Source organism: Sulfitobacter sp. AS92 (genome assembly GCF_038900015.1).
Taxonomy (GTDB): Bacteria; Pseudomonadota; Alphaproteobacteria; order Rhodobacterales; family Rhodobacteraceae; genus Sulfitobacter.
In genome coordinates this window covers 1-112,417 of sequence record NZ_JBBMQL010000009.1, presented here as the reverse complement: position 1 = coordinate 112,417, position 112,417 = coordinate 1, and the positions used below count along the sequence as shown (strand labels likewise).

General features: G+C 59.8%; 107 protein-coding genes and 1 tRNA gene (1 of these 108 cut by a window edge). 59 read left to right on the top strand and 49 right to left on the bottom strand.

Annotated features, from left to right (window positions below; translation table 11 throughout):
• The 9 genes from WNY61_RS15350 to WNY61_RS15310 form a co-directional block, all read left to right on the top strand.
• Positions 1-202, top strand: partial view of a replication-associated recombination protein A gene (locus WNY61_RS15350; RefSeq protein WP_342852337.1) — the end only. 1,106 nt of this gene lie to the left of the window's left edge; 202 of the gene's 1,308 nt are visible here — the last part of the coding sequence; the start codon falls outside the window, past its left edge; its stop codon occupies positions 200-202.
• Between the two features lie 31 nt (positions 203-233).
• Complete coding sequence (locus tag WNY61_RS15345) at positions 234-590, top strand: CrcB family protein (RefSeq protein WP_342852335.1); 357 nt, start codon at positions 234-236, stop codon at positions 588-590.
• Positions 587-1,633 (top strand): RluA family pseudouridine synthase, encoded by a 1,047-nt coding sequence (locus tag WNY61_RS15340; protein ID WP_342852333.1) that lies wholly within the window; start codon positions 587-589, stop codon positions 1,631-1,633. The genes WNY61_RS15345 and WNY61_RS15340 overlap by 4 nt, the downstream gene beginning before the upstream one ends.
• Complete coding sequence (locus tag WNY61_RS15335; RefSeq protein ID WP_342852331.1) at positions 1,630-2,313, top strand: HAD-IA family hydrolase; 684 nt, start codon at positions 1,630-1,632, stop codon at positions 2,311-2,313. Before WNY61_RS15340 ends, WNY61_RS15335 begins: the two co-directional genes overlap by 4 nt.
• The gene (locus tag WNY61_RS15330) at positions 2,310-3,023 is read left to right on the top strand and encodes an ATP12 family protein (RefSeq protein WP_342852329.1); all 714 of its coding nucleotides are present in this window, start codon (positions 2,310-2,312) and stop codon (positions 3,021-3,023) included. The genes WNY61_RS15335 and WNY61_RS15330 overlap by 4 nt, the downstream gene beginning before the upstream one ends.
• A 193-nt stretch (positions 3,024-3,216) precedes the next feature.
• Positions 3,217-4,233 (top strand): amino acid ABC transporter substrate-binding protein, encoded by a 1,017-nt coding sequence (locus WNY61_RS15325; RefSeq protein WP_342852327.1) that lies wholly within the window; start codon positions 3,217-3,219, stop codon positions 4,231-4,233.
• A gap of 217 nt (positions 4,234-4,450) precedes the next feature.
• Positions 4,451-5,665, top strand: a complete 1,215-nt coding sequence (locus tag WNY61_RS15320; protein ID WP_040700486.1) for an ABC transporter permease subunit — start codon at positions 4,451-4,453, stop codon at positions 5,663-5,665.
• A 3-nt stretch (positions 5,666-5,668) separates the two neighbouring features.
• Positions 5,669-6,967, top strand: coding sequence for an amino acid ABC transporter permease (locus WNY61_RS15315; RefSeq protein ID WP_342852322.1), 1,299 nt, complete (start codon positions 5,669-5,671; stop codon positions 6,965-6,967).
• Positions 6,968-6,981: 14 nt separating this feature from the next.
• Positions 6,982-7,749: an amino acid ABC transporter ATP-binding protein gene (locus WNY61_RS15310; protein ID WP_342852320.1), complete on the top strand. Its 768-nt coding sequence runs from the start codon at positions 6,982-6,984 to the stop codon at positions 7,747-7,749.
• A 61-nt stretch (positions 7,750-7,810) separates the two neighbouring features.
• Here WNY61_RS15310 and WNY61_RS15305 read toward each other — a convergent pair whose 3' ends face one another.
• From WNY61_RS15305 to rpmH, 10 genes are all read right to left on the bottom strand, one after another.
• A complete protein-coding gene (locus tag WNY61_RS15305) occupies positions 7,811-8,305 on the bottom strand; it encodes a histidine phosphatase family protein (protein ID WP_342852318.1) in 495 nt (164 codons plus the stop codon).
• Positions 8,306-8,370: 65 nt separating this feature from the next.
• On the bottom strand, positions 8,371-9,234 hold the full coding sequence (argB, locus tag WNY61_RS15300; protein ID WP_342852316.1) for an acetylglutamate kinase: 864 nt from the start codon (positions 9,232-9,234) through the stop codon (positions 8,371-8,373).
• Between the two features lie 36 nt (positions 9,235-9,270).
• Complete coding sequence (yihA, locus tag WNY61_RS15295; RefSeq protein ID WP_342852314.1) at positions 9,271-9,921, bottom strand: ribosome biogenesis GTP-binding protein YihA/YsxC; 651 nt, start codon at positions 9,919-9,921, stop codon at positions 9,271-9,273.
• Positions 9,921-10,658 carry an MOSC domain-containing protein gene (locus WNY61_RS15290; protein ID WP_342852364.1) on the bottom strand — a complete coding sequence of 246 codons (738 nt, stop codon included), beginning with the start codon at positions 10,656-10,658 and terminating at the stop codon, positions 9,921-9,923. Before WNY61_RS15290 ends, yihA begins: the two co-directional genes overlap by 1 nt.
• Positions 10,658-12,529, bottom strand: coding sequence for a membrane protein insertase YidC (gene yidC / locus WNY61_RS15285; protein ID WP_342852312.1), 1,872 nt, complete (start codon positions 12,527-12,529; stop codon positions 10,658-10,660). Before yidC ends, WNY61_RS15290 begins: the two co-directional genes overlap by 1 nt.
• A gap of 312 nt (positions 12,530-12,841) precedes the next feature.
• Positions 12,842-14,383 (bottom strand): bifunctional diguanylate cyclase/phosphodiesterase, encoded by a 1,542-nt coding sequence (locus tag WNY61_RS15280; protein ID WP_342852310.1) that lies wholly within the window; start codon positions 14,381-14,383, stop codon positions 12,842-12,844.
• Positions 14,384-14,506: 123 nt separating this feature from the next.
• Positions 14,507-15,361 (bottom strand): tRNA 2-thiocytidine(32) synthetase TtcA, encoded by an 855-nt coding sequence (gene ttcA / locus WNY61_RS15275; protein WP_342852308.1) that lies wholly within the window; start codon positions 15,359-15,361, stop codon positions 14,507-14,509.
• Between the two features lie 67 nt (positions 15,362-15,428).
• A complete protein-coding gene (gene yidD / locus WNY61_RS15270) occupies positions 15,429-15,650 on the bottom strand; it encodes a membrane protein insertion efficiency factor YidD (RefSeq protein ID WP_007118880.1) in 222 nt (73 codons plus the stop codon).
• A complete protein-coding gene (gene rnpA, locus WNY61_RS15265) occupies positions 15,647-16,069 on the bottom strand; it encodes a ribonuclease P protein component (protein WP_342852306.1) in 423 nt (140 codons plus the stop codon). Before rnpA ends, yidD begins: the two co-directional genes overlap by 4 nt.
• Positions 16,070-16,095: 26 nt before the next feature.
• Positions 16,096-16,230, bottom strand: a complete 135-nt coding sequence (gene rpmH / locus WNY61_RS15260) for a 50S ribosomal protein L34 (protein WP_007118882.1) — start codon at positions 16,228-16,230, stop codon at positions 16,096-16,098.
• A 316-nt stretch (positions 16,231-16,546) separates the two neighbouring features.
• Between rpmH and WNY61_RS15255 the strand changes: the two genes are divergently transcribed.
• The 4 genes from WNY61_RS15255 (at position 16,547) to WNY61_RS15240 (ending at position 20,246) form a co-directional block, all read left to right on the top strand.
• On the top strand, positions 16,547-17,281 hold the full coding sequence (locus tag WNY61_RS15255; protein WP_342852304.1) for a TVP38/TMEM64 family protein: 735 nt from the start codon (positions 16,547-16,549) through the stop codon (positions 17,279-17,281).
• Positions 17,278-18,699 (top strand): FAD-dependent oxidoreductase, encoded by a 1,422-nt coding sequence (locus WNY61_RS15250; protein ID WP_342852302.1) that lies wholly within the window; start codon positions 17,278-17,280, stop codon positions 18,697-18,699. The genes WNY61_RS15255 and WNY61_RS15250 overlap by 4 nt, the downstream gene beginning before the upstream one ends.
• Before the next feature lie 8 nt (positions 18,700-18,707).
• Positions 18,708-20,093, top strand: coding sequence for a HAMP domain-containing sensor histidine kinase (locus tag WNY61_RS15245; protein WP_342852300.1), 1,386 nt, complete (start codon positions 18,708-18,710; stop codon positions 20,091-20,093).
• A gap of 76 nt (positions 20,094-20,169) precedes the next feature.
• A tRNA-Arg gene (locus tag WNY61_RS15240) sits at positions 20,170-20,246 on the top strand.
• An 829-nt stretch (positions 20,247-21,075) separates the two neighbouring features.
• Here WNY61_RS15240 and WNY61_RS15235 read toward each other — a convergent pair.
• The 5 genes from WNY61_RS15235 to WNY61_RS15215 all read right to left on the bottom strand — a co-directional run bounded on the left by WNY61_RS15235 (position 21,076) and on the right by WNY61_RS15215 (position 32,087).
• Positions 21,076-21,792, bottom strand: coding sequence for a hypothetical protein (locus tag WNY61_RS15235; protein WP_342852363.1), 717 nt, complete (start codon positions 21,790-21,792; stop codon positions 21,076-21,078).
• 220 nt (positions 21,793-22,012) lie between these two features.
• Positions 22,013-27,754 (bottom strand): carboxypeptidase-like regulatory domain-containing protein, encoded by a 5,742-nt coding sequence (locus WNY61_RS15230; RefSeq protein ID WP_342852298.1) that lies wholly within the window; start codon positions 27,752-27,754, stop codon positions 22,013-22,015.
• 119 nt (positions 27,755-27,873) lie between these two features.
• Positions 27,874-30,489: a hypothetical protein gene (locus tag WNY61_RS15225; RefSeq protein WP_342852296.1), complete on the bottom strand. Its 2,616-nt coding sequence runs from the start codon at positions 30,487-30,489 to the stop codon at positions 27,874-27,876.
• Positions 30,490-30,536: 47 nt separating this feature from the next.
• The gene (locus tag WNY61_RS15220) at positions 30,537-31,049 is read right to left on the bottom strand and encodes a hypothetical protein (RefSeq protein ID WP_342852294.1); all 513 of its coding nucleotides are present in this window, start codon (positions 31,047-31,049) and stop codon (positions 30,537-30,539) included.
• Positions 31,050-31,466: 417 nt separating this feature from the next.
• Entirely contained in the window at positions 31,467-32,087 is a 621-nt protein-coding gene (locus tag WNY61_RS15215) for a response regulator transcription factor (RefSeq protein WP_342852292.1), read from the bottom strand.
• A 251-nt stretch (positions 32,088-32,338) separates the two neighbouring features.
• On the opposite strand from WNY61_RS15215, the gene WNY61_RS15210 reads away from it, so the two are divergent.
• Together WNY61_RS15210 and WNY61_RS15205 are read left to right on the top strand one after the other, a co-directional pair.
• Complete coding sequence (locus WNY61_RS15210; protein ID WP_342852290.1) at positions 32,339-32,821, top strand: molybdopterin-dependent oxidoreductase; 483 nt, start codon at positions 32,339-32,341, stop codon at positions 32,819-32,821.
• Positions 32,822-32,845: 24 nt separating this feature from the next.
• Entirely contained in the window at positions 32,846-35,443 is a 2,598-nt protein-coding gene (locus WNY61_RS15205; RefSeq protein WP_342852288.1) for an ATP-binding protein, read from the top strand.
• Positions 35,444-35,696: 253 nt separating this feature from the next.
• Here the strand turns inward: WNY61_RS15205 and htpX are convergent, their stop codons facing one another.
• The 3 genes from htpX to WNY61_RS15190 form a co-directional block, all read right to left on the bottom strand.
• Positions 35,697-36,620, bottom strand: a complete 924-nt coding sequence (gene htpX, locus WNY61_RS15200) for a zinc metalloprotease HtpX (RefSeq protein ID WP_342852286.1) — start codon at positions 36,618-36,620, stop codon at positions 35,697-35,699.
• Between the two features lie 81 nt (positions 36,621-36,701).
• Positions 36,702-36,941, bottom strand: a complete 240-nt coding sequence (locus WNY61_RS15195) for a hypothetical protein (RefSeq protein WP_342852284.1) — start codon at positions 36,939-36,941, stop codon at positions 36,702-36,704.
• 218 nt (positions 36,942-37,159) lie between these two features.
• Entirely contained in the window at positions 37,160-37,816 is a 657-nt protein-coding gene (locus WNY61_RS15190) for a GntR family transcriptional regulator (RefSeq protein WP_342852282.1), read from the bottom strand.
• 172 nt (positions 37,817-37,988) lie between these two features.
• On the opposite strand from WNY61_RS15190, the gene WNY61_RS15185 reads away from it, so the two are divergent.
• From WNY61_RS15185 to WNY61_RS15175, 3 genes are all read left to right on the top strand, one after another.
• Positions 37,989-38,798 (top strand): ABC transporter substrate-binding protein, encoded by an 810-nt coding sequence (locus WNY61_RS15185; protein WP_342852280.1) that lies wholly within the window; start codon positions 37,989-37,991, stop codon positions 38,796-38,798.
• Positions 38,799-38,879: 81 nt separating this feature from the next.
• The gene (locus WNY61_RS15180; protein ID WP_007118898.1) at positions 38,880-39,551 is read left to right on the top strand and encodes an amino acid ABC transporter permease; all 672 of its coding nucleotides are present in this window, start codon (positions 38,880-38,882) and stop codon (positions 39,549-39,551) included.
• A 72-nt stretch (positions 39,552-39,623) separates the two neighbouring features.
• Entirely contained in the window at positions 39,624-40,763 is a 1,140-nt protein-coding gene (locus WNY61_RS15175) for an aminotransferase class V-fold PLP-dependent enzyme (protein ID WP_342852277.1), read from the top strand.
• A 25-nt stretch (positions 40,764-40,788) separates the two neighbouring features.
• On the opposite strand, the gene WNY61_RS15170 is transcribed toward WNY61_RS15175, so the two are convergent.
• From WNY61_RS15170 to WNY61_RS15150, 5 genes are all read right to left on the bottom strand, one after another.
• Positions 40,789-42,378 (bottom strand): ATP-binding protein, encoded by a 1,590-nt coding sequence (locus tag WNY61_RS15170; RefSeq protein ID WP_342852275.1) that lies wholly within the window; start codon positions 42,376-42,378, stop codon positions 40,789-40,791.
• A 164-nt stretch (positions 42,379-42,542) separates the two neighbouring features.
• Positions 42,543-43,607 carry a dipeptidase gene (locus WNY61_RS15165; RefSeq protein WP_342852273.1) on the bottom strand — a complete coding sequence of 355 codons (1,065 nt, stop codon included), beginning with the start codon at positions 43,605-43,607 and terminating at the stop codon, positions 42,543-42,545.
• An 88-nt stretch (positions 43,608-43,695) separates the two neighbouring features.
• Positions 43,696-45,768, bottom strand: coding sequence for a 3-hydroxyacyl-CoA dehydrogenase NAD-binding domain-containing protein (locus tag WNY61_RS15160; RefSeq protein WP_342852271.1), 2,073 nt, complete (start codon positions 45,766-45,768; stop codon positions 43,696-43,698).
• A complete protein-coding gene (locus tag WNY61_RS15155) occupies positions 45,765-47,063 on the bottom strand; it encodes an acetyl-CoA C-acetyltransferase (RefSeq protein ID WP_342852269.1) in 1,299 nt (432 codons plus the stop codon). Before WNY61_RS15155 ends, WNY61_RS15160 begins: the two co-directional genes overlap by 4 nt.
• Positions 47,060-49,327, bottom strand: a complete 2,268-nt coding sequence (locus WNY61_RS15150) for an acyl-CoA dehydrogenase (RefSeq protein ID WP_342852267.1) — start codon at positions 49,325-49,327, stop codon at positions 47,060-47,062. Before WNY61_RS15150 ends, WNY61_RS15155 begins: the two co-directional genes overlap by 4 nt.
• Positions 49,328-49,486: 159 nt before the next feature.
• Between WNY61_RS15150 and WNY61_RS15145 the strand changes: the two genes are divergently transcribed.
• Positions 49,487-50,341 carry a fumarylacetoacetate hydrolase family protein gene (locus WNY61_RS15145; protein WP_342852265.1) on the top strand — a complete coding sequence of 285 codons (855 nt, stop codon included), beginning with the start codon at positions 49,487-49,489 and terminating at the stop codon, positions 50,339-50,341.
• A 5-nt stretch (positions 50,342-50,346) separates the two neighbouring features.
• Here the strand turns inward: WNY61_RS15145 and WNY61_RS15140 are convergent, their stop codons facing one another.
• The 7 genes from WNY61_RS15140 to WNY61_RS15110 all read right to left on the bottom strand — a co-directional run bounded on the left by WNY61_RS15140 (position 50,347) and on the right by WNY61_RS15110 (position 58,280).
• On the bottom strand, positions 50,347-52,422 hold the full coding sequence (locus WNY61_RS15140; protein WP_342852263.1) for an ATP-binding protein: 2,076 nt from the start codon (positions 52,420-52,422) through the stop codon (positions 50,347-50,349).
• 166 nt (positions 52,423-52,588) lie between these two features.
• Positions 52,589-53,449 (bottom strand): alpha/beta hydrolase, encoded by an 861-nt coding sequence (locus WNY61_RS15135; protein ID WP_342852262.1) that lies wholly within the window; start codon positions 53,447-53,449, stop codon positions 52,589-52,591.
• Positions 53,449-54,519: a branched-chain amino acid ABC transporter permease gene (locus tag WNY61_RS15130; RefSeq protein WP_342852261.1), complete on the bottom strand. Its 1,071-nt coding sequence runs from the start codon at positions 54,517-54,519 to the stop codon at positions 53,449-53,451. The genes WNY61_RS15135 and WNY61_RS15130 overlap by 1 nt, the downstream gene beginning before the upstream one ends.
• A 7-nt stretch (positions 54,520-54,526) precedes the next feature.
• Complete coding sequence (locus WNY61_RS15125; protein ID WP_342852260.1) at positions 54,527-55,519, bottom strand: branched-chain amino acid ABC transporter permease; 993 nt, start codon at positions 55,517-55,519, stop codon at positions 54,527-54,529.
• Between the two features lie 11 nt (positions 55,520-55,530).
• Positions 55,531-56,232: an ABC transporter ATP-binding protein gene (locus tag WNY61_RS15120; RefSeq protein ID WP_342852259.1), complete on the bottom strand. Its 702-nt coding sequence runs from the start codon at positions 56,230-56,232 to the stop codon at positions 55,531-55,533.
• Positions 56,229-56,996, bottom strand: coding sequence for an ABC transporter ATP-binding protein (locus tag WNY61_RS15115; RefSeq protein WP_342852257.1), 768 nt, complete (start codon positions 56,994-56,996; stop codon positions 56,229-56,231). The genes WNY61_RS15120 and WNY61_RS15115 overlap by 4 nt, the downstream gene beginning before the upstream one ends.
• 84 nt (positions 56,997-57,080) lie before the next feature.
• Positions 57,081-58,280, bottom strand: a complete 1,200-nt coding sequence (locus tag WNY61_RS15110; RefSeq protein ID WP_342852256.1) for a substrate-binding domain-containing protein — start codon at positions 58,278-58,280, stop codon at positions 57,081-57,083.
• Positions 58,281-58,377: 97 nt separating this feature from the next.
• Here WNY61_RS15110 and WNY61_RS15105 point away from each other — a divergent pair, with 97 nt between their 5' ends.
• Positions 58,378-58,983 (top strand): LuxR C-terminal-related transcriptional regulator, encoded by a 606-nt coding sequence (locus WNY61_RS15105; protein ID WP_342852254.1) that lies wholly within the window; start codon positions 58,378-58,380, stop codon positions 58,981-58,983.
• A gap of 13 nt (positions 58,984-58,996) precedes the next feature.
• Here WNY61_RS15105 and WNY61_RS15100 read toward each other — a convergent pair whose 3' ends face one another.
• Positions 58,997-59,149, bottom strand: coding sequence for a hypothetical protein (locus tag WNY61_RS15100; RefSeq protein ID WP_342852253.1), 153 nt, complete (start codon positions 59,147-59,149; stop codon positions 58,997-58,999).
• Between the two features lie 310 nt (positions 59,150-59,459).
• Here WNY61_RS15100 and WNY61_RS15095 point away from each other — a divergent pair, with 310 nt between their 5' ends.
• Both WNY61_RS15095 and WNY61_RS15090 read left to right on the top strand, forming a co-directional pair.
• Positions 59,460-61,982, top strand: a complete 2,523-nt coding sequence (locus WNY61_RS15095) for a PAS domain S-box protein (RefSeq protein ID WP_342852251.1) — start codon at positions 59,460-59,462, stop codon at positions 61,980-61,982.
• Position 61,983: 1 nt separating this feature from the next.
• Positions 61,984-62,613, top strand: a complete 630-nt coding sequence (locus tag WNY61_RS15090) for a response regulator (RefSeq protein ID WP_342852250.1) — start codon at positions 61,984-61,986, stop codon at positions 62,611-62,613.
• 113 nt (positions 62,614-62,726) lie between these two features.
• On the opposite strand, the gene WNY61_RS15085 is transcribed toward WNY61_RS15090, so the two are convergent.
• A complete protein-coding gene (locus WNY61_RS15085; protein ID WP_342852249.1) occupies positions 62,727-63,848 on the bottom strand; it encodes a Do family serine endopeptidase in 1,122 nt (373 codons plus the stop codon).
• Positions 63,849-64,011: 163 nt separating this feature from the next.
• Between WNY61_RS15085 and WNY61_RS15080 the strand changes: the two genes are divergently transcribed.
• The 6 genes from WNY61_RS15080 to WNY61_RS15055 all read left to right on the top strand — a co-directional run bounded on the left by WNY61_RS15080 (position 64,012) and on the right by WNY61_RS15055 (position 69,706).
• Positions 64,012-64,683, top strand: coding sequence for a response regulator transcription factor (locus WNY61_RS15080; RefSeq protein ID WP_342852248.1), 672 nt, complete (start codon positions 64,012-64,014; stop codon positions 64,681-64,683).
• Positions 64,680-66,029: a HAMP domain-containing sensor histidine kinase gene (locus WNY61_RS15075; RefSeq protein ID WP_342852247.1), complete on the top strand. Its 1,350-nt coding sequence runs from the start codon at positions 64,680-64,682 to the stop codon at positions 66,027-66,029. The genes WNY61_RS15080 and WNY61_RS15075 overlap by 4 nt, the downstream gene beginning before the upstream one ends.
• Positions 66,030-66,119: 90 nt before the next feature.
• Positions 66,120-67,538, top strand: a complete 1,419-nt coding sequence (locus WNY61_RS15070; protein WP_342852246.1) for a cytochrome ubiquinol oxidase subunit I — start codon at positions 66,120-66,122, stop codon at positions 67,536-67,538.
• Position 67,539: 1 nt separating this feature from the next.
• The gene (gene cydB / locus WNY61_RS15065) at positions 67,540-68,547 is read left to right on the top strand and encodes a cytochrome d ubiquinol oxidase subunit II (protein WP_342852245.1); all 1,008 of its coding nucleotides are present in this window, start codon (positions 67,540-67,542) and stop codon (positions 68,545-68,547) included.
• Positions 68,547-68,657: a DUF2474 family protein gene (locus WNY61_RS15060; RefSeq protein ID WP_174859726.1), complete on the top strand. Its 111-nt coding sequence runs from the start codon at positions 68,547-68,549 to the stop codon at positions 68,655-68,657. Before cydB ends, WNY61_RS15060 begins: the two co-directional genes overlap by 1 nt.
• An 83-nt stretch (positions 68,658-68,740) precedes the next feature.
• Complete coding sequence (locus tag WNY61_RS15055) at positions 68,741-69,706, top strand: NADPH:quinone oxidoreductase family protein (RefSeq protein ID WP_342852241.1); 966 nt, start codon at positions 68,741-68,743, stop codon at positions 69,704-69,706.
• On the opposite strand, the gene WNY61_RS15050 is transcribed toward WNY61_RS15055, so the two are convergent.
• Positions 69,707-70,687 (bottom strand): DMT family transporter, encoded by a 981-nt coding sequence (locus tag WNY61_RS15050; RefSeq protein WP_342852240.1) that lies wholly within the window; start codon positions 70,685-70,687, stop codon positions 69,707-69,709. It lies immediately after the preceding gene.
• Between the two features lie 103 nt (positions 70,688-70,790).
• On the opposite strand from WNY61_RS15050, the gene WNY61_RS15045 reads away from it, so the two are divergent.
• The 10 genes from WNY61_RS15045 to WNY61_RS15000 all read left to right on the top strand — a co-directional run bounded on the left by WNY61_RS15045 (position 70,791) and on the right by WNY61_RS15000 (position 79,430).
• Complete coding sequence (locus WNY61_RS15045; RefSeq protein ID WP_342852239.1) at positions 70,791-71,312, top strand: carbon monoxide dehydrogenase subunit G; 522 nt, start codon at positions 70,791-70,793, stop codon at positions 71,310-71,312.
• 63 nt (positions 71,313-71,375) lie between these two features.
• Positions 71,376-72,305: an ABC transporter ATP-binding protein gene (locus tag WNY61_RS15040; RefSeq protein ID WP_342852237.1), complete on the top strand. Its 930-nt coding sequence runs from the start codon at positions 71,376-71,378 to the stop codon at positions 72,303-72,305.
• The gene (locus tag WNY61_RS15035) at positions 72,302-73,063 is read left to right on the top strand and encodes an ABC transporter permease (protein WP_342852236.1); all 762 of its coding nucleotides are present in this window, start codon (positions 72,302-72,304) and stop codon (positions 73,061-73,063) included. The genes WNY61_RS15040 and WNY61_RS15035 overlap by 4 nt, the downstream gene beginning before the upstream one ends.
• 60 nt (positions 73,064-73,123) lie before the next feature.
• Positions 73,124-73,921, top strand: coding sequence for a S49 family peptidase (locus WNY61_RS15030; RefSeq protein WP_342852234.1), 798 nt, complete (start codon positions 73,124-73,126; stop codon positions 73,919-73,921).
• Positions 73,922-74,088: 167 nt separating this feature from the next.
• Entirely contained in the window at positions 74,089-75,048 is a 960-nt protein-coding gene (locus tag WNY61_RS15025; RefSeq protein ID WP_342852233.1) for a calcium/sodium antiporter, read from the top strand.
• 12 nt (positions 75,049-75,060) lie between these two features.
• Positions 75,061-75,840, top strand: a complete 780-nt coding sequence (locus WNY61_RS15020) for an SDR family oxidoreductase (RefSeq protein ID WP_342852232.1) — start codon at positions 75,061-75,063, stop codon at positions 75,838-75,840.
• Between the two features lie 285 nt (positions 75,841-76,125).
• Complete coding sequence (gene uvrC, locus WNY61_RS15015) at positions 76,126-77,994, top strand: excinuclease ABC subunit UvrC (RefSeq protein ID WP_342852231.1); 1,869 nt, start codon at positions 76,126-76,128, stop codon at positions 77,992-77,994.
• Positions 77,995-78,072: 78 nt separating this feature from the next.
• A complete protein-coding gene (gene pgsA, locus WNY61_RS15010) occupies positions 78,073-78,738 on the top strand; it encodes a CDP-diacylglycerol--glycerol-3-phosphate 3-phosphatidyltransferase (protein ID WP_342852230.1) in 666 nt (221 codons plus the stop codon).
• Positions 78,738-78,983, top strand: a complete 246-nt coding sequence (gene moaD / locus WNY61_RS15005; protein WP_342852229.1) for a molybdopterin converting factor subunit 1 — start codon at positions 78,738-78,740, stop codon at positions 78,981-78,983. Before pgsA ends, moaD begins: the two co-directional genes overlap by 1 nt.
• Before the next feature lie 3 nt (positions 78,984-78,986).
• Positions 78,987-79,430: a molybdenum cofactor biosynthesis protein MoaE gene (locus tag WNY61_RS15000; RefSeq protein WP_342852227.1), complete on the top strand. Its 444-nt coding sequence runs from the start codon at positions 78,987-78,989 to the stop codon at positions 79,428-79,430.
• A 9-nt stretch (positions 79,431-79,439) separates the two neighbouring features.
• On the opposite strand, the gene WNY61_RS14995 is transcribed toward WNY61_RS15000, so the two are convergent.
• From WNY61_RS14995 to ubiA, 4 genes are read right to left on the bottom strand one after another with little or no spacing between them, the layout of a single operon-like run.
• Entirely contained in the window at positions 79,440-79,835 is a 396-nt protein-coding gene (locus WNY61_RS14995; protein ID WP_342852226.1) for a VOC family protein, read from the bottom strand.
• Between the two features lie 25 nt (positions 79,836-79,860).
• Positions 79,861-80,184: a hypothetical protein gene (locus WNY61_RS14990; RefSeq protein ID WP_007118939.1), complete on the bottom strand. Its 324-nt coding sequence runs from the start codon at positions 80,182-80,184 to the stop codon at positions 79,861-79,863.
• Entirely contained in the window at positions 80,171-82,096 is a 1,926-nt protein-coding gene (locus WNY61_RS14985) for an OmpA family protein (RefSeq protein ID WP_342852224.1), read from the bottom strand. Before WNY61_RS14985 ends, WNY61_RS14990 begins: the two co-directional genes overlap by 14 nt.
• A 59-nt stretch (positions 82,097-82,155) precedes the next feature.
• On the bottom strand, positions 82,156-83,130 hold the full coding sequence (gene ubiA / locus WNY61_RS14980; protein WP_342852223.1) for a 4-hydroxybenzoate octaprenyltransferase: 975 nt from the start codon (positions 83,128-83,130) through the stop codon (positions 82,156-82,158).
• Positions 83,131-83,142: 12 nt separating this feature from the next.
• Here ubiA and WNY61_RS14975 point away from each other — a divergent pair, with 12 nt between their 5' ends.
• From WNY61_RS14975 to WNY61_RS14965, 3 genes are all read left to right on the top strand, one after another.
• Positions 83,143-83,862 carry a 16S rRNA (uracil(1498)-N(3))-methyltransferase gene (locus WNY61_RS14975; RefSeq protein WP_342852222.1) on the top strand — a complete coding sequence of 240 codons (720 nt, stop codon included), beginning with the start codon at positions 83,143-83,145 and terminating at the stop codon, positions 83,860-83,862.
• Positions 83,863-83,878: 16 nt separating this feature from the next.
• Positions 83,879-84,409, top strand: coding sequence for a hypothetical protein (locus tag WNY61_RS14970; protein WP_259984285.1), 531 nt, complete (start codon positions 83,879-83,881; stop codon positions 84,407-84,409).
• Between the two features lie 96 nt (positions 84,410-84,505).
• The gene (locus tag WNY61_RS14965; protein WP_342852221.1) at positions 84,506-85,876 is read left to right on the top strand and encodes a glutamate--cysteine ligase; all 1,371 of its coding nucleotides are present in this window, start codon (positions 84,506-84,508) and stop codon (positions 85,874-85,876) included.
• Positions 85,877-85,911: 35 nt separating this feature from the next.
• On the opposite strand, the gene plsY is transcribed toward WNY61_RS14965, so the two are convergent.
• From plsY to WNY61_RS14945, 4 genes are all read right to left on the bottom strand, one after another.
• Positions 85,912-86,520: a glycerol-3-phosphate 1-O-acyltransferase PlsY gene (gene plsY / locus WNY61_RS14960; RefSeq protein WP_342852220.1), complete on the bottom strand. Its 609-nt coding sequence runs from the start codon at positions 86,518-86,520 to the stop codon at positions 85,912-85,914.
• On the bottom strand, positions 86,520-87,800 hold the full coding sequence (pyrC, locus tag WNY61_RS14955) for a dihydroorotase (protein WP_342852219.1): 1,281 nt from the start codon (positions 87,798-87,800) through the stop codon (positions 86,520-86,522). Before pyrC ends, plsY begins: the two co-directional genes overlap by 1 nt.
• A 264-nt stretch (positions 87,801-88,064) precedes the next feature.
• Positions 88,065-88,598, bottom strand: a complete 534-nt coding sequence (locus WNY61_RS14950; RefSeq protein WP_342852218.1) for a hypothetical protein — start codon at positions 88,596-88,598, stop codon at positions 88,065-88,067.
• Between the two features lie 56 nt (positions 88,599-88,654).
• Complete coding sequence (locus tag WNY61_RS14945) at positions 88,655-89,602, bottom strand: aspartate carbamoyltransferase catalytic subunit (RefSeq protein WP_342852217.1); 948 nt, start codon at positions 89,600-89,602, stop codon at positions 88,655-88,657.
• Between the two features lie 108 nt (positions 89,603-89,710).
• Between WNY61_RS14945 and WNY61_RS14940 the strand changes: the two genes are divergently transcribed.
• Genes WNY61_RS14940 through moaB form a run of 3 tightly spaced genes read left to right on the top strand, consistent with a single transcriptional unit; the run spans position 89,711 to position 91,621 of the window.
• The gene (locus WNY61_RS14940; RefSeq protein WP_342852216.1) at positions 89,711-90,475 is read left to right on the top strand and encodes a uracil-DNA glycosylase; all 765 of its coding nucleotides are present in this window, start codon (positions 89,711-89,713) and stop codon (positions 90,473-90,475) included.
• Complete coding sequence (locus tag WNY61_RS14935) at positions 90,468-91,082, top strand: LysE family translocator (protein ID WP_259984291.1); 615 nt, start codon at positions 90,468-90,470, stop codon at positions 91,080-91,082. Before WNY61_RS14940 ends, WNY61_RS14935 begins: the two co-directional genes overlap by 8 nt.
• Complete coding sequence (gene moaB / locus WNY61_RS14930; RefSeq protein ID WP_342852214.1) at positions 91,079-91,621, top strand: molybdenum cofactor biosynthesis protein B; 543 nt, start codon at positions 91,079-91,081, stop codon at positions 91,619-91,621. The genes WNY61_RS14935 and moaB overlap by 4 nt, the downstream gene beginning before the upstream one ends.
• A 7-nt stretch (positions 91,622-91,628) precedes the next feature.
• Here moaB and WNY61_RS14925 read toward each other — a convergent pair whose 3' ends face one another.
• Positions 91,629-92,441 (bottom strand): protein-disulfide reductase DsbD domain-containing protein, encoded by an 813-nt coding sequence (locus tag WNY61_RS14925; RefSeq protein WP_342852212.1) that lies wholly within the window; start codon positions 92,439-92,441, stop codon positions 91,629-91,631.
• A 164-nt stretch (positions 92,442-92,605) separates the two neighbouring features.
• Between WNY61_RS14925 and WNY61_RS14920 the strand changes: the two genes are divergently transcribed.
• Positions 92,606-93,160, top strand: a complete 555-nt coding sequence (locus tag WNY61_RS14920) for a YqgE/AlgH family protein (protein ID WP_342852362.1) — start codon at positions 92,606-92,608, stop codon at positions 93,158-93,160.
• Here the strand turns inward: WNY61_RS14920 and WNY61_RS14915 are convergent.
• Complete coding sequence (locus WNY61_RS14915; RefSeq protein WP_342852211.1) at positions 93,157-94,089, bottom strand: L-threonylcarbamoyladenylate synthase; 933 nt, start codon at positions 94,087-94,089, stop codon at positions 93,157-93,159. The two genes, WNY61_RS14920 and WNY61_RS14915, sit on opposite strands and share 4 nt — an antisense overlap.
• A gap of 158 nt (positions 94,090-94,247) precedes the next feature.
• Here WNY61_RS14915 and WNY61_RS14910 point away from each other — a divergent pair, with 158 nt between their 5' ends.
• The 5 genes from WNY61_RS14910 to WNY61_RS14890 all read left to right on the top strand — a co-directional run bounded on the left by WNY61_RS14910 (position 94,248) and on the right by WNY61_RS14890 (position 98,446).
• Positions 94,248-95,975, top strand: coding sequence for an acyl-CoA dehydrogenase (locus WNY61_RS14910; protein WP_342852209.1), 1,728 nt, complete (start codon positions 94,248-94,250; stop codon positions 95,973-95,975).
• A complete protein-coding gene (locus WNY61_RS14905; RefSeq protein ID WP_342852208.1) occupies positions 95,975-97,051 on the top strand; it encodes an MBL fold metallo-hydrolase in 1,077 nt (358 codons plus the stop codon). Before WNY61_RS14910 ends, WNY61_RS14905 begins: the two co-directional genes overlap by 1 nt.
• A gap of 3 nt (positions 97,052-97,054) precedes the next feature.
• Entirely contained in the window at positions 97,055-97,513 is a 459-nt protein-coding gene (locus WNY61_RS14900) for a DUF6173 family protein (protein ID WP_342852207.1), read from the top strand.
• Positions 97,514-97,669: 156 nt separating this feature from the next.
• Complete coding sequence (locus WNY61_RS14895; protein WP_007118959.1) at positions 97,670-97,804, top strand: aa3-type cytochrome c oxidase subunit IV; 135 nt, start codon at positions 97,670-97,672, stop codon at positions 97,802-97,804.
• A gap of 33 nt (positions 97,805-97,837) precedes the next feature.
• A complete protein-coding gene (locus WNY61_RS14890; protein ID WP_342852205.1) occupies positions 97,838-98,446 on the top strand; it encodes a hypothetical protein in 609 nt (202 codons plus the stop codon).
• 9 nt (positions 98,447-98,455) lie between these two features.
• Here WNY61_RS14890 and WNY61_RS14885 read toward each other — a convergent pair whose 3' ends face one another.
• Positions 98,456-98,782 carry an AzlD domain-containing protein gene (locus WNY61_RS14885; RefSeq protein ID WP_342852203.1) on the bottom strand — a complete coding sequence of 109 codons (327 nt, stop codon included), beginning with the start codon at positions 98,780-98,782 and terminating at the stop codon, positions 98,456-98,458.
• On the bottom strand, positions 98,779-99,504 hold the full coding sequence (locus WNY61_RS14880) for an AzlC family ABC transporter permease (RefSeq protein ID WP_342852202.1): 726 nt from the start codon (positions 99,502-99,504) through the stop codon (positions 98,779-98,781). The genes WNY61_RS14885 and WNY61_RS14880 overlap by 4 nt, the downstream gene beginning before the upstream one ends.
• A 49-nt stretch (positions 99,505-99,553) precedes the next feature.
• Between WNY61_RS14880 and WNY61_RS14875 the strand changes: the two genes are divergently transcribed.
• Genes WNY61_RS14875 through WNY61_RS14865 form a run of 3 tightly spaced genes read left to right on the top strand, consistent with a single transcriptional unit; the run spans position 99,554 to position 102,811 of the window.
• Entirely contained in the window at positions 99,554-100,444 is an 891-nt protein-coding gene (locus tag WNY61_RS14875) for a formate dehydrogenase accessory sulfurtransferase FdhD (RefSeq protein WP_342852361.1), read from the top strand.
• 4 nt (positions 100,445-100,448) lie between these two features.
• On the top strand, positions 100,449-101,051 hold the full coding sequence (mobA, locus tag WNY61_RS14870; RefSeq protein WP_342852200.1) for a molybdenum cofactor guanylyltransferase MobA: 603 nt from the start codon (positions 100,449-100,451) through the stop codon (positions 101,049-101,051).
• Positions 101,048-102,811, top strand: a complete 1,764-nt coding sequence (locus WNY61_RS14865; protein WP_342852199.1) for a bifunctional molybdopterin-guanine dinucleotide biosynthesis adaptor protein MobB/molybdopterin molybdotransferase MoeA — start codon at positions 101,048-101,050, stop codon at positions 102,809-102,811. Before mobA ends, WNY61_RS14865 begins: the two co-directional genes overlap by 4 nt.
• 9 nt (positions 102,812-102,820) lie before the next feature.
• On the opposite strand, the gene WNY61_RS14860 is transcribed toward WNY61_RS14865, so the two are convergent.
• Both WNY61_RS14860 and greA read right to left on the bottom strand, forming a co-directional pair.
• The gene (locus WNY61_RS14860; protein ID WP_342852198.1) at positions 102,821-103,888 is read right to left on the bottom strand and encodes a hypothetical protein; all 1,068 of its coding nucleotides are present in this window, start codon (positions 103,886-103,888) and stop codon (positions 102,821-102,823) included.
• Between the two features lie 14 nt (positions 103,889-103,902).
• A complete protein-coding gene (gene greA, locus WNY61_RS14855; protein WP_342852196.1) occupies positions 103,903-104,373 on the bottom strand; it encodes a transcription elongation factor GreA in 471 nt (156 codons plus the stop codon).
• 366 nt (positions 104,374-104,739) lie between these two features.
• Between greA and WNY61_RS14850 the strand changes: the two genes are divergently transcribed.
• From WNY61_RS14850 to WNY61_RS14840, 3 genes are all read left to right on the top strand, one after another.
• Positions 104,740-106,392 carry an electron transfer flavoprotein-ubiquinone oxidoreductase gene (locus WNY61_RS14850; RefSeq protein WP_342852195.1) on the top strand — a complete coding sequence of 551 codons (1,653 nt, stop codon included), beginning with the start codon at positions 104,740-104,742 and terminating at the stop codon, positions 106,390-106,392.
• Positions 106,393-106,560: 168 nt separating this feature from the next.
• Positions 106,561-108,270 (top strand): tetratricopeptide repeat protein, encoded by a 1,710-nt coding sequence (locus WNY61_RS14845; RefSeq protein ID WP_342852194.1) that lies wholly within the window; start codon positions 106,561-106,563, stop codon positions 108,268-108,270.
• The gene (locus tag WNY61_RS14840) at positions 108,267-109,142 is read left to right on the top strand and encodes a 4-(cytidine 5'-diphospho)-2-C-methyl-D-erythritol kinase (protein ID WP_342852193.1); all 876 of its coding nucleotides are present in this window, start codon (positions 108,267-108,269) and stop codon (positions 109,140-109,142) included. The genes WNY61_RS14845 and WNY61_RS14840 overlap by 4 nt, the downstream gene beginning before the upstream one ends.
• On the opposite strand, the gene WNY61_RS14835 is transcribed toward WNY61_RS14840, so the two are convergent.
• A complete protein-coding gene (locus WNY61_RS14835) occupies positions 109,139-110,137 on the bottom strand; it encodes a polyprenyl synthetase family protein (protein ID WP_342852360.1) in 999 nt (332 codons plus the stop codon). The genes WNY61_RS14840 and WNY61_RS14835 overlap by 4 nt on opposite strands.
• A gap of 55 nt (positions 110,138-110,192) precedes the next feature.
• On the opposite strand from WNY61_RS14835, the gene WNY61_RS14830 reads away from it, so the two are divergent.
• The 3 genes from WNY61_RS14830 to WNY61_RS14820 all read left to right on the top strand — a co-directional run bounded on the left by WNY61_RS14830 (position 110,193) and on the right by WNY61_RS14820 (position 111,437).
• Positions 110,193-110,408, top strand: coding sequence for a DUF2007 domain-containing protein (locus WNY61_RS14830; protein ID WP_040700850.1), 216 nt, complete (start codon positions 110,193-110,195; stop codon positions 110,406-110,408).
• Entirely contained in the window at positions 110,405-111,172 is a 768-nt protein-coding gene (locus WNY61_RS14825) for a methyltransferase domain-containing protein (RefSeq protein WP_342852191.1), read from the top strand. The genes WNY61_RS14830 and WNY61_RS14825 overlap by 4 nt, the downstream gene beginning before the upstream one ends.
• Before the next feature lie 100 nt (positions 111,173-111,272).
• Complete coding sequence (locus WNY61_RS14820) at positions 111,273-111,437, top strand: DUF465 domain-containing protein (protein ID WP_083804549.1); 165 nt, start codon at positions 111,273-111,275, stop codon at positions 111,435-111,437.
• A gap of 192 nt (positions 111,438-111,629) precedes the next feature.
• On the opposite strand, the gene phbB is transcribed toward WNY61_RS14820, so the two are convergent.
• Entirely contained in the window at positions 111,630-112,352 is a 723-nt protein-coding gene (gene phbB / locus WNY61_RS14815; protein WP_342852189.1) for an acetoacetyl-CoA reductase, read from the bottom strand.
• Positions 112,353-112,417: the final 65 nt, after the last annotated feature.

The following is a 112,417-nucleotide window of genomic DNA, read 5'->3' as shown; positions in this document are numbered from 1 at the left end:
GACCAAGCTGATGAAAGAGCAGGGCTACGGCAGCGGCTACGCCTATGACCATGACGCCGAGGACGGGTTCTCTGGCCAGAACTACTTTCCCGATACGATGGAGCGGCCTAGCCTCTACGAGCCGGTCGAACGGGGCTTTGAGCGCGAGTTGAAAAAGCGACAGGATTACTTCGCAGGGCTGCGCGCCAAGCGGAAAACTTGACTCCGGCGCGCGTGCGCGCGATGGGGTGTCGATGATGAAAACACTGATCATGGTGGCCCTCGGCGGCGCTCTGGGCGCGAGCCTGCGGTTCCTCGTCGGTCTCGCGGTTGGCTTTCCTTTGGGCACTTTGGCGGTCAATGTGACCGGCTCTTTGGCCATCGGGTTGGTCTGGGTGCTGCTGGCGGAGAAATCGCCGCTGTTGCTGCCCTTTTTAATGACCGGGCTGCTGGGCGGTTTCACGACCTTCTCGGCGTTTTCACTCGATACCCTGCGGCTGCTTGAAGCGGGCCGGGCAGGGGTCGCATTTTCATATGTGGGGGCCTCGGTGATCTTGTCGCTGGCCGCCTGTTTGCTGGGCCTCTGGGTGGCCCGAGAGGTGTTGGCATGAGCCGCGTACAAACAATTACCGTCGCAGTAGGCGATGGCGACCAACGGCTCGACCGTTGGTTCAAGCGGATGTTTCCGCAGATCAATCAAGGGCTCATCGAGAAGATGTGCCGCAAAGGCGAAATCCGCGTCGATGGGGGCCGGGTTAAGGCCAACACACGGCTGGAGGCGGGCCAAGAGGTGCGCGTGCCACCGCTGCCTGACAGTGCGCCACCACCGCCACCTAAACGCACCCGCATCACCGATGCTGATGCCAAGATGATCCGCAACTGCGTGATCTACCGCGACGAGCATGTGATTGCGCTGAACAAGCCGCCGGGCTTGGCGGTGCAGGGCGGCTCGGGCCAAGCGGATCGCCATGTTGACGCGCTCTCGGAAGCGCTGATCTTTGACGCCGAGGAAAAGCCGCGTCTGGTGCACCGGTTGGACCGCAATACTTCTGGTGTGCTGCTGCTGGCGCGGACTCGTTTGGCAGCCAAGGCGCTTACGGCCGCAATGCGCCACCGTGAAACGCGCAAGATTTACTGGGCCATCGTCGCCGGTGTGCCGACGCCCTATCTGGGCGAGGTCAAATATGGTCTGGTTAAAGCTAGTGGTCATGGCCGCAGTGGTGAGGGCGAGAAGATGATCGCCGTGCATCCACGCGACATGGACGCGACGCCGGGCGCGAAACGGGCGCATACGCTCTATGCCACGCTGTTCCGTGTCGGTTCGCGCGCCTCTTGGGTGGCGATGGAGCCGGTCACAGGTCGCACGCACCAGCTGCGCGCGCATATGGCCGAGATCGGGCATCCGATTGTCGGTGATGGCAAATACGGCGGCTCGGGGCAAGAGAACCTCGGCGATGGCTGGGGCGCGCAATTGGGCGGGATCATCTCGAAAAAGCTGCATTTGCACGCGCGGATGATGCGGTTTGAGCATCCTCATACCCGCAAATCAGTCACCATTACCGCTGAACTGCCCGAGCATATGGCGCATAGCTGGGACACCTTCGGTTGGACCGAGGATCTGGCCGAAGAAGACCCCTTTGAGGCGCTGCAATGACCAAGCCACTGCGTTTGGTGATCTTTGATGTCGATGGCACATTGGTCGACAGTCAGGGTGACATCGTCGCGGCGATGACGGCAGCCTTTGCGGCTGTCGAAGCGCCTGCGCCGACACGGGCCGAAGTGCTGTCGATCGTCGGCCTGTCGCTTGATGTGGCGATGACGGTATTGGCGCCCACGCGGTCTGCCGGAGATCACCTCGCTATGGTAGAGGCTTATAAGGCCGCCTATATGTCGCTAAGGGCCGAGGCAGGCGTGGCGCAATCTTCGCCGCTCTATCCCGGTGCGCTAGAGACATTGCGCCGCTTGCATGCCGAGCCGGAAGTGCTGTTGGGTGTGGCCACGGGGAAGTCGAAGCGCGGGCTGGATAAGCTGATCGCCGGGCATGGGTTGGAAGGGCTGTTCGTGACCCAGCAGGTCGCTGATTTTCACCCGTCCAAGCCGCATCCTTCGATGATCCATCAAGCAATGACCGATGCCGGGGTGGGGCCAGAGACGACCGTGATGATCGGTGACACTTCTTTCGACATGGACATGGCCGCCGCAGCTGGGGTGACCGGGATCGGCGTCAAATGGGGCTATCATAGCCCGGATAAATTGGCCGCTGCCGCGCATCTCGTTGAGGATTTCTCGGCGCTGCCTGCCCTACTGGAACAGATCTGGAGCATTCCCGCATGAGTGACTGGAAAGCGAAGCGCTTTTGGAAAGATGCTGCTGTGGTCGAGGTTGATGGCGGTTTTACCGTCGAGCTGGATGGCCGACGTGTGAAAACGCCGGCCAAACGCCCGTTGACCCTGCCGACCCGCGCCATGGCAGAGGCTGTGGCCGCTGAATGGCAAGCCCAAGAAAAGCAGATCGACCCGCGGACCATGCCGGTGACAAAAACTGCCAATGCGGCGATTGATAAGGTCGCGGTGCAAAAGGACGAAGTCGTCGACATGCTGGCCGCTTACGGCGATAGTGATCTGCTGTGCTACCGCGCCGACAACCCCGAGGAATTGATGGCACGGCAGGCGGCGCAGTGGGATCCGATGCTAAACTGGGCAGCTGCGTTCCTTGGCGTCAAGTTGGAGACGCGGCAGGGCATAATGCATCAGCCACAATCGCCTGAAGCTTTAGCTGAGATGCACCGTCGGACGGCAGAGCTGGATGCGTTTGAATTGGCGGCTTTCCATGATCTCGTCAGTCTGACTGGGTCACTGGTGTTGGGGCTTGCTGCCGCTGAACAGGCGTTTAACCCTCAAGAGATATGGGATCTTTCGCGACTTGATGAGAACTGGCAAGCCGAGCAGTGGGGCCGCGATGACGTGGCCGAGGCGGAAGCCGAAATCAAGCGCCAAGCGTTTTTACATGCATATGCAATGATCGTGCTTTCCAAGGCTGCTTAACTTGCTAAAAGCTTTCCGCGATTATGGAAATTCGCGATTTAAATTTGCCCAACGCGCCCTTGACCTTCAAACCTGAATCCGCCCACACTGCTTTCCATTGAGCAGGGGAGACCCTGCACATGATCGCTTTCGGCGTCACCTGACGTCGGAATAACCGCCAGTGAACGTGGCGGACTATCAGGAAGAGGTAAAAATGAAAAAAACCGTAATTTTTGGCGCGCTGACCGTTGCTGGCCTTGCGGCTGGTGCTGCTGGCGCCGCCACGCTTGACGACGTTAAAGCCCGTGGCAAGCTGAACTGTGGCGTGACCACAGGCCTTGCTGGCTTTGCCGCGCCGAACGCCAATGGCGAATGGGAAGGTTTCGACGTGGCCGTGTGCCGTGCCGTTGCCGCAGCCGTTCTGGGCGACAAAAACGCCGTGGAATTCGTGCCAACAACCGGCAAGACCCGCTTCACCGCGCTGGCCTCGGGCGAGATCGACTTCCTCGCACGGAACACCACATGGACCTTCAGCCGTGACACCGACCTGAAATTCGATTTCATCGGCGTGAACTATTACGATGGTCAGGGCTTCATGGTCCCCAAAGCGCTTGGCGTTTCTTCGGCCAAAGATCTGGACGGCGCGACCGTCTGCATCCAAACCGGTACAACAACCGAGCTGAACCTCGCGGACTTCTTCCGCAAGAACAACATCAGCTATGAGCCCGTTCCGGTTGAAACTAACGCCGAAGGCCAGCAGCAGTACCTTGCCGGTGCTTGCGATACCTACACCACGGACGCCTCCGGTCTGGCTGCGACACGCGCGACCTTTGAAACCCCTGGCGACCACATCCTGCTGCCCGAGATCATCTCGAAAGAGCCGCTCGGCCCGCTGGTCCGTCACGGCGACAACGACTGGGGCGACATTACCCGCTGGGTGCTGAACGCGCTGATCGCAGCCGAAGAGCTGGGCATCACCTCTGCCAACATCGAAGAGATGACCGGCAACACCAACAATCCCGAGATTGCCCGCCTTTTGGGCACCGAGGGCACGTTGGGTGAGATGATTGGTCTCGACAATGAGTGGGCCAAGCGCGCCATCATGGCCGAAGGCAACTACGGTGAAATCTTTGCCAAGAACATCGGCGAAGAGACACCCATCGGTCTGGCACGCGGGCTGAACGCTCAGTGGACAGACGGTGGCCTGCTTTACGCACCGCCAGTACGCTAACTAAGATGTCAGGGGGCGCAGGAATTCCTGCGCCCCTTGCGCCTCCGAGCCGGGTAACCTGACATTAGTTGATGCAAGTTACCCCAAGACGAATAACAACGCGCTAAGAAGACAATAAAAACCCACGATCGACCAAACGATCAACGACCAAAAACGATTCGGCCAAGGTGCGCTAAATGCACCAATAAAAAACAAGCCGGAACACAGGGATACATACATGACGACATTCTCCGACCCTCCCAAGGCGTCGTTCCGGCCATCTATGCTGTTGAGCGACACCCGCTATCGGTCGATTACCTTTCAGGTTATCGCACTTGTGCTGCTGGTCACGGCGATCTGGTATCTGGGCTCTAACCTTGCCGCGAACCTGCGTGCTGCGGGGTTAAACATCTCATTCCAGTTCCTCGGCAACCCTGCAGGCTATGACATTAACCAAACGTTGATCCCCTACACCAGCCAGTCGTCGAACCTTCAGGCGGCTTGGGTCGGTATCATCAACACGCTGCTGGTGTCGTTTCTCGCCTGTCTGACTGCTACGCTCTTTGGCGTGGTCGCCGGGGTGCTTCGCCTCTCGAACAACTGGCTCGTTCGCAAGTTGATGGCGGGTTACGTTGAGATTTTTCGCAACATCCCGGTGCTGATCTGGATTCTGATCATCTATACGATCATGACTGCCGCGATGCCTGCGCCTTCGGCTTTCCGGGGCGACGATCCCGCGTCGAGCATGATGCTAGGTTCTTTCGCCTTTACCAACCGCGGGGTTTATATCCCCGGGCCGGTTTGGGGGGCGGGATCAATGTTTGTGGTCGCGACGTTCATCGCCTCGATCATCGGCGTTTTTGCCTATCGCCGCTATGCGACCAAGCTGCTCTATGACACCGGGCGTTTGCTGCCGATGCTTTGGCCGTCGGTTGCGATCCTGTTGCTGCCGACGATTGTCGTGTTTTTTATCATGGGCATGCCCATTGGTTTGGACTACCCGGCGCTGAAAGGGTTCAACTTCCAAGGTGGTATCCAGATCGGTGCGCCGCTGATCGCACTGTGGTTCGCCCTGTCGATCTACACCGGTGCCTTTATCGCCGAGAACGTCCGCGCGGGCATTCAGGCGGTCAGCCGTGGCCAATCGGAAGCCGCCGCGGCCCTTGGTCTGCGTCCGGGCCGCGTTATGAACCTTGTGGTGTTGCCGCAGGCACTGCGCGTGATCATTCCGCCGCTGATCTCCAACTATCTTAACATCACCAAGAACTCGTCGCTGGCGATCCTCGTGGGCTATGCTGACATTACCGCAACGCTGGGCGGGATCACCCTGAACCAGACCGGGCGGGCGATCGAATGTGTCGTGCTTTTGATGCTGTTCTATCTCGTAATTTCGCTGGGCATCTCCATGGTGATGAACGTCTACAACAACGCAACGAAGCTGAAGGAGCGTTAAGCCATGTCAGATACACATGCTGAATCCATCGCCTTCGTGCGCGAATCCTCGCTGCCGCAATCGGCCCCGCCGGACAAGGTTGGCGGCCCGCTGAAATGGGTCAAAGACAACCTCTTCCCCACATGGGCAAACGCCCTGCTGACGGTGGTGGCGCTTTATTTCCTGTATCTGCTGCTGTCGGGCTCTTTGCCATGGCTGCTCAACGGGGTTTGGTCAGCCAGCAGCCTTTCGGAATGTCGTGAGATACTCGACGGCGCATCGGGGGCTTGTTTCTCGGTCATCAGTGAACGCTGGCACCAGCTGCTTTTCGGCTTCAAATACCCAAGCGATCAATACTGGCGCCCGACCCTCGCGCTGGTGCTGCTGTTCATCGCCATTGCGCCCGTGCTCTTTATCGATCTGCCGCGCAAGATGCTTCTGTTTACAGGCCTCTACCCGTTCCTTGCCTTTTGGCTGATCTGGGGCGGCCCGATCTGGGGGCCGATCTTTGCTCTGTTGGGCGTGATTGCGGGCTATGTTGCCTACAGCCGTTTGGTGCACAAAAGCTTTGCCATGGCCTTGGCCGGTGGTATCGTGACTGCGGTGATCGTCTGGTATATCGGTGGCTTTATAGGGGAGGCGCTGCGCCCCGCGTCGCCGCTGCTTGAAGCGATCCCAAGCCGTGACCTTGGCGGCTTCATGCTCAACATGATGCTGGGCATCACCTGTGTGTCGCTCTCGCTGCCCATCGGCGTTGCACTGGCGCTCGGGCGTCAGTCGCATCTGCCGATCGTTAAAGGTATCTGCGTGGTCTTTATCGAATTCGTACGGGGTGTGCCGCTGATCACTCTGCTTTTCGTAGCGAACGTGATGCTGGCCTATTTCTTCCCACCGGGTTCGGGAGTCGATCTCTTCATCCGCGTGGTCATCATGATCACCATGTTCTCTTCAGCCTATATCGCCGAAGTGATCCGGGGTGGCCTCGCCGCACTGCCGAAGGGCCAGTATGAAGCCGCTGACAGCCTCGGGCTCGACTATGCGCAGGCGATGCGGTTGATCATCCTGCCGCAGGCGATGAAGATCTCTATCCCGGGCATCGTCAACATTGCCGTGGGTCTGTTCAAGGACACCACGCTGGTCTCGGTTATCTCGCTGTTTGATATCATCGGCATGATCCGCGGCCCGATCCTCGCTTCGACTGATTGGAACGGCGTTTACTGGGAACTCTTCATGTTCGCCTCGTTGCTGTTCTTCATCGTTTGCTACGGCATTTCACAATATTCGCAGTGGCTGGAACGCCGTCTTGCGACTGACCATCGTTAAGGGAGGGTTCTCGCATGGCTGAGACCGCACAAATGAAAGTATCCGACGAAGTCGCGATCCGTATCAACAATATGAACAAGTGGTACGGCGCGTTCCACGTGCTGCGCGACATCGACCTGACCGTGCACCGCGGCGAGCGTATCGTGATTTGCGGGCCTTCGGGCTCGGGTAAATCGACGCTGATCCGCTGTATCAACGCGTTGGAAGAGCACCAGAAGGGAAGCATTGAAGTTGACGGCACGCTGCTCAGCTCGGACCTCAAGAATATCGACAAGATCCGCTCAGAGGTCGGCATGTGCTTCCAGCACTTCAACCTTTTCCCGCATCTAACGATCCTTGAGAACTGCACGCTGGCACCGATCTGGGTTCGTAAAACGCCTAAGAAGGAAGCCGAAGAAGTCGCGATGCACTTCCTTGAGAAGGTGAAGATCCCTGATCAGGCCAACAAGTACCCCGGCCAGCTTTCGGGCGGTCAGCAGCAGCGTGTGGCGATTGCCCGTTCGCTCTGCATGCGCCCGCGCATCATGCTGTTTGATGAGCCGACATCGGCGCTCGACCCTGAGATGATCAAGGAAGTGCTCGACACGATGATCGAGCTTGCCGAAGAGGGCATGACCATGCTCTGCGTGACCCATGAGATGGGCTTTGCCCGTCAGGTGGCGAACCGGGTGATCTTTATGGACGAGGGCCAAATCGTTGAACAGAACGAGCCGGAAGCCTTCTTCAACAACCCGCAAAGCCCGCGCACACAGCTGTTCCTGAGCCAGATTCTGGGTCACTGAAGCGGGCTACGGCCATATTGCGAACAAAGCGCCCCGGCCAATTGGTCGGGGCGTTTGCGTTTCAAACCAGTTGTTTTGGGACAGTGAAGGCGCGCAGCGCACCGGTGCCGGGGGCGAGGTCAGCCCAATTGTCGATATCGAAATCCATCACCGTGGTCGCCCCCGATGGATAGCGATCAAACGCATCTTGATCGGGCGTCTGCCGCAACAGCACCGCTGCGGCTGCGGCGATGCCGGGGTTATGCGCCACGAGAAGTACAGTATCGCCCCTCGCTCGCAGCCGAAGGGTTGAGATGATCTTCTCTGGCTCGGCAAGGTAAAGCTGTTGGAGATGATCGACCGCGTTGCTTTCAGGCAGGTCCAGAAGTGCGCAGGTTTCGCGGGTCCGGGCAGCTGTCGAGCAAAGCACCAAGTCAGGCACCAACCCTTCGGACCGAAGCCAGTTGCCCAGTGCTTCGGCAGCCCCACGCCCCCGTCTGTTCAGCGGACGATCGTGATCGCTGGTGCCGTGGGACCAGTCCGATTTCGCATGTCGCATTAGGATCAGGCGGCGCATGTCATTCCTTTCACTGCTCGGCCCATCATAGGCGCGAAGCAGGGGCAGGGGGCAAGGGCTATGCCTCAGCCTTTGCGAATGATGCTGCCCGCGCCGTGTTCGGTGAACAGTTCCAGCAGGCAAGCATTGGGGGCGCGTCCATCAAGAATTACCGCAGCACGCACGCCCCCTTCGAGGGCATCCAGCGCCGTCTGAACTTTGGGGATCATCCCGCCTGCGATGGTGCCGTCGGCGATCATCTCGTTGATCTGGCTCGCCGTAAGGTCGGTCACCACCTCGCCCGCGCCATCCTTGACGCCGGCCACGTCCGTCAGCAGCAGCAGACGGTCGGCCTTCAGCGCGCCCGCAATGGCCCCAGCGGCTGTGTCGCCGTTGATGTTGTAGGTCTCGCCCCACCGGCCCATACCAAGCGGCGCGATGACAGGGATGATGCCCTTGTCCGCAAAGTCGCGTAGGATGCGTGGGTTCACTTGGGTCGGGTTGCCCACAAGGCCAAGGGCAGGATCTTCCGGTTCGCAAACGATTAGCCCGCTGTCCTTGCCGGAGACACCCACGGCGCGGCCGCCCTGTTCGGAAATGGCCTGCACGATCCGGGCGTTGACGAGGCCCGAGAGCACCATTTCGACCACTTCCATGGTCGCGGCATCCGTGACGCGTTTGCCGTTTATAAATTCGGATTTGATGTTCAGCCGGGCCAGCATGTCGTTGATCATCGGCCCGCCCCCATGGACGATCACCGGGTTCACACCGACCTGCCGCATTAACGCGACATCGCGGGCGAATTCATCCATCGCTTCATCGCTGCCCATCGCATGACCGCCCAGCTTGATGACCACGGTGGCATCGGCATAGCGTTGCAAAAAGGGCAGGGCTTGGCTGAGGGTACGGGCGGTGGCGATCCAGTCGCGGTTCATGTCTTGCGTTCTCATCTGTTGACCCATGGGAAGCCGATAGCGGCGGAGGTGTTATACCAGTGTGGCGATGATGGCACGCAAGGTCGGGATGCCCCAGCCCTTTTCCGAAGACGTGACCACAATCTCAGGATAGGCGGCGGGATGTTTGCTCAACGCTTCTTTGACCTGTTCAAGGATCTTGGCCCGTTCAGCTTCTTTGACCTTGTCGCCCTTGGTCAAGACCACCTGAAAAGTCACAGCAGAACTGTCGAGCAGCGACATGATTTCGTTGTCGACCTTTTTGACCCCATGGCGCGCGTCGATCAGTACGAAGGCGCGACGCAGGGTCTGACGGCCCGACAGGTACTGTTTTAGCAAGCGCTGCCATTTTTCGACCACGGGCAGGGGGGCATTGGCATAGCCGTAGCCCGGAAGGTCGACGAGGTAGTGCTCTTCACCCGCTGTAAAGAAGTTAATCTCCTGCGTACGACCTGGCGTGTTGGAGGCCCGCGCGAGCGCCTTCATTCCCGTAAGTGCGTTAATCAACGTCGATTTGCCCACGTTTGAGCGCCCGGCAAAGCAGACCTCCATCCGGTCAGGCGGCGGCAGCCCGTCCATCGCCACCACGCCTTTAACGAAGGTCGTCTCACCCGCGAAAAGCAGGCGGCCCTTCTCGGCGCTCGGTGTGTCAGGCTCTTCGGCGATGGTGTAGTTCACTTGCATCAAATTAGCTCCAGTTCGTCGCCAACGGCGATCTCTCCACCCTCGGTGACGGTCAAGGTAACACCGAAATCTCGGTGACCCAATTGGTCAAGTGCGGCAAGCGTATCTACGTCGCGCGCGCCGGTGTCGGTGTTTACGGTCGTGGCAAGGCAGCGGGTGATGCGTTTAGACACATTGAACCGCGTACCGCCGATTTTCATATCGCGACCGACCCATTCGAACTCGTCCCACGGGGCGGCGCCGTCAAACCAGATGTTGCCGCGCCACCGGGCGGTTTGCAGCGGGCGACCGGCGAGGTCTTCGACAGCGGCGTGCGAGGCAAGGTTGTTAAGCGAGAGGGTCGGCTCAGCGCTGTCGGTATAGCCGCGGCCATCAAGGCGCAGGATGTCCGCCGGGGCGGCCCGGCCCTCGGCCACCAGCGGGCGCACCCAGTCGAGGAACTGCGCTTTGTCACGGTCTGGGTGAAATGTGATCTCGCCGCGGACGGGATGGCGCAGGGTCAATAACTCGGTGGTCTCATCCAGTTCGGCGGTGATCGCCTGCAACTGCGGAGAGGACGCGCCCCGCGTAAAGTTCAAACACCGCGCCCAGTCTCCGGGCGCGGCTTTAGAGGCATCATGCGCTACGGCCCAAAGCCGATCGTAAGGCATGGACTGTCCGGCGCGCAGGGTCACACGCTCAACCGTCTCGCGGCCATGGGCCTTGAGCGGATGCCGGTTGAGCGCGGTGACCTGCATCACTTTTTCGACTTGCCTGACTTGGGCTTGGCGTCTGCATTTGCAGCATCACCCTTGGGCGTACGTTTGAAGCCGCCCGCGATGTTGCCCCAAAGGTCAGGTTTGTACCCTTGGCTGCGCATGATCAGGTACTGCTGCGTAAAGGTGATCGTGTTGTTCGCGATCCAGTAAACGACAAGACCACTCGCAAAGCCACCCAGCATGAACATGAAGACCCAAGGCATCCAAGCAAAGATCATCTGCTGTGTTGGATCGGTGGGGGCAGGGTTCAATTTCTGCTGCAAGAACATGGAGATACCCAACAGAAGCGGCAGGATCCCGATGAACACCAATGCCAGCATCGAGCCAGGCTCAGGCGCCGCATAGGGCAGCAGGCCCCAAAGGTTCATGATCGAGGTTGGATCAGGTGAGCTAAGGTCTTGGAACGGGCCAAAGAAAGGTGCGTGGCGCAGTTCGATCGTGACAAAGATCACCTTGTAGAGGGAGAAGAAGATTGGGATCTGCATCAGGATCGGCAGACAGCCCGCAGCGGGGTTCACCTTGTTCTTCTTATAGAGCTCCATCATGCCCTGCTGCATCTTCTGACGGTCGTCGCCCGCCTCTTTCTTCAGCTTCTCCATCTCGGGCTGAAGCTCCTTCATCCGCGCCATGGAGACATAGGATTTATAGGCCAGCGGGAAAAGCAGCGCCTTGATCAGCAGCGTCAGGCCGATGATCGCGACGCCCATGTTGCCGATAAGCTGGTTGAGGTTGTGCAGCAGCCAGAAGATCGGCTTGGTCAGGAAAAAGAACCAACCCCAGTCGATGCTATCGATGAATTTGGCGACACCGGCAGATTGGTAATCCTGCAGTGTTTCCCATTCCTTTGCGCCTGCGAAGAACTTGCTGGAACTGCTGACGCTTTCACCTGCGGCGACCGAGCGGGTCGGTTGGCGGGTGAAGGCGCGGTATGTGTCGGCACGCGGGTCGTAGGTGAGGGCTTGTTCAAAAGCCTCGCCCGCCCCGGGGATCAGCACGGCCTGCCAGTAGTGATCGGTAAAGCCAACCCAACCTTCCGTGACCCCTTCGGTGACCACAGCAGGGCGGCCCCACGTGCTGTTTACATCGGCCTCAGCGATATCGTCCCAGTCGACTTCCGACAGCTCGCCATTGGCCATAGACACGGCTCCTTCATGCAAGATGAAGAAACTTTTCAGGTCTTCAGGCAATCCGTGCTGGGCGATCATGCCAAAAGGGGCAAGGTTGACCGGCGCGTCGCCGTTGTTGGTGACGCTCTGAGTGATGTCGAACATATATTCGTTATCGACTGAGATGGTGCGGTTAAAGATCTGACCCGCGCCGTTATCCCATGACAGGGTGACCGGGCTGTCGACACCCAGCGTCTCACCTTCGCTTAGGGTCCAAAGAGTATCGACACCGGGTACGGCATCAGGGGCAAGGCCAGAGCCTGCGGCCCAGCCGTGTAGTGCGTAATAGGCGTCGCTCGATCCTTCGGGAGAGAGGAGGGTAACCACCTCGGCGTTTTCGTCGAGGGTGGTTTGGTAGTCATTCAATTTCAGATCATCAATCCGACCGCCCATGAGTGAAATGGAACCGCTAACCTTATCAGTCGCGATGGCCACGCGAGGGGCATCTGCCAAAGCCGCGCGGCGGCCTTGGGGGGCGGCGCCTTCGCCATTGTCCGTGCCAGGTGCAGCAGCAGTATCGGCTGGGGAGGCTGGAACAGAGGTGCCGTCTTCGGCTTGGCTCATTTCAACGCTGTTCTCTATCGCGGGATCGGCTTCGGGGGGCGGGAACAAAAGGAACCACACGAGGATGACGGCAAAACTGAGCGCCGTGGCAAGGATGAGATTCTTATTCTGTTCGTCCATGGGGACAGCCACCTGATGTCTTTGAATATCACGGGGGTTCAACAGAGTGCGGGGCCAAAGGTCAAGCGGAATCGGGTAAGCCCATAGGGTGTAAGGCGGGGTTTCCACCCATCGGGCATGGGCCTTGAGGCGTTTTGCCGAGGTCAATTGCGAGCAGTTGGCCGCGGTTCGGTTAAGAGCTTTAGCGAGGGGTGATATGTTTCTGTAAAATTCTAAGCGCTACCCGTGCTTTGGTGTATCTCGGCTGAACGCGCTGTCGGTAGTATAAAGCGTGCAGGGCAGCCCCCTAACTCGCGGAGAAGATCAAGCGCGCTAGGTCGCGCGCCCGTCCATAATGCGTGGAACGTCTTGCAGCTTAGCATTGTGGCGGGCGATCCAGTCGAGCGTCTGCTCAAACGGCATGGGACGTGCGATGCCGAATCCCTGCACATGGTCACAGCCGAGCTGCGCCAGCAATACATGCTCCCCCACCGTTTCCACACCTTCGGCAAGGGTTTCGACCCCGAGCCGTTCGGCCATGGTAAGAATGGCACCTATCATCCGCTGTTGATCCGGGTCGCGGTCTGCCTTCATGACAAAAGAGCGATCAATTTTAATGCGGCTAACCGAGAAGCGACAGATCGAAGCAATGGAGGCCTGCCCGGTGCCAAAGTCGTCAAGGTCAATGCGGCACCCTAACTTGCCCAAAGCGTTGATGTTGCGGGTAATCACGTCATCGGGCGCGGATGCGACAACAGTTTCCAGGACTTCAACGGCAAGCCTGTCGGGGGTCAGTTCAAAACGGTCCAGCTCCCAAGAGATTTTGTCGATCAGCCGGGGATTGGCAAGTTCGCTTCCCGCGAAGTTTACGCCAACCTGTGGGACTTCTGTTCCAGAGCTATCCCAAGCTTTAAGTGCGGCAAAAGAGTGATACATCATCACCTCAGCCAAACGCTCCAAAAGGCCAGCTTCTTCGATGGCGGGTAGGAAATCTGAGGGGGGGATCATGCCGCGCACCGGGTGGTTCCAGCGCGCGAGGGCTTCAAAGCCGGTGATTTGTCCCGTGTCAGTCGATATCTGCGGCTGAAACCACGGCTGGATTTGACCGCCATCCAATGCCTGCACAACGTCCTCGCGCAGCTCTGTGCGGCTTTCGGTATCGCGGCGCATCTGGTCTGAGAAGGCGCGTATAGAGGAGGGGCCACGACGTTGAGCGGTGCGTAGAGCCGTGGCAGCGGCGGCAAGCCACGCTGCACCGTCCCCGCCCGGTGCGCGGGTGTTGAGGCAAAAGCCTACTGAGGCGGTGAGATAGACGGTCACCCCATCGACGGAGATAGGTTCTTCCAGTACAGCCTGAAGCCGCCCCGCAAGCTGGATACAAAGCTCAAGATCAAGCTGGCGCACCGGGGCCATGCAGATGGCGAAGCGCGCCTCGCCCATTTTGCCAATATTGTCGTCATCCCGCAGGACGCTGATCAAACGTTCGCCGCTCTGCCGAGCGATCAAATCGGCAGCGCCGTGACCGTAACGTTCTGTAATTTTGTCAAACTCTTCGAGCGAGATGAAGAAAGTCGCTGACAACCGCCCCTGCGCTTTGGCGCGTTGAAAAACCTGTTCGGTCAATTCCTCAAAGGTACTGCGCTGCAGCATGCCGCTGACTGCGTCACGCGGTAGCGCCAGCCTGTCGCCAAACCGCTGCCCCGCCAGATAGAGCAGTGGCAAAGCCGCGGAGGCCGTGATCAGGGCCAATTCACCCCCGAGCCAGCACGCGACAAGCGTCATTGCAGGAAGGAAGGCCAGAGCCGCCTGACCACTTAGCAAAGCGGCGAGTGGCTGGCGTAAATGCGCCAGCCGAGTAAGCTGGTAGAATGCCATCGCGATATCCCTTCCATTATCGCGCAATACCTGCGCTGTTGAGGGACCAATATCGGCTTTAGGATGTGTCGTGGGTTAACAGAGACCGCTTTCCATGTAATTTCTTATCTAAAATTGTTCTTGTTACGTACTCTCACCGTTCCGCACTAACCCTGCGAAGTCGAACAGGTCGGGATCAAGCAAATGGGAGGGGCGGGCGTTCATCAAAGCACGGAACATCACCTGCCGGCGACCGGGGCTATTGGCCTCCCAGCCATCAAGAATCGCCTTAACCTGCTGGCGCTGTAGCCCGTCCTGTGACCCGCAAAGATCGCAAGGAATGATCGGGTAATTCATTGCGGTGGCGAAGCGCTCGCAGTCGCGTTCGGCCACATGAGCGAGGGGGCGGTAAAGGAACAGATCGCCTTCTTCGTTTACCAATTTGGGCGGCATCGTTGCCAGGCGCCCACCGTGAAAGAGGTTCATGAAGAAGGTTTCTAAGATGTCATCCCGGTGATGGCCCAGCACCACAGCAGAGCAGCCTTCTTCGCGCGCAATTCGATAGAGATTTCCACGGCGTAAACGGCTGCAGAGAGCGCAAAACGTGCGCCCGGCGGGGATCTTGTCCATGACGATTGAATAGGTGTCTTGGTATTCAATGCGATGGGGAACGCCCATCTTTTCAAGGAATTCCGGGAGCACGGTTGCGGGGAAGTTCGGCTGGCCCTGATCGAGATTGCAGGCCAAAAGATCGACCGGCAGCAGGCCGCGCCATTGAAGTTCATGCAAGACCGCAAGCAGGGTATAACTGTCCTTGCCGCCCGACAGACAGACCAACCATTTGGGCTTCGGCGCGCCCTCGGCGGTCGACTCGATCATGCCGTATCGATCAATCGCCTCGCGGGTCATGCGGACGATGCGCTTGCGCAGCTTCTTGAACTCGGTGCTTTGCGGTGCGCCTGCAAAGAGGGGGTGAATCTCGTTGGTTTCGTCCAGCATCGGTCAGTCTCTCACTATCAGCTTGGCTTCACCTAGGGCAATTTGCCCCTTTGGCGCAAGCGTGGCGCTAATCGGGGACGTTGTCGATTCCACTGCGGCCCCAAGGGTGGCAGCGGGCGATGCGCCGCGCGGCAAGCCACCCGCCCCGCAGCCCGCCATGTTTTTGCAACGCTTCCAGCGCATAGGCACTGCAGGTGGGCTGGTAACGGCAATTGTACCCAACCCAAGGGCTAAAGAGCAGACGGTAGCCGCGCACCGGCAGGGCAAGCAGCGTGGCGAATGGGGTCATTTCCGCGCCCCATGCAGGATATCGAGTGCGCGGGCGAGATCGGCAAGCAGTTGGTCGAAGGGCAGGGCGGCTGTCGCCTCGCGCCGCCCGACAAAGACATAGTCCATGCCCGCGCGTCCGGCCTGCGGCAGGGTCAGCCGGGCGATTTCACGCAAACGGCGCTTGGCGCGGTTGCGGGCCACGGCGTTGCCAACCTTCTTTGAGCAGGTGAAGCCCACGCGAATGGGGGCCGCGCTGGGCTCATCCTCCCGGCGGGGTCGCATCTGTAGGATAAAACCGGGGGTCGCCACACGTTTTGCACGGCTGGCACGCTGGAAATCCGGCCGTTTGGTTAGGGTTTCCATACGCAGAGAAACCGCCGGGGCAGGGTTCCCCTTCGTGGCGCAAATGCCATTCAAGGGTGCCTCCGGCGGTATCATATTCTGGTTCCGAAGATCGAAGGCGCTTACGCGCTCAGCGATTTCCGGCCCTGTGCGCGACGCGCATTGATGATCTTACGGCCGGCTTTGGTGGCCATACGCGCGCGGAAACCGTGGCGCCGCTTGCGCACGAGGTTCGAGGGTTGAAAGGTGCGTTTCATCGCTCCGTCTCCATTTAAAGCTGGCTGGGCACGGAATCACTCATGAGTTCCACCGCGGCCAGCGTCAATTCAAGCCCGTCCTCTAATGCGGTGGCGCGCGCAAGTCAAACCCCCTGACAGGGAAAATCTGCCCTTTGCAACAAAATGCCGGTCCGTACGGGCCAAATTGTTTCAGTTCGCCCCTCTATCCTGCAAAATCGGCCCTTTGCGCACAAGCCCTATCAAGTGCGTGTGAGGAGCCTGTTCCTACGCCCAGCTTCACGCCATCATTAGGAGACGACAAATGGTCTGATGTAGGCCCAATGAAAGTGTTGAAATGAGCCGCAAAGACCTAAGTAAGCCCGCGCTGATGCGCTACCTGCCCCTTGCGGTGATCCTAGCGGTCGCCGCCATCGGCGCGTTTACCCTGCGTGATTACCTGAGTTTCGACGCCCTGCGTGAGAATCGCGAGGCGCTGATCGCCTTTCGCGACAACAACTACCTGCTGACCGCGCTGGCCTTTGTCGCCGCCTATGTAGTGATCGTAGCATTCTCCCTACCGGGGGCCACGGTGGCGACATTAACTGGCGGCTTTCTGTTCGGGTTGTTTCCCGGTGTCCTTTATAACGTGGGTGGGGCCACACTCGGCGCGATCGTGATCTTCCTGGCGGCGCAATGGGGTCTGGGCGACCGGCTGAAAGAGCGGATGGATGCCTCTGATGGGGTGGTGCGTAAGATCAAGGCAGGGATCGACGATAACCAGTGGTCGATGCTCTTCTTTATCCGGCTCGTGCCGGTGGTGCCGTTTTTCGTTGCGAATCTGGTGCCCGCATTCCTTGGCGTGCCATTGTTTCGTTTCGCCATCTCCACGTTTTTCGGCATCATGCCGGGGGCGCTGGTCTTTACCTCTGTCGGGGCTGGGCTAGGTGCAATCTTTGCCCGAGGTGAGACGCCGGACCTCGGGATCATCTTTGAGCCCCATATTTTGCTGCCCATTCTGGGTCTTTGCGTTCTGTCGCTGCTGCCTGTGGCGATCAAGACATTTACCGGCAAGAAGGATCTGCTGAAATGACCACTCGTATTAAGACTGACGTTCTGATCATCGGCGCAGGCTCTGGCGGATTGTCGGTGGCGGCGGGGGCCGTGCAGATGGGCGCAGATGTGACCCTGCTTGAAGGGCACAAAATGGGCGGTGATTGCCTGAACTATGGCTGCGTGCCTTCAAAGGCGCTGATTAAGACTGGCAAGACCGCCCATGTCCAGCAGCACAGCGCGCAATATGGGGTCGAGAATGCCGCCGGAGTGGTGGATTACGCCGCCGCCAAGGATCACGTGGCCGATGTCATCTCGGAAATCGCGCCGGTCGATTCGGTTGAGCGGTTTGAAGGCTTGGGCGTGCGGGTGATCCGTGAATATGGGCGCTTCATTTCCGATAAAGAGGTGCAGGCGGGCGATACGATCATCACGGCACGGCGCATTGTCGTCGCCACGGGGTCGTCCCCGCTGGTGCCGCTGATTCCGGGGTTGAAGGATGTGCCCTATGAGACCAACGAAACCCTCTTCGACCTGCGGGAAAAGCCGGAGCATCTGATCATCATCGGCGGCGGCCCCATTGGTATTGAGATGGCCCAGGCCCATGTGCGGATGGGCTGCAAGGTGACCGTGATCGAAGGCGACCGGGCGCTTGGCAAAGATGATCCGGAGCTTGCTGAGGTTGTTCTTCAGACCATGCGCGACGAAGGCGTAGCTTTTGAAGAGGGCAGCAACGCCGCGAAGATCAGCGGTGAAGCGGGCGCGATCACGGTTGAAACCGAGGATGGCCGGGTGATCAATGGCTCGCATCTGTTGATGGCCGTGGGCCGCAAAAGCAACGTTGACCGGCTCGATCTGGATGAGGCCGGGGTGGAGACCACCAAAGCGGGCATCAAAGTCGACGACAGTCTGCGCAGCAGCAACCGCCGTGTCTATGCCATTGGCGACGTGGCGGGCGGGCTGCAGTTCACCCATGTGGCGGGCTATCACGCCGGGGTGGTGATCCGCTCGATCCTCTTTGGCCTGCCGAGCAAGACCAAATTGCACCATATCCCGTGGGTCACCTATGCCGCGCCGGAACTGGCGCAGGTCGGGTTGACCGAGACGCATGCACGCGAAGAACATGGCGACAAACTGGAGGTCATCCGTTTTCACTATAACCACAACGACCGCGCCATCGCCGAGCGCCAGACCAAAGGGTTCATCAAGGTCATGGTGGTCAAGGGGCGCCCCGTGGGGGCCAGCATCGTCGGCCATCAAGCAGGGGAATTGATCACCCTGTGGTCGCTTGCGCTGGTCAATAACATGAAGATGAGCCAGATTGCGGCTATGGTTGCCCCTTACCCCACGATCTCGGAAATTAACAAACGCGCGGCGGGGGCCTATTTCAGCCCGCGCCTCTTCGAAAGCGCATTGGTAAAAACGATCGTGCGCGCCGTGCAGCGCTTTTTGCCCTGAGATCACCCATGATCCACTCGCTCTCTGGCCGTCTGCTGATCCTCACCACCATCTTTGTGATGCTGGCCGAGGTACTGATTTTTGTCCCCTCCATCGCGCGGTTCCGCGAAGAATACATGCTGACACGGCTGGAACGGGCACAGATCGCGTCACTGGCACTGCTGGCTGACGACATGCTCGACCCGGAGCTGGAGGAAGAGCTGCTGCGCAACGCCGAGGTCTTCAACGTGGTGCTGCGCCGGGACGAGGCGCGGCAATTGGTGCTGGCCTCCCCCATGCCGCGCACGGTGTCGCAGACCTATGACCTGCGCGATGCCTCTGCGATGGTTCTGATCCGGGACGCGATGTTGCGGCTGTTCCGGCCCGGGAATGAGGTGGTGCGTGTGATCGGCGCCCCGGTGCGCGAGGCGGGGCTGCTGATCGAAGTCACGATGGAAACGGCGCCGATGCGTGTTGCCATGCTCGACTACGGGATTCGCATCTTGATGCTTTCGGCGGTGATCTCCGTCATAACTGCGGTGCTTTTGTTCTTCGCCATGCGGGCCTTGTTGCTCAAGCCGATGAAACGGGTCGCAGGGCATATGCAACGCTACGCAGCGGCCCCCGAAGATGCGCGGCGGATCATTGAACCTTCGGCGCGCGTAACCGAGTTGCGTGAGGCCGAAGAGGCGCTGAAAAAGCTACAGACGGACCTGACGCAGGCGCTGAAACAGAAAGAGCGACTGGCACAACTGGGCAGCGCGGTCAGCAAGATCAGTCATGATTTGCGCAACATTCTGACGTCGGCGCAGCTTTTCACCGACCGGATCGAGATGTCCGAAGACCCGACAGTCAAACGGATGGCCCCGAAGCTTGTCGGCTCGATTACACGCGCGGTTCACCTGTGCGAATCGACACTAGCATTTGGCAAAGCAGAAGAGCCGGGGCCGACGCTGACGCTGATGCTGCTAGAAGAGTTGGTGGAAGAAGTGATCGACGGCGAACGCTTGGCCGACCCTGAAAGCGACATCAGCTTTGCCGCCGACATCCCCGCCAACCTGACTGTGCGCGCCGACCCTGAACAAATGTACCGCGTTCTCGCAAATCTCATGCGGAACGCCCGACAGGCGATTACGGCCACCGGCAAACCGGGTGAGGTACATTTGCGCGCCGAGGACCGGGCAGAGGCGTGGTGCATCACCGTGAGCGATACCGGCCCGGGCCTGCCGCCCAAAGCGCGCGAACATCTTTTTACAGCGTTTCAAGGGGGCGCGCGCAAGGGCGGTTCGGGGCTGGGGCTGGTCATCGCATCAGAGCTGGTGCGCGGCCACGGTGGCACTTTGGCCCTGCATAACACCGGTCCGGAAGGCACGGTTTTCGACATCACCCTGCCGAAGGGCGACGGCACTTTATAAACTTTCGCAGAAAATTGCATTTCCTCGAAACGAGGGCTTGCAACTCTCCGGGGCTAAGACTAAACCCCCGCTCAGTGGACCGATAGCTCAGCTGGATAGAGTACCTGACTACGAATCAGGGGGTCGGGGGTTCGAATCCTCCTCGGTCCGCCACTACCCGAAAAATTGAATAACACTGTGCCCGATGCGATATCGCTTTGACCTGTGTTATCCGTATGTGGGCGGATTGTAGAACGCCCATGCTCCATGCGGTTTGTCGAAGACGGAGTGCGTCTGCTTCAGATGATCTATGCCGCGTTACCTGTCGCCGCTTGAGCAGGACGTTATCTTGAGCAGTAGGTCATAGAGCCGAAGATACAGCGCGCGATGAACTCAACGTTGTTTTTTGCATGAACAGCCTTAAACACAGACTGCGTGCGAAGCGTTTTGATTTCTTGATAACTCAGTTTGTTTTTAGCGTAAAAGAGTGAGGCCAGCACAAAATCTGCCTTACTGGATCGCTAAACCGACCTTGGATTATTGAACTTCTTCGCACGTGAGGAGCTTTCAATTTCGATGCAGGGAGGAGATATTTCTAGAAGGCCGCGAAACATCCGCCCGAACCTGACGAAGCACTGGAAGTCGTTTGATCAACGCTACGAAAACCATCGTAGCCATGATCAGGATCAAAAGCTCACTATTCCACATGCATCATTCCTCCTACGGCATATTCAATAGACTAACGATTCCTACAACTAATAGGTTCCGCTAGCGTTCGGTGCAGCTATCGGTTGAGTTCCTGTGAGCAGCGAACTTGGCGCTGCTTATTTGCATGCGCCGTAAAGAATGAAATTAGCCACGCCCAGTTCTTAATCTGAACAACATACGGACAATCAATAATTACTCGATCGGCAGATGCCGTGGGCGCAGCTACTAAATCGGCCAAAGCGAAGAGAAATTACGCGTTTTGGCCGTGAGAGATTGAACGCGCCTCCGCCCGCGGTCATGATGTGCCGCGCGCATTGCTTTCAAAGATGCTTTTCATATGGCTGTCGAACTCATTCCAAGTGATGACAGCCCGATTGCCCGCATGGCCATCGTAGTATGAGCGCCCCGTCGATGTCGGCAGTCCGGCCCAAATACGGGCGAGATTCTCCATGAATCGATGGCGACTGATTTTTCCCTTCATAAAGGGGGTAAAGCCTGCATCTTCGAGTAAGATATCAGCAAGCAGGTCTTGGACTTGCGGGGTGAAGACATCATTCTTGCCGAGTCCCGCCTCAGTGACCAGTGTTTTCAATGTGTTGGGGATAAACTGATAGCGCCCGATGGCATGTGGCTGACCGGGAGTCGCTGAGATCCAGCGATAGATTTCGCCGATGGTCATGCCCGTGGGCCGCTTCGGCGGCCTGACCCGTGCGCCATGCTGAACCGCGTCATAGCCTTTGGCACCGGCCTCAGCCGAAGCTATTAGATGAAGAACGGCGTCGGATGGCCCGCCGCGTTTTGGAATGTTGAGCTTGCGAGGAGATGGTGCGGCGGTCGTTTTGATCATGCTGCGATTAAGGTGAATACGGTTCTTTGAGGCAGAGGGCGACAGTGCAAAATTCAGGCCGGTTACAGCGATTTTTCTACTATCGAAACGAGCTAGGTCGTTTGCATTTGCCGCCCCGGAAAAGGTCGTGGCGATTAGGCAAAAGGCAGTGCTGGCAGCAAGCATTCTCATCGAGGTTTCCTATCTGATTTAGATATTGCGTTGACCCTGATTATGCGCCTTCAAAATCGATATTTCCTTAACACGGACAGATAGTTAGGCTCTCTAACGGATAGGTATTGGTGCGCTTGGAGTAGCCACTTGTGCCTTAGGATCCGTGAATGGGGTTGAGCCACGTTCCAGATGCGCTTGGAACGTGGCTCTCCCTCATGGCTGAGTCTCCCGATCAGCTTCCGAGGAACTGGTCGAACTGGGTCCAGAGCGAATTGTCCAACAGTAGATTAAAGCGGAAATAGAACCCCTCATCGTAGAGGCTGCTTTGCCCTGCCACCCGGCCGCGTGCTTTGTTGTAGCCAAGTGCCAGCAGGACACCTTTGCGCGGGGTGAAACCAAATTCCGCGCCAATCCCGTTAGAGGAGTTCCCCTCACTGTCCCACAAATGTGTGGCGTTCAGGCCAAGCTGGAAGCGATCATTGCCGAATTCGTAATTCAGTCCTCCTTGAACCAGTTGTGTGGTGGTGTTGGGCGATGTCCCTGCTGCGGTGGCAATCTGCTGGTACTGACCAGCGTATTTGCCGTTAATCCGTAGGTCAGCGTCGATTTCGTAGTTCGCATCTACAGACCACAGGTGGGTTTCCGTGTTATTGTGCTGCTCCTCCAGCCGATGCTCATACCATGCCAGCACATCAAGGCGCGCGTTGTCCTTGGGGCGATAGGCGGCCCCAACACGGGTACGCAGACGGCGGGAGTTTTCGCCATTGCGGCGATCTAGTGCCGCGCGGCTTCGCGCCAGAACTGTAAGATCGGGGATTACGTTGCCTGCAATCCCGATGCTTGCGTAGTGAGTTTTGCCAGTCTTTTCCCATGTGGTTTCCAACTCAGCGTCACCGACCCAGTTGTCGTCTCCCGACTGCCAGCTTGTGCCGAGCGCGAGCGACGTTAGTTCACTCTCTGCGGTATCAAGGTTGCGGGAATGCTCTAGGTCAGCGCGGAAAGTCGTGCTTTGATTGATGTCCCAATTGACCGACATGCCCTGCACCATATTGGTGTCGCCTGCGCCGCTGGCTTTGGTCATCTCGGTCCGGCCTGTAACCCACTCGTTTAAAGTGTAGGAAAAGCCATAGGCCGCGCGGGAGACAAGTTCATCGCTGCCGAACTGAAGCTCGATCTCGTTATAGACGCGCCAGCCGTTCTTAGGCTCATCATATAGGCCAAGTGTAAGTTCGGTTGGGGCGTCGCCGTCGAGCGGTGCGCGTAGTTTTGCTTCGATCACCGTGCCCGGGCGGGCCGCCGGCGCCCAATTTGCCCCGAGAACCAAAGCAGTTCTGCTTTCGTCGCTGCCGTCATTGCGGTCTCGGCTGTGTTCTAGGCCAATCTCACCGCGCAGGGTCTTGCTGAGGCGACGTGAATAGATCGCATCAAGGGTCAGCTGTTCGTTGTTGTTGACCCGATCACGGGTGTATTCGGCATTGAAAGCAATATCGCTGCGCTGGTCGATCTCTGCGCCATAACTTAGACGGACCTGGCTGGTACCGGCGCGGGCCAGACCGCCCTGTGCGTGAAAGTCTCGTCCCGTATGGATGGCCTCGAAAGCGAAGTAACGCGTTTCGGTCTTTAGCTCATAGGACAAACGAGCTGCGGTGTCTTTCTCACCTTTTTCATTTTCCGAACGGGCGACTTCGGCCTCCCAAATGCCGCCCTGACGGTCTTCGTGCTGCAGATAGGCAGCGTGCATCCGTTGGTGGGCCGTGTTGCCAAGCGGCGCATCGGCATGAACGGCGCGTGCCCCAATAGAAGTATTTTCAGAAAGGGCGTAGTTTACTTCGCCGCCATAGAGCCAGTAAGCCTCTGCACCATCGGGCTCAACTTCGTAGGTGACGCGGATCGACACGGGGTTGCCATCAAGATCGAACTGGCGCACCGGCGTATCAAAAGTGATCGTATTGCGGAAGAAGTCGAGTAGATAGTCCGTCCCGCGCAGCAGTGGCGTGGCAGTTAATATGTCGCCGCCGTCTTCATCTCGCACGAGGACTTCAACTCGCTCAGAGCCTTGCACATAACCGCTTAGGTCAAGGTCATAGGGGCCAGAGACGCCGCGACCACGGATTTCTTGCACTTGCTGTTCTTGTGCAGTCTGGGCTGCGAAGACAGTGACCGAGACGCGGTCGTTTTCCCAGTGCCCCTTGGCCCCGGTGGCGACACGGCGCAGATTCCCAAGTTTCAGCGCGCTGGCTTCCGGCTCGATGGCAATGTCGCCGTAGAGCATATAGGAGCGGCCTTTTTCCACCTTAACAAATAGATTGGACGTGGATTGCGCATCGGCTCCGCGCTCGGAGTTGTCGCCATAAACGGGGTAGTATTCTTCGCCCCGGATGTCGCGGAACAAACGATCTTCTGTATCGCGGTCCGAATTATAGCGTAGCGTCAACAGCGCATCGCCGCGGATCACACCTTTGAGGTAAAGTTCTCCGCGCACACCTGTGGTGGTTTCTTCGAACGAACTGATGTGGTCCTTGTCGAGCACGTTGCCGGCATCACCGCTGAGCGATACCGCGCCCTCAATCACACCGATCAACACCCGTTCATTCAAGTCGGGGGTAAATGTCAGCGTCGCTTCGGCCTCTCCAAAGGAGGAGCGCACCGTGATTAAATCAGGGCCGGAGGCCTGCGGCGGGATCAGGTTGAAGGTTGCCTCACCATTGTCGAGGTACGCCTGCACACCGGGTGTGCTGCTGCGGATATCAGTTACGTCCCAAAGCGAGCGTCGGGCAGAAAGGGTAACCGTGCCTGAGGCAGGCACCGGGCGACCACGGGCATCGAGAACGCGGACAACCACTGGGACCACAGAGGCCGGGTTCGCCGCTGCGGTATCGGGCAACAAGATTTCGATTCTAGCTGGTTTGCCGGGGGCGGTCAGGCGCAGTTCTTTGCGGACACGCTCGATACCAAATCCATCACGGCCCACCAGTGTGAGGACATTTTCGCCCGGTGCCAGTTTCACCGCGACATATTCAAGCGCCTGCACGTTGTTCTTTTCGAAATTTGTGCGCTCACCGACACGGTCCCCGCCGAGCTCCCGGCCATTCACCAGCAGCGTTAGCGTCAGGTCCGCCTTACCCTTAACGCGGATGTTCTGGGTTGCGCGGGTGACTGTAGTGTCTTCGGCAAAGTCAACGAAGCTTGGGTCGCTATTGAGGTTCTGGATAATACTGTCGAGCGACTGGCGCTGGGCCGAAGTGCGAGCCGATTGCGCCACGGAAGCGGCAGTAATCCCGGCCTCTTCGTTTTGGGCGGCAATCATGCCGGGGGTCAGCTGCGTTGTGGTCGCGATGCCAGCCTCGCCGCGTACCGAGCGGGTGTTGCTCCGTTGGCCATCAATCGGCAGGTCGGTCGCATTCACACCGGGGGATTGGCTGTTCCCTTTGAAATGGGCGCGACGCTTGCTGACTTCTTCAAGCGCTTCTGGGCTACACTGGGCCACGGCAAAATTCTCAGTCCGCAGTTCGCCTTTCTTCAGCGGAACCAGTCGTGACCCTCCCCGCCGCAGATCGTTGGTGCGCGTAACTTGCACCTCGGTCCCGTTAGGAAGTGTTTCGGGCTGGACGGGAAAGGCGTGGGACACTGCGCGCATCCCGTTCAGTGAATAAGCACCATCGATATCGGTCACCACAAAGAGCCCCTCTTGGGTCGCGATGCGCACGCCCGGAATACCCGGCTCATCCGATGCACGGTCACGCAGGCCGTTGCCGTTGCAATCCATGAACACAGCGCCCAGCACAGTACCCTGACGGGAAAAAACACCGCCTGAGTTGTCCAAGCGCACCATGGCGCGGGCAGTTTGTGATTGATGCAACATGCCGGTGCCCGCTTGGCGACCCGATAAGATGGCAGTGTTCTCGTTGCGGCCTTCGCGGGCGGCGGCAGAGAATTGCATGACATAGGTCAGCTCATGGCTCGATAAAGGCTCAAGCATGCCGACCGAAAAGCGCAGATCGCCGTTACCTATTTGCTGCGGATCGTCCAGCAGTGCCCCGTTCAAGGTGACCGAGCCGGGAACGAAATTTACGCCATAAGCGGGGCGGTCAAGGATTTCGCCACCAATCAGCGCTTGGTGCATGTTGTTGGTGAAGCTAAGCGTATAGGTGACGAATTCGCCATGCCCAACACTGTCAAGGTCCGCCGCCTTATCGAGCGCCAGCGGCGTGCCGTAATGCGGATCTACCGGAATGTCAGATACAAAGAGCGCGCCACCCTCATGGTTAAAGTCTTTGCCCAAACCTGCCTGCATCACAGTGCGGCCCATACCCACATAATCGGCACGCATTGACGGAAAGACCCAAGCGGGCGCATCCATCACAGCATAGCGGTAGTCGCCCTCAGGCATCTCAGAGAAGGTGAAAAAACCACGTTGGTCGGTCTGCGTGCGGGCCATCTCGGCGCCAGAGCGAGCGTCGACTAGGGCAACGGCTACGTTGTCAATCGGGGCGTTGGTAACGGAGTTGAACAAGAAGTTTCCAGGGTTGATCATTAGATCATCCTCAAGCACCTCATCGTCGCAGATCACCGTTGCGATAAAGCTATCGCCAAAATCGGTTGCCATGACCTGATCCCCGGCAACGGCGGGCGACATCTGTGCCATTGGTAGCGCGGGCGTGAGGAAGACTCCGGTGTTGGCGCCCGTCTCGGTCGCGATGATGGTCTCAACATCACCGGTCAACTTGCTGCGGATGGTAACTGGCGTCGTATCGACATCAACGGTGCCGTTGCAAACTCCAGCGGTGACACGCAGACGCGTATCGCTACCCGGTGTGCCATAGGGCTGATCTTCGCCGGTTTCGGGATGCTCGAACGCCAGCGTGCCGGGCGTGTCCGTTTCGCGCTTATAGACGACGGTATTCGAGCCCAGCAACAGAGTGCTTTCTTGGTTGTTATAGAAGGCCGAGGCGGTGTTGTGCACTTCTAATGCGCCCAAAGCCTTAGGCACACGCACCGAAAAGCTGGGGTCTGAGGCATGGCCAATCGCGTAGTCACCCTCATGGAAAAATGCCACCGCATCAACTTCGTCGGAAAGGCCCGCCGGGACAACGCTGACATATTCGTGAAGGGGTGCGCCGTGCATATGGACCAGCGCTGTCATGGTGCCTGAGTTTTGGATCGCGTTAAAAGCCGTATTCAGCGGTATCGCGTCGCGCAGCAAAACACCGGTCTTGGGCGTACCGTCGATCAAAATGGGCTGGCCGTCGATCTCGGGGTAGCCAAGCGCGTCGCGCTCTGAGTCGTTACGCAGGCGCAAGGTGTATGTGATGATCGCCCCGTCGTCAGTTTCCGAAATGGCCTGCTCTTTAGAGACTTCAAGCCCGCCTTCTTCGACGCGCGATTCGCCCGTTGCTTCACTGGTTAGGCTTTGGCCATCCTCTGCCACAGCAGAGACCGTCAGCATGCTGGCAAACTGAGTGCTTATTGGGGTTTCCGCCGAAATGCGGAATTCGTAGATCAGCTGGAGCCGCTCACCGACCGCGAGCATGAAGGGAGCCGACATGTCTGCGGCCGCGTCCTCCGGATCGATCTGGCCGTTGCCGTTAAGATCGGGGAACAGCGTCTGATGTGACATCATCGCTGACTGGCCTTGTTCGCCAATGCGGAGCGATGTTGATAGCGAGACGTTGCCGCTGTTAATCACATCAAAGTAGTAGCGGCCGAATGCACCGCGGGTCAGTAGAAGGTCGGAATAACCGGTCACTTCTAGCCCAGGAACCGAGGCGACTTCGGCCCGGACGGGGTTCGAGAAGACGCGTTCCATGATGCCGAGCGACGTGTTGAAATAGCTCACCTCTGCCACGTTGCGGATAAAAGACCCGCCGAGTGCTGGGTCAGCTGTAGTCATTTGCGGGAGAAGGCTCAGGCCCAGTGCGGAGGCGCTGATCAGGGCCAGAGCCGGGCGGGCTGTAGACATAAGGAAACTGCGCATCAGTTTGCTCCTGTTGCGATCCCTGCGAAGGGCGTGAATAAAATGGGGAGACGAGAACGGGGAGAGGAGGTAGCACCCCCGGGCGAGCGTCGCTCAACCGGAGGTGCCGAAGTGGTCGGTTAGTTTTCGACCCGTACGGTGAACTCTACCCGAGCAAAGCCGCCGGGAAGGATCGTGCCATGCGCGCTCGATACGTTTGTCGGCGTGATGGTTGCCGTGCTGGTCGTCGGGAATAGGCTTTCAGTGCAGTCGCCGCCACAGTCCGTTACGGCTGTATAGGCCGGTGCTGCATCCGAGATGGTCACATTGTCCGCCGGAGAAGCACCAGTGTTTTCGGCTTCGACCATGTAGCGGATGCACTGACCGGGCTCGACGTCTAGGCGCGTCTTGGTAAAGGTACCCGCAGTGCCGTCGCATTGCGCATCGATATACTGGTACTTGCTCAGTGTGACATCGCCCGAGATGATGACCACGCGGTCTTCGACGGCGTTGTTGGTCAGGTCAATGTCGGTCCCGGTACCGTTAAGCGTGTCGCCGATGGTGATCGAACCGACTTCGGAGACACCTTGGGTTGCTGTTGACGGTGTCTGTACACGGTAGATCAGCGAGATGCTGTCACCCGGGGCCAGCCCACCTACACCCAGATCATTGAAGTTATCGATGACCGGCTCGGATGGATCAATAACGCCGTTGCCGTTCTGGTCCCAGAAGATCGCCCCAGAGAAGTTGGTCAGACCGGCTTCTGTGATCGTCCCGTCGGTGATGGCCACGTTCCCTTCGTTCGAGATGGTGTGGAGGATGTCCACGATACCACCCGGCGAAGCCTGCGCGCTCTGATTGTCGATGATCTTTACGTCATAGATTTCGTTGACCGTGACTTGGTTGACGATACGGTCACCCTGTCCCGAGACGGAAGAGACAACCGCGATGTCGACCAAGGTGTCGCCGGGCAGCGCATCATCGGCTGGCGTGATCACCGCGCGGATGGTCTGCACATCCCCTGCCGGGATGGTGCCTGTATTCGACACGACCGTGCCATCGGGCAGTTGGAATTCAACCGTCCAGCCTGGGGGAAGGGCTTGGTCCAGCGACAGGTTGAAGCTATCCGAGGTCGGGCCGTTGTTTTCGACCAGCATGTCAAAGATGACCGGCGCGCCGGGGTCTGTCGATTGTGTCACCCAAGGGTTGCCACCATTTGTCGGAGCTGCTCCATCACCTTCAGAACCGACTACGGCGTTTTCGAGGTCAACCGAAGCGGCGAGCACCGCGCCGGAGAATTCAGCGGTCGATACGTCAGAGACGCCGGAGCTGTCCGAAGTGGTGGTGATTGTCGCAGTGTAGTTAGTGGTCGCAGTCGGAGTGACATTGGTTGGCAAAGTTGCGATCAACGTCACTTTGGCGCTTTCACCAATACCAAGCGGACCGACTGAGCTGATGATAGGTGTGATACCGTCAGCCCCGACAAAGCGGAAAGTCGTACCGTCTGGGAAGTCTACATTGGCAATATCAAGCTGCAGGCTGTCCGGGCTGTTGGACAGGTTGGTCAGCACGAATTCCTGTCGGATCACACCACCTTGGTAAACATCGGCGGTTTCCGTTACAATATCGTTGTTCGCGGCGTCATCGTCGGTTCCCGAAGCGATCGCCGCGTTCGCTGAACCGTCTGAATTAATCGCCGTATCGGCGATGGCCACCGCGTATTGGTTGTCAACGGTAACAGAGGCGGTGTTTGACGGCGGGAAGTCTACGCCGTCAACGTCTTGGGTTGCCACGTTGGTGATGATGCCCGCATCGGCAGTGTCCGTGATTGTGGCGCGGAATGTCACCTCGCCCGAACGGCCAGAGCCGACCGAAGAGATCAGGAAGTTGACGTTCTGGCCATCATCATAATCCCAAGCGATTGTGTTACCACCGCCGTTTGTGGCATCGACGACGGTGGAACCGTTATCATCGTTCAGCGCGGTCGAAGAGTCAGACCAGCGGGCCGATCCAGGCACATAGGCCAAGCGACCATCAAGAACATCTTGCACCGAGTAGTTATTGGCTGCGACCAGACCGGTGCTGGAATAGGTCAAAGTGATGGTCACTTCATCGCCAGCGTCAATGATGTTGGGGTTGCCGCCTGAAGCCGGGTCCGCCGTCATGGATTTGACCAGCTCAATAATCGCATCGTTGGAGATCGTCAGCGTGTCGGTGTTGGTAATAAGTACCGTGCCGTCCAGGTTGGAAGTCGCTGTTACGGTGATCGTGTCAGAACCGGACGCCGTTGAAGGGGCCGTGGCTTCGATCACGACGCCGAACTGCTCGCCCGGTGCCAGTGTAGGTGTTTCAGTGAGTGGAGTGGCGCTATCGGCCACACCGTCCATGTTGACGTCAGGGTAGAAGACCAAGGGTTGCAAATCGAGCGTACCGCTGCTGTTTTCCGCCGCCTCCAGCAAGAACGCATCGGCACCGTTACCGTCGTTGGTGATAATGTGAGGCAAGAAAGCCTTACCGCCGGGGGCGATGCGTTCAATGTTGTTTGAGGTCATAGAGACGCCCGCAACTTGCTGAACGATTGTCTCAACAGTGTTGGAGGTTACCGTGATGGTGTCGCCAGCAGCATTGGTATAGGTCGCGACAGCTTGGTTGCCGATCACCGAGCCCGCATCGGGGGCCGCAAAAACGACTGTGCCGATGACGGAAGTCAGGGCCACGACACTGACGGAGCGAAGGAAGGTTGTTTGGTATTTCACGTTAATATTCCTTAGTTCTATGGTAGTTGGAGAGAGAGGCGCCGGGTTCAGTTCAGACGCACGCGGTAGCTGTTAAAGGCAGAATCGCCTGCTTCGAGCGGTTCCGAGAGGGTCCAGCGCACAGCGGCGACAGCTTCTTCGGGGAGCGGCTCTTCGACCATGTTGCCATCGGCATCGATGACCTTGCGGATGGCGGGAACGGTCGACCATTCCAGCCCTTCTTGTTCGGGGTCCATCTCGGCTTGGACTTCAAAGACTGCGGCGACCGAGGTTATTTCAGACCCAAATGCGAGTGAGACGCCATCCGGGACCGGGGCAGCGATAACGAGACCTGCCATCGCGCCGTCGGTCATATTCTCGTGGCGCAGCTCATAAGAGATCATCTCGCCTGGGCGGATGCTTTCGCGCTCCACGAGGACTTCTTCGCCCTCGGCGTTGGTCTCCACCACGCGGAAAGAAAATTCGCTCGACAGCGCGTCGGCAGCGGCTGCGAAGCCGGCGATAGACAAAGCCGTACTCGCGATGAGTGTTTTGGATAACTGGGAGATATTGATACGCATCTAGTAGTTCCCTCGTTGGCCGGTGAAGAGCCGGCAGTTGCAATGAACGGACACGCCCATTGCGCTGTCCTGTTCTCATCTTCGAGGAACCGAATACGGATATCATCTGAGCGAACGGTTAACGCGCTGAGCCTGAGGCCAGGCCTTTAGCCGAAAGAATAGGGAGCCCTATCAGGTCGCGCCGGGGCCTATCATTCGGCGCGGCATCAGCGCTGAGGCAAAGCAAGCATATGGTTAATTTTGCAGGGAAAAGAGCCGCTTCGGAAATTCTGATTCGGTGATTGGCCCCTTGAACTAAACGCAAAAACGCCCGCACGAGGCGGGCGATTGTGGTTACCAAGGAGGAGGGAGATTTAGGCGCGCTTCGGCGGGCACGTGCTGTTATCGCTGGGCCAGATCAAACGCGAAATAGGCGCGTTAAACGAAGCCCGCGTCGCGTGCAATAATCGCAGCATCCGTACGATTCTTTGCGTCCAGTTTTCGGCAAAGTGTCTTGACATGCAGTTTTATCGTCACTTCCTGCAAATCGAGGTCGCGCGCGATCTCTTTATTGGACTGCGCGATCATCAATCCACGCAGAACTTGACGCTCACGTTCAGACAGAGCCTTCTCAAAATCGGTCTCTTCGGGGTTATCCTTGCCGGACATGAAAGAGACCGGGGCATAAGTCTCGCCTGCTGCCATGAAGCGCACGGCGTTGACCAATGACTTGGCAGGCAATGTTTTGGGTAGGAAACCGATTGCGCCCATTTCCAATGCCTGCTCCGCAATAAGCCGGGTGGCTGTGCCAGAGATCAATCCCACCGGGCGGCCTTCGTTGATACCCAGCACGGTTTGCAGACCCTGCAGGCCTTTCATGCCGGGCATTGTATAGTCCAGCAGAACCAGATCGTAGGGTGGCTCGGTTTTGATCTTATCCAGCGCGCCTGCCAGATCGCTTGCAGCTTCAGTTACGGTCGAACCGTCAGCATCAAGAAACATCGCAATGGTCTCGCGGACCATGTCGTGATCATCAGCAATTAAAATTCGCAAAGACATAATAGGTCTCCTAAGGCCAAACGTGACCGGGGTTCTTTAATAGGTAGAGTGTGCCTGTTTGATAAGAAAGATGAAAGCCTGAGGGGTCGAGGGGGCAAAGGCATGCGCCGCTATTCTTTGGTATGGGCAGTAGGAGCAGGCCAAGGCGGGCGTTCCTATCCTTTGGTATAGAAGGATGCGCTTCTGCACCTTCGCCTCGCTCACAGGTGCGGGGTATGGTCAGGTCATACCGCTAAATAAGGGAACCAGACATGATCTTTCAAAGCCTCAGCAGAATCACCACCGTCGCCGCACTTACCGTTGGCCTTGCATCGGCGGTAGCCGCCCAAAACGAAGAGGTTGTGCTCCAAGTGACACTGGCCGAGGAAACCCACAGCTTCACCCTATCGGATCTTAAGTCGATGCCGGTGTCGCGCTTTGAAACCACGACCATCTGGACCGATGGTACGCAGGAATTTGAAGGTGTCTCCTTAGAGCAATTGTTCGAAACCTTGAGCATCGACGAAGGTACGATCACGGCAACGGCAATCAATGACTACGCCGTGGAAATCCCGATGACGGATGCAGTCGAGGATGGCCCAATCATCGCCTACCACACCAATGGGGAAGAGATGTCACGCCGCGATAAGGGGCCGCTTTGGGTTGTCTATCCGTATGACAGCGACATCGCTTACCAGACTGAACTGGTCTACAGCCGGTCGATCTGGCAGCTTGACCGAATTAGTGTCGAGTAACTGAACATGGCGCGAAGGGCTCAGATGAAGGACGCAGCACAATTTGGGCCCGCGCGCGCCAGAAGCCGACAGGTGCTGATGCTCGCCCTTGTCGTGGGGATGAGCATCGCAGCCTATCTGGCCTATAACGTTTGGGACAGGATCCGCGCGCTTGACAGTGCGCAGCAGGACCACGCCGAATGGGTCTTTACCCAGATTGAGATTGAGTTCCTCAAGACCGACCGCGCTTTGACACAAGCGCAATCCGCTACACCTGAAGCTTTGGTTGAGTTTCGCAAACGGTTCGACATCTTCTACAGCCGCGTCCTGCTAGCAGAGCGGGTGCGCAACAATGCTGAGGCAAAGCCACAGATCCGCGAATTGCGTGTTTTGCTCGACAGTTTCCTGCCGGTGATTGATGGCACGGATGCCCAATTGGCCGCCGCCCTCGACGATATTGATACGATGCTGCGTACCGTAGAAGATCTACCCCGCGAGATCGCGTTGGCGTCGATCGCGATCGCCAACGAAATGTCTCAGAACGAACGCCATGAGATTGTGCGACTGATCGAAGTGATGGCAGCGATTGTGTTGATCGTCACACTCGCTTTGGTCGGCGCCGTCTATCGCCTGTCGCGCCAGGCCAGCCGATTAAACCGCACCTCGCAAATGGTCGAAGAAAACCACCTGCGCCTCGCCAAGACGCTCCAAGCATCGCTTGACGCTATCGTGGTTATCAATGAGCGGGGTGAGATCGAAGATTTCAACGGCTCAGCTGAGGAGATATTCGGAATTACCCATGAAGCGGCGAAAGGCAGAAACTATGTGAGCCTGTTGATTCCGCCAGCTGACCGCACAGCCCACCACAAACGGCTGATGAAATTTCGCGAGACGGGTGAAACTGAAGTCGCTGACAAAGGCCGCCGCGAATTTGAGATGATCGACCAGAATGGCCGTATTTTCCCCGTAGAAATGTCGGTGTCGCAATCACCTTCGGCGGAAGGGTCGCTTTTCATCGCCTACATTCGTGACATCACCGAAAAGCGTCAGCGTGAAGCCGAGATCATCACCGCGCGTGATGAAGCTTTGGATGCTTATCAAGAAAAGTCGCGTTTCTTTGCCATGATGAGCCATGAGATGCGCACGCCGCTCAACGGCGTGATCTCTGCATTGCAATTGCTTCAGGACGATCGGCTCGACAACGAACAAAAGCGCTATGTTGATGCAGCAATGACTTCGGGGGAAATTCTTCTGAGCCACATCAACGATGTACTTGCGATTGAGCGCAGCGAAGCGGGCACCTATGAGCAGGTTCAGCAGACCTGCGGCATGACCGTGTTGATGGCGGGTATCATCAACACGATGGAACCCTTGGCCGAGGCGGGTGGCACCCGGCTGCATCTTGATCTGACGCGGCTGGAAGACAAACCCATCGTAACCGACCCACGGGCGATTCAGCAGATACTGGTCAACCTTCTAAGCAACGCGATCAAGTTCAATCCGGGAGGTGATGTGACCCTCAGGGGGTGGTTTGCAGAAACGTCAACAAAGGCGGGCGAGGAGTTTCACCTTCAAGTCGAAGATGACGGCTCTGGCATCCCAGCAGAAGATATAGACCGCATTTTCGAAGATTTCGTCTCACTCGATAGTCGCTATGAGCGTCGAACCGGGGGCACTGGTCTGGGGCTTGGGATCGTGCGCCGTTTGGTCAAGCGCTTGGGCGGGGAAATCAAATGCGAGTCAATTCTCGGGAAGGGAGCGTGTTTCACAATCCGCCTGCCGGTTGAGGTCGTGGATGCCGTGCAGGCTGATCCGTCGGATAACATATCGGACTTGCACGAAAAACGCATAGAACAGGCCCCGGCAGTGCGGCTCAATCTGCTCTTGGTCGATGATAATGAGATTAACCGCGATCTCATCAAAGCGATGCTTGAAAGGATCGGCCATGAGGTCACCCTTGCAAGCGGAGGGCGCGAGGCGATTGCGCTTGCGGAAAGCGCGGCCTTCGATACGATTTTGATGGATATCTCGATGCCAGACGTGAATGGCGTTCAGGCAACCAAGGCGATCCTGTCTGGCGATGGCCCCAACCAGACGACGCCGATAATTGCCGTAACGGCCCATGCCTTGCCCAAAGAGCGCGCGGAGTTTGCGACAGTGGGCATGTCGGGGTTCTTGCAAAAACCATTAGATATGAAAGTGCTCCGCGCACGCTTGCAGGAGATCGCGGTGCGCGAGGTCATGCCAGATCAACCGCTGCCAGTGCGCCTCACCAATGCGCAGACACTGGTGCAAGGGAAATTTGCGAAACGGCCGCTGTTGGACGAAAGACAGATGGCAGATTTGTTCGATCTTCTGGGAGATGAGAAACTGCGAGAGCGTGTTCAAAAGCTTATCGATCAAGTGGCGGATGACCTGCCCAATCTGATGGCCGCTGCCAGTTTACCCGATTTGCAAGCGCGGGCCCACGGCATGGCCGGGATGTGTGGCATGCTTGGGGCGGACCGTCTGCATGGATTGCTCAAAGAGATCGAGACCGCGTGTAAGACCGACAAACACGAAGGGGCGCGGGGCCTATGCGAAGCTTTGCCGGGCACATGGTGCGCCACACAGGCGGCGATGAAAGCTCAGGTAGGCCTTTGACTGCCGGGCGCGGCCGCCCTTGGCATCCCCCATTGTTACGTGACGGCGCTTCTCTCTGTGCGGACAGCTGCGGTGTCCAGAGCTTTAACTTGCCTCATCGGTATATGTTACGGACCGGCTAAGCTTCCGCAAATTTCTTAGTCAGTGACGATCCGCATGGCGGATGTTTTGCACGGGCATTTCAAATCTGCGCCTGGCACGGATAAGACACGCCAGATTTGCACGGCCTACTGGCGGCGGGACTGAGCGCGGCTCAGCTCCATGGTCCTGCGTCCCCGCGTCTGCCGGTCTTGGGAATGCGGCTGCTGCTGGTAGGGCGGGAGCTTTGCGCCCGCACCGGGACTGCATTGGGGGTCATCGCCCGCAGGGCTGCGATCCGGTTCTCGGTCGCGGGGTGTGTGGCGAAAAGGCGATCGTGCTTATGGGCGTGCAGTGGGTTGATGATGAACATATGTGCCGTGGCCGGGTTGCGCTCGGCAGCATGATTGTCGATCCGCGCGGCGCCCATGGCGATCTTCTCAAGGGCGGAGGCCAGCCACAGCGGATTGCCACAAATCTCAGCCCCGGCCTTGTCGGCGGCGTATTCGCGGGTCCGGCTGATTGCCATCTGCACCAAGGCCGCGGCCATGGGCGCAAGGAACATCATCATCAGCGTGCCAATCATCCCCATCCGTTCCCGCGCGCCGCCAAAGAACAGCGCGAAGTTCGCGAGCATGGAAATCGCACCGGCAAAGGTGGCTGTCACGGTCATGATCGCCGTGTCGTGGTTGCGAATGTGGGCCAGTTCATGGGCGATCACCCCGGCCAGTTCCTCGCGGCTTAGGCTTTGCATCAGGCCCGCCGTCACCGCCACGGCAGCATTGGCCGGATTGCGCCCGGTGGCAAAGGCATTGGGCTGCGGCGTGTCGATCAAATATACCTTGGGTTCAGGCAGCCCGGCGTTGCGGGCAAGCTCGGCCGTCATAGCATAAAGCCCGTTGCGATCCCCGGGAGAGACCGGCTGCGCCTTGTGCATCTTCAACACCATGCGGTCGGAGTTCCACCAGGTGAAGGCGTTCATCCCTGCTGCCACGACCAATGCGATCAGCGCACCGCCCGATCCGCCGATCAGATAGCCAACGCCCATGAAAAGCGCGGTCATCGCCGCCATCAGCATTGCTGTCTTTACATAGCCCATCTTGGTTTCTCGCGGTTGTACACTATGAGGGAAATATGGGGTGTTTCCTGCGACGTGCAAGCCGCCCGGCGGCAGAGCGCTCTAGTCGTCAAGATCGCCGTCGTCCGGCGTTGTATGCAGATAGATATGCCCAATCTTGCGTATCAGCGGGATGTTCATAAAGGCAACGATGCCCGCGGCGATGCCTAGCCGGCTGAGAAAACTCAGCGGCATCGGATCGTCCCCTTTGGCGTAGATCAGGACCACGACGGTCACCACGAAAAACCAAATCGCAAGGCTGAGTAGAATGCGGCGCAGGGGGTGGTTTGGTGTGTTGGTCATCGGCGCCTCCGGCTGTACCGCTTTCGTACACTATTCCGAGGGGCTGGATGAACTGCAAGGCCGATCCGCAAGTGCCCCGTACTGGAACCTATAGGTTGCAAGAATAACCCGCTCGGCATCCAGTTTGATGGCACGAGTAGGCAAGCCAGAATGTACGCCCGCGCCGCTGCGAATGGGCCGCTGCGAATGAACTGAGCCTTATCCAAACGCGGAGCGGATTAACCGCATTCGCTGGCTTTGAGGCGCAAGAAGCTGTCTTCCCCGGCGAGAACATAGCGCAGCAGAAGGAGTTCGACCTTGGCAGCGTCGCGTTCAACAAAGGCACGCAGCATGTCGCGTTGCAGATCAATAAGCGTTTCATGGGCGGTAGCATCGCGCAGAGTGGCCATACGAACGGCCTGAATTTGCGCCATGTAACGCAGGATCGTGTCGCGCAGTTCAATGTTGGGCACGGCCATAATCCATGTGCGGCGGATGTCTTCGGACGCGGCAAAGAGGCTCTCAATTTCGCCAGTCTCCAACGTTTGTTCGGCCTGTTGCACTGCGCGCGTCAGGGTCGCGATATCGCCGTCGGTCAGCTGATTGGTCGCCAGCGCGGCGGCGCGTGGCTCTAGCAGGCGGCGCAGCTCGAAAATCTCGCAAATCTGACGCATCGAGAGGCTGGGCAGGGTGAAGCCCCGCGTGGTGCTGTCGAGGTAGCCTTCGTGTGACAGGCGCATCAGCGCGTCGCGCACGGGCATCCGCGAGACATTGAACTCCTCAGCGACGGCAGTGTCGACAAAGCGTTCGCCGTGGCTGATCTCACCGCGCTGAATGCGCCCAAGGAAGATGTCGTAGATCTGATCTTTCATATGGCGCTTGGCTGTGCGGGGCATTTTCACCTCGTAGAAAAGTATTCAATTGTCCTGCAATCATGCGCAAAAACTGCGCGTATGGCTAGGTTTAATCACTCTGTCCATCAAAATTCATTTGTATTCGTATACGAAAGCTGGCAGCCATGATGTGAAACTAGCCGCATTGCGCGGGCATGTTCACAGGGAGAAAAACATGAATCTGAATAAAAATCTGATCGTTGGCCTCACCGTCGCGGCCTTTACGGCACTGTCTGGCGTCTCTGCCATGGCGCAGGATGTGCTGAAAATCGGCTCCTATCCGGCGAACCCGCCGTGGGAGTTCAAGAACGAAGCCGGAGAGTTTGAAGGCTTTGAAGTCGACATCATCAACGAAGTTGCCGCGCGCCTTGGCAAGACGACCGAGATCAGCGGCTACGACTTCCGCGCGCTTTTCGTCGCGACAGCCTCGGGCCGGGTGGACGCGGTGATCTCGTCATTGACCATCACCAATGAGCGGCTTGAGGCGCAGTCCTTCACGCAGCCTTATTTCTCGGGCGCGCTTGGCGTGGGGACCAAAACCGATGCCGGGATCGCAGATCTGGACGGGCTGGAAGGCAAGCGCATCGGCTCCATCGCGACCTCGTTCCCAGAGAATTGGTTGAAGGAGCGCGAGGCCGAGCTTGGGTATGCATCCTATTCCAGTTATGACACGACGGCGAATATGCTGACCGACCTGCGCAGTGGCCGGATTGATGCCGCCGTGAACGATATCGTTAGTCTGCGTTATGCATTCGCGCAGCCGACAATGCAGGGGCTTCAGGTCTCGGTCGAAATCCCCACAGGCGACAAATTCGCGATCATGATGCCGAAAGGGTCTGAGCATCTGGAAGCGGTCAACGACGCGATCTCTTCTATGAAAGAGGATGGCACCATGGCGACGCTGTATGAAAAATGGCTTGGCGTAGCACCTGCGGAAGGCAGCCTTGCGGTCACTCCACTGCCCGTACCAACTTCCGCTGACTGACAAAGTTGAGGCCGCAGGCGGGGCGCTCTCCGCTTGCGGCCTTAAGGCTGGCTTCCTTCGATCTAACTTACGGAATGCGCTATGGAAATCTTCGACATCTTTTTCAATCTCGACGTGATGCGCCGCGCTTTCCCCATCCTGATGCGTGGGCTGGTCAACACGATCCTGCTCGGCTTTTCGGCCATCTTCTTTGGCGGAATTCTGGGTGTTTTGGTCTGTCTGGTGCGGCTCTATGCGGCGAAACCGTTCCGGCTGCTCGCGGTTCTGTATACGGATATCTTCCGCGCCATTCCGGTTCTTGTGGTTCTGATCCTCGTTTACTATGCGCTGCCTTTCGCTGGCATTGTCTTCTCGTCGTTCGTGGCGGCGACCATTGCGCTGGCACTGGTACTGGCGGCCTATACGGCAGAGGTCGTGCGCGCCGGGATCGAAGCCGTGCCGCGTGGCCAGTTTGAGGCTTGCGATGCGCTTGGCCTGTCTTTCGCCACCACCATGCGCAAGGTGATCCTGCCGCAGGCATTTCGCATGATGATCCCGCCGCTGGCATCCTATGCCGTGGCGATCATGAAAGACACATCGCTGGCTTCGGTCGTGGCGATGGATGATCTGTTGAAACAGGCCACCGACGCGCAGGCGCTTTTTGCGAACCCCACACCACTGCTGCTGGCCGCGCTGCTCTATATCGCAATCCTTTGGCCCATGGTGCGATTTACCGGCTGGCTCGAGCAGCATTACAAACGCGGTTATCGCTGACCCTTTCAGCAAAAATTCACATCAATCCTATCGTCTCGCGCCCCGCGCGGCCAACACCCTACGGAGATAACAATGTCCACAAAAACAGGAACGGGCGACGCCTATCTCCTTTATCATTCCATCGGCCAATACCCCGGCAAACATGCCGATATGTTGGCGGGGCTCACCGATTTTACCGATGCTTGGGCCGCGCCGAACGGTGATCAATGGGCGGAGGTGCTGCCCAAGCGGCAGCAGTTCATCGACCTCTGGGCCAAGCTTATCGGCGCGCCACAGGGGACCGTTACCACGACTGAGAGTGTCACTACCGGTTTGATGGCCGTCATCGGTGCGCTGCCCGAAGGAACCCTCCGTGGCAAGAAGGTGCTGGTGGCCGAAGACGGCTTCCCCTCGCTGCACTTCCTGCTCACCGGCCTGTCGGTACGTTTTGGTTTCACGTTGAACACTGTGCCAATCCGGCAAGGCGGGCATTGGGTCGAGGCCGAAGATATCATCGCGCATTGGGACGAAGACGTGGCGTTGGCGCTGCTGACATGGGTCAGCTCGACCACCTCGCACCGCCTGGATATCCCGACGTTGGTGAAACATGGCCGGAATATGGGGTCACTCATCGGGGTTGATATGACGCAGGCGGTGGGATTGCTGCCCTATGACGTGACCGAACCGCGCGTGGATTTCGCGCTGTCGACGAGCCTCAAATGGATGTGCGGCACGCCAGGGGCCGGGGTGGTCTACATGGACGCTGATCTGATCCCACAATGCGACCCTGAAATGCGCGGCTGGTTCTCGCAGGGCAATCCGTTCTCATGGGATTTGGACGCTTTTGAGTTTGCGCCCGATATCCGGCGGCTCGACAGTGGCACGCCTTCGACGGTGCCGGCGGTGGCGAGCCTTCCGGCGATGAAATGGCGCATGGGGCAAAATACGGACGCGTTGGCCGCGCATAACCGCAAGCTGACCGGCCAGTTACAGGCGGGTCTGGATGAGATGGGGCTAAACCTTGCAAGCCCCGCTGACCCAGACCAGCGGGGTGGTAGCTTGATGGTTATCTTGCCGGATCACATCGACGCTGCCGACGTGGTGGCGCATCTGGCGGCCTTGGAGATTTACGTCGACAACCGCAGTCAAATTCTGCGCATGTCGCCTGGGGTGCTGACAACCGCTGCAGGGATCGAGCGGACCCTGCAAGCCCTGCGGGCGTTCTTGGCCTAATGCTTAGGGATGCCCGTGGTGGCCGTCAGGAGGGGGCCATCGCATCTGAATTCGCTTTAGGCGTAGGAAAATCCACGAAAAAGGTGGTGCCTTCGCCTTCGGCTGTTTCAAACCTGATGTTGCCGAGGTGTTGGTCAACGATGGCTTTGACGATGCTCATGCCCAGCCCGTGCCCCTCTTCGACCCGGTAGCTGGACCCGCGTGAGAAACGCTCAAATAGGACCGGTTGCAGGTCCAGCGGCAGGCCGCCGCCTTGGTCCTGCACCCAGAAACCAGCACCGTTTTCTGAGATGCCCAGCTTAACCTTCCCCCCTTTGTCAGAGGCTTTGATCGCGTTGGACAACAGGTTCGACAGCAGGCGCATCAGCCGCCCTTCATGAAGCTGCAACAGGGGGGCGGGCGCGTCACCGGGTGCCATTTCTAGATGGACATCGCGGTCCTTAGCGTAAGAAACTAAGGCCTCAGCGGCCTGCGCCAACAGAGGCGCCAAAGGACGTTCGGTGAACCCTGATTGATCCGGTCTGCGCAGGGTTTCCACATCAAGAATATCCGCCACCATCTGGTCAATCGCTCGCGCGTTGCGCAGTGCCAGCCGCAGCAGCTTTTGCTTTTGCGGCGGCAGGTCGTCTTGCGTGGCCTCAAGCAGGCGCAGTGCGCCGGTCAGCGAGGTGAGGGGGGTTTTCATTTCGTGGCTAACCGTGGCGATAAGCTGGTCTTTGGCGCGCTCAAACTCGCGCTGTTCGCTCACGTCTCGCACGACGCCGAGAAAGCCCAGATGCTCACCGAGATCGGTTTCAACCTTGGCAGTTGAAACTTGGCCTTCAAAGGTCGATCCATCGGCGCGGCGGCACGCGATCGAAAATTCACCCGGTGCATTGGGTGCCTTCGCGTTAAAACGCTCCTCGCCTGCGCGTTCGTAGCTACCCAAGGTCTCGTATAGGACTGCCGTTTGCCGCCCCAGAAGCTGATCTGGCTCATAGCCGAACAGCGTTTCGACGGCAGGGTTTACAAGCGCCACGCGGCGGTTGGGATCGGCCATGATAATCGCTTCGGGCACGGCATCTACCATGGCCTTAAGCAGGCCGCGCTGCTCGCGCAGCTCGCGACGCTCGGATTGCAAGGTCAGTTCACTGCCCAGCCAACGAGCGAGGAACTGAACAAACTGTATCTGTGCTTTACTGAACTGCGCCGAACGGGGGGCACTGCCCGAAAAGTTGATTGTGCCAAACAACTTACCGCCACATTTCAGCGGCGCCCCGATATAGCTTTCCAGACCGAAATTTAGATAGCACGGGTGGGTTGCGATCTCTTGCTGTCCGGCGTGGTGGAAATAGGTCACATCAGCGTTGTTAAGCGTGTGCAGACAATAGGTGCCATTGATATCAAAGGTGGTGCCGGGCGCAGGCGCCCAGTCGGGGCCGTGGACAAAAAGGCATTCGTAGACAGGATGCTCGATGCGACTGACGATGCCCAGTTCGAGACCAAGCGCCTCGGTGCCCAGTTGAAGGAGTTTGGCAATCTTATCTTCGACTGAAAGGTCTGGTTCGACAGCAAGCATATAGAGTTGCCGAAGCGGATCATCGAAATCCGCCATCGCGTCGTAAAAATCGTTCATCTAGGCCTCTGCTCTGCTCGCGTTTTTCTTGACTAGGCCTGTTTAGAAGGCGGCTTTTCTTCTTAAGGTATCGCCCTCAAGCCCGGCTGCCAATGGCGCAGCAGAAAAGCTAGGGCGAAAGGCAGGCATTTCATCCTCCCGAACATGCCGAAGAGCTGCGATTGTTAATTCCGCCAAGTCCGTTCAAGCACGGCAAGCCAATTTTCATGGCAGATTTTTGCCAGCAAGGTTTCGTCATAGCCATGCGCACGCAGCGCATCGCAAAGGGCGGGTAAACGGGCTGCATCTTTTAGTTTCGCAGGCACCTCGGCCCCATCGAAATCTGAGCCAAACCCGACACGGTCTTCGCCCAGCTGAGTGATGAGGTGATCGAGATGCCGCAGCACGGCGTCAAACCCCTGATCGCTTGTCTTACGCCCATCGGCGTTCAGGAAGCCGGTGGCGAAATTTACCCCAACCATCCCGTCGCTGTCACGGATCATGCCAAGTTGCCGGTCAGTCAGATTGCGCGACGAGGGCGCAATGGCGTGGGCGTTGGAATGGGTTGCCACCAGCGGCGCATCTGAGAGGGCCGCAACATCATTAAAGCCAGCCTCGTTTAGGTGAGACAAATCAAAGAGAATGCCCATCCGGTTGCACAGGCGCAGCAGGTCTTTACCCGCAGCTGTCAGGCCGGGCCCGCTATCGGGAGAGGCGGGAAACGCAAAGGGCACGCCATGCCCAAAGGCCGTCGGGCGGCTCCAGACGGGGCCAAGAGAGCGCAGACCCATATCATGGAATAGATAGAGCGCATCAAGGTCCGGGCCAATCGCCTCGGCCCCCTCAATATGCATGATGGCGGCGATGATATCGTGATCAAGGCAATGACGAAGCTCTGCCGATGTGCGGCAAATCTTAAACTGTCCATCCGACGCGCGTTCCATCCATTTCAAGTGCCCAGCCATGGCCAGCGCTACCGGCTGTGCCTCGGACAATGGCACCTCTTCGGGCAAGGGCAGCGCATAGGGCGGGTTGTTCATCTGCGCCATCAGATCGGTCTCGGGCGCGGGAGCGGGCGATGAGATATAGATGGCGAAAAACCCCCCGGCAAAACCACCCTGCCGCATACGGGGGAGGTCAAGGTGCCCTTGGCCGGTATCGGTCAGAAAAGTGGTTTCGCGATTGGCAGGATCCCGCAGCAGACGCAGCAGGAAATCGTTGTGGCCGTCGAAAACTTTTACGGTGGTCATCGGGGGGCTTCCGTTCGCTGCTTATGCGAAAGGAGCTATCATGGCAAAGGCGGGTCTGGCCAGTAGCAAGCGCAGCCCCGCCCGTGGGTCAGTTGAACCCTTGCCAACCCTCATCGGGCTCAAACCGCGGGCCGTGCGCCTTGGCGAGAGCGCGCAGTCGGTCGCTCACGTCGCGTGTGCCGCGGGTGCGGGCGTACTGCAGCGGGCCGCCACGAAAGGGAGCCCAGCCCGTGGCGAAGATCATCGCGGCATCGATTTGATCTGCGTCTTTGGCGACACCTTGGCCCAGCACTTCGACAGCGGCGTTCAGCATTGGCAAGATCAGCCGGTCGGTCAGGTCCGCGGGGCCATCCTCTTCGCTATCGGGATGTGGCGTGCCGTCGGACCAATCATAAAATCCACGCCCCGTCTTGCGGCCCAGATCACCCTGTTCGACGCGCGCCTGCAGCATATCGGTGATCTCAGCCATCGATTTATCAAGCCGATCGCGCAGGCTTTCGGCCACATGCAACCCGACGTCGAGCCCCATCTGATCGGCCAGTGTTACTGGCCCCATAGGCATGCCAAACCGCACAGCGGCGCTGTCGATTACGTCTTTTGGCACACCTTCATCCATCAGTACCATCGCTTCCATAAGATAGGGGGTCAGGATGCGGTTCACCACGAATCCGGGATAATCGCCAACCTGTGCCGGCAGCTTGCCAATGGCGCCGCAAAAGGCCGCCAAACGAGCGGCGGTTTGCGTATCTGTGTCACTTCCGACCACCACTTCGACAAGTGGGATTTTTGCGACGGGATTAAAGAAATGCAGCGCCGCAAACCGGGTTTTATCAGGGGCGTGGGCGCTGAGATCATCGATAGAAAGGCTGGAAGTATTGGATGCAAGGATCGCGCCTTCTTTCATCTGCGCCTTCAATTCGGTGTAGATTTTCTCTTTGACCTCCATGCGTTCTGGGGCCGCCTCAATCACCAGATCAGCACGGGAAATGCCATAGCCATTGGGGTCTGGCATCAATCGGTCAAGGGCATCGCGCGTTTCTGCATTGGTTAGGTGTTTGTCTTCGCAGAGCTTGGCCGCCTGCTTAATGGCGCGACCAAGGGCGGTGGTATCTAGATCGCTCAGACTGACGCGCTTGCCACGGATCGCGGCCATGGCGGCAATCTCAGCTCCCATGGTGCCAGCGCCGATCATATGCACATGGGCTATATCATCGTCACCGCGTGCCGTGCCTTTCAGCTTTTGCCGTAAGAAAAAGACACGGCGGAGGTTCTTGGAACTGGGCGTTTTTAGAAGGTTAGCGAAAGACCGGATCTCTCCGCGCTGTATGGTCCTGCGGTCGGTACCGTGCTCTTCCCAAAGTTCGATCAGCGCATGCGGCGCGGGGTAGTGGTCTGCGGGGGCGCGTTCTTCGGTGCGGTTGCGCATTTGCCGTGCAAGCAAAGTGCGCGCTTGTTCCAGCCCGAGCGCACGGGTTTTCAGCCCCGGTTCCGCCCGTTCTATCCCAGTCTTGGCAAACGCGCGAACAGCGGCGGCGACGTGGCGTTCTTCGACGATTTCATCAACGATCCCCAGCGTCTTGGCGCGTTTGGTGTGGGCGGTTTTCCCGCTCAGCATCATCGTCATCGCTTCGGTCGAGTCGATCAGTGCGGGCAGGCGGAACGTGCCGCCAAGGCCGGGGTGAAGACCAAGCTGCACCTCAGGAAAGGCGAACGATGCGCCCGGCACCGCGATGCGAATGTCGCAGGCGAGAGCCAATTCAAAGCCCGCACCAAGTGCTGCGCCGTGGACCACACAAATTGTTGGGCAAGAGAGTTTTTCAAGCCGGTCCAAAACTGCATGGCCTTGGGTCAGTAATTCCGCCGCGCCCTCATCGCTCATTTTGGCAAAACCGGTGATATCCGCCCCGGCAGCAAAGCCACCCGGCTTGGCCGAACGAACTACCACGGCATGAGGCGGGTCCTCTTCAGCGGCAGAGACATGGCGCTCCAGTTCACGCAGCACATCACCCGAAATCGTGTTGGTGCTGCTGTCCGCTTTATCAAGCGCGAGCCACAGAATGCCCTCTGGGTCGCGGCCCATGCGCCAGTTCCCCTTACGCTCCTCTGCCGCACCGAGTTCAAGTTTGCTTTCGCCCAAATGCTTTAACACATGCCCAGTCATGTCACTGCCTCCAGCATCATTGCGCCGCCAAGCCCGCCGCCGATACATTCCGTGGCGATGCCCCGTTTGGCACCGCGCGTTTTCATGGCATTGGCCAGATGCAACACGATCCGGTTGCCGCTGGTGCCGACTGGATGACCAAGTGAGATTGCCCCTCCATCGACATTCAGCCTATCGCGGTCGATCCGGCCAAAGGCCGCGTCATAGCCCAGCACGTTGCGGCAGAAGTCTTCGTCGTTCCATGCGGCGATGCAAGAAAGCACCTGTGCGGCAAAGGCCTCGTTCAATTCCCATAGGTCGATGTCGCTCAACTCCAGTCCATGCCGTTGCGCGATGGGGGTAGCGGACAGTACGGGGCCCAGCCCCATGATCGACGGGTCAAGTGCCGCCCATTCGCTGTCGGTGATCTCGGCCAGGGGCGTCAGCCCATGCGCCTCTACCGCGCGTTCAGAGGCGACAATGACCCAGCTTGCACCGTCGGTAATCTGGCTGGAATTCCCCGCAGTTACCTTGCCATGGGGCTTTTCGAAAACCGGGTTCAGTTTGGAAAGGCTCTCCATATCACTGTCGGGGCGCACGCCGTCGTCGTGGTCATAAACGGTGCCATCGCGGTCAAAGGCAGGCATGACTTCATCAGAAAGCCGCCCGTCTTTCTGCGCTGCGGCGAGGCGGTGGTGGCTTTCCATTGCATAGGTATCTGCCATCGCACGGTCGATCCCGAACCGATGCGCCAGCACCTCGGCCGTTTGGCCCATGTTAAGTTCCGTGATCGGGTCGGTCAGGCCGCGCTCCAGCCCAATAACGGGTTTGAAAAACTCCGGTCGTAGGCCGGTCATGGCGCGGGCCATATCCATCGGTCCCTTGGCGGCATTCATCCGACCGAACCATTCCACCGCAGACTGACGCAGCACCAAGGGTGCGTGGCTTAAGGCCTCTGCTCCGCCCGCAAGGATCATCTGATGGCTGCCGTCGCGAATGTAGCGGTATGCGGTGTCGATGCTCTGCATGCCGGAGCCGCAGTTGATTTGCACGGTAAAGGCGACTGTTTGCTCACCCAATCCCATCCGCAGTGCGGCGACACGGGCAGGGTTCATTTCATCCGCAATCACATTGACGCAGCCGAGAATGACTAAATCGAATGCTGCGCGGTCAAAATCTTGTCGGGCCAGTAGGGGGCGCCCGGCCTGCACGGCCAGATCAACCGGCGTAAAGGGGCCGGGGCCTTGGCGTGCCTTTATAAATGGGGTCCGGGCGCCATCGACCAGAAAGACGCGCTGCGCTTTGGGATGGGTCATTCGGCGGCCTCTCTCGGGTTGGCGTTTTCGTTAGGATCATCTCGCGGCGCATCTAGGTCGGGGAAGTAATAAGCCAGCGCTTCGGGCGTATAGTCATCCACGGCGACCACTTTTTTCACGAGGTCGTTCATGGCAGCAAGCTCGGTCATGTCAGCGTCGCTGATGAGCCCCGCTTGCCGTGCTTCCGACGGTGTCTTTTTAGCGTCACGCAGGCGTTTCATCACCGGCTCCATCTCGACCACTTTGACATAACAGCGGTTAAGCAGATCAATTCCGTCACCTTTGCTCCCCTGAAAGAGCCGCCCAATGACGCGGTCACGGGTGGCTGAGGGGGCATAGATTAACGCACTGCATTCTTCGGTAAGCGTGTCGTCCGGCCCGCGGCGGCCCATGCCCGGTAGGGTAAGAGCGCGCAACACCCACGCGGCCCAGCGGGCTGGCAGGTTGGCGATCACCCCATCAAGCGCTGTTTGTATGCGTGAAAAGCCGTCGGCGGCAGCAAATTGCAGCAGCGGCAGATCGGCTTGTTGACGGCCTTCGTCTTCCCACCGCTTAAGCGCGGCCGAAAGGATATACATCTCAGATAGGATATCGCCCATTCGGCCTGAGATCATCTCTTCTCGCTTTAGCGCGCCGCCAAGAGTGAGGAAAAGGAAATCCGCCGTTAGCGCATAGGCCGCCGACCAGCGCGCAAGCTCGCGGTAAATCGGTGTCGCAGCACCTGCATCAGGGGCAGGGGCAAAATGTCCGCCCGTCAGTGCACGGCCCCAAGCGCGGAACAGCGTTTTGGTGGTATGCCCCACATGCGCCCAAAGAGACTTATCGAAAGCCTCAAGAGACTTGGCTTCATCCTCCATCTGCAATGCCAGCATATTGTCGAGCATATGAGGATGCGCACGGATAGACCCTTGGCCGAAAATGATCAGGCTGCGGGTGACAATATTCGCGCCCTCCACCGTGATGCCAATTGGTACCGCGCGGTAGAGCGGCAGCAGGTAGTTGAGCGGCCCGTCAATCACAGCTTTGCCGGAATGCACATCCATCGCGTCATTCAGCGCCTCGCGCATTTTAAAGGTCGCATGGGCTTTCATAATGGCTGAAATGACGGAAAGTGCACGGCCTTCATCCAAGCCAGCGCAGGTTAAATGGCGGGTGGCGTCCATCGCATAGGCGTCCGCCGCAAGCCGCCCCATCCGCGCTTGCACCCCGCCGAATTTACCAATTGGCAGGTTGAACTGTTGGCGAATGCGGGCATAGGCGCCTGTGGTATGTGCGGAGAAAGCGATGGCGGCGCAACCCATTGACGGCAAAGAGATACCCCTGCCAGCAGCCAGGGCCGACATCAGCATCATCCAGCCCTTTCCCGCGTAGTCTGCCCCACCAATAATGTGGTCGAGCGGGATGAACACGTCCTTACCGGTCGTCGGCCCGTTCATGAACATGGTAGAGGATGGCAGGTGCCGCCGGCCCGTTTCCACGCCAGCCAGATCCGTCGGAACAAGCGCGCAGGTAATGCCGATGTCAGGCGTATCCCCCAACAAGCCGTCGGGGTCGCGCAGTTGAAACGCAAGGCCAAGAACCGTGCAAACCGGAGCGAGGGTAATGTAGCGTTTTGCCCAATTGAGACGTATGCCCAGCACTTCTTCGCCTTGCCACATGCCTTTTTCAATCACGCCCTCATCCACCATGGCCGACGCGTCCGAGCCTGCCTCGGTGCTGGTGAGGCCAAAGGCAGGCAGCTCGCGCCCATCCGCAAGCCGTGGAAGCCAGTGATCCTTCTGCGCCTCCGTGCCGAATTGATGCAGCAGCTCACCGGGGCCGAGAGAATTGGGCACCATCACGGTGACCGCCGCAGCAACAGAGCGCGACGAGATAAAGCGTACCACCTCGGAGTGGGCGAAGGCTGAAAACTCCAAACCACCATGGGATTTAGGGATGATCATGCCGAAGAATTTCTTGTCGCGTAAGAAGGCCCACGCCTCCGGGGGCAGATCCGCGGCCTCGTGGTTTATTTTCCAATCGTCGATCATGGCGCAGAACTCTTGCACCGGACCGTCAAAGAAAGCTTGTTCCTCTGCGCTAAGGCGGGGCGCCTTGACCGCCTGCAACTTGGACCAATCAGGATTACCGGAGAAAAGCTCCGCCTCCCACCAGACTTCGCCGGCGGTAAGCGCTTCGCTTTCGGTCTGGGACAACGCGGGCAGGGCTTTCTTGGCCCAACGGTAAATTGGTTTGGTGAGCAGGTCGGTGCGCAGGTTTTTCATGGGAACCCCCTTCATCAAGCCAACGCCCTTCACATCTTATCGGTTCCTAATGGATCGCAACGTCAGGTGGCCTCAAATGCCCCTTGGCAAAGGTGTGGTCAGCGCCGCGTCTTTGGCTATGGTGCCCCCAATGATGGTTAAGAAAGGGAGAACCAGACCATGCGATTGATGCGATACGGGGCGCGCGACGGGGCGAAAACGCCAGTGGTGCTGGATGCGGCAGGACAGGCACGGGATGTCTCAAGCCTTGTGGCAGATTTCACACCCGAAACGATCGAGGCATTGCGCCAAACGCTAGACGGCGTCGATCTAGAGGCGCTGCCGCTGTTTGAGCCTCAGGGGCAGCGCATCGCAGCACCCGTAAGCCAGCCGCGCAACATCTGGGGGATTGGGCTGAATTATTCCGACCACGCGGCGGAATCCGGGATGGAAGTGCCAACTGAGCCGATCCTTTTTAACAAGGCCAGCCGCAGCTATTGTGGGCCAAATGATCCGCTATTTTACACCAAGGGGATGACCAAGCTTGATTGGGAGGTCGAGTTGGGTGTGGTTATCGGACGCACGGCGCTGAACGTCAGCCGCGACGAAGCACTGGATTATGTGCTGGGCTATTGCGTTGTAAACGACGTGTCAGAGCGCGCTTGGCAGGCCGAGCGGGGCGGTCAATGGGTCAAAGGCAAAAGTTTTCCCAACTTTTGCCCCACCGGGCCGGTTTTGGTAACGGGCGATGAGTTGGGTGATGCGGGCAAGCTGTCCCTTTGGACGGATATCAATGACGAACGGCTACAGGACGGCACGACCGAAAAGATGGTCTTTGATGTGGCGACGATCATCTCCTACATGTCTGAATTCATTCAGCTAGAGCCGGGCGATCTGGTCTGCACGGGCACGCCGCCCGGCGTGGGCATGGGGCTCAAACCGCCACGCTACCTCAATCCGGGCGACCGGGTGCGTCTGGGTGTCGAAGGCCTGGGTGAGCAAGAGCAGGTGGTAGAACGCCTGCCCGAAAGCTGAGGAAGTTACGCCACCTCGGCCTCTCGTGCTTCGGCGGCGGCCACGGCAATTGCGGGGCGCAGGGGCAGGGTCAGCAGGAAACTGCTGCCTTTGCCGATTATGCTTGTCGCGACAAGGCTGCCGCCGTGGGCCGTGGCAATATCGCGCGAGATGGCAAGCCCCAGCCCAGTGCCGCCAAAACGACGCGTGGCGGTGGAATCGACCTGATGGAAAGGCTCAAAAACGCGCTCCAGCTCGTTTTCGGGGATGCCGATGCCGGTATCCGTGACGCGAAATTCAACCACTTCCCCCCTGATCCGGCAGGTCAGTGAGATGGTGCCTTGGTCAGAGAATTTCGTCGCGTTGCTCAGCAGGTTAATCAAAATCTGCTGAATGCGCTTGCCATCGGCCAACATCACGCCAGTGGCCGATTTTACCTTTAACTCTAGCCCTTTGTCTTCGATCATCGGGCGCAACTGATCGACGGCGGGGGCGACGATGTCGTCGATTTGGACGGGCTCCATCGTGATCGACAGACTGCCTGCGTCGATCTTGGCAAAGTCGAGCACTTCGTTGATCAAAGTCAGCAGATGATTGCCAGAACGCTCAACCGTCTGCATGATGTCGCCCAGTTTGCTAAGCGTGGTCGCAAGTTTCGGGGCGAGTGTTTCACGTGTTTGCGGATCGGCGTCGATAGCAGTGCTGAGGTCGCGCGCCGCTGGGGTCCGGTCGAAATGCCGCGCAAGCCGCACGTGGCCCAGAATGACGGTCAGCGGTGTACGCAGTTCGTGGCTGAGGACACCCATAAAGTCGGTTTTGGCCTTGTTCGCATCCTCAGCTGTCAGCAGCGCCTTTTTCAGATCAGTCACATCAATCCGTAGGCCAACAACACTGCCGTCCTCCATGCGCCGGTCTGAGGTGCGGATGATACGGCCATCGGGCATCCGCTGCTCGGTTTCAAATGCACCGTTTTCGCGCTTTTCCAGCCAGACGCGGATCCATTCCTCTTCTTTGCCGACAGCATCGGGCACAATGCCACGGCGGATGCTGTCACGGACGATTTTCTCATAGGAGGATCCGGGCTTTACCACCTCGCTATAATCGTGAATTTCACGGTATTTTTCATTGCACAGCACCAAGGTTCCCTTGGCATTATACATGACAAACCCATGATCGAGCGCTTCAATGCCCATCCGCAGGCGTTCTTCGGCAAGTTTGCGATTCTCGGCCAAGCGCATGATATACCAAGCAAAAATCGTGACCCCGGCAGCACCTTGCAAGCGCAGGAGCCAGTGCAGCCAGAAATCGGGGCGGTGCTCGGGCCAGCCGTTTTTGACGGTGGCGGCCAATTGCCAAACCCCAAAGGCAAAGTTGAAATCAAGCTCGATCGGATTGACCAAATTTATGTTCGGATCGCCGATGATCGTCTGCTCAATCTCGCCTGCCGGGCTCAGCTCGCGTATGGCCAGATCGTATTTCTCGGCCAGTTCGGGAATTTGCAGCCGTGCGACGAAGGCGTCATAATCAAGAACCATGGACAAAATGCCCCAAGGCCGGTTTGCTTCGGTATCTGGGCCGCCGGTTGAATAGAAAACCGGGTGCCGCAAGATCAATCCGCGACCGCCTTGGACCAGATCAACCGGCCCGGTGACGAGCCCCTCGCCAGTCTGCATGGCCTGTTGGACCTTGGGCAGCTGCGCTTCGTTTTGACGGTAATCCAACCCCAGTACGCTTCGGTTGGCCTCAAGGGGGTGAATGATCGTAACAACCAGGTCAGGGGCGACGGCGATGTTTATAACGTCCTGATTGTCGGCCATGAACTCTGTCGCGCGGGCGCTGAACTCGGCTTGGCTGATCGTGGGGTTCTCGCTAACGACCGTGGCCAATTCGCGCAGTTTGAGGATTTGATCGAAAATGTCTGCGCGGATCCGCTCACGCACTTCGATCAATTCCAATGTGGTATCAAGCTCCAGATCCTGCATGTAGGTCTGGTAGGAAAGTGTCTCGATCCTTTGACCAAAGCCAAGGACTACACCTCCCAATGCAACCAGAATGAAAATCTGTGTCGCACGCCGGGATAGCGCATTTCTAATATTTTTCATGCCGGTTTTGCCCAAGTCGGTCTCTGCCCTTTGCGCCATGGCCTTCTAAGTGCCTAGTACGCCCCTAAGTCATTAGACCGCAGAGTTCTTTGTTGAGGCAAGGTAAATACCCACTGGCAGGCAAATCACCGGGCAACAGCGTCAAATTTGCAAATGTGGCTGTTCTCTATGTTGTGGTTTTGCCCAACATCTCTCGCAAAATCCGGCGAAGCTGTGCGATGTCCGTGGGGTTGGACATGTTTGGCGCATGGCCGCAATCGGGGAAAATGGTAAGGCCGGGGCGCGGGCCGCTTTGTGTCATGCGCTTGGCGGCCTCGGGCAGCAGCAGGTCCGATTTGGCACCGCGCAGAAGATGCGTGGGCGTGGTGATCCGGCCCCAGCGGTCCCACGTCGAAAGTTCATGCGCCGAAGCCGTGAATTGCACGGTTATGCGAGGGTCATAATGCAGGGTAAGGTTCCCATCACCACGGCGGCGCAAAGATGTTCGCGCCATGCGCTGCCAGAAAACGTCGGATGCCGGGCCAAAGGGGGCGTAGGTGTCGCGCAGCCACGCCTCGCCTTCGGTGAAGGTAATGAAATCCGGCAGGCTGCCGACATAGGACAAAATCCGGTCGACGGCCTCGCTGGGCAATTCGGGGCTGATGTCGTTCACCACCAACGCGCTGATCCGGTCTGCGTCATGGCCCGAGGCGATGTGCATCCCGATCATACCGCCCAGCGACGTGCCAAACCATGTCGCGCAGTCGATTTGGTAGTGGTCCATCACATCTGTCGCGATGCCGGCGTAGTATTCGACCGAGTATTCGGCCTCTGGGTTGCGCGACCAGCTCGACAAGCCGCGTCCAATCATATCGGGGCAAAGCACATGGAAATTGTCCGATAGCGCGGCTGCAACCTCATCAAAATCGCGGCCCGTACGGGCTAGGCCGTGCAACATCATCAGTGCGGGCTTGGTCGGGTCGCCCCATTCGGTAACGTGAATCTCGTGGTCCATCACAGGGACAAAGCGAAAACGGGGGGAGGTCATCAGCGCGCACCCTTTTGCATGATGGTGCCAGTGATCCCCCGAGGGAAGAAATAGACCAGCAGGATAAAGATGATGCCAAGCCAAAAGAGCCAGCGATCAGGGTCAAGCAGCTCGGGCAGGAGGGGAAGGCTTGCGGTTGCCTCGGCAGCCGCCCCCATAAGGTCGCGCAGGTAGTATTGCGCCATGACCATCAGCACCGCGCCAACAACCGCGCCCCACATCGTGCCCATGCCGCCGATCACCACCATCAACAGAATGTCGATCATAATTGCAAAACTAAGCGTGGTGTCCGGCCCGGTGTATTTAAGCCAGACAGCATAGATCGTTCCCGCCAATGACGCGACAGCAGCCGACAGGCAGAAGACGAACGTGCGGTAGGCAACGACACGGTAGCCGATGGCTTCGGCGCGGGCTTCGTTTTCGCGGATGGCCTTGAGGACGGACCCCAAAGGCGCGGCGACGACCCGTAGCATTAACAAGAACAGCGCGAGCGATGAAAAGAAAACAAAGTAATAGGCCGCGAGCTTGCCGTTCAGTCTTACGCCAAAGAGCCGGGCCACTTTCCCTTCGCTGTCCACCATCAGTTTCGTGGCGGGTTTGAACAGGTCCGGCGCGCGGTAGGTGATACCGTCTTCGCCTCCGGTGAACTGCGACAGTTGCGAGGCCAGCACCAGCGCGACAGAGGCCGTGGCCAGCGTAATCATCGCAAAGAAGATCGCCTTGACCCGCAGGCTCAGAAGACCGACCGCCGTCGCCACGACAAGCGAGACCAACACCCCGGCGACAGCGCCCAAGGCCACGGCATCCCAGCCCGGTCCCATTTCACGCAAAGAAATGGCGGCACCGTAGGCACCAAAGCCGAAGAACATCGTGTGGGCAAAACTGACGATGCCAGTGTACCCGATCAAAAGGTCATAGCTTGCCACCAACACGATGAAGATACAGATGCGGGCTGCCACCTCCAGCGCGCGGACGTCTTGAAACAGGAAAGGCGCGAAAAGCAGCAGGGCGGCGATTAGCAACACGGCGGTTTTCACGGCGATGGTGCCATAGGTGGATTTGGTCTGCATGGTCACCTCACTTCACCGCCGGGCGCAGGCCATTGGGCCGCCACAGCAGGATCGCCGTCATCAAGATCATATTGCTCGCCAGCGCCAATTTAGGGGCTAGAAAGCCCACGTAGTTTGCCGTAAGACCCACCAGCAGCGCGCCCAAAAGCGTGCCTTCGATCGAGCCAAGCCCGCCGATGATGACGACGATAAAGACGACGATCATCATCTCGCCACCAAGCGCGGGGGTGATCAACGTCTCGTATCCCGCCCACATCGCACCGCCGACGGCAGCAAGGGCCGAGCCCACCATGAAGACACCGATGAACAGCCGATCAATGCGAAAGCCTAGCGCCTCCACCATCTCACGGTTCTCGACGCCCGCGCGGACCAAGAGGCCCAGCCGGGTTCGGTTCAGAACGAGGTAAAGGCCGATAAACGCCGCAAGTCCGAGGCCAAAGGCGAAGACGCGGTAAATCTCAACGCTCACGTCGCCAATGATCCACGCCCCTTCAAGGAACTGCGGGCGCAGCACCGTAATCGGCGTGCCGCCCCAAACGGCGAGGATGATCTGCTCGGACACGATCAGCGCACCCATGGTGATCAGGATTTGCCGGAGGTGGTCGTGATAAACCGGGCGGATGATTACCGTCTCAAAGAACCACCCGGCAGCAAGGCCAAAGGACATGGCCGCGATCACTGCCAGCGCCAGTGCGGCGGCATTCAGAAAGATGCTGTCGGCTCCCACCCAGCCGCTGAGCGCGGCCAGCACCGAGGCAGCAACAAATGCGCCAAAGCTGACAAAGGCGGAGTGGCCAAAGTTCAGCACGTCCATCAGCCCGAAGATCAGGCTCAAACCCGAGGCCATGAGGAATACCATCATCCCCATTGCCAGCCCCGCGACGGTCAGCGTGGCCCAGGACGAAGGTGCGCCGATCAGCACGAAGCCTAGCGCAGCAAGAGCGAGTGGCAGCAGGTAGACCCCGCCGAACCGGCCAAGCGTTTCCGAAATTCTATCCATAGTGTCCCTCATCACGACAGGCCCAACAGGCGGTCTTGCAATGGTTTATCGGCAGCGAAAGAGGCCATAGTACCGCTGTGAACCACGCGGCCATTGTCAATCACCGCCATGTCGCGACCGATGCTGCGGGCGAAATGAAAGTTCTGCTCAACCAGCAAGATCGTCGCCTCACGGCTGATCTCGGTGAAGGCTTCGGCCATTGCGGCGACAATGGCTGGGGCCAGTCCCTTGGTCGGCTCGTCGATCAGGATCAGACGGCGCGGCTCAACGATCGCGCGGGCGACGGAAAGCATTTGCTTCTGACCGCCTGAAAGCGACCACGCCTGTTTGGTCCAGAACCGCTCCAAGGCTGGGAAGAGCGTGGTGATGCGTTTCAAGCGCGCTTGGTCAAACCGCCCTTTATTAGTGGCGAGGATCAGGTTCTCTTCGACAGTCAGGGTGCCAAAGATACCCATGTTTTCCGGGACATAGGCGATGCCGCGGCGGGCGATATCGGCAGTATGCAGCCCGGTAAGGTCATCGCCGTCAAAGCGTACCGAACCGGGGCTGGGTTTCCACAGGCCCATGACCGAGCGGAGCGTGGTCGTTTTGCCCGCCCCGTTGCGGCCCAATAGGACAAAGACCCCGCCCTCGGGCACCTCAAGACTTACATCATGCAGCACGGCATATTGGCCGATATCGGTTTTCATCTTGTCGAGGGTTAGCAGGCTCATGCCGTCTCCTCCGTCGCGGTGCCAAGATAGACATCGCGCACGATCTGTCTGTCCATGACTTCGGCAGGCGCGCCATCGGCCAGCAACTCTCCGTTGTGCAGCACGATAATCCGGTCGGCCAGCGCACGGACCACATCCATCTTGTGCTCGACCAGCAGTACGGTCTTGGTCGGGTCGGATTTGATCTGCGCGATCAGCTCCAGCACGTCGGGCGCGTGGTCCAGCGACATGCCAGCGGTTGGCTCATCGAACATGTAGATGTCAGGCTCCATCGCCATCAACAGCGCCACCTCCAGCTTGCGCTGGTCGCCATGGGGCAGGGCGGCGGCGGGCAGATGGGCGACGCGCGACAGGCGGGTCGCTTCGAGGTAATGCTCAGCGTCTTGCGTGAGTTTGGTGAAGCGGTGCACCGGGCGCAGCAGCCGCCAGCCGTCGCCTTCGCGGGCCTGCACAGCTAGGCGGATGTTCTCCAAGACAGTAAGTTGCGGGAAGAGGTTGGTCAGCTGAAAGGCGCGGCCCACACCTTGGCGCGCGCGCGCCGAGGGGGCCATGCGTGTCAGATCAACCTCGCCTTTCAACACCTTGCCCGAGGTCGCGGTGAGCTGGCCTGAGATCAGGTTGAAATAGGTGGTTTTACCGGCCCCGTTCGGCCCCACGATCACGGTGAGTTCACCGGGGTGGAAAGCGCTTGAGACCTGATTGACGGCGACATGACCGCCGAAACGAATGGTCAGATCGCGCGTGATGAGCGACGGCGTGGACATCTGAAAAGCCTTTGGTACGGAAATTGGCACAGTGGGGCTGGCCCACCGCATGCGATGGGTCGGGCAGGCCAGCCGGGGGTACGATCAGTCGTTGGTGCGACCGATGGGGATGTCCATCTCATCCGCTTCTATGATGCGCACCAGATCGGGGATCGCCCAATCGACGTTTTCATCGACGCGGATTTTGAAGTGAACCATGGACTGCAGTGCCTGATGGTCTTCGGGGCGGAAGGTCATGGTGCCTTTTGGGGTCTCCCAAGACATGCCTTCCATCGCCGCGATCAGGTCTTCGGTCTCAAGGCTGTCGGCTGTCTCAATCGCTTTGACCGCTGCCAGCGCCGCCGCCATGCCGCCTGCGGTGAAGAAGTCAGGCGGGCCGTCGAAGCGTTCCTGATGGGTCTTGACCAGCCAATCGTTCACTGGATTGTCGTAGGCCTCATAGTAGTAATAGACCGCACCTTCCATGCCGGGGAAGCGCTTGTAGGTGGGCAGCACCGGCAGGATATGCCCGCCCATGGAGATCTCAATGCCAAAGCGCGACGGATCCAGCGCCTGAATTTTGCCCGGCGCATCGCCACCGCCCGCGATATAAACGAGGATCACCTTGCGGCCTTCCTTGTCCTTCAGCGCGTTGAACATACGCTCGGCTGCGGCAGTGAAATCGGCGGTGCCTTGGGGCACGAACTCCTCTGTCACCACGGTAGCGCCGGTGCCGTCCAGCGCGGCTTTGAAGGCGTCGATCCCGTCATGGCCAAAGGCGTAATCTTCGGCAATGGTCGCGACAAAGAGGTTTTCATCGGGCTTCAGCGCCAGCGCCTGCGCCTGCATGTCCATCGAGGAGTTGCGCGACGTTTTGAACACATAGCGGTTGCTGTCCGGCCCGGTGAGACTGTCGGCCACCGCAGGCTCGACGATGAGGATTTTCTCGTATTCCTCGGCGATGGGCAGCATGCCTTTGGCCACCCCCGAAGAGGTCGATCCGATGGCCATCAGAACTTCGTCGTCGCCGTAAGCTTCGGCCAGCACGGCGCGGGCAACATCGGGTTTGAACTGCGTGTCCTTGATGATGAGTTCGATCTTGTGGCCCTTGACGGTATTGGTCCCGTCGGTGGCGTATTCGATGCCAAGCTCAAAACCGGTCTGTGCCTGTTTGGAGAAAGCTTCGAAACTGCTGCCTGACAGCCCGTGAACGAGGGCAATCTTAATCGGGTCTTGCGCCCAGGCCGCGCTGGCAAATGCCGCAACACTTGCCGTCACGGTGGCGATCCGCGTGAGTGTCTTCATGGTATCCTCCCTTGACGGGCCAGCGCGTTGTTGCGCCGTCTCCCCCCGTCGTCTAGCTTGAGTTTCGAGCATCCGAGAAAGAGGTGATTGGGGCAAGATGGTGGAAATACGTACCGATGATTGCTTTCGCGATGGGCAGTTCGCTGAACTGGCGTTCGTGCATGCGCCCATCGGTTTGGTGGTCACGGAAAACCGGGTTATCCGCGAATGCAACATCGCTTTTGCGCAGATGTTCGGCTATGAGTGCGCGGCCCTGCGTGACCAATGGTTTTCCGTGCTTTATCCCTCCGATGAAGAATTCGTAAACATCCGCGACCGGGGTGTGGTGCAACTGCGCGAGACCAACACCTATTGGGATGAGCGCATCATGGCGCGCCGCGATGGTAGCCTGTTCTGGTGCCGGGTGCGCGGGCACTCCTTTACCCCGGAAAGCCCGCTTGAGCGCGCAGTCTGGAGCTTTGCCGACCTGTCGGGCGAGCGGCCCTATCTGCCGCTAACCCGCCGCGAACGTGAGATATTAAGCCATTTGGCTGAGGGGCTGACCAGCAAGGAAATTGCCATCAAGCTCGATATTTCGCATCGCACAGTGGAGGTCTATCGCGCCAAATTGCTTAAGAAATTTGGCGTAAATAATACCTCGGGCCTGTTTCATTCACTGGGCGGTATCGACAGTGACCATGTGGTATCCAACAGCCAAAGATAAGCGGTCTTGAACTTTACGCGGTATCGCCTTGTTCATCGCGCTTCTCAGGCTTTTCTGTGGCCTCGATCATCGCATCCGCTTGAGCATAAAGGCTGCGGATTTCCATCAAATCTGCTTTCGTCGGGGCCTTGTTGGGTGTCGAGGTCTCATCAGTCATATTTGACATGGAGTATTGGCTATTTTTCACTGTACTAATCCGCATTTAACCCGAAAGTTCACGGGTAATTCCGTGACTACAGGTTACGTTACAGACCTCCAATTTTTACGCCAATTGGGCAAATCCCCTGATGAATCAGGGTTATCCCTAATAGCCTGAAGCAAGATGCTGAAATTGCGAAAGTTATTTTCACGCGTTTGTTTCGCATGGCGGTACATAAAATGTAGTTTAACCCGCCCTATCAGGGGCTATCAGGGTTTTCCCCAATAGACAGGGCGGCAGAAAAGTTCTCTTTTTCAAGAGAAAGTAGAGGTGCTGCATGAGCTTTATCGCGGCGTTCACATTGGTTGCGCTGTGCGGAATAGTTTTCACTTGCGTGATGATCGCCAAGCAAACAGGCGATCCGGTCAATCGCTTCAGCGTGTTTGGCGCGGTTGTAGTCTTGCTCTTATACATCGGAGTAACGCTGGCTTTGGTGGCCGACCAGCGCGGGCTCTTCTACCGCGATCCGGTTGAACTTGTCTTAGCGACTGCGGCGTTTGCGTTGTTGATTGCGCAGGTCTGGCGGGTCTTGCGCAACCACCGCAAGTTGAATGGCGTAAACGATGGCGACGCGGCCCGTAGAAACCTGCCTGATCTGCTGAACGATCTCCCTGTCCAAGCGGCCTTTCTCACACCAGATATGACATACGCTTTCGTCAACGATGCCTATAGCGCGTCCTTTGGGAAGCCAGCGAGTGAAATAGAGGGACAGCATCTATCCCAAATCATTCCGCCGAACCTTTTAGCCGAGGTGACGGCCAATGTTGAAAAGGCATTGGCCGGACGGCAGGTGACATGGCATTTCGATTTTTCCCGCCCAGTGCTGGCGCGCAACCAAGGATCGGCTATTTATCAGCCCCTGTCGGACCGGGGTCAGGTGGTGGGCGTCTTGGTTATGGTGATGGACCGCTCTGCCGTGCAGGACGCGGTCTATAATGCTGAGATCAGCGCGACAAAACACGCGCTCGCGGCCGAGGTAGCAGGCGTAGGCTATTTGGAATGGGATCAGGACGGTGCGCTGGTCGATGTCTCCCATGAGGTGGAGGCACTGCTAGGCCGTGATGCGCAAAGCCTGCGTGAGATGTGGCAACAGGGGCAGAGCTTCGTCGAGCCACGCAGCCGCGCCACCATTCGCAACAATCTGCATATGGCGGGGAGCCGTCCGCGCGATGTGATTGAGAATGTAAAGTTTCTCGCCGCCAATGGCCGTCAGATCGAGGCCCGTTCGTGCATCCGCCGTTTGGACCGGGGGCGAGACGTGCATCTTTTGGCGGCGATCCAAGATGTCACAGATCAGCAGCACGTTCTGGACGATCTGGTGAAAAGCGAAACCCGCTTCCGCGATTTCACCGAAAGCGCGACCGACTGGGTCTGGGAGATGGACGTAGACCGGCGGTTTACCTTTTTGTCAGGCGGGGGGCGGCAGACCGATGCGGAAACCCCGATCTTTGAGCTGGGTAAAACGCTTGCGCAGGCCGATATCGCACAAGGCGAGGGTGATTACGACGTGTTGCAGCAGCGGTTGGCCCGGCAAACCCCCTTTCGCGATTTGCGATTGGTATTTCCGTCGACCGACGGGCGAGAGCGGTTGATCGACATGTCTGGTAAGCCCTTTTTCGACAGCAACGCGGAATTGGCAGGTTATCGTGGCACCTGTTTTGACATGACAGAGATCGTCATGGCCGAGACCGAGCGTAAAAGCGCGCTCGAAGCCTTGGCGCTGGCTTTTGAAAATATCTCAACGATGGTCGCGCTTTTCGACAGCAACGATCGTCTGGTCTACTGCAACGAAAAATATCGCGCGACCTATGCCGGTATGGGCGACGACATCATTGGCCGACATTTCGATGAGCTGCTGGTGCATTTCACCCGCTCTGACAAATTTGCCATGACTTCCGAAGGTAAAGTTCGCTGGAGCGAGCAGCGCCGCGACCGCCGAAACACACCGGCCAAGTTCTTCCGCGCCCGGTCTGCCAGTGGGCGCTGGATTGAGGTGACAGATTATCCCGTGCCTGCTGGGGGGCTTTTGACGATTGCTGCTGACATCACCGAAAAGGTTGAACGCGAAGAGCGGCTGCACCGACATGAAACAGCGCTTCAATTGCTTAACCGCCGCGAAACCTTGGGCCAGATGACCGCTGCAATCGCCCATGAACTGAACCAACCTCTAGCGGCTATTCACAACTTTGCTGCAGGCTGTGTGCTGCGTGCCCAAAACGACCAGCTTGAGAGAGAGGACATGATCGCCGTGCTCAATAATATGCAAAGCCAATCAGAACGTGCCAGTGCCATCCTACGGTCGATGTCGAACTACCTGCACAACGATGATGCGGACCGAAACGCCGTGCGTTTTGATGACATCCTTCGCTCCGTGCAGCTGCTGATCCAGCCCGAAAGCTCTGCCTCAGGCGTCAGTGTTGTAATGGATGATCGATGCGATGGCGTCGAACTTCATTGCGCCCGAATTGAGATTGAGCAACTGCTGATCAACCTGATAAAAAATGCCATTGATGCCAGCCGTGACGCGCAGCGTGCCTATGCCGAAGTCTCTGTTTCCGCACACTGCTCGGAGGGGGAGATCGTGATCGACGTGACCGACGATGGGCGTGGCTTTGCCCCGGATATGCCTGCAGAAACGGCTTTTAGCGCTTTCCGATCAACCAAAGAGAAGGGTCTTGGCGTGGGGCTGGCAATTTGCGAAACCATTGTGCTGTCGCATGGGGGGACAATTGCAGTGAGTAAATCTGATGAGCAAGGGGCCTGCCTGACGGTACGTCTTCCGTTGGAGGTGCAAGAGTAGAATGACTGAAGATAGGATCGTTTACGTCGTCGATGACGATGCCGCCGTGCGGGACTCTCTGGTGTGGTTGCTCGGCTCGGTCGGGTTGCGTGCCATTTCCTTCGCATCGGCGGCTGAATTTCTTGAGGGATACAGCGATACCGGTATTTCTTGTCTTGTCAGCGACGTGCGCATGCCAGGAATGAGCGGTTTGGAATTGCAAAAAGCGCTAAATACACGCGGCATCGAGATACCGTTCATCTTGATGACGGCCTTCGGCGATGTGTCGACAGCCGTCAAAGCGATGAAGGCGGGTGCGGTGGATTTCATCGAGAAACCCTTCAATAACCAAAACATGCTCGATCTTATAAACACTGCGCTTCAGACCGACGCGGCGCGTCGCAAGAACATTGAAGCCGAAGTTGAGAATGCGGAGTTGCTGGCGCGGCTTACTCCGCAAGAGCACCGGGTGTTCGAGCGTGTCGCGGCAGGGCTGTCCAACCGTGAGATTGGCAGCGAGATGGATATCTCGGTCAAAACGGTCGAGGTGCATCGCGCAAGGGTAATGCGCAAGCTTGAGGCCAATTCGGTAGCGGAATTGGTGCGGTTTCACCTTCACAGCGCGACGCCATCACAATTCGAAGTAGGTTAGCAGCCCAAAAAACCCCGGTAGCACGGAGGCTACCGGGGCAAAACACCCAGCCCCGGCGAGGGGGAAGGGCTGGGGGCTTCCCGGCGGCATGAGGATCGCCAGGAAGGCATGGGTCACACTGGCTTGGGTTCCAGCGCGCCCACGGTCACGTCGAGGGTCTGTTCTGCACCTTTGCGCAGCACGACAACCTCTGCCGCAGTCTCAGGCGTGGTGGTGGCCACGGCACGGGTCAGGTCGCGCAGATCGTCAACCTCGATGCCGCCGAAGGACAGAATGATATCGCCCTTCTTGAGGCCCGCTTTGGCGGCGGGGCTGTCTTCGCTGATGGCCTCAATCACCGCACCGCGGGGTTCTTCATAGCCCAGCACATTGGCGACCTCGGGGCTCATCGGGCGGATTTGAACGCCCAGCCAGCCGCGCTCAACCGTGCCGTCATCGGCCAAATCCGCGACGATGGTTTGCACCAGATCAGACGGCACCGAAAAACCGATCCCGACCGAGCCACCGCCCGGAGATAGGATCGCGGTGTTCACGCCCACGACCTCACCCTCGTTGTTAAAAAGCGGCCCGCCCGAGTTGCCCCGGTTGATCGCCGCATCGGTTTGGATGAAGTCATCGAAAGGCCCGGCCTGAATGTCACGCGACAGGGCCGACACGATGCCAGATGTCACAGTCCCGCCGAGACCAAAGGGGTTGCCCACGGCCACGACCTCATCGCCAACACGCAGTGCTTTAGAGGTGCCAAATGCGACAGTGGGCAGGTCCACGTCTGCCTTTACCTTGAGCACAGCGATATCCGTCATCGCATCACTGCCAACGACTTCGGCGTTAAAGCTGCGGCCATCGGCCAGTTTCACGGTCACTGTTTGAGCCCCAGCGACGACGTGGTGATTGGTGACGATGGTGCCATCCTCTGAGATAATGAAGCCTGATCCAAGCCCTTGGCGTGGGGTGGCGGTGGTGCCGTTCTGGTCGGGCAACATCTGCTCGAACCGCCGCCGTAACTCTTCAGGCATGCCGGGGGGAAGCTGCTGTTGGATTTGCGTGTTCTCTTGGCTGGCGGTCACTTCGATAAAGACCACGGCGGGGGAGACGGCCTCGACAAGGTCGGCATAGCCGCCCGCGGGAACGGCCAACGCCGCTGACGGCGCAAGCGCCAGCATCGGGGTCGCAGCGACGGCGGCGCTCAGCGCAAGGGCGGCGGCGCGGGGGGCCTTGGAAAGGGTCTTGTTCATAAGATGCTCCTTGCTGTGCATTCGGTGTTTCTGAAACCCTATCTGAGGGCTGCGTTTTACAGCGTCGTCGCAGGCGCTATACAAATCTGTGAGAATGCAGGCAGCGGGATGCGTGAGCAGCGGATTTGCCCTACCTCTTGGTGGACCCTAGATTGAGACTTCAATGAAACTGCTTGTTGTCGAAGACGATACCACCACCAGCACCTATATCGCGCGCGGCCTGCGCGAAGAGGGGCATGGCGTGGATGTGGTGGCCGATGGCCGCGACGGTTTGGTGCAGGCCACCACCGGGCAATATGACGTGCTGATCCTTGACCGGATGTTGCCTGAGGTGGACGGGCTGACGCTGCTAAAAACCCTGCGCGGTGCGGGCAATGCCACGCCGGTGTTGCTGCTCACGGCGATGGGCGCGGTAGAAGACCGGATCGACGGGCTGAACGCCGGAGCGGATGACTATCTGGTCAAACCCTTTGCTTTTGGCGAGCTGTCGGCGCGGGTGAATGCGCTGGCCCGGCGTCCGCAGGCGCTAGAGCAGGAAACGACCCTCCGCGCTGGCGATCTGACGATGGACCTGATCAGCCGTCGGGTGACCCGCGCGGGCCAAGAGATCGACCTACTGCCCCGCGAATTTGCTTTGCTAGAACATCTGCTCCGCCGGAAAGGCCGGGTGCAAACGCGGACCATGCTGCTTGAGGCGGTCTGGGACATCTCTTTTGATCCGATGACCAATGTGGTCGAAACCCATATCAGCCGCCTGCGCGCCAAGGTTGACCGGCCCTTTGGCGTCGAGTTGATTCAAACCGTGCGCGGCGCGGGCTATAGGATTGACGCGTGAAGGCGCGGCTTGCGGGGCTTTGGCGCTCTATGCCGCTGAGGCTGGCGCTTCTGTTGGTGCTGCTTTTCACCATCGTCAGCCTGTTGAGCCTCGCCGCCAGCTATGCCGTCACTCAACGGTCCTTTGAGCAGGCAATCCGCGCTGACCTTGCGCAAGACATGGCCGGGTTTCGCGCTGCCCCCGGCGCCTCGGCCCTCGCGCGGCTGGTTGAGGCGGAATCGCGCGAGACCGATCCCAATCGATTAATCATCAGCTACATCGGCCCCAATGGCCGCATCTATGGCAACGGGGCCATCGCGCGGGACAATGAGGGCTATCACATCGTTTCAATCGGCGCGGCGCGGGCGCAGTATGACGGGGTCTACCTAACCCTCACCGACACGCTTTACGGAGGGCTTTTGACCATCGCGCGCAGCCGGGCCGAGATCACCGCCCTGCGCGAGGTTTTCGTGAATATCCTGCTCGTCAGCCTGCTGCCCACGGTGTTGATCGCGCTTTCGGGCGGGTTGATCCTTGCCCTACGCTCAAAACGGCATGTTGAGGTGATCCGCGCCACGCTGGACCGGCTCACCGCGGGCGAGTTGGCAGCAAGGGTGTCGCCGGGGCCGCGTTGGTCGGATGACCTGCTGCGAATCGGTGAGGCGGTGAACCAAATGGCCCGGGCGCAGGAAACTTCCGTCGCAGCACTGCGGCAGGTCTCGCTTGATATCGCGCATGACCTGAAAACCCCGATCCAGCGCGTTTCGGTGCATCTGGACGATCTCGACCGGGCCGAGGCCACGGGCGAAGATCGCGCCGAGCCGCTGGCCTGCGCCCGTGCCGAGCTGGACGGCATCGCCGCGATCTTTCAATCGTTGCTGCAACTCGCGCAGGTGGAGCAGGGCGACGCCCGCGCCCATTTCACCCCTGTCGATCTGACTGCGTTGTGCCGAACCATGATTGAGCTTTATGAGCCCGCGGCGGGAGAACAAGGCAAACGCCTGATCTGCACCCTGCCGGAGACGCCTGCCCATGTTACAGGCGACCGTGCATTGCTGGGACAGATGATCGCCAACCTGATTGAGAATGCGCTGCGCCATTCTGGCAGTGCCGAAGCGGTGGCCGTGTCGCTAAAACAGGCGGCGGGTAAGGTCAAACTCAGCGTCGCAGATGGCGGCCCCGGCATTCCGGCGGCGGATCGCGACAAAGTGTTGCAGCGGCTCTACCGCCTTGATCGCAGCCGGGGCACGCCCGGTCACGGGTTGGGGTTGGCGCTGGTCGATGGGGTCGTGAAACTGCATGGGGCAAGGCTGGAACTCATCGACAACGCGCCGGGGCTGCACGTGGTGGTGACATTCGACAGTTAGGACAAATGCAAATGGCTGCGGCAATTTAGCCTGTGCCTCTCTCGCCCCCCGGTCCTATATAGGTCAGGAAACAACACGCGAGGGCTTCTCATGCTCGACGGTTACACCGCCGAAATCCTAGCGCGGGTGCAGTTTGCATTCACGATTTCGTTTCACATTATCTTCCCGGCTTTCTCAATCGGGTTGGCAAGTTTTCTGGCCGTGCTGAACGCGCTGTGGCTGTGGAAGCGGGATGAGACCTATCTGAACCTCTTCAACTACTGGAAGAAGATCTTCGCCGTGGCCTTTGGCATGGGGGTCGTCTCGGGCATTGTGATGTCCTACCAGATTGGCACCAACTGGTCGGTGTTTTCTGACAAGGCCGGGCCGGTCGTCGGGCCATTGATGGCTTATGAGGTGCTCTCGGCCTTCTTCCTTGAGGCAGGGTTTCTGGGCATCATGTTGTTTGGCCGCAAACGGGTTGGCGACGGACTGCATATGTTCGCCACGGCGCTTGTGGCGCTCGGCACGCTAGCCTCAGCCACATGGATCCTGTCGGTGAACTCGTGGATGCAGACGCCCGCGGGCTTTGGGATAAATGACCTTGGCCAGTTTGTCCCCGAAGATTGGTGGGCGATCGTCTTTAACCCCTCTTTCCCTTACCGCTTGGTGCATATGGTGCTGGCCGCCTATCTGACCACGGCGCTGGTCGTGGGCGCGGTTGGCGGAATGCATCTGCTGCGCGATCAGGCAAACGCCGCTGCGCGCAAGATGTTCTCCATGGCGATGTGGATGTTGGTGCTGGTAACGCCGCTGCAAATCTTTGCGGGCGACCTGCATGGCCTGAATACGCTTGAGCATCAGCCGGCCAAGGTGATGGCGATGGAGGGGCATTACGACAGCCACCCTGACGGCGCGCCGCTGATCCTGTTCGGCATCCCGAACCCCGAGGAAAAGCGCATCGATTATGCCATTGAAATCCCCAAACTGTCGTCGTTGATCCTAAAGCATGACCTGAACGCGCCCTTGGACGGATTGGATACGATCCCGGATGAGGATGAACCGCCTGTTGCGATTGTCTTCTGGTCATTCCGCATCATGATCGCGCTTGGCTTTGCGATGCTGGGGCTGGGCCTTTGGGCAGCGCTGGCGCGGCTGCGCGGGCGGCTTTATGATGCGCCGCTGTTGCACCAAATGGCGCTGCTCATGGGGCCGACGGGCTTCATAGCTGTTCTGGCGGGGTGGATTACGACCGAAGTGGGGCGGCAACCCTTCACCGTCTACGGGATGCTGCGTACCTCAGACAGCCTCGCGCCGGTGGCGGCCCCCGCGGTGGCGGCTTCGCTGATTGCGTTTATTGTGGTCTATTTCTTCGTCTTCGGGGCGGGCACTTGGTACATTGTTGCGATGATGCGCAAGCCGGTCTTGGATCATGTGTTGGAAGACGAACGCGACGAGGTGCAGGGCGACGGTCCAACCCTCGCGGTGGGCGAAGAGGTGGCCGTCAAAGACAAACCGGGGAAGAATTGAGATGTTGGGATTTGAGCTTTCATTCATCTGGGCCGGAATTATCGCCGGGGCCGTGCTGATCTATGTCATCCTCGACGGCTTCGATCTGGGCGTCGGGCTGCTTTTCCCGATGACCAAGGACGAGGGCGAGCGCAATGTGATGATGAACTCGGTCGCGCCCATATGGGACGGCAACGAGACATGGCTTGTGCTGGGCGGTGGCGGGTTGTTTGCCGTCTTTCCGCTGGCTTATGCGGTGGTGATGCCCGCGCTTTACATGCCGATCATCCTGATGCTGCTGGGGCTGATCTTTCGCGGTGTCGCGTTCGAATACCGCTGGCGCACGAAACGTTGGAAGCCCCTGTGGGACATGGCGTTCTTCGGCGGCTCGCTGGTGGCGTCTTTCTGCCAGGGCATTGCCCTTGGTGCGCTGGTGCAGGGTATTGAGATCGAAGGCCGCGCCTATGCGGGCGGGTGGTGGGACTGGCTGACGCCGTTCTCAATATTGACGGGGGTGGCGGTGACGGCTGGCTATGCTTTGCTGGGGGCCACTTGGTTGAATATGAAACTTGAGGGCCGCATTCAGGGTCACATGCGCAGTCTGGCATGGCCGCTGGCGGTTGCGACTTTGGTCTTCATGGCGCTGGTCAGCCTTTGGACACCGTTTAAGGATGGGGTTTATTTTGAGCGCTGGTTCGCTTGGCCCACCGCGCTGTTTAGCGGCGTTGTGCCCCTGCTGGTGGCGCTGGCGGCCTTTGGTATGCTGCGCGGATTGCAACGCAAGGCCGATATCCAACCCTTCCTCTGCGCACAGGCGCTTTTCGTCTTGGGGTTCATCGGCATCGGGATCAGCTTTTATCCGCATATCGTGCCCCCGAGCCTGACCATCGCCGAGGCCGCAGCCCCTGACGAAAGCTTGATGTTTGCGCTCGTCGGAACGTTGGTTCTGCTGCCCTTGATCCTCAGCTACACGGCCTATGCCTATTGGGTGTTCCGCGGCAAGATTGACCCAGAGGAGGGGTATCACTGATGGGGAAATGGCTAAAACGCAGCGGCTGGTTCGTGGCGCTTTGGCTGGCCAGCGTGGCGCTGCTGACGGTGGTGGCCTATGCGATACGATTGGTGATCATGCCCGGCTGACGCAGCGGCGCGGGCGTGGGGTCTTGCCAAGTGCTGCGGCTTCTGGCCTCTTCACGGCCAAAGCAGCACGAAAGGACAGCCCGATGCGCGCCATGCAAGTCACCGCCTATGACGAACCGCTCACCCTGCGGGAACTTGAGATGCCAATGCCGGGGCAGGGCGAGGTGCTGATCCAAGTCGATACCTGCGGGCTGAACTTTGGCGATTTGCTGATCATTAAGGGCACCTATCAGGAAAAGCCGCCGCTGCCGTTCACGCTGGGGATGGAGATGGCGGGAACGATCACCGCCTTGGGCGAAGGGGTTGATCACCTGAAAGTCGGCCAACGCGTGGCAGCCTATACCGGGTTTAACGGGTTGGCCGAATATGCCGCCATTCCAGCAGCAGTCTGCGTGCCGATCCCCGAAGAGATGACCGCCGTGGATGCGGCAGCCTTTCTCATCGCCTATGGCACCAGCCATGTGGCGCTGGACTATAAGGCGCGGCTGCAACCGGGCGAACGGCTACTGGTGCTGGGCGCGTCGGGCGGCATTGGGCTGACGGCGGTGGAGCTGGGCAAGATGATGGGCGCTGAGGTCATCGCCGTGGCGCGCGGAGCCGACAAGCTGGCGGTCTGCAAAGAGGCCGGAGCCGATCATCTGATCAATTCCGAAACCGACGACATCCGCGCCATCGTCAAAGAATTGGGCGGCGCCGATGTGGTCTATGACCCGGTGGGCGGCGACCAATTCAAAGCCGCCATGCGCGCCTGCAACCCTGAAGCGCGGCTTATCCCTCTGGGCTTTGCCAGTGGCGAGGTGCCGCAGATTCCGGCCAATATCCTGCTGGTCAAGAACCTGAGCGTGCTGGGGTTTTACTGGGGCGGCTATGCCAAGATCAAACCCTCGGTGCTCACCGACAGTTTTGCCAAGCTGATCGAGTGGTATGTGGCTGGAAAGCTGAAGCCCCATGTCAGTAACGTCTTGCCGTTGGAGCAGGCCAACGAAGCGCTGGCCCTGCTGCGCGACCGCAAGGCGACGGGCAAGGTGGTGGTGCAGGTCGCGGGCTAGCTAGGCCCGTCGTCCGCCCTGCAAACGCGTCACGCGCAGTGCCTTTTGGCGCTCGCGCAGGTAAACGAAAAGGCCAGAGGCGAGGATCAGCGCTATCCCGACCCAGACCTCCCAGACCGGCAGGTCGCCGAAAATCACGAAGCCCCAGAAAACCGCCAGGGGCAGGCCGATATATTCAAACGGGGCGACGGTGGCGGCATCGCCCAGCCGGTAGGCTTGACTCAGGCAATAGCCGATCAGCGCCACGTTCAGGCCGACGCCGAGGAAGGTGAGGTAATCATCCTGTGCAGGCCAAACCCATGCCCGCAGCAAAAACTCAAGCGATGCACTGCTGTCGCCCGCCACAAAACGGCCATCGCCAGCAACCACGAAAAAGCCAAGCGAAACCACGATAAACACTGCCTGAATATAGACCGACAGAACCGAAGCCTTGGTGCTTACCCCCAGTTTGCGCGTCATCAACTGGTTCAACGCATAGGTCAGCGCCGCTAAAACCGGTAGGAACAGCACCAGTCGTGACGCCTGCAAGGCGTCCCCGCCGGCCCAAGGCCGCTGCATGATGACCACGCCAACAAAGCCGACAACCACCGCACCCATACGCAAAGGACCGACTTTTTCGCCCAGAATAGGGATCGACAGGAGGGTGATAAACAGGGGTGCGGCAAAAAACAGCGCCGTCGCTTCGGCCAAGGGCAGGGCGGCGATGGCCAAAAAGAACGACATATTTGAAATCACGATGAGCAGCCCGCGCAGCAGATGCAGCCCCGGCTGGCGGGTCTTGAGTAGATGAAGCCCGCCTTCGAGTTTGACCAAGACCAGCCCCAGCACGATCCCGATGGCCGAACGGGTAAAAACGATCTGATGCAGCGGATAGCCGTCCGATAGGCGTTTGATCAGCATGTCGTTGACCGAGATCGCAGCCACGCCGAGAAGGATCAGCCCGATCGCCACACCAGCGCGGTTATGAGAAGTAGTTATCATGGCAAAGACCTACCAGCCCGGCGAGAAAGGTCCAGCGCTTTGACATTGGTTTGCACAGAATTACCCGCTAGGCTGGCATGAAACGCCATTGGGAGAGCCAGCAATGCAGATGTCCGACACCCGCCAGATCGCCGCCACTCCGGTCGAGGTCTATGCAGCCCTTCTGGACCCTGAGATGCTGCAAACCTGCGTGCCCGGCGCGCAGGATGTCACAGGCTCGGTCGAAGAGGGCTATGATGCGACAGTGGTGCAAAAGGTCGGCCCGGTGAAGGCGACCTTTAAGGGGCATGTGAAACTCTCTGATTTGGTGCCGAACGAAGCACTGACGATCACCGGCGAGGGCAAGGGCGGTGCTGCCGGTTTCGCCAAGGGCGGCGCGGAAGTGCGGCTGGCCGAAAAGGACGGCGGTACCGAGTTGAGCTATGATGTCGAGGCCAAGGTCGGTGGCAAGCTGGCGCAGCTTGGCAGCCGGATCATCGACGGTTTTGCCAAGAAAATGGCGGATCAGTTCTTCGACAATCTGCAATCTTCGCTCGAAGGCACGCCGGAAGAGGGCGCCAAGCCCGAAACCCCCGGCGAAGACGCCCCCGCCAAAAAGGGCTGGTTCGGACGCGCCAAGACTTGAACGCATCTGTTCACCCAGCCCAAAGCCCGTTAGGTTGCCCGTCTTACCAAAGCGGAGACGACCATGCCGACAATCGTGGATATTCAGAACCTGCGCAAATCCTACGCGGGCGGTTTCGAGGCGCTTAAAGGGGTCAACCTACAGATCGAGAAGGGCGAAATCCTCGCGCTTTTGGGCTCCAACGGGGCGGGCAAAACGACGCTGATTTCGACCATCTGTGGCATCACCACCGCGACCAGCGGCAAGGTGACTGTGGGTGGCCATGACATTAACGATGATTTCCGCGCCGCGCGCTCGATGATTGGGCTGGTCCCCCAAGAGATCAATCTCGAACCCTTTGAGAAGGTCATCAACACCGTACGTTTCTCACGCGGGCTGTTTGGCCGCCCAGCGGATGAGGCGGTGCTGGAGAAAATCCTGCGGCAACTTTCGCTCTGGGACAAGAAAGACAGCCAGATCCGCGCACTTTCGGGTGGGATGAAGCGCCGCGTGCTCATCGCTAAGGCGTTGGCCCATGACCCGCAGGTGCTTTTCCTCGACGAGCCTACTGCCGGTGTCGACGTGGAACTCCGCAAGGACATGTGGGAGATCGTCGCCGGGCTGAAGGCCTCTGGCGTGACGATCATTCTCACCACACACTACATCGAAGAGGCAGAGGCCATTGCGGACCGCATCGGTGTGATCGCCAAGGGTGAATTGCTGCTGATCGAAGAAAAGAACGCACTGATGGCGCGGATGGGCAAAAAGCAACTTGAGGTTCAGCTCTCTGAGCCGATCACCGAAGTGCCGTTGGCGCTGCAATCGCCCGATGTGGAATTGTCGGCAGACGGGCAGTCCTTGATCTACACCTATGACACCAACGCTGAGCGCACGGGCATCACCAAACTGCTGTCGAAAGTTGCCGAGAGCGGTCTGGTGCTGCGCGATGTGGCGACGCGGCAAAGCAGTCTTGAAGATATTTTCGTCGACCTGCTGAAGGAGGATGCGGCATGAATTGGACCGCGATCAAAGCCATCTACGCCTTTGAAATGGCGCGTTTCTTTCGCACCATCACGCAAAGCATCATCTCGCCGGTGCTGTCGACCTCGCTCTACTTCGTTGTCTTCGGCGCGGCCATCGGCAGCCGTATCGAAGAGGTCGAGGGCGTGAGTTATGGCGCCTTCATCGTGCCGGGGCTGATCATGCTGAGCGTCATCACCCAGTCGATTTCCAACGCCTCTTTCGGCATCTATTTCCCGAAATTTATCGGCACGGTTTACGAGCTGCTCTCGGCCCCGATCAACTTTTTCGAGATCGTCATCGGCTATGTCGGGGCAGCAGCCACCAAGGCGCTATTTATCGGCACGATCATATTGATCACGGCGTTTTTCTTTGTCGATATTACCATCCAGCATCCCATCGCGATGGTCGCTTTCCTCGTCCTGACCTGCATCAGCTTTGCGCTCATGGGCTTTATCATCGGCATCTGGGCGGGGAATTTTGAGCAGTTGCAACTGGTGCCGCTTTTGATCGTCACGCCGCTGGTCTTCCTTGGTGGGTCTTTCTACTCGATCTCAATGCTGCCGCCTGTCTGGCAGGTGATCTCGCATTTCAATCCGGTGGTCTATCTGATCTCAGGCTTCCGCTGGGCGTTTTTCGGCTCTGCCGATGTGCCGATCCTGACCAGCCTTGCGGCAATCGCGCTGTTCACGGCGCTTTGCCTCGGCGTGATCTGGTGGATTTTCCGCACCGGCTGGCGTCTGCGGGCCTGAGGGCCGCGAAACTTGGGCGCCCGCCTTGTTTGCACCGGGTGGGCGTTCTACATGGGAGGAATGAGAATTCGGCTCCCCTTCCTTAATTCCCCGCCCAGCGTTTCCGTGATCCGGCTTTCCGGCATGATCGGATCGCAGGGCCGCGCGGTGTTGAACGACGCCTCCATGGGCCCGGTCATCGAAAAGGCCTTTGCCAAGGGCAAGCCTGCCGCTGTCGCGCTGGAGATTAACTCTCCCGGTGGCAGCCCGGTGCAATCGTCGTTGATCGGCGCGCGTATTCGGCGGCTGTCTGAAGAAAAGAATATCCCCGTCATCGCTTTTGTCGAAGATGTCGCCGCCTCGGGCGGCTACTGGCTGGCGGCTGCGGCGGATGAAATTTATGCGGACCCAAGCTCGGTCGTGGGCTCGATCGGGGTGATCTCGGCCTCCTTCGGGGTGCATGAGTTCATCCGCGAACACGGGGTTGAGCGGCGCGTCTATACGGCAGGGCAGAGCAAATCCATGCTCGACCCGTTCCGCCCTGAAAACCCCGAGGATGTCGCCCGGCTGAAAACGTTGTTGGAAGACATCCACGAGAATTTTATCGACCATGTGAAGAGCCGCCGCGCGGGCAAGCTGCCCGAGGGGCAAGACCTCTTCACCGGGGAAATTTGGCTGGCGAAACGCGCCGCCGAACTGGGGTTAATCGACGGAATTGGTCATCTGAAACCGCTGTTGAAAGAGCGCTTTGGCGAGAAGGTCAAACTGCGCCGCTACGGCGTGAAACGCGGGCTGTTCTCGCGCTTTGGCGTACAGATGGTGCAAGACGCGGTGCAGGGCATAGAGGAACGCGCGGCCTATGCGCGGTTTGGTCTCTAGCGCATGGTTTTTAAGGTCGTTCTGCTCTTTCTGGTGGCCATGGGCCTTTTGGCTTGGTTTGGAAAAATGCATTGGCTGGGAGGCAAACGCCTGACCCGGACCAAATGCCGTGACTGCGGACGTTACCGTATTGGCAAGGGCGAATGCGCCTGTAAGGGAGGGCGTTGATGCTGATGCCGTGGCTACTGTCGGGGCTTGGCCTCGTAATCCTGCTGTTCGCGGGGGACGCTTTGGTAAAAGGGGCGGTGAACCTGTCGCTGCGCCTTGGGGTGCCCGCGCTGATCGTCAGTCTGACGATCGTGGCCTTTGGCACTTCTGCGCCTGAATTGCTGATTTCTATCAAGGCGATCTTGGACAATTCGCCGGGGCTGGCGCTTGGGAATGTCGTCGGGTCGAACACGGCTAACATCCTGATGGTATTGGGTATTCCCGCGCTACTAGCGACGATGCACACCTCTGAATGCAGCACGCGCAAGACCTATAACCAGATGATCGCCGCCTCGGTTCTGTTCATCGCTCTGGCCTTCCGCGGCGTGTTTGACTGGATCGCGGGCCTCATCCTGCTCGCTGGTCTGGCCTATATGCTTTATGATGCCTTTGGCGACGCCAAGGATCATCGTCATGCCTGCCGGAGCGGTGCGGCAGAGGATGAGGAGGAGCCCGAGGGTGCTGACCCCAATATGGCGGGATGGCAAATCGCGCTTTTCCTGATCCTAGGGCTGATTGGCCTGCCCTTGGGCGCGAGCCTTCTAGTAGATAACGCCACGATCATCGCGCAGGCTTATGGTGTCAGTGACACGGTGATTGGCCTGACATTGGTGGCCGTGGGCACATCTTTGCCTGAACTCGCGACCACTGTGATGGCCGCGCTGCGCCGTCAGGCGGATGTGGCACTTGGTAACGTCATCGGCTCCAACATGTTTAACCTGCTGGCAATCATCGGCATCGCGAGCCTTGTTGGGCCCATTACTGTTGACGAAGCCTTCTTGCGGATGGACCTGTGGGTGATGCTGGGCGCGTCGCTGCTGCTGATCCCCTTTGTCTATCTGGGTCGGGATATTACTCGACTTTGGGGCGTGGCGCTAACCGCGCTTTACGGGCTCTATATGTTTATCATCCTGATCTGAGGAGGGCGGCAGATGCGGCGGGCATTGGTGACCGGAGCCGGGCAACGTCTGGGCCGCGCCATGGCGCTCTATCTCGGGCAGCGGGGTTTTGACGTGGCGGTGCATTACGCCACCTCGCAAGATGAGGCCGAGGCGACCGCCGCCGAGATTGCCGGCATGGGCTGTCACGCAGTCGCCCTACAGGCAGACCTCTTGGATGATGCCGCGACCGAAGCGCTTTTGCCCCGCGCGGCAGAGGCGCTTGACGGGCCGATCACCTGCCTTGTGAACAACGCCTCAATCTTTGAACATGACGACATCACCAGCGCCAGCCGCGAAAGCTGGGACCGGCATATGGGCAGCAACCTGCGCGCCCCTTTCGTGCTGACCCAGGCGATGGCGGGGCAGGGGCTGGTACCTGAGGCGGACGCCAATGGAGAACCGCGTGCCGCCGGACTGATCGTCAATATGCTCGACCAGCGGGTGCGCAACCTCACGCCAGAGTTCACGACCTATACGATCGCCAAGATGGGGCTTTGGGCCATGACCCGGACCACCGCACAGGCATTGGGACCGGCAATTAGAGTTAATGGTATCGGCCCCGGCCCGACGCTTAAAGGCAGTGCTCAGAGCGCTGAAGACTTTGCAGCGCAGCGCCGCAATACGGTTTTAGCCCGCGGCGCAAATCCTGAGGATATCACAGCGGCTCTCGGCTATTTCATCGATTCGCCGGGGGTGACAGGGCAGTTAATCTGCACCGACGGAGGAGAGCATTTGCAGTGGGATACAAGCCCCAAAAGCCCCCAAAGGTGAACGTCATGCGGGAAGTTTTGCACGTTCTTAATCTGTGTAACGAAAGTGTTACCGAAACCTCTTTGTTTTCAGGGGCTTGTTTCAAGAGAAACAAAAGAATAAGCGAAATCAACAGATTATTGGCGCGCCTAAAAATTAGGCAAATCGGCGAACCATGTTAAAAACAAAGAAAAATCCGAGATGCCCAGAAGTTATCGTCAGACTTATCCACATCTTCGGTGGACATGTTAACGCTTGCTACCATTGCCCTCCTATTGCAGCGAACCACGAGAATCAGCGCCTAATATGACCACGCCCAACGACAGCCCACCGCCACAAGGCCGTAAGGTGATTCAGGCCTATTTGAAGTCGCTCGATTCGTCGCCGGGCGTCTACCGGATGCTCGATGCGGAAAGCCGCGTGCTCTATGTCGGCAAGGCCCGGAACCTGCGCGCGCGGGTGTCGTCTTATGCGCGGCCCACGGGGCATTCTGGCCGCATCTCACGAATGATCGCCAACACCGCTTCGATGATGTTTCTGACCACCAAAACGGAAACCGAGGCGCTGCTGCTTGAGCAGAATCTGATCAAACAGCTTAAGCCCAAGTTCAACGTGCTGCTGCGCGACGACAAGAGCTTTCCCAACATCCTTGTTACCGCCGATCACGACTATCCGCAGATCAAGAAACACCGTGGCGCGAAGAAAGAGAAGGGCAGCTACTATGGCCCCTTCGCCAGCGCTGGCGCGGTGAACCGGACATTGAATCAATTGCAGCGGGTCTTCCTATTGCGGGATTGTTCCAATTCGATGTTCGACAGCCGCACGCGACCTTGCTTGCAGCACCAGATCAAACGCTGCTCAGCGCCCTGTGTGGGTAAGATATCAGCTGAGGACTATCGGCAGACGGTGCGTGATGCGGAGCGGTTTCTCAGCGGGAAGTCGACCGAAATTCAGGGTCGGCTTGCACGGGACATGGCCGAAGCGTCTGAAGCGATGGAGTTCGAACGCGCCGCCGCCCTGCGCGACCGGATCAAGGCACTGACGCAGGTGCAAACGGCGCAGGGCATCAATCCGCAGGGGGTGAATGAGGCCGACATCATCGCGCTGCATATGGAGGGCGGACAGGCCTGTGTGCAGGTCTTCTTCATCCGTGCCAATCAGAACTGGGGCAATCGCGACTACTACCCCCGCGTTGGGGCCGATGTGGATGCCGCCGAGGTGTTGGAGGCCTTCATCGGCCAGTTCTACGACACCCGCGAGCCGCCGCGCCAGTTGATCCTGAGCAACGAGATCGAAAACCCCGATCTGATGGCCGAGGCGCTCAGCGGTAAGATCGGTCGTAAGGTCGAGCTGCTGGTGCCGCAGCGGGGCGAAAAGGCCGAGCTGGTAGACGGCGCGCTGCGCAATGCCCGCGAAAGCCTCGCCCGCAAGATGGCCGAAACAGCGACCCAGACCAAGCTGCTTCAAGGGCTGGTTGAGGCTTTTGATCTCCCTAAGTCGCCTGAACGGATCGAAGTTTACGACAACTCGCACATCCAAGGCACCAATGCTGTGGGCGCGATGATCGTGGCCGGCCCCGAAGGCATGATGAAAAACCAATACCGCAAGTTTAACATCCGCGGCGATGACCTGACCCCCGGTGACGACTTCGGCATGATGAAAGAGGTGCTGCATCGGCGCTTTAAACGGCTCATCAAAGAAGATCCGGACCGCAGCCGGGGCCTTTGGCCCGATCTGCTACTGATAGACGGGGGCGCGGGACAGGTGAGTGCGGTGGCCTCCATCATGGCGCAGCATGGGGTGCAAAACATTCCCATGATCGGCGTCGCCAAAGGCATTGATCGTGACGCGGGCAAGGAAGAGTTCCACCGCGTCGGCAAGCGCGTCATGGCACTGCGGCACAATGATCCGGTACTGTACTTCGTGCAGCGTCTGCGTGACGAGGCGCACCGTTTCGCCATCGGCACCCACCGTGCGAAACGCGCCAAGGGGGTCAGCGCCACGCCGCTTGATGACGTGCCGGGCGTGGGCGCTGCACGCAAACGCGCGCTTTTGGCGCATTTCGGTTCGGCCAAGGCGGTGGGCCGCGCGAACCTCAGCGACCTCAAGGCCGTCGAGGGGGTGTCGGATGCGCTGGCAGAAACGATCTATGGCTATTTTCATGAGAAGGGTTAGGTACGTGCCCGCCGAAGGGCAAACCGCTGGCGCGGTTTCGTCCTTTCAGCCGCCAACGCCGCGCGATAGGGTGACGGTATGAAATGGAATTTGCCTAATATCTTGACCCTGCTCCGGCTGGTCGCGGCCCCCGGTGTGGCGGTCATGTTTCTCTATTTTACGCGGCCCTATGCCGACTGGTTCGCCTTGCTGCTGTTCGTAAGCGCGGCAATCACAGATTGGTTTGACGGCTATCTTGCCCGCGCTTGGGGGCAAGAGACCAAACTGGGTGCAATGCTCGACCCGATTGCGGACAAAGCGATGGTGGTGATCGCATTGATGGTCATCGTTGCCTTCTCAAGCTGGTCGCCTTGGCTGGTACTGCCCGCCACATTGATCCTATTCCGAGAGGTTTTTGTCTCAGGGCTTAGGGAATATCTAGGCGACGTTGCGGGCACGCTGAAAGTGACGCAATTGGCCAAATGGAAGACCACGCTACAGATGATCGCGATTGCCGTGCTGTTTTCCCAAGGGGTGTTCGAGCATTACCTTGGGATGAGCGTTTTCGGCATGGACCAGCAGATGATCGAAGCGATCCTTAATGGCGAGGTCGAAGATACTCTGGGGCTGGGTTGGAAACTCGCCGGGATGGAATGGGCTGGGCTGCTGGGGTTGGTTCTGCTGTGGATCGCGGCGGTGCTGACCGCCATCACCGGCTTTGACTACCTGCGCAAGGCGCTGCCACATCTGAAGGAGCCGATCTAATGGATGTCCTCTATTTTGCATGGGTTCGCGAACGGATCGGCCTGCCGCGTGAGCGGGTGGAAAGCCAAGCCACGACCGTGGCCGAACTGGTCGAAGAATTGCGGGGGCGAGAGGAGCGTTACGAGATGGCGTTCTCAGACCTCTCCGCACTGCGTGTGGCCGTGGATCAGGAGTTGACCGATTTCGACGCGTCGCTCCAAGGCGCGCGCGAAGTGGCCTTTTTCCCACCGATGACCGGGGGCTGACCCATGCGCGTTTTGGTTCAGGAAGCGCCCTTTGATCTGGCCGAGGAAACTGCACGTTTCGCGAAGGGCGAGGGGGGCAGCGGTGCGATTGTGACCTTCACGGGTGTCGTGCGCGACAACGATGCAGGCACGCTGAGCGCGATGGAGATCGAACATTACCCCGGCATGACCGAAAAGGCGCTGCGCGAGATCGCAGAGCAGGCGATGGCGCGGTTTGATCTGCAAGATGCGCTGGTGATCCACCGCTACGGACGGCTGGTGCCGGGTGAGCAGATCATGATGGTCGCCAGCGCCGCGCGGCATCGCCGCAGCGCTTTTGAGGCGGCGGAGTTTCTTATGGATTATCTTAAATCCCGCGCGCCATTCTGGAAGCGCGAGATCACGGCTGAGGGTGAAGCTTGGGTCGCTGCAAAAGACGAAGATGAGGCCGCGCTAAAGCGCTGGTAGCGCCGCGTCTCAGGTAAAACGCCCGCCTTTTTCGATGACTTCAATCTGATAGCCATCGGGGTCCGCCACAAAGAAGAACTTCGCGACAGTCTCTCCGGCAGGGCGGAAATCAACGATGTCACGCGGGGCAGCACCGGCCTTGATCGCGGTTTCACGTGCGGCTTCAAGGTCGTCTACGACAAAGGCGATGTGGCCATAACCGTCGCCAAGGTCATATGGCGTTTCGCGGTCTTTGTTGACGGTCAATTCAAACTCAAACTCACCCGTGGCGTCGCGCAGATAGACCAAGGTGAATTTCTCAAAATCCAAGCGGTCGGCGATCTTTAGGCCGAATACGTCTTGGTAGAATTTGACCGATGCCGCCTCATCAAGGACGCGGATCATAGAATGGGCGAGTTTGGCCATGGAAGTCTCCGGAAGGGCTTGGGGGTCAGGCCTTCTGACGCTCGATGTAAGCGCGCATCTCTTCGGCCTCGTGACGGGCATCGCGCAGGCCGTCCATTGCGGCGCGCAGCTCTGCCTCGGTCTGGGCGAGCTGGTTGGTCAGTTCGGCTTCGCGCTGCTGCAGATAGGTGATCGCCTGATCGCGGGTTTCTTCGGCTTCGTGGAGTTCTTGGCTCATCCGGTCAAGCTGTGCCACATCGTCGGCGGCCACGCGGGTAAAGCGGTTCAGCAGCCAATTTGCGAACCATCCCATGCAGAATGCCACGAAAAGAATGATGGCTGTTGCCAGGACAAACTCAGTTCTGCTCATCACCGCTGCCTTCTTCGGTTTCGTCGGGTTCCCCGATCTCTTCTGCAGTGGTATCGCCCGTTTCTTCGGCAGTTTCCAGCGTTGTTTCGTCTTCGGGCGCGTCCGTTTGCGCTTGGATCAGGCGGAATTCGATGCGGCGGTTTGCCTCGCGACCCTCTTCGGTCTGGTTGTCAGCAATGGGGTTTTCCTCCCCATAGCCTTTGGCGAGGAAGGAAGACGTCAGCACCCGCCGGGCGCGCAATTCGTTCAGAACCGATTCCGCGCGACTTTGCGACAGCGATAGGTTCATCGTTTCGCGGCCTTGGCTATCGGTATAACCTTGGATTTCCAACGGGATGTCACCGCAGCGTTTCAGAACTTCAGCGATATCGTCCATCGTGCCAAGCGCCGAGGCGTCGATCGTGGCATTGCCGGGCTCAAAGGTGATCTTGCCAATGGTAAGGATCTCGCCAATCTCGGCTTCGCATTCTTCGGGCGTGGGCAGGCCGGCAATCGGGTCGAGCTTTTCTTGGTAGGTAATATCGATACTGTAATCGGCGCTTTCGCCCAGTTTGTCAGCCAAAAGCGAAGCAACCGTGGTGTTCGCCTCTTTCTTGCCGGTATTGCCGATCACTTCAAGCCGATCCGGGGTGACCGTGACAGAGCCGTTGGCAAGCGAGGCCATCGCCTCCAGCCCGGTCAGCACACGTGTCGCCCAATTGGCGGGGAGGGTCTCGTCTAGGCGGGCGGCGGTATAGACGTTGCTCGAACCAAAATGTGATTTCGCATAGCTGTCGGCCAGATCGCGAAGCCCTTCGGTAGTGAGCCGCCCGCGCAGTTGCACCTGCCCCTCGGGGGAGAGGGTGGCGGTAAATTCAGGGGGGCCTGCGTTGGGGTCTTCGACCTTGGGCAGTTTCGCTGTCAGGGCAAAGACATCGGGCAGCGCGTTTTCTAACTCGCCGACGACGCGGTCAAAGCTATCGGAATCGGTGCCGGGCGCGGCGAGCAGGGTAATGTCGGCGTCCGCGAAAGAGATCGAGCCCTGGCCCACACGGCTCAGCGCTTCGATCGCCAGCGCCACGGCGCGACCCCAGTTCGGGCTCGGCACACCAAGACCGACAGTGCAGTTGGCGTTTTCAGAGGCGCCCGCGGCGATGCCTGCCTTCAAGATGCGCGCGGCGGCCGCCTCTGTGTCGGCAGAGCAGGCATCAAATCGCGCGCCTTCGGCGTCGATCTCAAACCGGAGGGTGAAGGGCGTAATCACCGGGCGCGGTGCGGCGATGTCGAGCCTCAGGCGCAGGCTGGGCGGGGCTGCGCGTTGCAACTTGCGCTCCATCTGCGCTTTGGCGGCAGCGCTGTCGGCGATGGCGGTGATTGTCACGCGGCCCGCGTTGACCGATGCCTTGGCGCGGGGCAGGTCGGCCATGGCTCGCACGGCAAAGTTCAGCGCGTCTTCCCAGCCTTCGGGGGACGGATAATCAGCAGACTCAAGCAGATCGGTCACCGTGGCATCGCCCGCCATGTCGCCGAAAGCCTCGATCACTGCGTCGCGGTCGGTGCTTGTGGGAATCAGGCCAATGATCGAAATGCCTGCATCATTGCGCAGTACCTCGGCAGAGAATCGCGGCGGGGCAATACCGGATTGGGCCTCGACCTCCATCTCGTCGATCACGCGGGCGGCGTCGACCACGGTGCCTGCGGTCGACAGGGCGCGGAAGCGGACCGCTTCGGTCGGCGCGATCCCGGCGAGGGTGACCTGCAAACCATCGGCCTGCACTTCGGCCCAGGTCATGCCCTGATCGTCCAGCGCGTCACGCACGCCAATCTCGGAGGTATCCTCAATCAATTGCACCGAGAAGCTTGCCGCCACCAAAGAGACCACCCCTGCGGCTGCAAAGGTCAGGGCGATCATGAAAATGGCGGACAGGCGCATGGGCGGACTTCTGGTTGTTAAGCTCAAGACTTGATACGCGCGTCCTGCCGTGGGTGCAATCAGGCCAGAAGACTTGCTGCGAAAAACAACAGCGGGATCATGCCGGTATCGCGGTTGGCGCGAAAGAGCTGCAAGAGCTTGGAATTGTCGTTAGTATCCAGCCCGCGCAGCTGCCATGCCATATGCCAGCCCATGGCCCAAGGCCCGCCAAGGGCGATGGCAAGCGCTAGCACCGAAGCCCGCGGCAGCCCGGCATAGATCACTGCAATCCCCATCAGCCCCACGGTCGCCATCAAGAATCGCCGCAGCCATTGGCCCGAATTCTCACCAAAGAGCCGCGCGGTGGATTTCACCCCGATCAGCGCGTCATCTTCGGCATCCTGATGGGCATAGATCGTATCATAGAACAGCGTCCAAGCGATGCCCGCGAGGTAGAGAACGATGGCCGGAGCGTGCAACGTACCCGCATGCGCGGTCCACGCCAGCATCGCGCCCCAGTTAAACGCCAGCCCCAGAAACACTTGCGGCCACCACGTGAAGCGTTTCGCAAAGGGGTAGACCGCCACCGGCAGTAGGGCCAGCACACCCATGGCGATGGCCGCTTGGTTAAACGTCAGCAGGATCACCAGCGCCACCAGCATTTGCAGCACCATCCACGCCAACGCCTGTTTCACCGTGACCGCCCCCGAGGGGATGGGCCGCGAGCGGGTGCGGGCGACCTTGCCGTCGATGTGTCGGTCGGTGATGTCATTCCACGTACAGCCCGCGCCGCGCATCAGGAACGCGCCGATGGCGCAGCCCGTAAAGATCCACAGATCCTCCCACCGCGGCGACTGATCGAACAAGATCGCAAGGCTCAGCCCCCACCAGCAGGGGAGCAGCAAAAGCCATGTCCCGATGGGGCGATCCGCGCGGCTGAGCCGCAGATAGGGGCGCAGGGCGCGGGGGGCGTGGCGGTCGACCCAATTGTCGGTCACAGCATCGGCAACAGGCGCATCGGGCGTAGCATCTGGCGAAGGCGGCTGGTTATGCATATATCTGGCCCCATGAATGCGAAAATCAGATTGTATGTAGATCAGCCCTTGGGGCAGGGGCAAACGGTTCCTTTGGTGCGCGAGCAGGCGCATTACCTCTTTGGGGTGATGCGGCAGGCGCTTGGGGCCGGGGTGCTGCTGTTCAACGGGCGCGATGGCGAATGGCTGGCCGAGGTGACCGAGGCGGGCAAGCGCGGTGGGGCGCTGACCTGTGTGGAGCAGACCCGTCCGTTGCAGATGCCGCCAGACCTATGGCTGCTCTTTGCCCCGATAAAAAAGACACGCACCGACTTTATTGTCGAAAAAGCCGCCGAGATGGGCGCGTCGCGCATTGTCCCGGTGATGACAGAGTTTACCAACGCAGGCCGCGTGCAACAAACCCGCCTTCAGGCCCATGCGGTCGAGGCGGCAGAGCAATGCGGCGGCACCTATGTGCCCGAGGTCGCCGAAGCCGAGAAGCTGGGGCGGTTGCTGGATCAGTGGGACAGCACCCGGCAGATCATGTTCTGCGATGAGGCTCTGGTCGGAGAGAGCGGCGCGCTGCCCGTAGGCGCGCAGGGGCCTTGGGCCATCCTGATTGGCCCCGAAGGCGGCTTTTCCGAGAGCGAACGCAAACGGCTCCACTCATTCGATCACGCCCATGCCGTCACGCTAGGCCCGCGCATCCTGCGTGCCGATACGGCGGCGGTGGCTGCGATGACCATGTGGCAGCAGGCTTTGGGAGACTGGTGATGCAGAGGATGGCCCAATGAGTTTTCTGCGCCAAGGGGCCCGCGACCAGCTTTGGCGTTGGCGCGAAGCGATTGTCGGCAGCGTGCTGATGCTCTTGGGCCTCTGGCTGGTGGCCGGGCCGGGGTTTTTACTCGCGGTGCCGGGCTATGCGGCGCTTGCTGGGGGCGCGGCGCTGATCTGGCTTGGCGTGCAACGTGCCCGCTTTCGCGGTGAAGGTGACGGGGCGGGGGCCGTTCAGGTCGTCGAGGGGCAGATTACCTATTTCGGCCCGCTGACCGGGGGCACGGTTTCTCTGCGCGAACTGCAACGGCTGAGCCTCGACCGGCAGATGTTTCCAGCCCATTGGCGGCTTGAGCCGCGCGACGATGAGACGCCCCTGTTGATCCCGGTGAATGCTGCCGGATCCGAGGCGCTGTTTGACGCTTTTGCCGCCCTGCCGGGGCTGCGCACCGAGAGGATGCTCTTTGAGTTGCGCAAGACCCGCCATGACGCCGTTGTGATCTGGGAGCGCGCACCCCTGCGCCCGGCGCATGTCTTGCTGCATTGACAGCCCCGGCAATTCCGCCCATCCCTGCAAGACACGACGTCAAGTCGACAATTCAGAAGACACCCAAGACGACCCTTCAAAACGGAGCCCTCGCATATGTCCATTCCTCAATCCGGCGGCGGCCCGATCGAACATCACGACCAAATGGCCGAGTATCTTGCCGACGGCTGTAAGCCGTGCGAAGACTGGCGCATTGGCACCGAGCACGAGAAATTCGGCTATTGCAAAGACACGCTCAAGCCGCTCCCCTATGAGGGCGACCGCTCGATCCGGGTGATGCTCGAAGGGCTCCGCGACCGTCACAATTGGGCCCCGGTCGAAGAGGGCGGCAAGCTGATCGGTCTGGAGAAAGACGGCGCGAACATCAGTCTTGAGCCGGGCGGCCAGTTGGAGCTGTCGGGCGCGCCGGTTGAGACGATTCATGAGACCTGCGACGAGGTGAACACCCACCTGCGCGAAGTGAAAGACGTGGCCGATGATATCGGCGTCGGCTTCATCGGTCTGGGCGCGGCCCCCGAATGGTCGCATGAACAAATGGATCTGATGCCCAAGGGCCGTTACAAGCTGATGGACAGCTATATGCAGAAGGTCGGCACCATGGGCACCACCATGATGCGCCGCACTTGCACGGTTCAGGTCAATCTCGACTTCGCGAGTGAGGCCGACATGGTGCAAAAGATGCGCGTGGCCGTCGCAATGCAGCCCATCGCCAACGCGCTTTTCGCCAATTCGCCGTTCCTTGATGGGAAACCCAACGGGGTGAAATCTACCCGCGGTCTGGTCTGGCGCAATCTGGATGATGCCCGCACCGGCATGGTGCCTTTCGTCTTTGACGACGGCTTTGGGTTCGAGGCTTGGGTGCAATATGCGCTCGATGTGCCGATGTATTTTGTCTACCGCGACGGTAAATATATCGACGCGCTTGGCCAGTCCTTCCGCGATTTTCTCAAAGGCGAATTGCCCGCGCTGCCCGGCGAAAAGCCCACGCTCAGCGACTGGGCCGACCACCTCACCACACTTTTCCCTGAAGCGCGGGTGAAGAAATTCATTGAAATGCGCGGTGCCGATGGTGGCCCGTGGCGGCGCCTTTGCGCCCTTCCGGCGTTCTGGGTTGGGCTGATGTATGACCAATCCGCGCTGGACGGCGCGTGGGATTTGGTCAAGGACTGGGATGCTGAGACCCGCGAAGAACTGCGGATTGCGGCCTCAACCCACGGGCTACAGGCCGAGGTCGGTGGGCTGAAGATGCATGATCTGGCGCGCGAAGCGGTGGCTCTGTCAGAGGCCGGTTTGAAGGCGCGTGCCCGCAGTGGCGCGGGTGGGCTTGTGCCGGATGAAACGCATTTCCTCAACGCGCTGCGCGACAGCATTGAGACGGGCCGTGTGCCAGCCGATGATCTTCTGGCAGACTACCATGGGCCATGGAACGGCGACCTAAGCCGCATCTACGCCGAATATTCCTACTGAATGATCAAGAAGCTGATACCGCCCTCAGGGCGGTGTCAGCCTTTTTGCCCAATCCGCGATTCAGTGCCGGTACGAATGCGGCGAATGTTGTCGCGGTGGCGCCAGAAGATCAGCAGCGTCAATGCGATGCCCAAGAGCAGCATTTCGCCATACCCGAGGAACACCAGCAAGAAAGTCGAGCTTGCCGCCGCTGTCAGCGCGGACAGGGAAGAGATGCGCGAGACTGCCGCGGTAATCAGCCAGATCGCACAGCAGGCCAGACCGACGGGCCAAGCCAGCGCCAGCATGATGCCCAGAAAAGTCGCCACTCCCTTGCCGCCGCGGAAGGCCAGCCAGATCGGGAAACAATGACCGATCATCGCACCAAGTGCGGCCGCCTGCGCCGCATCCTCGCCCGCCAAAACACGGGCCAGCAACACCGCCACGGCACCCTTGGCACCATCCAGCAGCAGTGTCAGCGCCGCGGCTTTTTTGTTGCCGGTCCGCAGCACATTCGTCGCGCCGATATTGCCTGAGCCGATATCGCGCAGGTTGCCCAGCCCCATCATTCGGGCCAACACCATGCCAAAGGCGATCGAGCCGATGATATACCCGGCCAGCGCCCAAAAGAGGATCATTTCAATGGAAGTATCGATAGGGGGCATCAATTCGCCTCGTAAACGCAGGAGCCTGCAACATAAGTTGCGACGACCTTACCTTGCATCCGCATCCCGTCAAAGGGCGTGTTTCTAGATTTTGACCGCAGCGTCGCGCGGTCCAGCACGAAGGGGGCATCGGGGTTAAACAGTACCAGATCCGCAGGCGCGCCCACTGCGATCCGCCCGCCGGGCAGGCCGAGGCGTTTGGCCGGGTTAAGCGACAGCGCGCGCCAAAGGGTCGGCAGGTCCATCATCTCGGCATGGACCAGTCGCAGGGCGGCGGGCAGCAGCGTTTCCAATCCCACCGCGCCGCTGGCGGCTTCCTCAAACGGCAGGCGTTTGCTTTCTTCATCCTGCGGGGTGTGCATAGAACAGATGATGTCGATGAGGCCGCTGGCGACGGCTTCGACCACGGCGATGCGGTCTTCCTCGTCGCGCAACGGGGGCTTCACCTTAAAGAAGGTGCGGTAGTCGGCCACGTCGAGCGCGTTCAGCGTCAGATGGTGGATGCCCACGCCAGCCGTGATGTCGAGCCCATTGCGCTTGGCGCGCTCCAGCGCGGGCAGGGCGCGGGCGGTTGTGATCTGATCCGCGTGATAGCGCGCGCCGGTCATCTCAATGAGCGCGATGTCGCGGTCCAGCCCCATCCGTTCGGCCATGGGCGACACGGCGGGCAGGCCGCGCAGCGAGGCGAATTTGCCGGAGGTGACAGCAGCCCCCTTGCTCAGCCCCGGATCCTGCGGGTGCGCGATGACCAGCGCGCCAAGGCTGCGGGCATAGGTCAGCGCGCGAGAGAAGACCTTGGTATCGGTCACCACGCGGTCGCAATCGGTGAAGGCAGCGGCTCCGGCGTCCATCAGAAAACCGATCTCGGTCATCTCGCGCCCTTCGCGGCCTTTGGTGAGGGCGGCCATGGGGACTACATTCACCGGGGCGGCCTCATTGGCGCGGCGGGTGACGAATTCGAGTGTTTCGGGGCTGTCGATGGCCGGATCGGTGTCGGGGCGCGTGACCATGGTGGTCACCCCACCCGCTGCCGCCGCCAACCCGGCAGAGCGGTAGCTTTCCTTGTGCCGCTCGCCCGGTTCGCAGACTTTCACGCCAATGTCGACGATGCCGGGGGCGAGGATATGACCACCGCAATCGATCGCCTTTGCGCCGTCCGCCGCAGTGGCCCCACGCTCCAGAACCTCGGCAATCACCCCGTTGCGGACCAGAACCGCCGCAGGCTCAAGCGTGCCTGCCTCAGGATCAAGCAGGCGCAGATTGGTGAAAAGCTGGGTCATGGGCGGGCCTTTGATGCGAGAGCGGATGCGCCGCTGTCATGCCCCAAATCGCGCCGCGAACCAAGCAGATTTACGAAGCTGTTTCCGCGCAGGGCAGCGGGCAGCTAGCCCTTAACCGCCAACCCAAACCATCATCCCAACCACGCCAAAGGCGACCAGCAGGGCGATCATGGCGATACGGCCAGACATTTTTGGATCGTGTTCAGGTTCTTGCATAGGGTTGATGTACCTCGCTGGCACCAAGGGCGCCAGCGATATTCGCCGTTAGGCCAGCAGCCACCAGATGATAATCAGGATCAGAGCGGCGACCCCGATGATGACCATGGTCTTAGCGCCACCACCTTTGGCAGGCTGAGGCGGAGACACGCGCGGGATGCCGGTGTAGGGCTGAGCGGCTTCGGCCTCCATCGCTTGCACGGGGGTGTCTGGACCACCTTCGGTATAGGTGCCGATATGGGTGAGGGCGGGGATCGGGGCCAAGTGCAGTGATTGCCCGGCGAAAGCGCGGGAGTAGACGATCAACACCCAGCCATCCAGCGCGGCGAGCTTGCTGCGGTCTTTCTCAATTTGATCGGGGTTCACGCCATTGCCGTCGCGCAGATAGCCCGGAAGCCCCAGTTGATCGAGATCGGCCACGCGGAACACCTCTGTATAGGCCGCGTCGATCCGTTCGACCCCAAGGGCTGCCGCCTGCGCGGTCTCATCATCACGCATGGCCCGCGCCTCGTCATCTGAGAGCGAGAGGGTATAGACCCGGACTTTGCCGGCTTCTTGCGGGGCGACTTCTGTATGGGGCATGACGGTTTCCTTTATCTGTTCTCAGGAAAACGCCGCTTGGCCCTTTGGAGTTCCGCTTATGCCGCGCCGGGTTGGGCGGCGATGTGGCTGCGCGCCAGCAGGTCCATCGCGGCCATGCGCACGGCGACGCCCATTTCGACCTGATCCTGAATGACGCTGCGGTTGATGTCATCGGCCAGTGTGCCGTCAATCTCGACCCCGCGGTTCATCGGGCCGGGGTGCATGACAATGGCATCGGGGCTGGCATGAGCCAGCTTTTCGGCGTCCAGCCCATAACGGTGATAATACTCGCGCTCGGACGGGATAAAGCCGCCGTCCATCCGCTCTTTCTGGAGGCGCAGCATCATCACCACGTCGACGCCTTCGAGGCCCTTTTTCATGTCGTCAAAGACTTCGACGCCGAATTGGTCGATTTGGGCAGGCATCAACGTGGGCGGGCCGACAAGGCGAATGCGATTCTCCATCTTGCCGAGCAGCAGGATGTTGGACCGCGCCACCCGGCTGTGCGCGATGTCGCCGCAGATCGCGATGCTGAGCCGGTGCAGCCGCCCTTTGGCGCGGCGGATCGTCAAAGCATCCAGCAGCGCCTGCGTGGGATGCTCATGCCGCCCGTCACCTGCGTTCAGCACGGCGCAGTTTACCTTTTGCGCCAGCAGGTCCACCGCGCCTGACTGCGGATGGCGCACCACCAACAGATCGGGGTGCATTGCGTTTAGCGTCATCGCCGTGTCGATCAGTGTTTCGCCCTTTTTGATCGAACTGGCTTGCATCGCCATGTTCATCACATCTGCACCAAGGCGCTTGCCCGCGATCTCGAAACTCGCCTGCGTGCGGGTGGAGTTCTCAAAAAACATGTTGATCTGCGTCAGCCCGCGCAGCGCGTCCGAATGCTTGTTCGGCTGGCGGTTGCGGTCGGCATAGGTGTCGGCCAGATCCAGCAGGGTGGTAATGTCGGACTGCGAGAGCTGTTCAATGCCAAGCAGGTGGCGATGGGCGAATGACATGGTGGCGATCCCTTCTGCTGTTGCCGCCTTATAGGCGCGGGCGGCTTGGCAGGTAAAGCGCAGCGATGGGGCATTTCGCCCCGCGCGCGCAGAGCGTAAGCTGCGGCCATGGAATCATTCGATTATCATCAGGCGGTAGAATTGCTGGCGTGGCAGGTCGAGCTTGGCGCGACCGAGGCGATTTGCGACGCCCCGGTCAACCGCTATGAGGTGCCCGCAAGCCCGCCCAAGGCGAGCGCCAAGATTGCCAAGGGCCCCCAGCCTTTGCAGGCGTCGGAAACGCCCGACCCCGTCGCCTTGGCCCGCCGCGCCGCGCGGGGCGCGCAGACCTTGGAAGAGTTGCGTGCCGCGGTCCAAGGGTTCGAACATTGCGAGCTTCACAAGGGCGCGCGCAATCTGGTCTTCGCCGATGGGGTGCCGGGCGCGCCTTTGATGATCTTTGGCGAATCCCCCGACCGCGACGAAGACCGCGCGGGCAAGCCTTTCGTGGGACGCACAGGCCAGATGCTCGACCGTATGCTGGCCGCGATTGACATGGGGCGGGACCGCAATGTCTATCTGTCGAATATCCTGCCGTGGCGCACTCCGCAGGGGCGCGACCCGAAGCCAGATGAAATCGCGATGATGCGCCCCTTTGTGCAGCGTCATATCGAATTGGCCAAGCCCAAGGTGCTGGTGCTCTTTGGCAATTGGTCCTGCCAGTCACTGCTGGAAAAGCGCAGCATCATGCGCCTGCGCGGCAATTGGACCAAGGCCGCCGATCTTTCCTGCATGCCGATGGTGCATCCCGGCTACCTTCTGCGCAACCCGGAGGCCAAGCGCGAGGCGTGGGCCGATCTGCTCAGCGTTCAGGCTAAGCTGCGCGATGGTTGATGCGCTGACCCTTCTAGCCTTCGTGCCCGCCGCCTTGGCGTTGAACCTCACGCCGGGGGCGGATATGATGTTCTGCCTTGGACAGGGGCTGCGGTCAGGCCCGCGTGCCGCATTGGCGGCGAGTGCGGGGATTTCAGCGGGCGCTTTGGTGCATGTGACTCTGGCGGGGCTTGGTCTTGGGGCGCTGGTGGCGGCGCTGCCTTGGGCGCTTGATCTGATCCGCTGGCTCGGCGTGGCCTATCTGCTGTGGCTTGCGGTGCAAACGCTGCGGCAAGCCGGAAAACCGCGGGATACGACGCCTGGCATGGGCGGCTGGCGCGCGTTTAACACCGGGTTTATCGTCAATCTGACCAACCCCAAGGTGATCCTTTTCGTGCTGGCGTTCTTGCCGCAATTCGTGGTGCCCGACGCCGGGCCGGTCTTGGCGCAGTTCCTGACCTTCGGCGCGGTGCTGGCCTTGGGCGGCTTCGTCATCAACGGCGCGGTGGGTGTTTTCGCTGCCGGGATCGGGCGACGACTGGCCGGAGGCGGGCGTGTGCTCGGCTGGATCAGCAGCGGCATTTTCGTGGCACTGGCCGCGCGTTTGGCAATGATGGAGCGAACATGAGCAGGATCGACGACAGCCGGAAATTCATCCCCGTGAGAATCGCCGTGCTGACCGTCTCGGACAGCCGCAGCTTGGCCGAGGATCGCTCGGGCGACGTTTTGGTCGCGCGGATTGAAGCTGCGGGCCATGTACTGACCGCGCGCGAGATCGTGACCGACGACCGCCCCGCCATCGCGGCGCAACTGCGCGACTGGTGTGCGAACCCTGAGATCGACGTGGTGATCAGCACCGGCGGCACTGGCCTCACCGGGCGCGACGTAACGGTCGAGGCGCATCGCGATGTCTATGAGAAAGAGATCGATGCTTTCGGCACGGTCTTCACCATGATCTCGATGGAGAAAATCGGCACTAGCGCCGTGCAAAGCCGTGCGACAGGCGGCGTCGCGCAGGGGACGTATCTCTTCGCGCTGCCGGGCAGCCCCGGCGCCTGCAAAGACGCTTGGGATGGCATCCTGCTCAAGCAGCTGGACTACCGCCACATGCCCTGCAATTTCGTTGAGATCATGCCCCGGTTGGACGAGCATCAGCGCCGAAAGTAGCGCCGCATTAGCCCGAAGTGCAGCCCGTAATCTCGACACTGTGATCCTGCCCGATCACGGTGATCCGTATGGCGGAGCGGTCCAATGCCAGCGCCGTGCCGTTCTCGGCAATCATCTCGCCACTGGCGACAAGCGTATCGCCCGAGCGTTGGCTTTCCGTCGCGCTCATCCACATGTTGGGATTGCCGGGCTCAATCACCACGGTTTCGTTGCCCCCGGCAGAGGGCAGGGCGAGCTGGGTTTCAATCGCCAGTCCCCGCGCCGTGGGGCGCAGGCTGCATTCGGCGCTTTTCATACCAGCCTCGGCCCCCGAAAAAGGCCGCGCGGCAAAGGCGGCTGCGATGGCCGGGGTGGGCTTGCTGTCGTTGGTATCAAGCACGGCACGCAGGTGTATCGTTTGCGGCAGGCAGATGTCACTGCACACGCCAAGGTCGATGCTGGTGTCCAAGGTCACCGGGGCACCGGGGCTGCGCGGGGTGATGGTCAGCGGCAGGATCACTTCGCGGGCATAGCCGATGGAGTTCACGCCCCCTTGGTCAAAGACCTTGGGCGCGGGCCATGTGATCTGCACATCGCGCAGGTTTTCCGAAGCGGACCAGTCGAACTCTGGCGGAATGCCTGCGTCACCGGGGCTGCGCCAATAGGTTTTCCAACCGGGTGCCATGCGCAGCCGAATGGCCGCCACCCGCCGCCCGTCAGACTGTTGCCAACCGGTGAGCAGATCGCCCTGCAACGGAGTGCCGACACCGTCCTGCGCCGCAGCGGGCAGGGCAAGGGCAAGGCAGGACACTAGGGCGGAGAAGAGGCGTGATATATACATCTGGCCTTGATGCGGTATCCATCCGCGCCTGCCAAGTCACATTTGCATCATCCATGTTTCGCCGATGCGGGCAGGCGCACGGCAGCTCTCTTGTTTTGTGGGGCGCAAGCGGCCATGTTCAAAGAAAGGTTACCTTTAGGAGGTGGGCGTTGACGGGTCAGACAATGGAACTGACGGGCAAGCTGCTGGTCGCGATGCCGGGCATGGGCGATCCACGTTTCGCCCATGCCGTGATCTATCTTTCCGCGCATTCAGAACAGGGCGCGATGGGGCTGATGGTCAACAAACCCGCCCCGGAATTGCGTCTGTCGGATGTGTTGGATCAATTGGTCGAAGACACGCCGCCGCAGGCGAAATCGCTAGTGGTTCATTTCGGTGGGCCGGTCGAGACGGGGCGCGGGTTCGTGTTGCATTCCGATGAGTACCGCTCGGCCCTTGAAACGCTGCGGGTGGGCGATGGCATCGCCCTCACTGCCACGCGCGACATCCTCGAAGACATCGCCACTGGCAAAGGGCCAGAACGCGCCCAGTTGATGCTGGGCTATGCGGGCTGGGGTCCGGGGCAGTTGGAGGGCGAGATTGCGCAGAACGGTTGGCTGACCTGTGAGGCGTCGCCGGAAGTTATTTTCGATTTGCCGGATTCCAAGAAATGGTCCGCCGCGCTGAAAACGCTGGGCATCGACCCCTTGGGGCTGTCGGCCTCTGCTGGGCACGCCTAACGGGGGGCGGCTGCGCGGGCCAGACGGTCGTTGATTGCGCGGCCCAACCCGTGGTTGGGGATCGGTGCCACGGCGATCTGCTGACCGGTCGCGTCAAGCTGGTGCAGATGGTCGAAAAGGTTCGCCGCAGCTTCAGTCAGATCGCCAGCAGGCGAGAGGTTGAGGTCACAGATCATCGTCCCAAAGCCAAGCAGCACTTCGCCCGGCCCAGCCGTTTCTGCATCCAGCCGCACCGCCGCGCCGGGGGCGTAGTGGGAGGCCAATTGCCCCGGTGCGATGATCTCTGCCCCATCTACGATCTCGAGCGTCTGCCCGAGTGCCGCTTCAATCGCCTCACTCGGCAGACCGCCTGCGCGGAGCAGGGTCGGGCGCGGGCCGGTCAGGCCGATGATCGTGCTTTCCAGACCCACGCTGCAAGCCCCGTCATCCAGCACCGCCGCGATCTTACCGTCGAGGCCCGCCAGCACATGCGCGGCCGTGGTAGCGCTAATCTTGCCCGAGGGGTTGGCCGAGGGCGCGGCCACGGGACCGTCAAGCGCCTGCAAAACCTGCCGCATCGCAGGGTGGGCTGGCACGCGCACTGCAAGACTGGGCAGCCCTGCCGTGACAAGAGATGAAAGCCCGCTGTCGGGCCTCAGCGGTAAGACCAATGTCAGCGCGCCGGGCCAAAAGGCCTGCGCCAGACGGTCGGCCTCATCGGTCCATTGCACATAGCGTTTGGCGGTCTCGGTATCCGGCAAATGCACGATCAGAGGATTGAAACTGGGCCGCCCCTTGGCCGCGTAGATCCCCGCCACCGCTTCCCCGTTGCGCGCGTCCGCGCCAAGGCCGTAAACCGTCTCCGTCGGCAGGGCGACCAGCGCGCCGTCTTGCAACAGGCGTGCCGCGCGGGCGATGCCTTGGGGCGTGGGGGTCAGCGTCTCGGTCATGGCAGGGTAAATCCTGTCGGATCATGCGGCATCCCGTGACGCCGCGTTTGGGTTGCGGGGGGCGGCCGGGCATTTCATGCTGGCGGCAACATAAACCAGCCTTTATCAGGGCCATGTCAGGCTTGCCAGATCAAGCGCGCCTTTCAGGAGGATATGATATGCCGTACCGCGCCGCCGTGGATGACTACCGTTTTCTGATTGAGGACGTACTGGATTTCGCAACGCTCCGCAGCACCGACCGTTTCTCTGAAGCCAGTGAAGACGTCACCGGGGCGATCCTGTCCGAGGCGGGGCGGCTTTGCGATGATGTGCTGGCCCCCTTGCAGCGGGGCGGCGATTTGCATCCGGCGAAGTTGGAAAACGGCATTGTGCGCACCTCGCCGGGGTTCGCAGAGGGCTATGCCGCGATTGCCGAAGGCGGTTGGATCGGCATGTCGGCCGATCCGGAGTTCGGCGGCATGGGCCTGCCGATGACCCTGACCAGCGCGGTTAACGAGATGATGAGCGGCGCTTGCTTGTCGCTGCAACTTGCCCCGTTGATGAGCCAAGGCCAGATTGAGGCGCTGGAGCATCATGCCTCGGACGCGATTAAAAACCTCTACTTGCCCAAGCTGATCAGCGGCGAATGGACCGGCACCATGAACCTGACCGAGCCGCAGGCCGGGTCGGACGTGGGCGCGCTCAGCAGCCGGGCCGAGGACAATGGCGACGGCACCTATGCGGTCTCGGGTCAGAAAATTTATATCTCTTGGGGCGACAATGATTTTGCGGGCAATGTCTGCCATCTCGTTCTCGCACGTCTGCCGGGTGCGCCTGCGGGGACCAAGGGGATCAGTCTGTTCCTCGTGCCGAAGTTCATTCCCGATGAGAATGGCGAGCCGGGCCAGCGCAATGGCGTCAGCGTTGTCAGCCTTGAGCACAAAATGGGCCTGCACGGATCGCCTACCGCGGTGATGCAATATGACAAGGCCACCGGCTGGATGATTGGCCGCGAGGGAGGCGGCATGGCGGCGATGTTCACCATGATGAACAACGCCCGGCTTGGCGTCGGTGAGCAGGGCATCGGCGCGGCGGAAGGGGCGTATCAACTGGCGCTCGACTATGCGTTGGAGCGCAAGCAGGGCCGCTCCCCCGTCGAGGGCGGCACCGGCACCATTGTCGACCATGCCGATGTGCGCCGGATGCTGCTGAGCATGAAGGCCGATATCTTCGCCTCTCGTGCAATTGCGCTGAGCTGCGCCTATGCCAGCGATATGGCGCGCGCCGGACAGGGCGACGAATGGGCGGCGCGGGCCGCGTTTCTGACGCCGATCACCAAGGCCTTTGGCACCGATACCGGCATGAGCGTTGCCGAGATGGGCGTGCAGGTGCATGGCGGGATGGGCTTTATCGAAGAAACCGGCGCCGCGCAGTTCAGCCGCGATGTGCGTGTCACGGCGATCTATGAGGGCACCAACGGCATTCAGGCGATGGACCTCGTGGGCCGCAAAATGATGGACGGCGGCGAGGCGGCGAACCGGCTGTTGGATGAGATCGAAGCCCATGCCGAATCCGCGCGCGGCCCGTTCCCACGCATGGCCGATGCCGTCTGGCAGGCCAGCGAAACCTTGCGCGAGTCGACCGAATGGATCACCGCGCAAAAGGACATGAATGAGCGCTTCGCCGGTGCCGTGCCCTACCTGCGCGCCTTTGCCCGCGTGCTGGGCGGGCATTTGCATCTGCAAGCCGCGATGGCTGAGAAAGCCGCAGGCGGCAGCGGCGCGCGGGAGAAGCTGGCGCGATTCTATATCCAGCGTTTGTTGCCCGAGCATCAGGGCCTGCTGGCCCATGCGCAGGCCGGGGCCGAAGACCTCTATGCGCTCGACGTCGAAGACTTGAGAAGCTGATGACAGAGCAGGCCACCCTCTCCGCCACCACGCCGAAACCGCCCAAGGGGCTGCGTACCCCCTGGGAAGTGCCGCCCGCCGAAGGGGAGGCGATCGATGTGGCGCCGGGGGTGCTCTGGTTCCGCCTGCCGCTGCCGATGAAGCTGGATCACGTTAACGTCTATGCATTGGACGATGGCGACAGTTGGACGGTGATCGATACGGGCTTTGCCTCGCGCCGGGCCAAGGACATCTGGCGGGGGCTGATGGCCGGACCGCTCGGCGGCAAGCCGGTTTCGCGCGTTGTCGTTACCCATCATCATCCCGATCACATCGGCCTTGCTGGCTGGTTGCAAACGGAGTTTGGCGCGGAACTAGTCACCACCCGCACAGCTTGGCTCACCGCGCGCATGCTAACGCTGGATGTTCAAGAGGTACCACTCGCCGAATCCCTGTCGTTCTACCGCAAGGCGGGCATGGCGGCGGCACTCTACGATAAACGCGCTAGTGAGCGTCCCTTTAACTTTTCCGATGTAGTGGCCCCTCTGCCGCTCGGTTTTACCCGTATCCGCCAAGACGACGTAATCCGCATGGGTGGGCGCGATTGGGAGGTGCATATCGGCAATGGCCACGCACCCGAGCATGCGACTTTTTGGAGCCGGGATGACAATCTGGTGATCGCAGGCGATCAAATCCTGTCTTCGATCAGCCCTAACATCGGCGTTTATCCGACCGAACCGATGGCCGATCCGATTGGAGAATGGCTGGAAGCCTGCGAGCGTCTTCTTCCGCTCGCGCGCGAAGATCATCTGGTGCTGGGCGGGCATAAATTGCCCTTCACCGGTCTGCCGACGCGCCTGAAACAGTTGATCGAAAACCACCACTCTGCGCTGCGCCGTCTGCTGATCTATATCGACACGCCGAAATCGGCAGCGGAATGTTTTGGATCGCTGTTCAAACGCAACATCGGTGAGGCGGAATATGGCCTAGCGCTGGTTGAAGCCGTCGCTCATCTAAGCCACCTTTACCAAGCCGGAGAGGCCACGCGCGCGTTGCGCGACGCCGACGGCGCTTGGGTGTATCAGCGCAGGGGGTGAACGATGGGTGATGAGGTAGAAACAGCCGCCGAGGCCTATGAAGCCGCGGCATTACCGCGCATGCATGACGTGCATACGGACCCGGAGCAGCCCAAATCAGGCGACCAGCCGCTGCCGGAATCGATGACTGCCAAATCGGTAAAGCAAAAATCTCCGGCTCAGTGGGCCTATGAGCGCGTGATACTTTACCTCAAGAATTTTGAGGAAAAGCTCGACAATGATCACGAGGCGGCGATGGGCTTTGCCGGGGGCGATGCGGGCGTGCTTCGGATCGAGGGAATGGGGTATTTCGACCCAGATATCATCACATTCTACGGCGTTGATCCGGCAGGGGCGCGGGCGCAATTGGTGCAGCATGTGGGGCAATTGAACGTGATGCTCCGGGCCTTGCCAAAGAAGGTGCCCGATGCCGCGCCACAACGGATCGGGTTCCGATTGGTCGCCGATCTAGAGGACACTTGATCGAAAAGGAATCCTCTGGGTGCAAACACGCAAGAGATTCCCCTATAACGCGCAGTCATGCGTAATGCTAGTATGGTATTCTGATGTCTATCCCCTCGTGACAGCGTGAAACGAATAGGTTAATCAGCGCCAACAAGTTGTTTTAGGGAGACGAGAATGGCTGAACATGAACATGGCAGCATGGATTACGATGCTCAGGAAAAGACCTTTGACGGGTTCATGACCTTTGTGACACGCAGCGTCGTTGCCATCCTCGCGATTTTGGTTCTGCTGGCACTCTTTGCCGGTTGATCGCTTCGTACTCCTGTCCAAGAGGGCAAGTCTTTGAAATCTCTCTTGACTACGATCGTGCTGGTGGGCGTTCTGGCTGGCTGTTCGGTGGATCAAAGCCCCGATAGCCCGCCCGATGTCGTCGCGCGTGCAGCCTATCGCTCGCCCGAGCCGCCGTCCCTCACATTGATGACCATGGTGAACAACCGCACCGGCAGCGGCGGGCATTCCGCGCTGATGGTGAATGGGTCTCAACGTGTAATCTTTGACCCTGCCGGATCGTTCCGGGACGCGCGGATGGCCGAGCGTGGCGATGTGCTCTACGGGGTGACGCCCGCGTGGCTGCAGGCCTATAAATCCGCCCATGCCCGCAGCACCTTTCATGTGGTCAGTCAGGAAATCCCGGTCAGCCCCGAAGTGGCCGAGCGGGCGCTTCAGTTGGTGACCTCCAACGGGGCGGTGCCCGGCGCCTTTTGCGCCAATGCCACCAGCGGCATTCTTAGCCAAATCCCCGGTTTTCAAAACGTCGGCTCGACCTTCTATCCCGTCAAACTGCAAGAACGGTTTGAGATGCTGCCGGGTGTCACCACGACGAAATACTACGAAGACGATGAGGGCGACGTGATCGACGCCCTGCGTGCGGCGCAACTGGCCCGCCAGTAGCGCCCGCGCTTACCCCACCAGATAGAGCATCCCATAAAGCGCCGCGGCCCCAGACAGGATCGCGGCGAGCACGTTCTTGGTCACAAGCCCCACACCCAGCGTGACCACCGCTGCAGTCACGCGCGGCAGATCAAACTGCCCGTCCGTCCCCGAGGGCCAAAGCACCTGCGGTGCCACCAGCGCGGGCAGAATCGCCACGGCGGTATAGCGCAGGTGCCGCAACAGCCACGCAGGCATCTGCTTGTTGCCCACCAACCCGGTAAAAACGAAGCGCAGGAAAAAGCTGCCCAGACCAAGACCGATGATCACGGTCCAAAGTGCGGTTTTATCGATCATCGTGCCGTGCTCCCCGGTTTGCGCCGTTCCATCCACGCCTCAACCTGCGCGCCGGTAATCATGCCAGCAAGCCCTGCAATGATCAGCCCAAGCGCATAGGGCACATCGACTGCGATGAGGCTCACGATCACCGCGACCAGTGCTGCGGCAACATGCGCCAAGGTGCGAAACATCGGCGCGATCATGGCAAGGAAGGTGATCGGAATTGCAAAATCCAGCGCCCAGCTGTCTGGCACATTTGAGCCGACCATCGCACCGACCAGCGTGAAAATATACCAAAGCGGCACCACTGGTGTCACGGTCCCAAAGAAATAGGCCATCCGCTGCGGCACGGTCATCTGCGGTTCCCGCTCATATTGGGTCATGGCCGCGACATAGGATTGATCCACCGTCATGTAAGCCGCCAGCGCCCGCTGCCAAAGCGGCGCGCCCCCGATCCACGGGGTGAGGGAGGCCGAATACATCGCCATGCGCAGGTTCACCGCCAGCGCCGAGGCGAGAACGATGGCCGTCGGCACGTCTTCTTGCAGCAGTTGCAGGGCCGTAAATTGCGCGGCCCCTGCAATCACCACAATAGAGAAGGTCAGCGTCTCGAACACGTTCAACCCGGCTTCGGTGGCCAGAAGGCCAAAGAGCGAGGCGAAGGGGATAATCACGAGCACAAAGGGCAATGCGTCAACGATACCTTTGCGATAGGCGGATTTGGTGGTGGTGATGGCCATGACGAACTCTTAAATATAATGTCAAAGGCTTAGACCTAACCGGAAGGGGATACAATTGGCCCGAGACAATGAACTTAGCAATTACCTGATCGCCCCCGATCCGAGTGCTGTTCGACTGACGCGCAATGTCTCTGGCGTGGATCACACCGGGGCGGAGGTGGCGATCAATGTGGTTGAAGAACGCCCTCTGACGATATTCCTCAACCGGCAAGAGATCGTGACCGCCATGACCATTGGCGACTATCCGGCCTATCTGGCCTTGGGCTTTCTGCGCAATCAGGGGATGCTGCGCCCGGACGAAGAGATCACCGGCGTCGACTATGACGAAGAGCTTGAGACCGTCGTCGTCCGCACCAAACGCGCCACCGACTACGAAGACAAGATGCAGCGCAAGACCCGCACCAGCGGTTGCGCCGTGGGCACTGTCTTTGGCGATATGATGGAGGGGCTGGCCGATGTACGTCTGCCCGACACGCCGGTGCGCACCTCGGACCTTTACGCGCTGGCGGCCAAGATCAACCGCACCCCAAGCCTTTATCTTGAGGCTGGGGCGATCCATGGCACGGTGCTCTGTCAGGGCGACCGGCCACTCGTTTATATGGAAGACGTGGGCCGCCACAATGCGGTCGACAAAATCGCCGGTTGGATGCTCTCCGAACGGGTCGGGGCCGAGGATAAAGTGCTCTATACCACCGGGCGGCTGACCTCTGAGATGGTGATCAAGACAGCGATGATGGGTATACCGGTGCTGGCGTCGCGCTCGGGCTTCACCGCTTGGGGGGTGGAGATTGCGCAGCAGGTGAATCTCACATTGATCGGGCGAATGCGCGGGCAGCGGTTCACCTGTTTGGCCGGGGAAAACCGGTTGATCCGCGATGCAGACCCCGCCAGCGTGGCTGACGAGCCGCGCAAAAGTGGCCGCAAGGGCGCGAAGGAATAAGATAATGAAACAACCACTTGGCGTCATTTTGGCGGGCGGGCAGGCGACCCGTATGGGCGGTGGTGACAAGGGGCTGCTGCCGCTTGGGCAAGGTACGTTGCTGTCGTCGGTAATCGACCGGCTAGAGCCGCAGGTGGCAGGGCTCGCGCTCAATGCCAATGGCGATGCGGCGCGTTTTTCTGATCTGGGTCTGCCGGTGCTGGCCGACAGTATCGAAGGGTTTGCGGGGCCGCTCGCGGGCGTGCTCGCCGGGTTGGATTGGGCGGCGGAGCAGGGGGCGGAGACGATTGTCACCGCTGCTGCCGACACGCCTTTCTTCCCCTGCGATTTGGTGCCGCGTCTGTTGCTCGCCGCTGATGGCATGACCCACCCGCTCGCCTTGGCTGCGACCCCAGACGCCAAACGCGGTAGCGCCCGGCATCCGACCTTCGGCCTCTGGCCAGTGGCCTTGCGCGACGACCTGCGCGCGGCCTTGCAGGGCGGGCTGCGCAAGGTGGTGCTTTGGACGCACGCGCATGACGGGCGCGAGGCGCTCTTCCCCGACGAAGCGGCGTTCTTCAACGTGAACACGCCTGAGGATTTGGCGAAAGCAGAGGCGATGGCATGAGGGTTTACGGCGTCGTCGGGTGGAAGAACGCGGGCAAGACCGGATTGATGGAACGGCTCGTGGCCGAGATCACAGGTCGTGGTTTCACCGTCTCCACCGTCAAACATGCGCATCACACCTTCGACGTGGACCACCTCGGCAAAGACAGCCACCGCCACCGCGTCGCTGGCGCACGCGAGGTGCTGCTGGCCTCGGGCGCACGTTTTGCCTTGATGCATGAGTTGCGCGGCGCAGAGGAGCCACCTCTGGAGGCTCATCTTGCGCGGCTCTCGCCCGTCGATCTGGTGCTCATCGAAGGCTACAAACGCGATGGCCATCCCAAGGTCGAAGCGCATCGGGCGGAGACCGGAAACGCCCTGATCGCGCCCGACGATCCCACGGTGCGCGCGGTGGCCAGCGACGTGGCGCTGCAGCTGGATCGGCCTGTGTTCGATCTGAACGACACCAAGACAATAGCTGATTTCATCCTGCGCGAGGTAGGGCTGATCACGGTCCCCGCCATGCCCACCACCGCCACCCCGCCGCCCTTGCGCAACGACTGTTTTGCCCTGCCGCCCGGCGTGCGTTGGACCCCGGTGAACGAGGCGCTGGACCTGTTGGAAAATCGCCTCCACCCCGTGACTGAAGTGGAAACCCTTCCTGCCGCCGAGGCCGGGGGGCGTATCTTGGCACAAGACGTCACCGCCATTCGCGCCAACCCGCCGCTGCCGAATACCGCAGTTGATGGCTATGGCTTTGCCGGTGCACGCGGCGAGGGGCTGCATGAAATGCCGCTGGTAGCCGGGCGCGCTGCGGCAGGGGATCGACCCGGTGCCGTGCCCACGGGGCAGGCGATCCGCGTGCTGACCGGGGCCGCACTGCCCAAAGGGGTCGATACCGTAATCTTGCAAGAGGATGTCACTGCCGAAGGCGGCGTACTGCGGTTCAACGGGTCGGTGAGGCAGGGGGCGAACACTCGCAAAGCCGGTGAGGATGTACAGGCAGGGGATATGATCATCGCGGCAGGTACGCGCGTCGGCCCTGCTGAGCTGGCGCTGCTAGCGGCGGCGGGCGTGGCGGAGGTGAGCCTGCGCAAGCGGCTGAAGGTGGGGGTGATCTCCACCGGCGACGAGTTGGTCGAGATGGGCGAGGCGGCCCGCGATGGTCAGATCTATGACGCAAACCGCCCCATGTTGCTGCAACTTGCGGCGGACTTCGGCCATGAGGCGGTCGATCTGGGCCGAGTGGCTGACGACCGGGCGGCCTTGCGCGCGCGGCTTGACGCGGCGGCAGAGCAAGTTGATGTGATCCTTACCAGTGGCGGCGCGTCGGCGGGGGACGAAGATCACGTTTCGGCCCTGCTGGCCGAGGCGGGGGCGATGCAGCTGTGGCGGATTGCGGTTAAGCCGGGGCGTCCTTTGGCGCTCGGCCTGTGGCAAGGGGTGCCGGTCTTTGGCCTGCCCGGGAATCCGGTGGCGGCGATGGTTTGTTCGCTGATCTTTGCACGCCCTGCGATGGCTTTGCTCGCCGGACGCGGCTGGCAGAAGCCTCAGGGTTTCGAGGTGCCTGCAGCGTTTGAGAAGCGCAAAAAGGCCGGGCGGCGTGAATACCTGCGCGCGCGGATGCGCGATGGCCGGGCAGAGGTTTTTGCCTCAGAAGGATCGGGCCGTATCAGCGGGCTGAGCTGGGCCGAAGGGCTGGTCGAGTTGGACGAAGCCGCCCGCGACATCAAGCCGGGCGATCTCGTCCATTTCATCCCTTACGGCAGTTTTACCGGTTAAGGCTGCGCGTTAATCGAATGTCCCGGCACATCGGCCCAGCAACATGAAGGCACGGGCGGTGCGGGTGTCGGCGAGTGACGAGATTTCCTCATCCGTTGCCTGCTTTTCGAACTCCGCAAAGGTCCGGTCAAACCGGCGCAGGAAGTGATGCGCCGCATCGCGGAAGATCGGGTCTTGCCGCATCCGCGCATTGGCCAGCGCCAAGGATGACCGATCCCGGATGCCCCCCAAAGGCGCGATCGTGCGGCCCCGCGCACCGTTTGCGAATTGACGCCAAACTTCGGGGCGGGCCCGGTCGGGGCGCAGGTCGTCCATGTAAATGCCGTCTTGGCTCAGCAGGGTCAGCACATCCTGTGCGGCCTGCACCAGCTGCGCGGCGGAGCGGTCTTTCAGCGCGCGGCGCAGCGCGTCGAACCCGGCCTGATCTTCCGCCGTTTCGGGGAAATTCAGCGCACGGGTGAAATCCTCGGCAGAGAGTGGCTGCGCACTGTCACCCGCTTGCGTGCCAAGCGCCAGCGTGGGTTGGTCTTCGGCGGCGGGTGGCGTCGGCGCGGCGGCAGGGGTGACAGGGCGCGCAGGCCCGTCGCGACCCTGAAGCCCGGCCAGCGCGATCTCGGTCTTTCGCGCACTGGCGGCGAGTTCATCCAGCTTGCGCGCGATGCTGCTTTCGCCCGCAGGTTTGTTGCCCTGCTGTTGCGAGAGATAGGAATGTCGGATCGCGTCGATCGCGGCCTGAAGACGTTGGCTTTCCTCGCGCATGACCCGCCCGGCGCGGGCGGCGGTGGCCCCGACCCAGATCATCGCGACCGGCATAATCACCACGAGAAGGATCAGCAGCCCGCGCAGTCCACCGTTACTGGCACCTTCTGGCACCTCGGCGGCGATAAAGGTGAAATAGACCGCCGTGCCAAGCAGCCAAACCGCTGAGAGCGCACCCGCGATGATCTCGATCTCAGTGATGCTGCTGCCTTTAGGTCGGTCATAGAGACCGATCGGCGCGGGCCGTGCAGCACCTTCCCCGCTGCGCGGGGCGCGGGGGGGATGATGGCCGGATGCGGAAGTGTCGGGGTCTGCCATGTCAGCCTTCCCGTTCAAGCGTAGACGATCTTGAGAACCTCATAGGACTTCTGCCCCCCGGGGGTGCGCACCTCAACGGAATCACCTTCGTCTTTGCCAATCAGCGCACGGGCGATGGGCGACTTGATGTTCAAAAGACCCTTTTCGATATTGGCCTCATATTCGCCAACGATCTGATAGGTCTTCTCTTCGTCGGTATCTTCATCCACCAGCGTCACCGTAGCGCCGAATTTGATCGAACCCGATAGTTTCTTGGGGTCGATCACGTCCGCGAGCGAGATCACGCCCTCAAGCTCTTTGATGCGGCCTTCGATGAACGACTGTTTTTCCTTGGCTGAATGATACTCGGCATTTTCCGACAGGTCACCATGTTCGCGCGCTTCGGCGATAGCCTTGATGATGGCGGGCCGTTCAACCGATTTCAGGTGCTTAAGTTCGACTTCGAGCGCGGTGTGACCGTCGCGGGTCATCGGGATCTTTTCCATGGCGGTGTGCCTACATAATGAGGGCCGCACCTGGGTTTTCGCCGGGGGGCGGCCAATTGCGTGTTAACTTGGCAGTTACCTGACCCAAACTGCCTGCCAATTGCAAGAGCCTAACGCCCGTGAGATCGGCGGTTGGATGCCGTCAATCCTGTCTCAACCGTGTAATAGCATTACTGCTGCAGGTATGGTGAAAAGACGGCTGATTGTACTATCTGATGGGGAACAAACCGGCGGCCTGATGGATCGCGCGCCATGTTATGTCGCTGGGGCCATGTTTTGCGCAATAAACGCAGGGTCGCGATTGCAATGCGTGCGGCGGTGGTTTAGCCAAATTCAAACCGAATTTGCCGTGAGGGAGCACCAAGAATGGCCGAGATTGAACGCGAAGCGATGGAATATGACGTTGTGATCGTTGGCGCCGGGCCTGCGGGCCTGTCGGCTGCGATCCGGCTCAAACAACTGGACGCCGATTGCAATGTCGTGGTGCTAGAGAAGGGCTCAGAAGTGGGCGCGCATATCCTGTCGGGCGCGGTGCTTGATCCTTGCGGGCTGGACGCGCTGATCCCTGATTGGAAGGAAAAAGGCGCGCCGATCAAAGTGCCGGTTAAAGAAGACAACTTCTATCTGTTGGGCGAGGCGGGCAAGCTGCGCATCCCCGAATTTCCGATGCCGCCACTGATGAAGAACCACGGCAATTACATCGTCTCCATGGGCAATGTCTGCCGCTGGATGGCCGAGCAGGCCGAAGAACTGGGCGTCGAAGTCTTCCCCGGCATGGCCTGTTCAGAACTGGTGTTCGGTGAGAACGGCGAAGTCAAAGGCGTTGTCGCCGGTGAGATGGGGCGTCAGGCCGATGGCACCCCCGGCCCAAGCTATGAGCCGGGCATGGAGCTTCATGGTAAGTATGTCTTCCTCTCCGAAGGCGTGCGCGGCAGCCTGAGCAAACAGGTGATCGCGAAATACGGGTTGGACGAGGGTAAAGAGCCGCAGAAATACGGCCTTGGCATGAAAGAGATCTGGGAGATTGATCCCGCCAAGCACCGTGAAGGTACCGTCACCCACACGATGGGCTGGCCGCTAAACAGCAATGCGGGCGGTGGGTCGTTTATCTATCACCTTGAGAATAATCAGGTTTACGTCGGTTTCGTTGTCCACCTCGGCTACAAGAACCCGCATGTTTTCCCTTACATGGAATTCCAGCGCTTCAAGCATCACCCGATGGTGGCCGAGCTGCTTGAGGGTGGCAAACGTGTCGCCTACGGCGCGCGGGCAATCACTGAAGGCGGCTATCAGTCGATGCCCAAGATGGTGGCCCCCGGCGTGGCCCTGCTGGGCTGTTCGGTCGGCATGGTCAACGTGCCGCGCATCAAGGGCAATCACAACGCCATGCTGTCCGGCAAAGCCGCAGCCGAAGCCGCCTATGCCGCAATCCAAGCGGGTCGGGGCGGAGATGAATTGACCGAATATGAAACCGATGTGCGCGAAGGTCCGATTGCCGAAGACCTCAAGAAAGTGCGCAACGTCAAACCGCTGTGGTCGAAATACGGCCTGACCGCGTCGCTGGCGCTTGGTGGGTTCGACATGTGGACCAACACGCTCGGCTTTTCGTTGCTGGGCACTTTGGGCCACGGGAAATCTGATGCCGAGGCGACAGAACCTGCGGATAAGCACAAGAAAATCGACTACCCCAAACCCGACGGCAAGCTCAGCTTTGACCGTCTGACCAACGTGGCGTTCTCTTTCACCAACCACGAGGAAAGCCAGCCTGCGCACCTCAAGTTGAAAGACCCGAGCATCCCGGTCGAGGTGAACCTGCCGAAATACGCAGGCCCATCGGCGCGCTACTGCCCGGCGGGGGTGTATGAGTTCGTCGAGGATGAGAAGACCGGTGAGACGCGGTTCCAAATCAACTTCCAGAACTGCGTGCATTGCAAGACCTGCGACATCAAAGACCCCACGCAGAACATCGTTTGGACCACGCCGCAGGGCGGGGACGGGCCGAACTACCCCAATATGTAAAGAGTGATCGAATTGGCACGTAGAAAGGACCGGCACGCGAGGGCGCGTCGGTCTTTTCTGTTTCTCGGTCGGCGAAATCCTGTCTGCGGCGCGTCTCATCGGGGCCACGCCATTGCACCCGGGCACAGAGGTGATAGCCTGAGCGCAAAGCGATATGAGGCGGTTTGCATGTTTCGGAATGTCCTAGGGTTCACCAGCGTCGCGGCGCTTTGCATCGGCCTTTCTGCGCCTTTAATGGCGCAATCTATCGCGGGCCCCTATCTGGCCGGGCGCCATGCCGCGGTGAACAGCGACTATCCTGAGGCCGCGCGCTATTACACCCAAGCGCTAGCCAATGATCCCAAAAACATCGAACTGATGGAAAGCGCCGTGCTGTCCTACCTGTCGCTGGGGCGGGTTGAGAAAGCGGTGCCATTAGCGCGCAACATGATTACCTTGGGCACGAAAAGCCAAGTGGCTGAAATGGCCCTCGTGGCTGGCATGGCAAAGGAGGGCGATTACGACGCTCTTTTGAAGCGTGACACCTCGGCGATCGGCCCTTGGGTCGGTGGGCTGGTGCAGGCTTGGGCGCATATGGGCGCTGGCGATGCCACCGCTGCCATGGCCGCTTTCGATAGCCTAAGCGAAGAAGCCGGGATGCAGGGTTTTGTGATGTATCACAAAGCCTTAGCACTGGCGAGTGTCGGCGATTTCGAAGGGGCCGAGGCGATCTTTGCCAGTGATGCCGCGGGGGCGGCGGGCCAGACCCGACGTGGGGTGATGGCCCATGCTGAAATCCTTGGCCAATTGGACCGCAGCGATGATGCGCTTGCTGTGCTCAAAGACGGTTTCGGCGATGACACCGATCCAGAGATCGCGCGGCTGATCGAAACCTTGCAACAAGACGCGCCCGCCCCTTTCAGTCATATGCCTGACGCGCAGGCCGGGATGGCCGAGGTGTTTTTCACCTTCGCCGCCGTGCTGCGCAACGAGGCGGCGGGGGATTACTATGTGCTGCTTTATTCCCGCATCGCCCGCTACCTGCGCCCCGATCACATCGACGCGCTGCTGTTGACGGCAAGCCTGCTGGAAAACCTTGGTGAGCATGATCTGGCGATTGCCGAATATAAATCCCTGCCTGCCAATAGCCCCGCCTATCACGCCGCCGAATTGGGCCGTGCCGAAGCGCTGCGCCGCTCGGGCAAAACCGCGCAGGCCATCGAAGTGTTGGAGCAGCTCGCGCGGAGCCATGGTAGTCTTGCTGTCGTACACTCGACGCTGGGCGATATGCTGCGGGCTGAGGAAGACTATGAGGCGGCCATTGCCTCCTACGATCAGGCGCTTGACCTGACCGCCGAAACCGCCCGCGCCCGTTGGGTGCTGTTCTACGCCCGCGCCATCGCCAAGGAACGCAGTGGCGATTGGGAAGGATCCGAGGCTGATTTCCGCGCGGCGCTCAAACTGAACCCCGAGCAGCCGCAGGTCTTGAACTATCTCGGCTATTCACTGGTCGAACAGCAGCGCAGCTTGGACGAGGCGTTGGACATGATCGAACGCGCCGTCGCGGCCAGCCCCGACAGCGGTTATATCGTCGATTCTCTGGGCTGGGTGTTCTACCGTCTGGACCGCTACGACGAGGCGGTGGAGCAGATGGAACGCGCGGTTGAGTTGGAGCCCGTCGATCCGGTGGTGAATGATCACCTCGGAGATGTCTACTGGGCCGTGGGCCGTAAACGCGAGGCCGAGTTCCAGTGGCGCCGGGCGCTGTCCTTCGTGGACCTGACCGATGCGGATTCCGAAGCCGACCCCGAGCGGATGCGCCGTAAACTGGAGGTTGGGCTTGATGCCGTGCTGTCCGAAGAGGGCGCGCCGCCCCTAAAGGTTGCCGCAGACGAATGACCGTTATGGAAGATGCGGCGCCAGCCGGCCCCGGCGCTGCGGCGTCGCGGATGGCTTGGGCCAAGGTGAACCTGACCCTGCATTGCACCGGCCAGCGCGCAAACGGCTATCATCTGTTGGACTCGCTTGTGGTCCGTGTGGGCGTGGGCGACGCGCTGCACGTGGCACCCGCTGAAAACCTGACCCTCACCATCAGCGGCCCGCGCGCTGATGGCGTGCCGACTGATGCGCGAAACCTCGTGCTGCGGGCGGCTGAGATGCTGGATGCAGATGCGGGCCGGGGTGCGGCGCTGCATCTGGTTAAACATCTGCCCGCTGCTGCGGGTATCGGCGGCGGCTCTGCCGATGCGGCGGCAGCGCTACAGTTGCTCTCTGCGCATTGGGGCGTGCCGCTGCCTGCTGATACAGCACGACTCGGCGCGGATGTGCCGGTATGCCTCACCCGCGGCCCCCAGCGGATGCAGGGAGTGGGGGAGATACTTTCCCTACTGCCGCCGCTTCCGGCCTGCCACATTGTGCTGGTGAATCCCGGCGTAGATGTGCCGACGCCCGCGGTCTTCGCGGCCCTGACCGACAAGAACCAACCGCCGATGCCGGATGTGATTCCGATATTTGCAGATTTTGCTGGATTTGTTGATTTTCTGCGCCTGCAGCGCAATGATCTCGCCGCCCCTGCCATCGCGCGCGCGCCGGTCATCGCGTCTTGTTTGGAGGCACTGAGTGACGCGGCACTCGCGCGAATGTCAGGCTCTGGCGCGACGTGTTTCGGCATTTACGCGACCGCCAAAGAGGCTGAAACCGCCGCTCATCGCATCAAGACCACCGCCGCGCCCAATTGGTGGGTCGCCGCCGCACCGATTTTGGTCGCTTAGCTGATCCGGCTGACGACGTAGTCGGCCAGATCGATCAACATGTCTTTTAACTCGTGGTTGGGCAGGGGGGCGAGCGCTGTTTTGGCTTTTTCGGCCCAGCCATGCGCATCGCGCTGCGTGGCGGCAAGCGTGTCGTGTTTGTTTAAAATAGAGAGCGCTTGGTCGAGGTCGCCGTCCTCTTGTTTGCCCTTTTCAATAGTGCGGACCCAAAATGCGCGCTCCTCCGCATCGGCCTTGGCCACGGCCTTGATCACGGGCAGGGTTAGCTTACGCTCCCGGAAATCGTCGCCCACGTTCTTGCCCGTGGCGCCGGTATCTCCCTGATAATCCAGCAAATCATCGACAATTTGAAATGCAATGCCAAGCGCGTCGCCATAGTCATAAAGCGCTTTAACCTGATCTGTCGGCGCACCGGCAATCACGCCGCCCACTTCCGTCGCGGCAGAGAAGAGCGCCGCCGTTTTACCGCGCACCACTTGCAAATAGACCGCCTCATCGGTGGCTAAATTCTGTGCCGCAGTCAACTGCAGCACTTCGCCCTCGGCAATCGTCGCCGCAGCGTTGGACAGAATGCGCATGACGGGCATCGAACCCGGTTCGGTCATCAACTGAAAGCTGCGCGCGAAAAGATAATCGCCGACCAGCACCGAAGACTGGTTGTCCCACAATAGGTTGGCGGTCGGTCGCCCCCGCCGCTGCGCGCTTTCGTCGACCACATCGTCATGCAGCAGGGTCGCGGTGTGAATGAACTCTACCGTGGCGGCCAGATGCACGTGATAGGGCCCGCCGTAGCCACACATCCGCGCTGCGGCCAACGTCAGCATCGGGCGCAGGCGCTTGCCGCCAGCTTCGACCAGATGGGCGGTGACTTCGGGGATACGGGGCGCGTGTTTGGAGGCCATTCGCTCGCGGATCAGCGCGCTAACCGCCTGCATATCATCGGCCAAATAGGCCGCCATTTGGTCGTGCGGTTTCATTGTTGCATCACTTTTCATCGTCATTTCCCACGTCCCGCTCGACATGCCGGCAATCCGGCTCTACATCTTTGATATGAAGGAACTTTTGCGCAGCACCGACATGACCATCATCGCCTTTGCCACCGCCCTCCTTAGGGGGGAGGATATAGACTGCTTTGAAATGGACGTAAACATGAGCGTGCTCGAAGGCGGCATTGGAATCTTCCCCCGCCGCCTAATGGTGCACCCTGATGACCATGACGCCGCCCTTCGGGTGATGCGCGACAATGAGATCCCGCTCGGCCTGTGAGCCTTTTTGCCGAAGACGACCTGACCTGTGACGCCTTTCTGGGCGGTAAGCTGCGCCTGTGGCAACCGCGCCGGGGGCGGGGCTATCGCGCCGGGGTGGACCCGGTTCTGCTGGCCGCGAGTGTCGAAGCCACGCCGGGGCAAAGCGTACTGGAACTGGGCTGCGGGGTGGGCGCCGCGGTGCTGTGCCTGAGCGCTCGGGTGCCGGGGCTGGCGCTGACGGGGTGCGAATTGCAGCCCGCCTACGCCGATCTCGCGCGGCGCAATGGCGGAGATGAGTTGGAGGTGGTCGAGGCCGATCTGACCGACATGCCCTTGCATCTGCGTCAGCGGCAATTCGATCATGTGTTGGCCAATCCGCCCTATTTTGATCGCGCCGCCTCGGTTCAGTCCCGTGATCCGGGGCGGGAGGCGGCCTTGGGCGAAGCTACGCCCCTGCGACAATGGGTCCGCATCGCCGCAAAACGGCTGAAACCCAAGGGGCAAGCGCATTTTATCCACCGTGCGGAACGGCTGCCCGAGCTTTTGGCGGCGCTTCCGCATGAGATGGGGTCAGTCGAAGTGCTGCCCTTGGCCTCGCGGGCGGGGCGGATGCCTGAACTGATTCTGCTTCGGGCGCGCAAGAACGGGCGGGGCGCCTTTCAACTGCATCACAGCTATGCCATGCACCTTGGGGCGCGGCATGAAGGCGACCGCAAAAGCTATGTGCCCGAAATTGAAGCGGTCCTGCGCCGCGGCGCACAATTGCTCTATCCCAATTCTTAAGCATTTTTTCACCAACTTCACCCCTATGCTGCGGTGCTGCGTGACTTGTGGGTCGCGCTGTGGTCCACTTAATTTCTAAACACCAATCATGGAGGATTGTATGGCTTTAAACGCACATCTGGACACTCTGAAGCGGAAGCATCAGGCGATGAGTGAGGCGGTCGAAACCGCTCAGCGCGCCCCCGGTTCGGACGATCTGCAAGTGGCTTCCATGAAGAAAGAAAAATTGCGCTTGAAGGAGGAGATCAGCCGCCTGTCGAGCTGACCTGCTAAGAAAGAAGAAAATCTTCTGATGGCTGTCGTTCCGCTCTGGCGGAGCGGCAGCTTCGCGTTTCTGCTATGGTTAATGCATACTCAAGCCGTGCGGTGACCTGTTAGCAGATGTTGCTCCGCGCCGATGTGAAAAAGGCCAGCCCCGCAAAGGGCTGGCCTTTTCAATTCTAATAGATCTTGCCAGTTAAACGACGAATTGTGCGCCGTTTGCTGAAATGGTCGAGCCATTGATGAAGCCCGCGTCATCCGACACCAAAAAGGCGACAGCACGGGCGATCTCTTCGGGTTCACCCAGACGCCCTGCGGGGATCTGCGCGATAATGCTTTCACGGACCTTTTCAGGCACAGCCATGACCATATCGGTTGCGATATAGCCGGGGCAGATTGCATTGGCGGTGATGCCTGCACGCGCGCCTTCTTGGGCCAGTGATTTCACAATGCCCAGATCGCCTGCCTTGGTCGCGGCATAGTTGACCTGTGCGAACTGGCCCTTCTGCCCATTGATAGATGAAATAACGACCACGCGTCCGAATTTGCGTTCGCGCATGCCGGGCCATACCGGGTGGATCGTGTTGAAAACGCCGGTGAGATTGGTGGCGATGACTTCGTTCCACTGATCGGGCGTCATCTTGTGGAAAGGCGCGTCGCGGGTGATGCCCGCATTGGCGACGACCACTTCGATGGAGCCAAGATCAGCCTCAACCTTTTCGATCCCTGCTTTGGAGGCGTCGTAATCTGCCACGTTCCATTTGTAGGTCTTGATGCCGGTTTCTTCGGTAAATTTCGCGGCGGCTTCGTCATTGCCGGCATAAGTCGCGGCGACGGTATAGCCCTTGTCCTTCAGCGTGGTGGAAATGGCCGCGCCAATACCGCGGCTGCCTCCGGTGACCAAAGCGATGCGTGACATGTAATCCCTCCCTCAAGGTAATGTTCTTGCAAATGCATGTTTCGGCGCGCAACAAAGTTGCGCGC

What these genes read in the sequence shown, in the direction of transcription:
- WNY61_RS15055 (WP_342852241.1), top strand. Translation starts at nt 68,741, where the DNA reads ATGCGCGCCATGCAAGTCACCGCCTATGACGAACCGCTCACCCTGCGG.
- WNY61_RS15025 (WP_342852233.1), top strand. Translation starts at nt 74,089, where the DNA reads ATGCTGATGCCGTGGCTACTGTCGGGGCTTGGCCTCGTAATCCTGCTG.
- WNY61_RS15110 (WP_342852256.1), bottom strand. Translation starts at nt 58,280, where the DNA reads ATGAAGACACTCACGCGGATCGCCACCGTGACGGCAAGTGTTGCGGCA.
- yidD (WP_007118880.1), bottom strand. Translation starts at nt 15,650, where the DNA reads ATGACCCCATTCGCCACGCTGCTTGCCCTGCCGGTGCGCGGCTACCGT.
- WNY61_RS15050 (WP_342852240.1), bottom strand. Translation starts at nt 70,687, where the DNA reads ATGATAACTACTTCTCATAACCGCGCTGGTGTGGCGATCGGGCTGATC.
- WNY61_RS14970 (WP_259984285.1), top strand. Translation starts at nt 83,879, where the DNA reads ATGAGTTTTCTGCGCCAAGGGGCCCGCGACCAGCTTTGGCGTTGGCGC.
- WNY61_RS15235 (WP_342852363.1), bottom strand. Translation starts at nt 21,792, where the DNA reads ATGCTTGCTGCCAGCACTGCCTTTTGCCTAATCGCCACGACCTTTTCC.
- WNY61_RS15135 (WP_342852262.1), bottom strand. Translation starts at nt 53,449, where the DNA reads ATGACCTCCCCCCGTTTTCGCTTTGTCCCTGTGATGGACCACGAGATT.
- phbB (WP_342852189.1), bottom strand. Translation starts at nt 112,352, where the DNA reads ATGTCACGCATCGCTTTGGTCACCGGAGGCAGCCGCGGTATTGGCGCG.
- WNY61_RS15155 (WP_342852269.1), bottom strand. Translation starts at nt 47,063, where the DNA reads ATGACCCATCCCAAAGCGCAGCGCGTCTTTCTGGTCGATGGCGCCCGG.
- WNY61_RS15335 (WP_342852331.1), top strand. Translation starts at nt 1,630, where the DNA reads ATGACCAAGCCACTGCGTTTGGTGATCTTTGATGTCGATGGCACATTG.
- WNY61_RS14895 (WP_007118959.1), top strand. Translation starts at nt 97,670, where the DNA reads ATGGCTGAACATGAACATGGCAGCATGGATTACGATGCTCAGGAAAAG.
- WNY61_RS15130 (WP_342852261.1), bottom strand. Translation starts at nt 54,519, where the DNA reads ATGCAGACCAAATCCACCTATGGCACCATCGCCGTGAAAACCGCCGTG.
- WNY61_RS15120 (WP_342852259.1), bottom strand. Translation starts at nt 56,232, where the DNA reads ATGAGCCTGCTAACCCTCGACAAGATGAAAACCGATATCGGCCAATAT.
- WNY61_RS15220 (WP_342852294.1), bottom strand. Translation starts at nt 31,049, where the DNA reads ATGCGTATCAATATCTCCCAGTTATCCAAAACACTCATCGCGAGTACG.
- moaB (WP_342852214.1), top strand. Translation starts at nt 91,079, where the DNA reads ATGAGCAGGATCGACGACAGCCGGAAATTCATCCCCGTGAGAATCGCC.
- WNY61_RS15315 (WP_342852322.1), top strand. Translation starts at nt 5,669, where the DNA reads ATGTCAGATACACATGCTGAATCCATCGCCTTCGTGCGCGAATCCTCG.
- WNY61_RS15210 (WP_342852290.1), top strand. Translation starts at nt 32,339, where the DNA reads ATGATCTTTCAAAGCCTCAGCAGAATCACCACCGTCGCCGCACTTACC.
- WNY61_RS14940 (WP_342852216.1), top strand. Translation starts at nt 89,711, where the DNA reads ATGGAATCATTCGATTATCATCAGGCGGTAGAATTGCTGGCGTGGCAG.
- ubiA (WP_342852223.1), bottom strand. Translation starts at nt 83,130, where the DNA reads ATGCATAACCAGCCGCCTTCGCCAGATGCTACGCCCGATGCGCCTGTT.
- rnpA (WP_342852306.1), bottom strand. Translation starts at nt 16,069, where the DNA reads ATGATACCGCCGGAGGCACCCTTGAATGGCATTTGCGCCACGAAGGGG.
- WNY61_RS15125 (WP_342852260.1), bottom strand. Translation starts at nt 55,519, where the DNA reads ATGGATAGAATTTCGGAAACGCTTGGCCGGTTCGGCGGGGTCTACCTG.
- WNY61_RS14835 (WP_342852360.1), bottom strand. Translation starts at nt 110,137, where the DNA reads ATGAAAAGTGATGCAACAATGAAACCGCACGACCAAATGGCGGCCTAT.
- WNY61_RS15030 (WP_342852234.1), top strand. Translation starts at nt 73,124, where the DNA reads ATGAGAATTCGGCTCCCCTTCCTTAATTCCCCGCCCAGCGTTTCCGTG.
- WNY61_RS15170 (WP_342852275.1), bottom strand. Translation starts at nt 42,378, where the DNA reads ATGAACGATTTTTACGACGCGATGGCGGATTTCGATGATCCGCTTCGG.
- WNY61_RS15165 (WP_342852273.1), bottom strand. Translation starts at nt 43,607, where the DNA reads ATGACCACCGTAAAAGTTTTCGACGGCCACAACGATTTCCTGCTGCGT.
- yihA (WP_342852314.1), bottom strand. Translation starts at nt 9,921, where the DNA reads ATGCAAGTGAACTACACCATCGCCGAAGAGCCTGACACACCGAGCGCC.
- WNY61_RS15310 (WP_342852320.1), top strand. Translation starts at nt 6,982, where the DNA reads ATGGCTGAGACCGCACAAATGAAAGTATCCGACGAAGTCGCGATCCGT.
- WNY61_RS14965 (WP_342852221.1), top strand. Translation starts at nt 84,506, where the DNA reads ATGTCCATTCCTCAATCCGGCGGCGGCCCGATCGAACATCACGACCAA.
- WNY61_RS15190 (WP_342852282.1), bottom strand. Translation starts at nt 37,816, where the DNA reads ATGCCCCGCACAGCCAAGCGCCATATGAAAGATCAGATCTACGACATC.
- WNY61_RS14975 (WP_342852222.1), top strand. Translation starts at nt 83,143, where the DNA reads ATGAATGCGAAAATCAGATTGTATGTAGATCAGCCCTTGGGGCAGGGG.
- WNY61_RS15290 (WP_342852364.1), bottom strand. Translation starts at nt 10,658, where the DNA reads ATGCAGGTCACCGCGCTCAACCGGCATCCGCTCAAGGCCCATGGCCGC.
- WNY61_RS15000 (WP_342852227.1), top strand. Translation starts at nt 78,987, where the DNA reads ATGCGCGTTTTGGTTCAGGAAGCGCCCTTTGATCTGGCCGAGGAAACT.
- WNY61_RS15255 (WP_342852304.1), top strand. Translation starts at nt 16,547, where the DNA reads ATGAGCCGCAAAGACCTAAGTAAGCCCGCGCTGATGCGCTACCTGCCC.
- pyrC (WP_342852219.1), bottom strand. Translation starts at nt 87,800, where the DNA reads ATGACCCAGCTTTTCACCAATCTGCGCCTGCTTGATCCTGAGGCAGGC.
- argB (WP_342852316.1), bottom strand. Translation starts at nt 9,234, where the DNA reads ATGAGAACGCAAGACATGAACCGCGACTGGATCGCCACCGCCCGTACC.
- WNY61_RS14915 (WP_342852211.1), bottom strand. Translation starts at nt 94,089, where the DNA reads ATGACCGAGACGCTGACCCCCACGCCCCAAGGCATCGCCCGCGCGGCA.
- ttcA (WP_342852308.1), bottom strand. Translation starts at nt 15,361, where the DNA reads ATGCTGGACGAAACCAACGAGATTCACCCCCTCTTTGCAGGCGCACCG.
- WNY61_RS15325 (WP_342852327.1), top strand. Translation starts at nt 3,217, where the DNA reads ATGAAAAAAACCGTAATTTTTGGCGCGCTGACCGTTGCTGGCCTTGCG.
- WNY61_RS15060 (WP_174859726.1), top strand. Translation starts at nt 68,547, where the DNA reads ATGGGGAAATGGCTAAAACGCAGCGGCTGGTTCGTGGCGCTTTGGCTG.
- pgsA (WP_342852230.1), top strand. Translation starts at nt 78,073, where the DNA reads ATGAAATGGAATTTGCCTAATATCTTGACCCTGCTCCGGCTGGTCGCG.
- WNY61_RS14905 (WP_342852208.1), top strand. Translation starts at nt 95,975, where the DNA reads ATGACAGAGCAGGCCACCCTCTCCGCCACCACGCCGAAACCGCCCAAG.
- WNY61_RS15160 (WP_342852271.1), bottom strand. Translation starts at nt 45,768, where the DNA reads ATGACTGGGCATGTGTTAAAGCATTTGGGCGAAAGCAAACTTGAACTC.
- WNY61_RS15280 (WP_342852310.1), bottom strand. Translation starts at nt 14,383, where the DNA reads ATGGCATTCTACCAGCTTACTCGGCTGGCGCATTTACGCCAGCCACTC.
- WNY61_RS15305 (WP_342852318.1), bottom strand. Translation starts at nt 8,305, where the DNA reads ATGCGCCGCCTGATCCTAATGCGACATGCGAAATCGGACTGGTCCCAC.
- yidC (WP_342852312.1), bottom strand. Translation starts at nt 12,529, where the DNA reads ATGGACGAACAGAATAAGAATCTCATCCTTGCCACGGCGCTCAGTTTT.
- WNY61_RS15105 (WP_342852254.1), top strand. Translation starts at nt 58,378, where the DNA reads ATGGTGGAAATACGTACCGATGATTGCTTTCGCGATGGGCAGTTCGCT.
- WNY61_RS14945 (WP_342852217.1), bottom strand. Translation starts at nt 89,602, where the DNA reads ATGTCATTCGCCCATCGCCACCTGCTTGGCATTGAACAGCTCTCGCAG.
- WNY61_RS15070 (WP_342852246.1), top strand. Translation starts at nt 66,120, where the DNA reads ATGCTCGACGGTTACACCGCCGAAATCCTAGCGCGGGTGCAGTTTGCA.
- WNY61_RS15145 (WP_342852265.1), top strand. Translation starts at nt 49,487, where the DNA reads ATGCGATTGATGCGATACGGGGCGCGCGACGGGGCGAAAACGCCAGTG.
- WNY61_RS15250 (WP_342852302.1), top strand. Translation starts at nt 17,278, where the DNA reads ATGACCACTCGTATTAAGACTGACGTTCTGATCATCGGCGCAGGCTCT.
- WNY61_RS15080 (WP_342852248.1), top strand. Translation starts at nt 64,012, where the DNA reads ATGAAACTGCTTGTTGTCGAAGACGATACCACCACCAGCACCTATATC.
- cydB (WP_342852245.1), top strand. Translation starts at nt 67,540, where the DNA reads ATGTTGGGATTTGAGCTTTCATTCATCTGGGCCGGAATTATCGCCGGG.
- WNY61_RS15035 (WP_342852236.1), top strand. Translation starts at nt 72,302, where the DNA reads ATGAATTGGACCGCGATCAAAGCCATCTACGCCTTTGAAATGGCGCGT.
- WNY61_RS15320 (WP_040700486.1), top strand. Translation starts at nt 4,451, where the DNA reads ATGACGACATTCTCCGACCCTCCCAAGGCGTCGTTCCGGCCATCTATG.
- WNY61_RS14885 (WP_342852203.1), bottom strand. Translation starts at nt 98,782, where the DNA reads ATGATCGATAAAACCGCACTTTGGACCGTGATCATCGGTCTTGGTCTG.
- WNY61_RS15095 (WP_342852251.1), top strand. Translation starts at nt 59,460, where the DNA reads ATGAGCTTTATCGCGGCGTTCACATTGGTTGCGCTGTGCGGAATAGTT.
- WNY61_RS14880 (WP_342852202.1), bottom strand. Translation starts at nt 99,504, where the DNA reads ATGGCCATCACCACCACCAAATCCGCCTATCGCAAAGGTATCGTTGAC.
- WNY61_RS15340 (WP_342852333.1), top strand. Translation starts at nt 587, where the DNA reads ATGAGCCGCGTACAAACAATTACCGTCGCAGTAGGCGATGGCGACCAA.
- WNY61_RS14845 (WP_342852194.1), top strand. Translation starts at nt 106,561, where the DNA reads ATGTTTCGGAATGTCCTAGGGTTCACCAGCGTCGCGGCGCTTTGCATC.
- WNY61_RS14820 (WP_083804549.1), top strand. Translation starts at nt 111,273, where the DNA reads ATGGCTTTAAACGCACATCTGGACACTCTGAAGCGGAAGCATCAGGCG.
- rpmH (WP_007118882.1), bottom strand. Translation starts at nt 16,230, where the DNA reads ATGAAACGCACCTTTCAACCCTCGAACCTCGTGCGCAAGCGGCGCCAC.
- WNY61_RS15140 (WP_342852263.1), bottom strand. Translation starts at nt 52,422, where the DNA reads ATGAAAAATATTAGAAATGCGCTATCCCGGCGTGCGACACAGATTTTC.
- mobA (WP_342852200.1), top strand. Translation starts at nt 100,449, where the DNA reads ATGAAACAACCACTTGGCGTCATTTTGGCGGGCGGGCAGGCGACCCGT.
- WNY61_RS14850 (WP_342852195.1), top strand. Translation starts at nt 104,740, where the DNA reads ATGGCCGAGATTGAACGCGAAGCGATGGAATATGACGTTGTGATCGTT.
- WNY61_RS15115 (WP_342852257.1), bottom strand. Translation starts at nt 56,996, where the DNA reads ATGTCCACGCCGTCGCTCATCACGCGCGATCTGACCATTCGTTTCGGC.
- WNY61_RS15040 (WP_342852237.1), top strand. Translation starts at nt 71,376, where the DNA reads ATGCCGACAATCGTGGATATTCAGAACCTGCGCAAATCCTACGCGGGC.
- WNY61_RS14865 (WP_342852199.1), top strand. Translation starts at nt 101,048, where the DNA reads ATGAGGGTTTACGGCGTCGTCGGGTGGAAGAACGCGGGCAAGACCGGA.
- WNY61_RS15345 (WP_342852335.1), top strand. Translation starts at nt 234, where the DNA reads ATGATGAAAACACTGATCATGGTGGCCCTCGGCGGCGCTCTGGGCGCG.
- moaD (WP_342852229.1), top strand. Translation starts at nt 78,738, where the DNA reads ATGGATGTCCTCTATTTTGCATGGGTTCGCGAACGGATCGGCCTGCCG.
- WNY61_RS15245 (WP_342852300.1), top strand. Translation starts at nt 18,708, where the DNA reads ATGATCCACTCGCTCTCTGGCCGTCTGCTGATCCTCACCACCATCTTT.
- plsY (WP_342852220.1), bottom strand. Translation starts at nt 86,520, where the DNA reads ATGCCCCCTATCGATACTTCCATTGAAATGATCCTCTTTTGGGCGCTG.
- WNY61_RS14935 (WP_259984291.1), top strand. Translation starts at nt 90,468, where the DNA reads ATGGTTGATGCGCTGACCCTTCTAGCCTTCGTGCCCGCCGCCTTGGCG.
- greA (WP_342852196.1), bottom strand. Translation starts at nt 104,373, where the DNA reads ATGGAAAAGATCCCGATGACCCGCGACGGTCACACCGCGCTCGAAGTC.
- WNY61_RS14990 (WP_007118939.1), bottom strand. Translation starts at nt 80,184, where the DNA reads ATGAGCAGAACTGAGTTTGTCCTGGCAACAGCCATCATTCTTTTCGTG.
- WNY61_RS15195 (WP_342852284.1), bottom strand. Translation starts at nt 36,941, where the DNA reads ATGACCAACACACCAAACCACCCCCTGCGCCGCATTCTACTCAGCCTT.
- WNY61_RS14985 (WP_342852224.1), bottom strand. Translation starts at nt 82,096, where the DNA reads ATGCGCCTGTCCGCCATTTTCATGATCGCCCTGACCTTTGCAGCCGCA.
- WNY61_RS14900 (WP_342852207.1), top strand. Translation starts at nt 97,055, where the DNA reads ATGGGTGATGAGGTAGAAACAGCCGCCGAGGCCTATGAAGCCGCGGCA.
- WNY61_RS15230 (WP_342852298.1), bottom strand. Translation starts at nt 27,754, where the DNA reads ATGCGCAGTTTCCTTATGTCTACAGCCCGCCCGGCTCTGGCCCTGATC.
- WNY61_RS15185 (WP_342852280.1), top strand. Translation starts at nt 37,989, where the DNA reads ATGAATCTGAATAAAAATCTGATCGTTGGCCTCACCGTCGCGGCCTTT.
- WNY61_RS14860 (WP_342852198.1), bottom strand. Translation starts at nt 103,888, where the DNA reads ATGGCAGACCCCGACACTTCCGCATCCGGCCATCATCCCCCCCGCGCC.
- WNY61_RS15085 (WP_342852249.1), bottom strand. Translation starts at nt 63,848, where the DNA reads ATGAACAAGACCCTTTCCAAGGCCCCCCGCGCCGCCGCCCTTGCGCTG.
- WNY61_RS15180 (WP_007118898.1), top strand. Translation starts at nt 38,880, where the DNA reads ATGGAAATCTTCGACATCTTTTTCAATCTCGACGTGATGCGCCGCGCT.
- uvrC (WP_342852231.1), top strand. Translation starts at nt 76,126, where the DNA reads ATGACCACGCCCAACGACAGCCCACCGCCACAAGGCCGTAAGGTGATT.
- WNY61_RS14840 (WP_342852193.1), top strand. Translation starts at nt 108,267, where the DNA reads ATGACCGTTATGGAAGATGCGGCGCCAGCCGGCCCCGGCGCTGCGGCG.
- WNY61_RS15330 (WP_342852329.1), top strand. Translation starts at nt 2,310, where the DNA reads ATGAGTGACTGGAAAGCGAAGCGCTTTTGGAAAGATGCTGCTGTGGTC.
- WNY61_RS14830 (WP_040700850.1), top strand. Translation starts at nt 110,193, where the DNA reads ATGAAGGAACTTTTGCGCAGCACCGACATGACCATCATCGCCTTTGCC.
- WNY61_RS15100 (WP_342852253.1), bottom strand. Translation starts at nt 59,149, where the DNA reads ATGTCAAATATGACTGATGAGACCTCGACACCCAACAAGGCCCCGACG.
- WNY61_RS14910 (WP_342852209.1), top strand. Translation starts at nt 94,248, where the DNA reads ATGCCGTACCGCGCCGCCGTGGATGACTACCGTTTTCTGATTGAGGAC.
- WNY61_RS14950 (WP_342852218.1), bottom strand. Translation starts at nt 88,598, where the DNA reads ATGCCCCATACAGAAGTCGCCCCGCAAGAAGCCGGCAAAGTCCGGGTC.
- WNY61_RS14920 (WP_342852362.1), top strand. Translation starts at nt 92,606, where the DNA reads ATGGAACTGACGGGCAAGCTGCTGGTCGCGATGCCGGGCATGGGCGAT.
- WNY61_RS15045 (WP_342852239.1), top strand. Translation starts at nt 70,791, where the DNA reads ATGCAGATGTCCGACACCCGCCAGATCGCCGCCACTCCGGTCGAGGTC.
- WNY61_RS15150 (WP_342852267.1), bottom strand. Translation starts at nt 49,327, where the DNA reads ATGAAAAACCTGCGCACCGACCTGCTCACCAAACCAATTTACCGTTGG.
- WNY61_RS15175 (WP_342852277.1), top strand. Translation starts at nt 39,624, where the DNA reads ATGTCCACAAAAACAGGAACGGGCGACGCCTATCTCCTTTATCATTCC.
- WNY61_RS15020 (WP_342852232.1), top strand. Translation starts at nt 75,061, where the DNA reads ATGCGGCGGGCATTGGTGACCGGAGCCGGGCAACGTCTGGGCCGCGCC.
- WNY61_RS15090 (WP_342852250.1), top strand. Translation starts at nt 61,984, where the DNA reads ATGACTGAAGATAGGATCGTTTACGTCGTCGATGACGATGCCGCCGTG.
- WNY61_RS14925 (WP_342852212.1), bottom strand. Translation starts at nt 92,441, where the DNA reads ATGTATATATCACGCCTCTTCTCCGCCCTAGTGTCCTGCCTTGCCCTT.
- WNY61_RS15205 (WP_342852288.1), top strand. Translation starts at nt 32,846, where the DNA reads ATGAAGGACGCAGCACAATTTGGGCCCGCGCGCGCCAGAAGCCGACAG.
- WNY61_RS14995 (WP_342852226.1), bottom strand. Translation starts at nt 79,835, where the DNA reads ATGGCCAAACTCGCCCATTCTATGATCCGCGTCCTTGATGAGGCGGCA.
- WNY61_RS15215 (WP_342852292.1), bottom strand. Translation starts at nt 32,087, where the DNA reads ATGTCTTTGCGAATTTTAATTGCTGATGATCACGACATGGTCCGCGAG.
- htpX (WP_342852286.1), bottom strand. Translation starts at nt 36,620, where the DNA reads ATGGGCTATGTAAAGACAGCAATGCTGATGGCGGCGATGACCGCGCTT.